This is a genomic window from Streptomyces sp. NPDC057682 (assembly GCF_042799575.1).
Lineage (GTDB): Bacteria > Actinomycetota > Actinomycetes > Streptomycetales > Streptomycetaceae > Streptomyces.
In genome coordinates this window covers 166,058-279,953 of record NZ_JBHVIN010000005.1, presented here as the reverse complement: position 1 = coordinate 279,953, position 113,896 = coordinate 166,058, and the positions used below count along the sequence as shown (strand labels likewise).

General features: G+C 73.7%; 90 protein-coding genes, 1 pseudogene and 1 riboswitch (2 of these 92 cut by a window edge). Of the genes and pseudogenes, 38 read left to right on the top strand and 53 right to left on the bottom strand.

Features of this window, described 5'->3' with window-relative positions:
- The 6 genes from ACFVDM_RS11045 to ACFVDM_RS11020 form a co-directional block, all read left to right on the top strand.
- Positions 1-1,987, top strand: partial view of a DEAD/DEAH box helicase gene (locus ACFVDM_RS11045; protein WP_383636178.1) — the 3' portion only. The gene continues 917 nt to the left of window position 1, outside the view; the window shows 1,987 of its 2,904 coding nt (coding positions 918-2,904); its start codon lies beyond the left edge, outside the window; the stop codon is at positions 1,985-1,987.
- Positions 1,984-3,411, top strand: coding sequence for an SWF or SNF family helicase (locus ACFVDM_RS11040; protein ID WP_383636175.1), 1,428 nt, complete (start codon positions 1,984-1,986; stop codon positions 3,409-3,411). Before ACFVDM_RS11045 ends, ACFVDM_RS11040 begins: the two co-directional genes overlap by 4 nt.
- 147 nt (positions 3,412-3,558) lie before the next feature.
- Positions 3,559-4,908 carry an esterase-like activity of phytase family protein gene (locus tag ACFVDM_RS11035; RefSeq protein WP_383636172.1) on the top strand — a complete coding sequence of 450 codons (1,350 nt, stop codon included), beginning with the start codon at positions 3,559-3,561 and terminating at the stop codon, positions 4,906-4,908.
- Positions 4,909-5,124: 216 nt separating this feature from the next.
- A complete protein-coding gene (locus ACFVDM_RS11030) occupies positions 5,125-5,715 on the top strand; it encodes an N-acetylmuramoyl-L-alanine amidase (protein ID WP_383636169.1) in 591 nt (196 codons plus the stop codon).
- Between the two features lie 115 nt (positions 5,716-5,830).
- Positions 5,831-5,974: riboswitch (SAM riboswitch) on the top strand.
- Between the two features lie 39 nt (positions 5,975-6,013).
- A complete protein-coding gene (locus ACFVDM_RS11025; RefSeq protein WP_383636772.1) occupies positions 6,014-6,079 on the top strand; it encodes a putative leader peptide in 66 nt (21 codons plus the stop codon).
- 221 nt (positions 6,080-6,300) lie between these two features.
- Positions 6,301-7,080 carry a glutathione S-transferase C-terminal domain-containing protein gene (locus tag ACFVDM_RS11020; RefSeq protein WP_383636166.1) on the top strand — a complete coding sequence of 260 codons (780 nt, stop codon included), beginning with the start codon at positions 6,301-6,303 and terminating at the stop codon, positions 7,078-7,080.
- A gap of 8 nt (positions 7,081-7,088) precedes the next feature.
- Here ACFVDM_RS11020 and ACFVDM_RS11015 read toward each other — a convergent pair whose 3' ends face one another.
- Complete coding sequence (locus ACFVDM_RS11015; RefSeq protein ID WP_383636163.1) at positions 7,089-7,649, bottom strand: helix-turn-helix domain-containing protein; 561 nt, start codon at positions 7,647-7,649, stop codon at positions 7,089-7,091.
- Between the two features lie 145 nt (positions 7,650-7,794).
- Between ACFVDM_RS11015 and ACFVDM_RS11010 the strand changes: the two genes are divergently transcribed.
- Positions 7,795-9,030 carry a benzoate/H(+) symporter BenE family transporter gene (locus tag ACFVDM_RS11010; RefSeq protein WP_383636160.1) on the top strand — a complete coding sequence of 412 codons (1,236 nt, stop codon included), beginning with the start codon at positions 7,795-7,797 and terminating at the stop codon, positions 9,028-9,030.
- A 56-nt stretch (positions 9,031-9,086) separates the two neighbouring features.
- Positions 9,087-10,874 (top strand): ABC transporter ATP-binding protein, encoded by a 1,788-nt coding sequence (locus ACFVDM_RS11005; protein ID WP_383636157.1) that lies wholly within the window; start codon positions 9,087-9,089, stop codon positions 10,872-10,874.
- A 40-nt stretch (positions 10,875-10,914) separates the two neighbouring features.
- Here the strand turns inward: ACFVDM_RS11005 and manD are convergent, their stop codons facing one another.
- On the bottom strand, positions 10,915-12,129 hold the full coding sequence (gene manD, locus ACFVDM_RS11000; protein WP_383636154.1) for a D-mannonate dehydratase ManD: 1,215 nt from the start codon (positions 12,127-12,129) through the stop codon (positions 10,915-10,917).
- 134 nt (positions 12,130-12,263) lie between these two features.
- On the bottom strand, positions 12,264-14,648 hold the full coding sequence (locus tag ACFVDM_RS10995) for a glycoside hydrolase family 9 protein (RefSeq protein ID WP_383636151.1): 2,385 nt from the start codon (positions 14,646-14,648) through the stop codon (positions 12,264-12,266).
- 326 nt (positions 14,649-14,974) lie between these two features.
- On the opposite strand from ACFVDM_RS10995, the gene ACFVDM_RS10990 reads away from it, so the two are divergent.
- From ACFVDM_RS10990 to ACFVDM_RS10975, 4 genes are read left to right on the top strand one after another with little or no spacing between them, the layout of a single operon-like run.
- Entirely contained in the window at positions 14,975-16,447 is a 1,473-nt protein-coding gene (locus ACFVDM_RS10990; RefSeq protein WP_383636148.1) for an APC family permease, read from the top strand.
- On the top strand, positions 16,444-16,881 hold the full coding sequence (locus ACFVDM_RS10985; protein ID WP_383636145.1) for a hypothetical protein: 438 nt from the start codon (positions 16,444-16,446) through the stop codon (positions 16,879-16,881). Before ACFVDM_RS10990 ends, ACFVDM_RS10985 begins: the two co-directional genes overlap by 4 nt.
- Positions 16,881-18,236 carry a dipeptidase gene (locus ACFVDM_RS10980; protein ID WP_383636143.1) on the top strand — a complete coding sequence of 452 codons (1,356 nt, stop codon included), beginning with the start codon at positions 16,881-16,883 and terminating at the stop codon, positions 18,234-18,236. The genes ACFVDM_RS10985 and ACFVDM_RS10980 overlap by 1 nt, the downstream gene beginning before the upstream one ends.
- A gap of 19 nt (positions 18,237-18,255) precedes the next feature.
- The gene (locus tag ACFVDM_RS10975; protein ID WP_383636140.1) at positions 18,256-19,500 is read left to right on the top strand and encodes a threonine/serine exporter ThrE family protein; all 1,245 of its coding nucleotides are present in this window, start codon (positions 18,256-18,258) and stop codon (positions 19,498-19,500) included.
- Between the two features lie 19 nt (positions 19,501-19,519).
- Here the strand turns inward: ACFVDM_RS10975 and ACFVDM_RS10970 are convergent, their stop codons facing one another.
- Together ACFVDM_RS10970 and ACFVDM_RS10965 are read right to left on the bottom strand one after the other, a co-directional pair.
- Positions 19,520-21,394, bottom strand: coding sequence for a SpoIIE family protein phosphatase (locus tag ACFVDM_RS10970; RefSeq protein ID WP_383636137.1), 1,875 nt, complete (start codon positions 21,392-21,394; stop codon positions 19,520-19,522).
- A 104-nt stretch (positions 21,395-21,498) separates the two neighbouring features.
- On the bottom strand, positions 21,499-21,660 hold the full coding sequence (locus ACFVDM_RS10965) for a hypothetical protein (RefSeq protein WP_383636134.1): 162 nt from the start codon (positions 21,658-21,660) through the stop codon (positions 21,499-21,501).
- 187 nt (positions 21,661-21,847) lie between these two features.
- Between ACFVDM_RS10965 and ACFVDM_RS10960 the strand changes: the two genes are divergently transcribed.
- From ACFVDM_RS10960 to ACFVDM_RS10950, 3 genes are all read left to right on the top strand, one after another.
- Entirely contained in the window at positions 21,848-23,506 is a 1,659-nt protein-coding gene (locus tag ACFVDM_RS10960; RefSeq protein WP_383636131.1) for an FAD-dependent oxidoreductase, read from the top strand.
- Positions 23,503-24,963 carry an ATP-binding protein gene (locus ACFVDM_RS10955; protein WP_383636128.1) on the top strand — a complete coding sequence of 487 codons (1,461 nt, stop codon included), beginning with the start codon at positions 23,503-23,505 and terminating at the stop codon, positions 24,961-24,963. The genes ACFVDM_RS10960 and ACFVDM_RS10955 overlap by 4 nt, the downstream gene beginning before the upstream one ends.
- A gap of 91 nt (positions 24,964-25,054) precedes the next feature.
- Positions 25,055-26,950, top strand: a complete 1,896-nt coding sequence (locus ACFVDM_RS10950) for an ABC transporter ATP-binding protein (RefSeq protein ID WP_383636125.1) — start codon at positions 25,055-25,057, stop codon at positions 26,948-26,950.
- Between the two features lie 75 nt (positions 26,951-27,025).
- Here ACFVDM_RS10950 and ACFVDM_RS10945 read toward each other — a convergent pair whose 3' ends face one another.
- On the bottom strand, positions 27,026-27,850 hold the full coding sequence (locus tag ACFVDM_RS10945) for a PepSY domain-containing protein (RefSeq protein WP_383636123.1): 825 nt from the start codon (positions 27,848-27,850) through the stop codon (positions 27,026-27,028).
- Positions 27,851-27,929: 79 nt separating this feature from the next.
- The gene (locus tag ACFVDM_RS10940; RefSeq protein ID WP_383636120.1) at positions 27,930-29,327 is read right to left on the bottom strand and encodes an APC family permease; all 1,398 of its coding nucleotides are present in this window, start codon (positions 29,325-29,327) and stop codon (positions 27,930-27,932) included.
- Between the two features lie 348 nt (positions 29,328-29,675).
- On the opposite strand from ACFVDM_RS10940, the gene ACFVDM_RS10935 reads away from it, so the two are divergent.
- Positions 29,676-29,993 (top strand): hypothetical protein, encoded by a 318-nt coding sequence (locus ACFVDM_RS10935; RefSeq protein WP_383636117.1) that lies wholly within the window; start codon positions 29,676-29,678, stop codon positions 29,991-29,993.
- An 83-nt stretch (positions 29,994-30,076) separates the two neighbouring features.
- On the opposite strand, the gene ACFVDM_RS10930 is transcribed toward ACFVDM_RS10935, so the two are convergent.
- The 8 genes from ACFVDM_RS10930 to ACFVDM_RS10895 all read right to left on the bottom strand — a co-directional run bounded on the left by ACFVDM_RS10930 (position 30,077) and on the right by ACFVDM_RS10895 (position 40,370).
- Positions 30,077-31,693 carry a hypothetical protein gene (locus ACFVDM_RS10930; protein ID WP_383636114.1) on the bottom strand — a complete coding sequence of 539 codons (1,617 nt, stop codon included), beginning with the start codon at positions 31,691-31,693 and terminating at the stop codon, positions 30,077-30,079.
- A 175-nt stretch (positions 31,694-31,868) separates the two neighbouring features.
- Positions 31,869-32,597: a hypothetical protein gene (locus tag ACFVDM_RS10925; protein ID WP_383636112.1), complete on the bottom strand. Its 729-nt coding sequence runs from the start codon at positions 32,595-32,597 to the stop codon at positions 31,869-31,871.
- 229 nt (positions 32,598-32,826) lie between these two features.
- Positions 32,827-33,021, bottom strand: a complete 195-nt coding sequence (locus ACFVDM_RS10920) for a hypothetical protein (RefSeq protein ID WP_383636109.1) — start codon at positions 33,019-33,021, stop codon at positions 32,827-32,829.
- A gap of 189 nt (positions 33,022-33,210) precedes the next feature.
- Positions 33,211-34,095, bottom strand: a complete 885-nt coding sequence (locus ACFVDM_RS10915) for a phosphatidylinositol-specific phospholipase C/glycerophosphodiester phosphodiesterase family protein (protein ID WP_383636106.1) — start codon at positions 34,093-34,095, stop codon at positions 33,211-33,213.
- A gap of 155 nt (positions 34,096-34,250) precedes the next feature.
- Positions 34,251-35,375 carry an acyl-CoA dehydrogenase family protein gene (locus tag ACFVDM_RS10910; protein WP_383636103.1) on the bottom strand — a complete coding sequence of 375 codons (1,125 nt, stop codon included), beginning with the start codon at positions 35,373-35,375 and terminating at the stop codon, positions 34,251-34,253.
- Complete coding sequence (locus ACFVDM_RS10905) at positions 35,372-36,559, bottom strand: acyl-CoA dehydrogenase family protein (RefSeq protein WP_383636101.1); 1,188 nt, start codon at positions 36,557-36,559, stop codon at positions 35,372-35,374. The genes ACFVDM_RS10910 and ACFVDM_RS10905 overlap by 4 nt, the downstream gene beginning before the upstream one ends.
- Entirely contained in the window at positions 36,556-37,524 is a 969-nt protein-coding gene (locus tag ACFVDM_RS10900) for an NADPH:quinone oxidoreductase family protein (RefSeq protein ID WP_383636098.1), read from the bottom strand. The genes ACFVDM_RS10905 and ACFVDM_RS10900 overlap by 4 nt, the downstream gene beginning before the upstream one ends.
- 173 nt (positions 37,525-37,697) lie before the next feature.
- Positions 37,698-40,370, bottom strand: a complete 2,673-nt coding sequence (locus tag ACFVDM_RS10895; RefSeq protein ID WP_383636095.1) for a beta-N-acetylglucosaminidase domain-containing protein — start codon at positions 40,368-40,370, stop codon at positions 37,698-37,700.
- 167 nt (positions 40,371-40,537) lie between these two features.
- On the opposite strand from ACFVDM_RS10895, the gene ACFVDM_RS10890 reads away from it, so the two are divergent.
- The gene (locus ACFVDM_RS10890; protein WP_383636092.1) at positions 40,538-41,455 is read left to right on the top strand and encodes an SDR family oxidoreductase; all 918 of its coding nucleotides are present in this window, start codon (positions 40,538-40,540) and stop codon (positions 41,453-41,455) included.
- A 20-nt stretch (positions 41,456-41,475) separates the two neighbouring features.
- Here ACFVDM_RS10890 and ACFVDM_RS10885 read toward each other — a convergent pair whose 3' ends face one another.
- The 3 genes from ACFVDM_RS10885 to ACFVDM_RS10875 form a co-directional block, all read right to left on the bottom strand.
- Positions 41,476-42,309, bottom strand: a complete 834-nt coding sequence (locus ACFVDM_RS10885; protein WP_383636089.1) for an enoyl-CoA hydratase/isomerase family protein — start codon at positions 42,307-42,309, stop codon at positions 41,476-41,478.
- 110 nt (positions 42,310-42,419) lie between these two features.
- Complete coding sequence (locus tag ACFVDM_RS10880; protein WP_383636086.1) at positions 42,420-43,151, bottom strand: PIG-L deacetylase family protein; 732 nt, start codon at positions 43,149-43,151, stop codon at positions 42,420-42,422.
- A 93-nt stretch (positions 43,152-43,244) separates the two neighbouring features.
- Positions 43,245-43,520, bottom strand: a complete 276-nt coding sequence (locus ACFVDM_RS10875) for a metal-sensitive transcriptional regulator (RefSeq protein ID WP_383636083.1) — start codon at positions 43,518-43,520, stop codon at positions 43,245-43,247.
- A gap of 167 nt (positions 43,521-43,687) precedes the next feature.
- Between ACFVDM_RS10875 and ACFVDM_RS10870 the strand changes: the two genes are divergently transcribed.
- The gene (locus tag ACFVDM_RS10870) at positions 43,688-44,260 is read left to right on the top strand and encodes a rhodanese-like domain-containing protein (RefSeq protein WP_383636080.1); all 573 of its coding nucleotides are present in this window, start codon (positions 43,688-43,690) and stop codon (positions 44,258-44,260) included.
- Positions 44,261-44,306: 46 nt separating this feature from the next.
- On the opposite strand, the gene ACFVDM_RS10865 is transcribed toward ACFVDM_RS10870, so the two are convergent.
- Positions 44,307-45,602, bottom strand: coding sequence for an alpha/beta fold hydrolase (locus tag ACFVDM_RS10865; RefSeq protein WP_383636077.1), 1,296 nt, complete (start codon positions 45,600-45,602; stop codon positions 44,307-44,309).
- 245 nt (positions 45,603-45,847) lie between these two features.
- Between ACFVDM_RS10865 and ACFVDM_RS10860 the strand changes: the two genes are divergently transcribed.
- Positions 45,848-46,999 carry a Gfo/Idh/MocA family protein gene (locus ACFVDM_RS10860; RefSeq protein WP_383636769.1) on the top strand — a complete coding sequence of 384 codons (1,152 nt, stop codon included), beginning with the start codon at positions 45,848-45,850 and terminating at the stop codon, positions 46,997-46,999.
- Positions 46,996-47,922: a PmoA family protein gene (locus tag ACFVDM_RS10855; RefSeq protein ID WP_383636074.1), complete on the top strand. Its 927-nt coding sequence runs from the start codon at positions 46,996-46,998 to the stop codon at positions 47,920-47,922. Before ACFVDM_RS10860 ends, ACFVDM_RS10855 begins: the two co-directional genes overlap by 4 nt.
- Positions 47,923-47,939: 17 nt before the next feature.
- Here the strand turns inward: ACFVDM_RS10855 and ACFVDM_RS10850 are convergent, their stop codons facing one another.
- On the bottom strand, positions 47,940-48,518 hold the full coding sequence (locus ACFVDM_RS10850) for a PadR family transcriptional regulator (protein ID WP_383636071.1): 579 nt from the start codon (positions 48,516-48,518) through the stop codon (positions 47,940-47,942).
- Positions 48,519-48,588: 70 nt separating this feature from the next.
- On the opposite strand from ACFVDM_RS10850, the gene ACFVDM_RS10845 reads away from it, so the two are divergent.
- From ACFVDM_RS10845 to ACFVDM_RS10830, 4 genes are all read left to right on the top strand, one after another.
- A complete protein-coding gene (locus ACFVDM_RS10845; protein WP_383636068.1) occupies positions 48,589-48,981 on the top strand; it encodes a nuclear transport factor 2 family protein in 393 nt (130 codons plus the stop codon).
- 151 nt (positions 48,982-49,132) lie between these two features.
- A complete protein-coding gene (locus ACFVDM_RS10840) occupies positions 49,133-50,419 on the top strand; it encodes a phosphoribosyltransferase family protein (protein WP_383636065.1) in 1,287 nt (428 codons plus the stop codon).
- Positions 50,420-50,721: 302 nt separating this feature from the next.
- On the top strand, positions 50,722-51,786 hold the full coding sequence (locus ACFVDM_RS10835) for a tetratricopeptide repeat protein (RefSeq protein ID WP_383636062.1): 1,065 nt from the start codon (positions 50,722-50,724) through the stop codon (positions 51,784-51,786).
- Positions 51,783-52,817 (top strand): polyprenyl synthetase family protein, encoded by a 1,035-nt coding sequence (locus ACFVDM_RS10830; RefSeq protein ID WP_383636058.1) that lies wholly within the window; start codon positions 51,783-51,785, stop codon positions 52,815-52,817. Before ACFVDM_RS10835 ends, ACFVDM_RS10830 begins: the two co-directional genes overlap by 4 nt.
- Before the next feature lie 25 nt (positions 52,818-52,842).
- On the opposite strand, the gene ACFVDM_RS10825 is transcribed toward ACFVDM_RS10830, so the two are convergent.
- Both ACFVDM_RS10825 and ACFVDM_RS10820 read right to left on the bottom strand, forming a co-directional pair.
- Positions 52,843-53,361, bottom strand: coding sequence for a DUF664 domain-containing protein (locus tag ACFVDM_RS10825; RefSeq protein WP_383636055.1), 519 nt, complete (start codon positions 53,359-53,361; stop codon positions 52,843-52,845).
- Positions 53,362-53,452: 91 nt separating this feature from the next.
- Positions 53,453-55,621, bottom strand: a complete 2,169-nt coding sequence (locus ACFVDM_RS10820; protein ID WP_383636052.1) for a discoidin domain-containing protein — start codon at positions 55,619-55,621, stop codon at positions 53,453-53,455.
- A gap of 282 nt (positions 55,622-55,903) precedes the next feature.
- Between ACFVDM_RS10820 and ACFVDM_RS10815 the strand changes: the two genes are divergently transcribed.
- Positions 55,904-57,979, top strand: a complete 2,076-nt coding sequence (locus ACFVDM_RS10815; protein ID WP_383636049.1) for a SpoIIE family protein phosphatase — start codon at positions 55,904-55,906, stop codon at positions 57,977-57,979.
- 29 nt (positions 57,980-58,008) lie between these two features.
- Here the strand turns inward: ACFVDM_RS10815 and ACFVDM_RS10810 are convergent, their stop codons facing one another.
- Positions 58,009-58,467, bottom strand: a complete 459-nt coding sequence (locus ACFVDM_RS10810) for a hypothetical protein (RefSeq protein WP_383636046.1) — start codon at positions 58,465-58,467, stop codon at positions 58,009-58,011.
- Positions 58,468-58,694: 227 nt separating this feature from the next.
- On the opposite strand from ACFVDM_RS10810, the gene ACFVDM_RS10805 reads away from it, so the two are divergent.
- Positions 58,695-59,579, top strand: a complete 885-nt coding sequence (locus tag ACFVDM_RS10805; protein ID WP_383636043.1) for a carbohydrate kinase family protein — start codon at positions 58,695-58,697, stop codon at positions 59,577-59,579.
- Between the two features lie 76 nt (positions 59,580-59,655).
- On the opposite strand, the gene ACFVDM_RS10800 is transcribed toward ACFVDM_RS10805, so the two are convergent.
- Positions 59,656-62,655: a carbohydrate binding domain-containing protein gene (locus ACFVDM_RS10800; RefSeq protein ID WP_383636040.1), complete on the bottom strand. Its 3,000-nt coding sequence runs from the start codon at positions 62,653-62,655 to the stop codon at positions 59,656-59,658.
- Between the two features lie 329 nt (positions 62,656-62,984).
- A complete protein-coding gene (locus ACFVDM_RS10795; RefSeq protein ID WP_383636037.1) occupies positions 62,985-63,584 on the bottom strand; it encodes a TetR/AcrR family transcriptional regulator in 600 nt (199 codons plus the stop codon).
- Between the two features lie 146 nt (positions 63,585-63,730).
- Between ACFVDM_RS10795 and ACFVDM_RS10790 the strand changes: the two genes are divergently transcribed.
- Positions 63,731-66,022 (top strand): glycoside hydrolase family 3 N-terminal domain-containing protein, encoded by a 2,292-nt coding sequence (locus ACFVDM_RS10790; RefSeq protein ID WP_383636034.1) that lies wholly within the window; start codon positions 63,731-63,733, stop codon positions 66,020-66,022.
- Positions 66,023-66,182: 160 nt separating this feature from the next.
- Here ACFVDM_RS10790 and ACFVDM_RS10785 read toward each other — a convergent pair whose 3' ends face one another.
- The 7 genes from ACFVDM_RS10785 to ACFVDM_RS10755 all read right to left on the bottom strand — a co-directional run bounded on the left by ACFVDM_RS10785 (position 66,183) and on the right by ACFVDM_RS10755 (position 75,019).
- A complete protein-coding gene (locus ACFVDM_RS10785) occupies positions 66,183-67,844 on the bottom strand; it encodes an MFS transporter (RefSeq protein ID WP_383636031.1) in 1,662 nt (553 codons plus the stop codon).
- A 114-nt stretch (positions 67,845-67,958) separates the two neighbouring features.
- Positions 67,959-69,818: a dipeptide ABC transporter ATP-binding protein gene (locus ACFVDM_RS10780; protein WP_383636028.1), complete on the bottom strand. Its 1,860-nt coding sequence runs from the start codon at positions 69,816-69,818 to the stop codon at positions 67,959-67,961.
- Positions 69,815-70,702 carry an ABC transporter permease gene (locus ACFVDM_RS10775; protein ID WP_383636025.1) on the bottom strand — a complete coding sequence of 296 codons (888 nt, stop codon included), beginning with the start codon at positions 70,700-70,702 and terminating at the stop codon, positions 69,815-69,817. The genes ACFVDM_RS10780 and ACFVDM_RS10775 overlap by 4 nt, the downstream gene beginning before the upstream one ends.
- Positions 70,703-70,706: 4 nt before the next feature.
- A complete protein-coding gene (locus ACFVDM_RS10770) occupies positions 70,707-71,651 on the bottom strand; it encodes an ABC transporter permease (RefSeq protein WP_383636021.1) in 945 nt (314 codons plus the stop codon).
- A gap of 1 nt (position 71,652) precedes the next feature.
- Complete coding sequence (locus ACFVDM_RS10765) at positions 71,653-73,245, bottom strand: ABC transporter substrate-binding protein (protein ID WP_383636018.1); 1,593 nt, start codon at positions 73,243-73,245, stop codon at positions 71,653-71,655.
- Between the two features lie 398 nt (positions 73,246-73,643).
- Positions 73,644-73,724: a putative leader peptide gene (locus tag ACFVDM_RS10760; protein WP_383636766.1), complete on the bottom strand. Its 81-nt coding sequence runs from the start codon at positions 73,722-73,724 to the stop codon at positions 73,644-73,646.
- 89 nt (positions 73,725-73,813) lie between these two features.
- On the bottom strand, positions 73,814-75,019 hold the full coding sequence (locus ACFVDM_RS10755) for an ROK family protein (RefSeq protein ID WP_383636015.1): 1,206 nt from the start codon (positions 75,017-75,019) through the stop codon (positions 73,814-73,816).
- Positions 75,020-75,613: 594 nt separating this feature from the next.
- Here ACFVDM_RS10755 and ACFVDM_RS10750 point away from each other — a divergent pair.
- Positions 75,614-76,558, top strand: a complete 945-nt coding sequence (locus tag ACFVDM_RS10750) for a TauD/TfdA dioxygenase family protein (RefSeq protein ID WP_383636012.1) — start codon at positions 75,614-75,616, stop codon at positions 76,556-76,558.
- 48 nt (positions 76,559-76,606) lie between these two features.
- Here ACFVDM_RS10750 and ACFVDM_RS10745 read toward each other — a convergent pair whose 3' ends face one another.
- The 7 genes from ACFVDM_RS10745 to ACFVDM_RS10715 form a co-directional block, all read right to left on the bottom strand.
- Positions 76,607-77,782 (bottom strand): 4-hydroxybenzoate 3-monooxygenase, encoded by a 1,176-nt coding sequence (locus tag ACFVDM_RS10745; protein WP_383636009.1) that lies wholly within the window; start codon positions 77,780-77,782, stop codon positions 76,607-76,609.
- Positions 77,783-77,785: 3 nt separating this feature from the next.
- Positions 77,786-78,982, bottom strand: a complete 1,197-nt coding sequence (locus ACFVDM_RS10740; protein ID WP_383636006.1) for an alpha/beta fold hydrolase — start codon at positions 78,980-78,982, stop codon at positions 77,786-77,788.
- A 62-nt stretch (positions 78,983-79,044) separates the two neighbouring features.
- The gene (pcaB, locus tag ACFVDM_RS10735) at positions 79,045-80,424 is read right to left on the bottom strand and encodes a 3-carboxy-cis,cis-muconate cycloisomerase (RefSeq protein ID WP_383636003.1); all 1,380 of its coding nucleotides are present in this window, start codon (positions 80,422-80,424) and stop codon (positions 79,045-79,047) included.
- On the bottom strand, positions 80,411-80,995 hold the full coding sequence (gene pcaG / locus ACFVDM_RS10730; protein ID WP_383636000.1) for a protocatechuate 3,4-dioxygenase subunit alpha: 585 nt from the start codon (positions 80,993-80,995) through the stop codon (positions 80,411-80,413). The genes pcaB and pcaG overlap by 14 nt, the downstream gene beginning before the upstream one ends.
- On the bottom strand, positions 80,995-81,819 hold the full coding sequence (pcaH, locus tag ACFVDM_RS10725; RefSeq protein ID WP_383635997.1) for a protocatechuate 3,4-dioxygenase subunit beta: 825 nt from the start codon (positions 81,817-81,819) through the stop codon (positions 80,995-80,997). The genes pcaG and pcaH overlap by 1 nt, the downstream gene beginning before the upstream one ends.
- A complete protein-coding gene (locus tag ACFVDM_RS10720) occupies positions 81,816-82,463 on the bottom strand; it encodes a CoA transferase subunit B (RefSeq protein ID WP_383635994.1) in 648 nt (215 codons plus the stop codon). Before ACFVDM_RS10720 ends, pcaH begins: the two co-directional genes overlap by 4 nt.
- Positions 82,460-83,245: a CoA transferase subunit A gene (locus tag ACFVDM_RS10715; protein ID WP_383635991.1), complete on the bottom strand. Its 786-nt coding sequence runs from the start codon at positions 83,243-83,245 to the stop codon at positions 82,460-82,462. The genes ACFVDM_RS10720 and ACFVDM_RS10715 overlap by 4 nt, the downstream gene beginning before the upstream one ends.
- Positions 83,246-83,409: 164 nt before the next feature.
- On the opposite strand from ACFVDM_RS10715, the gene ACFVDM_RS10710 reads away from it, so the two are divergent.
- From ACFVDM_RS10710 to ACFVDM_RS10700, 3 genes are all read left to right on the top strand, one after another.
- On the top strand, positions 83,410-85,074 hold the full coding sequence (locus tag ACFVDM_RS10710; RefSeq protein WP_383635988.1) for an IclR family transcriptional regulator C-terminal domain-containing protein: 1,665 nt from the start codon (positions 83,410-83,412) through the stop codon (positions 85,072-85,074).
- 303 nt (positions 85,075-85,377) lie between these two features.
- The gene (gene abc-f, locus ACFVDM_RS10705; protein WP_383635985.1) at positions 85,378-87,012 is read left to right on the top strand and encodes a ribosomal protection-like ABC-F family protein; all 1,635 of its coding nucleotides are present in this window, start codon (positions 85,378-85,380) and stop codon (positions 87,010-87,012) included.
- Between the two features lie 66 nt (positions 87,013-87,078).
- On the top strand, positions 87,079-88,728 hold the full coding sequence (locus tag ACFVDM_RS10700) for an ABC-F family ATP-binding cassette domain-containing protein (RefSeq protein ID WP_383635982.1): 1,650 nt from the start codon (positions 87,079-87,081) through the stop codon (positions 88,726-88,728).
- 42 nt (positions 88,729-88,770) lie between these two features.
- On the opposite strand, the gene ACFVDM_RS10695 is transcribed toward ACFVDM_RS10700, so the two are convergent.
- The gene (locus tag ACFVDM_RS10695; protein ID WP_383635979.1) at positions 88,771-90,960 is read right to left on the bottom strand and encodes an alpha-galactosidase; all 2,190 of its coding nucleotides are present in this window, start codon (positions 90,958-90,960) and stop codon (positions 88,771-88,773) included.
- Positions 90,961-91,599: 639 nt separating this feature from the next.
- On the opposite strand from ACFVDM_RS10695, the gene rsgA reads away from it, so the two are divergent.
- Both rsgA and ACFVDM_RS10685 read left to right on the top strand, forming a co-directional pair.
- Positions 91,600-92,706 (top strand): ribosome small subunit-dependent GTPase A, encoded by a 1,107-nt coding sequence (gene rsgA, locus ACFVDM_RS10690; protein ID WP_383635976.1) that lies wholly within the window; start codon positions 91,600-91,602, stop codon positions 92,704-92,706.
- Between the two features lie 68 nt (positions 92,707-92,774).
- Positions 92,775-93,290 (top strand): GNAT family N-acetyltransferase, encoded by a 516-nt coding sequence (locus ACFVDM_RS10685; RefSeq protein WP_383635973.1) that lies wholly within the window; start codon positions 92,775-92,777, stop codon positions 93,288-93,290.
- Between the two features lie 52 nt (positions 93,291-93,342).
- Here the strand turns inward: ACFVDM_RS10685 and ACFVDM_RS10680 are convergent, their stop codons facing one another.
- Genes ACFVDM_RS10680 through ACFVDM_RS10665 form a run of 4 tightly spaced genes read right to left on the bottom strand, consistent with a single transcriptional unit; the run spans position 93,343 to position 98,159 of the window.
- On the bottom strand, positions 93,343-94,479 hold the full coding sequence (locus ACFVDM_RS10680; protein WP_383635970.1) for an XdhC family protein: 1,137 nt from the start codon (positions 94,477-94,479) through the stop codon (positions 93,343-93,345).
- Complete coding sequence (locus ACFVDM_RS10675) at positions 94,472-96,610, bottom strand: xanthine dehydrogenase family protein molybdopterin-binding subunit (protein WP_383635967.1); 2,139 nt, start codon at positions 96,608-96,610, stop codon at positions 94,472-94,474. Before ACFVDM_RS10675 ends, ACFVDM_RS10680 begins: the two co-directional genes overlap by 8 nt.
- Positions 96,607-97,599: an FAD binding domain-containing protein gene (locus ACFVDM_RS10670; protein WP_383635964.1), complete on the bottom strand. Its 993-nt coding sequence runs from the start codon at positions 97,597-97,599 to the stop codon at positions 96,607-96,609. The genes ACFVDM_RS10675 and ACFVDM_RS10670 overlap by 4 nt, the downstream gene beginning before the upstream one ends.
- Positions 97,596-98,159, bottom strand: a complete 564-nt coding sequence (locus tag ACFVDM_RS10665) for a (2Fe-2S)-binding protein (RefSeq protein ID WP_383635961.1) — start codon at positions 98,157-98,159, stop codon at positions 97,596-97,598. Before ACFVDM_RS10665 ends, ACFVDM_RS10670 begins: the two co-directional genes overlap by 4 nt.
- Before the next feature lie 253 nt (positions 98,160-98,412).
- On the opposite strand from ACFVDM_RS10665, the gene ACFVDM_RS10660 reads away from it, so the two are divergent.
- The gene (locus ACFVDM_RS10660) at positions 98,413-98,991 is read left to right on the top strand and encodes a TetR/AcrR family transcriptional regulator (RefSeq protein ID WP_383635958.1); all 579 of its coding nucleotides are present in this window, start codon (positions 98,413-98,415) and stop codon (positions 98,989-98,991) included.
- Positions 98,992-99,060: 69 nt separating this feature from the next.
- On the opposite strand, the gene ACFVDM_RS10655 is transcribed toward ACFVDM_RS10660, so the two are convergent.
- The 3 genes and pseudogenes from ACFVDM_RS10655 to ACFVDM_RS10645 form a co-directional block, all read right to left on the bottom strand.
- On the bottom strand, positions 99,061-100,353 hold the full coding sequence (locus tag ACFVDM_RS10655; protein ID WP_383635955.1) for a VWA-like domain-containing protein: 1,293 nt from the start codon (positions 100,351-100,353) through the stop codon (positions 99,061-99,063).
- Entirely contained in the window at positions 100,350-101,615 is a 1,266-nt protein-coding gene (locus ACFVDM_RS10650) for an AAA family ATPase (RefSeq protein ID WP_383635952.1), read from the bottom strand. The genes ACFVDM_RS10655 and ACFVDM_RS10650 overlap by 4 nt, the downstream gene beginning before the upstream one ends.
- A gap of 213 nt (positions 101,616-101,828) precedes the next feature.
- Positions 101,829-103,208: pseudogene (locus tag ACFVDM_RS10645) on the bottom strand (hypothetical protein).
- A 257-nt stretch (positions 103,209-103,465) separates the two neighbouring features.
- On the opposite strand from ACFVDM_RS10645, the gene ACFVDM_RS10640 reads away from it, so the two are divergent.
- Entirely contained in the window at positions 103,466-104,398 is a 933-nt protein-coding gene (locus ACFVDM_RS10640; RefSeq protein ID WP_383636763.1) for an aminoglycoside phosphotransferase family protein, read from the top strand.
- Between the two features lie 23 nt (positions 104,399-104,421).
- Here ACFVDM_RS10640 and ACFVDM_RS10635 read toward each other — a convergent pair whose 3' ends face one another.
- From ACFVDM_RS10635 to ACFVDM_RS10610, 6 genes are all read right to left on the bottom strand, one after another.
- On the bottom strand, positions 104,422-105,876 hold the full coding sequence (locus tag ACFVDM_RS10635) for a hypothetical protein (RefSeq protein ID WP_383635949.1): 1,455 nt from the start codon (positions 105,874-105,876) through the stop codon (positions 104,422-104,424).
- 66 nt (positions 105,877-105,942) lie between these two features.
- Complete coding sequence (locus ACFVDM_RS10630) at positions 105,943-107,022, bottom strand: LLM class flavin-dependent oxidoreductase (protein ID WP_383635946.1); 1,080 nt, start codon at positions 107,020-107,022, stop codon at positions 105,943-105,945.
- The gene (locus ACFVDM_RS10625; protein WP_383635943.1) at positions 107,019-108,410 is read right to left on the bottom strand and encodes an NtaA/DmoA family FMN-dependent monooxygenase; all 1,392 of its coding nucleotides are present in this window, start codon (positions 108,408-108,410) and stop codon (positions 107,019-107,021) included. Before ACFVDM_RS10625 ends, ACFVDM_RS10630 begins: the two co-directional genes overlap by 4 nt.
- An 18-nt stretch (positions 108,411-108,428) precedes the next feature.
- The gene (locus tag ACFVDM_RS10620; RefSeq protein WP_383635940.1) at positions 108,429-109,652 is read right to left on the bottom strand and encodes an LLM class flavin-dependent oxidoreductase; all 1,224 of its coding nucleotides are present in this window, start codon (positions 109,650-109,652) and stop codon (positions 108,429-108,431) included.
- Positions 109,653-109,725: 73 nt separating this feature from the next.
- Positions 109,726-109,839 (bottom strand): putative leader peptide, encoded by a 114-nt coding sequence (locus ACFVDM_RS10615; protein WP_383635937.1) that lies wholly within the window; start codon positions 109,837-109,839, stop codon positions 109,726-109,728.
- A 183-nt stretch (positions 109,840-110,022) separates the two neighbouring features.
- Complete coding sequence (locus ACFVDM_RS10610; protein WP_383635934.1) at positions 110,023-110,475, bottom strand: flavodoxin family protein; 453 nt, start codon at positions 110,473-110,475, stop codon at positions 110,023-110,025.
- 156 nt (positions 110,476-110,631) lie between these two features.
- Here ACFVDM_RS10610 and ACFVDM_RS10605 point away from each other — a divergent pair, with 156 nt between their 5' ends.
- The 3 genes from ACFVDM_RS10605 to ACFVDM_RS10595 all read left to right on the top strand — a co-directional run.
- Positions 110,632-111,804, top strand: a complete 1,173-nt coding sequence (locus ACFVDM_RS10605; protein WP_383635931.1) for a four-carbon acid sugar kinase family protein — start codon at positions 110,632-110,634, stop codon at positions 111,802-111,804.
- 221 nt (positions 111,805-112,025) lie between these two features.
- Positions 112,026-113,453 carry a Gfo/Idh/MocA family protein gene (locus ACFVDM_RS10600; RefSeq protein ID WP_383635928.1) on the top strand — a complete coding sequence of 476 codons (1,428 nt, stop codon included), beginning with the start codon at positions 112,026-112,028 and terminating at the stop codon, positions 113,451-113,453.
- 23 nt (positions 113,454-113,476) lie between these two features.
- A protein-coding gene (locus ACFVDM_RS10595) for an NEW3 domain-containing protein (RefSeq protein WP_383635925.1) crosses the window boundary here: on the top strand, positions 113,477-113,896 show its beginning. It continues 582 nt past the right edge of the window; the window shows 420 of its 1,002 coding nt (coding positions 1-420); the start codon lies at positions 113,477-113,479; its stop codon lies beyond the right edge, outside the window.

The window sequence follows — 113,896 nt, the reverse complement described above, 5'->3', positions numbered from 1 at the left end:
CGCCGTGCCGGACGCCGTGGAGCCCGCGGACGAGGAGATCGCCGGACTGCTCGGCCCGGCGTCGGCCGCGCTCGCCGCCACCGGGGTCCAGGTGCACTGGCCCCGGGAACTCGCCCGCACCCTCACGGCCCGTGCCGTGATCGGGCCGGCGGACGCGGACGCGGACCCGGAGGACGGCGAACGCCGCACCGGGGGACGCGCGTTCCACGCCTCGGACGCCGTACCGCTGCTCTCCTCCGACGCCCTTCTCTCGTTCACCTGGTCGTTCACGCTCGGCGGGCAGCGACTCGGACGCGACGAGCTGGACCGGCTCGCCGAGGCGGGCAGGCCGCTGGTGCGGCTGCGCGACCAGTGGGTGCTCATCGACCCCGAGCAGGCCCGCCGGGCCCGGGAGACCCACGACCGCAAGGTCGCCCCCATCGACGCCCTGGGCGCCGTGCTGACCGGCTCCACGGAGGTCGACGGCCGGCGCGTGGAGGTCTCGGCGACGGGGTGGCTGGAGCGTCTGCGGCAGCGGGTCGCCGACCCCGAGTCCCGGCCCGAGGGCGAGACGGCCGTCGGACAGCCCGCCGCCCTCGTCGCGACCCTGCGCGACTACCAGCTGCGCGGACTGAACTGGCTGCACACGATGACCTCGCTCGGGCTCGGCGGCTGCCTCGCCGACGACATGGGCCTCGGCAAGACCATCACCCTGATCGCCCTGCATCTGCACCGCCGGACCCTGGAGGGCGCGGCCGGACCGACCCTGGTGGTCTGCCCGACCTCGCTCATGGGCAACTGGCAGCGGGAGATCGAGAAGTTCGCCCCGGGCATCCCGGTCCGCCGCTTCCACGGCGGCTCGCGCAGCCTGGAGGAGCTGGCCGACGACGCGTTCGTCCTCACCACGTACGGCACGATGCGGCTCGACGCGCCCCGGCTCTCGGCGGTGCGCTGGGGCATGGTCGTCGCGGACGAGGCACAGCACGTGAAGAACCCGTACTCGGCGACGGCCCGGCAGCTGCGCACCATCGGCGCGCAGGCGCGGGTCGCGCTCACCGGCACGCCCGTGGAGAACAACCTCTCCGAGCTGTGGGCGATCCTCGACTGGACCACCCCGGGCCTGCTGGGCCGGCTCGGCACCTTCCGCACCCGCTACGCGCGGGCCGCGGAGGGCGGGGATCCGGCGGCCGCCGAGCGGCTCGGCGCGCTGGTGCGGCCCTTCCTGCTGCGCCGCCGCAAGTCCGATCCCGGCATCGCGCCGGAGCTGCCGCCGAAGACCGAGACGGACCGGGCGGTGTCGCTCACACCCGAACAGGCGGGGCTGTACGAGGCGGTGGTGCGCGAGACGCTGGCGGCCATCTCCGAGGCGGACGGCATGGCGCGGCGCGGGCTGGTGGTGAAGCTGCTGACGGCGCTCAAGCAGATCTGCAACCACCCCGCGCAGTACCTCAAGGAGGAGGAGCCCCGGATCGCGGACCGCTCGGGCAAGGTCGAGCTACTGGACGAACTGCTCGACACCATGCTCGCGGAGGGCGCTGGTGTGCTGGTCTTCACCCAGTACGTGCAGATGGCGCGGCTGCTGGAGCGGCATCTGACGGCGCGCGGCATCAGCACGCAGTTCCTGCACGGGGGTACGCCGGTGGCGGAGCGCGAGGCGATGGTCAACCGCTTCCAGTCCGGCGGAGCCCCGGTCTTCCTGCTCTCGCTCAAGGCGGCCGGGACGGGTCTCAACCTGACCCGCGCCGGGCATGTGGTGCACTTCGACCGCTGGTGGAACCCGGCCGTCGAGGCGCAGGCCACCGACCGGGCCTACCGCATCGGCCAGACCCAGCCCGTCCAGGTGCACCGGCTGATCGCGGAGGGCACGATCGAGGACCGCATCGCGGACATGCTGGCCCGCAAGCAGGGGCTCGCCGACGCCGTGCTCGGCTCCGGCGAGAGCGCCCTGACCGAGCTGAGCGATGCCGAACTGGCCGATCTGGTCGAGCTGCGAGGGGGCGCACGATGACACACGGATACCCGGAGGACGGATACGAGCCCGATCCGTTCGAGGACGAGGGCTACGACGACGAGGAGTTCGGCGACGGCGAGGACGGCGGGCCCGGCGGCGACGGGACCGGCGGGGCGGCCTCGGGTCCCGAGCGCACCTTCGCCCCGCTGCCGCCCGCCCCGGGCCGCGGCTTCGCGACGTCCTGGTGGGGCGGGGCCTGGCTGAAGGCGCTGGAGGACACGGCGTTGGACAACCAGCAGCTCAAGACGGGCCGCCGGTTCGCCCGCGAGGGCCGGGTCGGCGCGGTGTCCGTGCGGCCCGGCCGGATCACCGCCGTGGTGCGGGACCGGAACACGGGCGGCCACCGCAGCGACGTCCTGCTCCAGGAACTGAGCGCCGAGCAGTGGGACCGCTTCCTGGACATGGCGGTCGACCGGGCCGGGCACATCGCCGCCCTGCTGGACCGGGAGATGCCGCCGCATCTGGTCGAGGACGCGGCGGCGGCCGGGGTGGAGCTGCTGCCGGGGATCGGCGATCTGGATCCGGAGTGCACCTGCGAGGCCTGGGACCACTGTCCGCACACCGCGGCGCTCTGCTACCAGGTGGCCCGGCTGCTGGACCAGGACCCCTTCGTGCTCCTGCTGTTGCGGGGGCGCGGTGAGCGGCGGCTGCTGGACGAGCTCCAGGTGCGGATCGCCGCGCGGGCGGGCGGGCGCTCCGGGCCGGACACCGAAGGGATCCCGGACGCCCGTGAGGAGGCCGGGGACGGAGCGCCCGGTGTGCCGGCGGACGAGGCGTACGCGGACGCGGCGGTCCTGCCGCCGCTCCCGCCGGTGCCGGAGGTTCCCGACGCACCGGGCCCGGCCCCCTCGCTGGACACGGAGACCGACCCCGAACCGGGTGTGGATCCTGCGGCGTTGGAGCTGCTGGCCCGGGACGCCGCGGCCCGCGCGCACCGGATGCTCGTGGAGGCGCTGTCGGCGGGGCACGGACAGCACCCGGTGCCGGAGGCTCCGAGCGCGCGGGAGGACGCGGTGCGGCTGGCGGCCGAGGCCCGGCCGGAGCCGTGGATCGCGGGCCGGCTGGCGACCGGATCCGGCCGGCCGCGCGCCGCCCTGCCGGCGGCGGTGGCTGCCTGGCGGTACGGCGGGCCGGCCGCGCTGGCCGTGCTCGACGAGGAGTGGACGCCGGACGGCCCGGCGCTCATCCGGGCCAGGGCCGGTCTCGCCGGTGCCTGGGACGAGGACGAGGCGCCCCGGCTGCGCGCCGAGCGCAACCGGTGGACCTCGGCGGACGGCACGGTGCAGTTGCGCAACGGGCGGGACGGGCGCTGGTATCCGTTCCGCAAGGAGGGCGGCCGCTGGGTTCCGGCGGGGCCCTCGGACGAGGATCCGGCGGCGGCGTGGGCGGACGCGGCAGCCACCGACGCGGTGGACGTCTGAGCGGAGGGCCGGCGACGGGCGGGGCCGTGCGGTGCGGCCCCCGCCCGTCGTCGCGTTCCGCCCCTGAGTTCAACTGGATGTCACCGGCCGTTGAGGCACGGCGCGGAACCTGACGGGCGAAACGTTCCTTGCCCCTCAGGAGGCCCCATGTCCGCGCGTGTTGTCCGTCGATCCCTGGCCGCCGGGCTGCCGCTCGCCCTGCTCGGCACCGTGTGTGCCGCGGGCACCGCGACCGGCGCGCAGGACCGCCACCACCGCCCCGGCACCACCGCCCGGGTCACGGCGAGCGCCACGCTCGGCGCCGTCCCGCTCGGCGGCTTCAGCAACGCCCTGCTGCCCGGGACGGTCGACGACGACCGCGGGGTCCTGCTCGGCGGCATCGGCAGCGACATCTACCCGGCGGGGCGCACGGGCGAGTACTGGACCGTCACGGACCGGGGCCCCAACGGCCAGATCAAGGTCGGCGGCAGCAAGCGTCGTACCTTCCCGGTGCCCGGGTTCGACCCGGCGATCGTCCGGATCCGGGTGACGGGCGGGCAGGTCGAGGTGGTGCGCTCGATCCCCCTGACCACGCGGTCGGGCGCCCCCGTCACCGGACTGCCGAACCAGTCCGGGCGCGACGAGGCGCCGTACACCTACGACGCGGGCACGCCGCTCCCGTACAACCCGAACGGGCTGGACACCGAGGGGATCGTGCGGGCGGCGGACGGATCGTTCTGGCTGGTGGACGAGTACGGGCCGTCACTCGTGCACGTATCGGAGCGGGGGCGGGTGCTGACCCGCTACGTTCCCGAGGGGCTGGATCTGCGGGGCGCCGACTACCCCGTGGTGGAGGCGCTGCCCGGCATCCTGCTGCACCGGAAGGTCAACCGGGGCTTCGAGGGGCTGGCACTGCTGCCCGGCGGCGATCTGGTGATGGCGGTCCAGAGCCCGCTCTCTCTCCCCGACCAGGACGCGGGCGAGTCCTCGCGCAACATCCGGCTGCTGCGGTTCTCGACGAAGAAGAAGGCCGTCACCGCCGAGTACGCCTACCGCTTCGACCCGGTGGACGTCGTGGACCCGGGCGAGGACGACACCTCGGAGCTGAAGGTCTCGTCCGTCGTCGCGATCGGCCGCGACACCCTGCTCGTCGAGGAGCGCACCGACCGCACGGCACGCCTGCACCGCGTCACGCTGCCGCGCGGCGCCGGGATCCTGGGGTCGCGCTGGGACGCCCCGGCCTCCTCCCCGTCGTACGAGGAGCTGGCGGACCCGGCGGCCTCCGGCGTCCCGGTGCTCCGCAAGAGCCTGGTCGTCGACCTCGGGACGGTGCCGGGCGTGCCCGGCAAGATCGAGGGGGTGGCGGTGACCGGCCGCAGCACCCTGGCCCTCGTCAACGACAACGACTTCGGGATGACGGACGGGGCCGGCGCCTTCGACGCGCACGGGCGGCTGGTCGACTCCGGGATCAGGACGACCGTGACGACCGTCGAACTGCCGCGCCCGCTGGCACACTGACGCTCCGTCGTACTCCTCGGGCCGCCGGGTTCCCCGCCCGGCGGCCCGCTCGCGTCCGCGCGCCCCGTTTTCGCGCCGCGCCGTCTTCCGCCGCCCGCGCCACGCCCGTACGGTGGGCGCGCACACCGCCCGGCCGGACATCGGACGCAGGGGTCCGTTCAACGGACGTGTGTGCGAGCCGTGTTCCTCCGTCCCCCCACCTCCAGGAGTACACACATGGACCGCAGAAGGATCATCCAGGGCACCGCGGCCACCGTCGCCGCGGCGCTGCTTCCCTCGTCCGTCCGGGCCAGCGCGGCCGAGGCCGGCGACACGGACTATCCGACGGCGCACTGGGCCCCGGCGTCGACCTCCAACTACACGGTCTCCTCCCGCCCTTCGGCGTATCCCGTCCAGTACGTGATCATCCATGTCACCCAGGAGACGTTCTCCGACGCCGTGGCCATCTTCCAGAACCCGGCGAAACAGGTGTCCGCGCACTACGTGGTGCGCTCCTCGGACGGCTACATCGACCAGTGCGTCCGGGAGAAGAACATCGCCTGGCACGCGGGAAACTGGGACTACAACACCCGCAGCATCGGCATCGAGCACGAGGGGTACGTGGACCAGCCCTCGTACTTCACCAACGCCCTGTACGAGAAGTCGGCCCTGCTGACCGCCTCGATCTGCGACCGCTACGGCATCCCCAAGGACCGTGCGCACATCCTGGCCCACTCCGAGGTGCCGGGCTCCGACCACACGGACCCGGGAAGCCACTGGGACTGGGTGCGCTACATCCGGCTGGTCAACCTGCTGAGCGCGGGCTGAGCCGGTCGCGCGCATTCCTCAACACCCCCTCGCCGCACGGGAACCGACCACCTGTCGAGACAGCGGCGACGGTGTCCTTGACGGCGCCACCGGGCGGGCCGAGACTGACGGGGACGGTCACGACTGTCAGCGCCGCGCGCACGGGCTCCCCGTCCGCGCGGTCATCGGCCCCGGCCCGCTGACGCGCAACCCTTCGGCCGCGATGGGGTGCTCCGGGTGACGACCGGGTCCTGTCGGCGCGACAGGACAAGCGCGGCCCCGCCTCCCGCGGGCGCCCCGACGGCAGGACCGGTGGGAAGTGCCCAGGAACGGATTGACGAGGCGTCTGCACATCGACCTGCTGCGCGTCGCCAGCGCCTCGTAGGCGCCCGCGCCCCCGGGTCCGCCCGGCCCGCCGCCGTCCCGGCCGGCCGGACCGCCGCCCACCGCCCCGCACCCGCCGGTCCGCTCCCCGAACGGACGGCCTCCGGCCGGTCCCCAGCGCCCCCGCACACCCCCGCGCGGGCGCGGTCGCCCTTTCCTCGTCCCGCCGCCCAGAACGCGGCGGCGGCTCCGTCGTTCCTCCAGGGATCCCACAGGAGAGTCATGCCCGAAACAGTCCCGCGCGGCCTCGGTACGACCGGAACGCCCCCGCGTACCCCCGCGCCCACCATCTCCCCCGCCCGCGCGCTGGGTCTGCGCCCCCCGTCGGGGATTCCCTCACCGCGCTTCCACAGCCGGATCGGCGTCGGTCTCGCGGGCGGCTTCTATCCCGCCCCTCACCGCTACGAACTCTTCCTGTCCGCCGGCTGTCCGCGCTCACTGCGCGTCTCGATCACCCTGGACCTGCTCGGCCCGGATCAGAACGTCACCACCACCCTGCTGACGCACCCGGCCGCCTCCCCGGACGGCTTCGCCTCGCTGCGCGCCGCGTACGAGGCGACGGTGCACCACTACGACGGCCCGCTGACCGTCCCCGCGCTGCGCGACCGGTGGAGCGGACGCATCGTCAGCAACCACACCCCGGACATCCTGCGTGATCTCGCGGAGCTGGTGTCCGGCCAGGGGGCCGACCGCCCCGGCACACTCACCCCTTCCGCCCTGGCCCCCGACATCGAGGCGCTCCGCGAGCTCCTGGAGCTCGGTCTCGCCGAGGCCGGCGGACGGGCGGCCGTGCTCGGCGCGCTGGAGCGCCGGCTCCCGCTGCGGCCGTACGCGCTGGGCGACGCACTCACGGCCGCCGACGTCGACCTCTGGACGGCCCTCGTCCAGCCGGGCGCCTCCGGTGCGCCGGGGGCGTACCCCCGGCTCCAGGCGTACGTCCGCCGGCTCGGCGGGCATCCGGCGTTCCGGCGGGCGTACGGGGCCCTGCTCGCCGCCGCCTGAACGGTCCGTCAGCCGCTCTCGGCCGCCGAGGGATAGCGGACGAAGAGGACGCCCTCCACCGCGCCGTCGGGCGCGCCGTAGACATGGGGCACGTCGGCCCGCCACCGGACGCTCGCACCGGGACCGACGGTGCGGGTGGCGTCCGGCGGGCCGACGACGGCGGTGCCGCTCAGGACCATCAGGCTCTCCCGCGTGCCGGGGACATGGGCCCGGGACTCCTGGACGCCGCCCGCGCGGATACTGACGCGGAAGACATCGGTGACGGCCGATCCGTCCTCGTCCTCGTAGCGCTCCAGCAGGACGGCGGTGACCGCGCTGCCGGACACGCCGGTGCGGACGGGGCCGGGGCCGGCCGTCGCGGGCGGGTCGCCCAGGGCGGCGCTGAGGGGCAGGCCGAGCGCGGTGGTCAGCGCGTACAGCGTCTCCAGGGTGGGGTTGCGGGTGCCGCTCTCCAGCTCGGAGAGCGTCCCCTTCCCCACGCCGGACCGGCGGGCCAGCTCCGACAGGGACAGCTCCCGCTCGCGCCGCAGCGCCCGGAGCCTGCGCCCCACGTCCTCGTTCAGCCCCATCGGCCCGCATCCGCTCCGCAGTTCCCGGTTGACGGGCGTCGGCCCGCCTCTCTAGTGTTCCACAAACAGAACGTTCCGTATACGGAACGCCTGTCGGCGCCCCTGCCGGGCCCGGCCCCCTCCCCACCAGGAAAGCGGCTCACTCATGCTCGCGCTCGCCCGTATCCGCTCGGCCGCGCCGCCCTCGGCCGTGACCGCCGGACTGATCGCCGTCATGGTCGGGGTCACCAGCTCCGCCGCCCTGGTCTTCACCGCCGCGAAGGCGGCCGGTGCCGACGAGCGCGCACTCTCCTCGTGGATGCTCGCCCTCGGCATCGGGCTCGCCTGCACCAGCATCGGCCTGTCGCTGCGCTTCCGCGCACCCGTCGTGACCGCCTGGTCGACGCCCGGGGCCGCGTTGCTGACGACCGGCCTGAGCGGGGTGTCGATGCCGCAGGCCATCGGCGCGTTCGTCTTCTCCGGACTGCTGATCCTCGTCAGCGGCGTGACGGGGTGGTTCAGCCGGCTGATGAGCCGGATCCCCGTGCCGCTGGCGGCCGCCCTGCTGGCCGGAGTGCTGTTCCGGTTCGGCACCGGGCTGTTCAGCACGATGCACGGCAGCTTCGCGGTCGCGTTCCCCATGTTCGTCGCCTATCTGCTGGCCCGCCGGCTGCTGCCCCGGTACGCGGTGCTGGTGGCGCTCGCCGCGGGGGTGGCGGCCACCGTGTTCACCGGCGGCTGGAAGCTCGGCACGGTCCGGCTCGCCCTCGCCACCCCGGTGTTCACCGCCCCGGAGTTCGACTGGAAGGTCCTCGTCAGCGTCGGCGCCCCGCTCTTCGTGGTCACGATGGCCTCCCAGAACCTGCCCGGCGTCGCCGTGCTCCGGGGCTCGGGCTACGACGTCCCGGTGTCCCCGCTGATGACCTGGACCGGCGCGGCCAACGCGGTGCTGGCGCCCTTCGGGGCCTTCGGCCTCAACCTCGCCGCGATCACCGCCGCCATCTGCACCGGCGAGGAGGCCCACCCCGACCGCGAACGCCGCTTCCTGGCGGCCGTCTGGGCCGGCGTGTTCTACCTCTGCGTGGGACTGCTCGGGGCGACCGTCGCCTCCCTCCTGGCCGCCATGCCGCACGAACTCGTCCTGGCCATCGCGGGAATCGGCCTCCTCGCCACCATCGAGGCCTCGCTCGTCTCGGCGCTGTCCGATCCCGCCTCCCGCGAGGCGGCCGTGGTGACCTTCCTCGCCACCGCCTCCGGAGTGACCCTGCTCGGCATCGGCTCTGCGTTCTGGGGCCTGCTGGCCGGTCTGGTCACCACGGCCGTCGCCACGGCCGGACACCCCCGCCGCGCGGGACGGACGACGACCCCGGACCCGGTCCCGGACAAGGCCCCTGCCCGCTAGCGGGCAACCGTGGAACGGAGTTGCACCGCACGGCGGCACCGCGATGGGATGACCCCATGCAGAAAGCGGTTTCCACCCTCTCGTCCGACCCCCTGGCACCCTTCGACCACCTCGACCACCGCTACCGCGGCGAGAACCCGGTCCGCACCCTCGGCCATCTCCTGCGGCCCGACCGGGGGCGGCTCGCCCTCGCAGTCGCCCTCTTCGTCGTCAAGCACAGCCCGATCTGGCTGCTTCCTCTGATCACCGCGACCGTCCTGGACGTCGTGGTGCAGCACGGTCCGGAGTCCGGACTGTGGAAGTCCACCGGCGTACTGCTCTTCATCCTGGTCATCAACTACCCGCTGCACCAGTGGTACGTACGCTGCCTCGGCGGCAGCATCCGGCGCATGGGCACCACCCTGCGCTCGGCGCTCTGCCGGCGGATGCAGCAGCTCTCCATCGGCTACCACGCCCGGGTCAGCTCCAGCGTCCTGCAGGCCAAGGTGGTCCGCGACGTGGAGTCGGTGGAGCAGATGATGCAGCAGAGCGCCGACATGGGGCTCGGCGCCGTCGTCACACTGATCGGCGGCCTCGTCGTCATCGGCATCCGCGTCCCCGCCTTCCTGCCGGTCTTCCTCGTCGTCGTCCCCGCGGCCGGATTCCTGGTGATGAAACTGCGCGCCCGGCTGCGCAGCCACAACGAGTCGTTCCGCCGCGAGGTCGAGCAACTCTCCTCGCGCGTCGGTGAGATGACCACGCTGATCCCGATCACCCGGGCACACGGGCTGGAGCGCACCGCGCTCGGCCGGGTGGACGGCTCGCTGCGCCAGGTCTTCGTGGCGGGGCTGCGCCTCGACATGGTCAACGGGCGATTCGGCTCCCTGGCCTGGGTCATCCTCAACACCCTGGGGGTGCTGTGCCTGACCGGGTCCGCGCTGGTCGCCTACCACGGCTGGATGCCGGTCACCCCCGGTGACGTCGTCATGCTCAGCGCCTTCTTCACCGTGCTCACCGGCTCCGTGACGACACTGCTGGGGCTCGCCCCGATCCTCACCAAGGGCCTGGAGTCGGTCCGTTCGGCGGGCGAGGTCCTCCAGGCACCGGACCTGGAACAGAACGCCGGCAAGGCGCAGGTCGACCGGGTCACCGGCCGGATCGACTTCGAGGACGTCGGCTTCGCCTACGAGGACGCCGAACCGGCCGTCAGTGGGTTCACCCTCTCCGCGCGCCCCGGCGAGACCATCGCGCTGGTCGGCGCCTCGGGCGCGGGCAAGTCCACCGTCCTCAACCTCCTGATCGGGTTCATCCGCCCGACCTCGGGCCGCATCCTGCTGGACGGCACCGACATGGCCGGACTGGACCTGCGCAGCTACCGGCGGTTCCTGTCGGTCGTGCCGCAGGAGTCGATCCTGTTCGAGGGCACCATCCGCGACAACGTCACCTACGGCATGGGCGACACCGACGAGGCGACGCTGATGCGCGCGCTGGCGGACGCCAACGCCCTGGAGTTCGTGGAGAAGCTGCCGCTCGGCCTGGACACGGTGGTCGGCGAGCGGGGCGCCCGGCTCTCCGGCGGCCAGAAGCAGCGGCTGGCGATCGCCCGCGCGCTGATCCGCGATCCGCGGGTGCTCGTGCTGGACGAGGCCACCTCGGCCCTGGACAACCGTTCCGAGGCGCTGGTCCAGGAGGCCCTGTCCCGGCTGGTGCACGGCCGGACCGTCTTCGTCGTCGCGCACCGGCTCTCCACCATCCAGGGCGCCGACCGCATCGTCGCGATGCAGGGCGGCCGGATAGCCGAGGTGGGCACCCACGCCGAACTCATCGGCCGGGACGGCGTCTACGCGGGACTCCAGCCCGCGTGACACCCCTCCCCCACCGCGCCGGGACGGCCGGCGCCGCGGCTCACCAGTCGTGGACGCTGCCGTCCCGGAGGCGGTTGACGGGCAGATAGGCCCGCTCGTACGGGTGCGCGGCGGCCAGCGCCTCGTCCAGTTCCACCCCGATGCCGGGCTCCTCGCCGGGGTGCAGATGCCCGTCGGTGAAGGTGTAGGCGTGCCGGAACACCTGCTCGGTCAGGGCGTTGTGGCCGGAGTACTCCTGGATGCCGAAGTTGTGGATCGCCAGATCGAGGTGGACGGCGGCGGCCATCCCGACCGGCGAGATGTCCTCCGGTCCGTGGACGGCGCTCCTGATCTGGTACTGCGCGGCGAAGTCGAAGAGCTTGCGCAGCGGCGTGACCCCGCCGAAGTGGGTGACGGCGGAGCGCACGTAGTCGATCAGCTGCTCGGTGATCAGCGTCTGGTAGTCGTACACCGTGTTGAAGACCTCGCCGACGGCCAGCGGGGTCGTGGTGTGCCGGCGGACGAGGCGCAGCGCCTCCTGGTTCTCGGCGGGTGTGCAGTCCTCCAGCCAGAAGGGGCGGTAGGGCTCCAGGTCCTTGCCGAGCCGGGCGGCCTGGATCGGGGTGAGGCGGTGGTGGGCGTCGTGGAGGAGCGGCAGTTCGGCGCCGAACTCCGCGCGCACGGCCTCGAAGACGGCAGGGGTGTGCCGCAGATAGGCGTCGGTGTCCCAGTCCTCGACCAGCGGCCGGGTCTGCTGGTGGGCGACGGCCGCGCCGCTGTCGTCTTGGTTGTACACCCCGTACACGGCCTTGAGTCCGGGGATGCCGGTCTGGATGCGGACGGCCGGGTAGCCCTCGGCGAGCCTGGCGCGCACGGAGTCGAGGAGTTCGGGGATGTCGCGTCCGTTGGCGTGGCCGTACGTGGCGACGCGGTCGCGGCTCGCCCCGCCCAACAGCTGGTAGAGCGGCAGTCCGGCGGCCTTCGCCTTGATGTCCCACAGGGCGACGTCGACGGCGGCGATCGCGGCCATGGTCACCGGGCCGCGCCGCCAGTAGGCGCCGCGGTAGAGGTACTGCCAGGTGTCCTCGATACGGTGCGGGTCGAGACCGGTGAGGAGGGGCGCCACGTGTTCGGTCAGATAGCCGACGACCGCCAGCTCCCGCCCGTTGAGGGTGGCGTCGCCGAGTCCGGTGAGGCCGTCGTCGGTCGTCAATTTCAGGGTGACGAAGTTGCGTCCGGGGCCGGTGACGACGACCTTCGCGTCGACGATCTTCATGCGTGTTCTCTTTCGGTGGGCGGGCGGCCGGTTCCCGGATCGGCCCGTGCCGCCGTCGTGCGACGGTCAAGCTATCAAGCCCGCCCCGGACGCCGCCCCGCCCCGGACGGGCCGGGACGGCGTCTCGCGCGGCGTCAGCCGCAGGTCGTTCCGTTGAGGGTGAAGGCGTCCGGGTCGGTGCCCGGCGCGCCGGTGGCCTGGAAGCCGAACGAGACGGTGCCGCCCGGGGGCACGGCTCCGTTGTGCCCGGCGTTCTTCGCCGTCACCCGGGTGCCGGTCTGGGAGACCGTGGCGTTCCAGGCGTTGGCGACCTTCTCGCCGCCGCCGAAGTCGAAGCCCAGTTCCCAGCCGTCGAGCGGGTCCGTCCCGGTGTTGCGGACCGAGACGTCGGCGGTGAAGCCGCTGCCCCAGGCCTGGCTCACCCGGTAGGTGACCGCGCAGGATCCGGCCGGTCCGGGGGTATCCGTGGGATCGGGCGTCGGGGTCGGGTCGGGCGTCGTGGTGGGGTCCGGTGTCGCGGTCGGGTCGGGCGTCGGATCGGGGCCGGGCCCGCTGCCGTCCGGTGCGCTGCCCCACTGCGGGGCGGCACCCTCCAGCAGCACCATGTGCGGGGCGTCGACCGGGGTGGTGCCGGGGGTCGTGGCGGTACTGGGGTACGACCAGTCGTTCGCCGGGTCCCAGGCCCCGGCCGAGGTGATCCGGAACTGCACCTCCTTGCGGTAGGCGGACTGGCCGGCCGGCGCGATGTCCGTTCCGGAGCAGTCCACCGTGACGTGGTAGACGTCGCCCTGGTCGTGGGTGGGTCCGGTGACCTTGCCGCACTGGTTGTAGTTGGTGGTGAGGCTGATCATGTCGGGCGTGACGCCCGGCTCCAGCGTGAAGTAGTAGCGCACGGACGCGTCGGTCAGGGCGCGGGCCGGCCACGCGGACCGGTTGAGGACATAGGCCTTGACCTCCGTGAACGTGCTGCCCGAGGCATTGACCGAGGCCTGGACGGACATCTCCGGGCCGTCGGGGGTCTCCGGCTTCGGGAAGTCGGCCAGCGGGGCCCCGCCGTACTCCTTGTAGAGCCGGGCCAGCGCCCCCGTGAAGGCGGCGTTGTAGTCCGTCGCGACCTCGTTGTTGACGTAGTTGGCGCGGTCGTCGGTGTAGGAGTCGTCCGCCGCGCTCGGGCCGCCGACCAGTGCGCCGTAGAGCGTGTGCCGGCTCTCGACGGGGTTGTTCATCTGGTCGGTCCACGAACCGTGGGCGGTGCGGTGGTGGGGTTGGGTCGGCGGGTTCTCGCCGAAGCCCACGACATAGCTCGATCCGCGCGGGTTGTCGCCGAGCGCGTAGTCGATCTGCCGGACCGCGAAGTCGTGGTAGCGGGCCTTGCGGACGCTGTCCCCGGTGAGCCAGTCGGAGTAGCTGAGCGCCGCGAACGCGGTGGTGGCGGCATAGCGCAGGGAGCCCCAGCTGTCCAGCACGGCCTGGCCGCCGGGCGAGTAGGCCACCCGCTGCCCGTTGACGCCCACGGTCCACCAGTCGAGCCAGCGGTTGGCGTCGTCGACGTACTTCTGCTTGCCCGTCAGCTGGGCGAGCAGCACATAGGCGCCGTAGGAGCTGTCGTCCCAGGACAGGGTCCAGCGGTAGGAACGGGTGCTGCTCTGCGGTTCGGTCGACAGGCCGTCGTACGCGGCTTCGGCCTTGGCCAGGTACGCGGAGTCACCGGTCGCCCTGTAGAGCCAGATCGCGCCCCAGACCAGTTCGTCCGCGTAACCGCTCCAGGAGTTGTAGTAGCCCTGGGCGTCGGTGATGCAGTCGCTGTACTTGCCGCGGTGGGCGTCGGCGAAGGCGTACAGCTGCTTGGCGTGGGTGAGCAGCTTGGCGGCGTACGCCGGGTCGCTGCCGGCGAAGACCATGGAGGAGGAGGCCATCGCGGCGGCGGTCTGCCCGGCCAGGTCGGTGCCGGGGCAGGAGGCGTCGATCTTGTAGGCGGGCCGCGCCATCGGCATCACCTCGGCCGGGCCCCACCACTTGTGGTCCGCGCCGCCGTTGCCCACCTGTCCGTACAGGACGTCGGGCGAGGGGTGGGCCTTGATGAAGTAGTCGTTGACGAAGCGCAGGTTGTTCCGCAGGTACGTCAGCTGGCCGGAGGCGGCGTACGCGTCCTCCTGCTCGACGCCGCCCCAGGCGAGCATGGTGGCGGAGAAGGCCATCGGGAGACCGAACTTGACGTGGTCGCCGGCGTCGTACCAGCCGCCGGTCAGGTCCAGGCCCACGTCCTTGCCGTCGTCGAGCGCGGAGTCGCCGCGCCAGCCGACCCGGTTGGTGTCGGGGAGCGGGCCGGACTGCTGCGCCTCGTAGAAGAGCAGGGACTTCTGGAGCGCCTCGCCGTAGGCGAATGCGGGGGCGGCGGAGGCGTGACCGGTGAGGGACAGCGGCAGCAGGAGGCCGGCGCCGAGGGCGAGGACCGTGGCGACGACACCGGGGCGGCGGAGGCGGCGGGGGGAGGACGGCCGGGGTCGTCTTCGTGGCACGGGGAGGGTGAACAGGCGCAACGGAACGGTCCCTTCCGGACGTCGGTGAGGTGGGGACGGTGCGGGGATCTGGAGGGGCTCGGTTCATGGGAGCGCTCCCATGAACCGAGCCCATGAAGCCAGCCACCGGATGACCTGTCAACACTTCTGACAGGAACACTTCAGATGCAGGGGGTTCCGTCGGCGGACACGGGCCCCTCGTTCCCCCGGCCCTGCCCCCACGCAGCCACCCGTTCGGGTGACTTGGGCGCGCGACCCGGCGCGCGGCGCCGGAAGCTGGCGTTTCGGACGCCGTCCCACACCCGGCGTCCCGACCGGAGGTACGCATGAGCGCGATGGACATGCCGGCCGAGCTGCCGAAGGACACGGCGCGGCCGGTGGCGAGGGACCGGCCCGCGGCCCCACGGCTGAGCTGGGTGACACTGGCGCTGATGACCACGGCCTCGGTGGCCAGCCTGCGGGCCGCGCCCACCATGGCCGTCTACGGACTGGCCTGCGTCTTCCTCTATCTGATCCCCGCGATCGTCTTCCTCCTGCCGACCGCCCTGGTCTCCGCCGAACTGGCGTCGGGCTGGCCGGGCGGGGTGTACCGCTGGGTGAGCGAGGGGCTCTCCAAACCGCTCGGATTCCTCGCGGTCTGGTGCCAGTTCGCGATGACGATCTTCTACTATCCGAGCCTGCTGGCGTTCGTCGCCTCCACGATCGCGTACGTCATCGATCCCTCGCTGGCCTCCAACGGCGTCTACACCGCCATCGTGATCATGGTCCTGTACTGGACCGGGGTCTGGATCTCCTCGCGCGGCACCAAGGCACTGGCCGGCCTGTCGTCCTGGGGGCTCGTCATCGGCACCCTGGTGCCCGGCACCGTGCTGGTCGTGATGGGCATGGTCTTCCTCGGCCAGGGCAACGCCTCCGCCGCGCCGATGACCTCCTCGCACCTGCTCCCCCAATGGGCCGGGCTCGCCAGCCTCGTCCTGATCGTCAACAACTTCCTGTCGTACTCCGGCATGGAGATGAACGCGGTCCACGTCTCCTCGCTGAAGAACCCGGCGAAGGAGTACCCGAGGTCGATGTTCCTGGCGATGGGGCTGGTGCTGCTGATCTTCATCCTCCCCGCGCTGGCGATCAGCTGGGTGGTGCCGGCCAATCAGCTGAGTCTGACGGCCGGGGTGATGCAGGCCTTCGACGCGTTCTTCGGCCACTTCCACGTCGGCTGGATGACGCCCATCGCGGCGGTGATGCTGATCTCGGCCTCGCTGGGCGGCATGCTGACCTGGCTCGCCGGCCCGTCCAAGGGCCTGCTGGAGATCTCCCGCAGCGAGGGCTACCTCCCGCCCTACCTCCAGCGCCTCAACAAGTACGGCATCCAGCAGAACATCCTGGTCACCCAGGGTGTGGTGACCACCGTCATCGCCCTGCTGTACGCGCTGATCCCGAACGTCTCCAGCGTGTACTGGATCTTCTCCACCATCACCACGCAGGTCTATCTCATCGTGTACCTGCTGATGTTCGTGGCGGTCGTCCGGCTGCGGAAGACGCAGCCCGACCACCCGCGCGGCTACCGCGTCCCCGCCCTGCCCGTCCTCGCGGTGGTCGGTCTGCTGGCCTCGGTCGCCGCCCTGGTGATCGGCTTCGTGCCGCCCTCGCAGTTCGGCAACGGCAGCGTCGGCGCCTACATCGCCATCATCGGCGGCGGTCTGCTGATCCTCGGGCTGCTCATCCCGTGGCTGTTCCTGCGCCTGCGCAAGCCCTCGTGGCGTACGGAAGCGGCCTCGTCCGGCGAGGAGGCCGTCTCATGAGCCCCACCAGGTTCGCTTCGGAGCACAAGTGGCTGTACATCGGCACGATCGTCCTCCTCGTGGCGTTCGCCGTCGTCGGCGTCATCCGCTACGAGACCGCCAGGAGCGGCAACGAGGCCCAGCGCAAGGCCGAGGAACTGGCCGACGCGGCGGTCGACGCCGGCTATCCCCGCCCGGACGTCAACACCCTCAAGCGGGTCCTGGGGGACGACGGCGGCCAGGTCTGCGAGCAGCCCGCCTCCGCGCTCAAGACCGCGCTGTGGAAGATCAACCTGGGCAACGGGGCGGCCGGTCCCGGAATGCGTCCCGGCATCGAGGACACGCAGGCGGTGCGGGCCGAGGCGAAGATCCTGGAGATCTACTGCCCGGACAAGCTGGACCGGATCCAGGACAAGATCGACGACCTCAGGACCGACGACACGGTGAGGCGCTGATGAGCACCGACCCCCTCGCCGGCCGGATCGCCGGTCTGATGACCCGGGCGCGGGCGGACCTCACCGAACTGGTGTCGATCCCCTCGGTGGCCGACCCCCGGCAGTATCCGCCCGAGGAGTGCCGCAGGGCCGCCCAGTGGGTGGCCGACGCCTTCACCGAAGCCGGACTGCGCGATGTGCATCTGGTCGAGACGCCGGACGGCAGCAACGCCGTCCTCGGGCACCGGCCCGCCCCGCCCGGCGCCCCGACCGTACTGCTGTACTGCCACTACGACGTGCAGCCGCCGCTCGACGACGACGCCTGGACGACCCCGCCGTTCACCCTGACCGAGCGGGACGGCCGCTGGTACGGGCGCGGCACGGCCGACTGCAAGGGCAACATCGTCATGCACCTCACCGCCCTGCGGGCGCTCGGCGACGACATCCCGGTCGGGCTGAAGTTCGTCGCCGAGGGCTCGGAGGAACAGGGCACCGGTGGACTGGAGGCGTACGTCGAGGCGCACCGCGACGTCTTCACGGCCGATGCCCTGCTGGTGTGCGACACGGGCAACGCGGCGGTGGGCACGGGCACGGCGACCACCTCGCTGCGAGGGCTGGTCAATGTCGTGGTGACCGTCGACACCCTGGCCGGTGAGGTGCACTCCGGCATGTTCGGCGGTCCCGCGCCGGACGCCCTGGCCGCGCTGGTCCAGTTGCTGTCCACGCTGCGCGATCCCGAGACCGGCGCGACCAGGATCGAGGACCTGGACGCCACGGGCCGCTGGGAGGGCGCGGGCTACGACGAGGAGCAGTTCCGGGCCGACGCGGGCGTCCTCGACGGGGTGCCGCTCACCGGGGACGGCAGCGTCGCCGACCGGCTGTGGGCCCGTCCGGCCGTCACCGTGCTCGGCATCGACTGCCCGCCCGTGGTCGGTTCGGCGGCCGCGGTGCCGCCGTCCGCGGCGGCCCGGGTCAGTCTGCGCATTCCGCCGGGGACCGACGCGGCCGCCGCCCGGACCGCGCTGACCGGCCATCTGACGCGGGCGGCGCCGTGGGGGGTGCGGGTGACGGTGGAGCCGGAGTCGAGCGGTTCGCCGTTCCGGGCGGCCACTGACGGTCCGGCCTACGGGGCGCTGGGCGAGGCGATGCGCGAGGTCTACGGCAAGGAGATGACGTACCTGGGGCAGGGCGGATCCATCCCGCTGTGCAACGTCCTCGCGGACGCCTACCCCTCCGCCGAGATCATCCTGATGGGCGTCGAGGAACCGCGGTGCCTCATCCACGCGCCGAACGAGAGCGTGGACCCCTCCGAGATCGAGCACATGGCGCACGTGGAGGCGCTGTTCCTCCAGCGGTACGCCCGGACGTACCGCTGACCGGGACGGCGGGGAGCGCATGACCTCCGGGGCCCCGCGGGAGGCCGGCCACGACGAGGTGGCCGGCTTCCTCGCCCGGCTGACGCATGGGCTGCTCCGCTCCAGCGGCGAGGGGGCCGAGCAGATCGAGCACGCGGTCACCGCGGCCGCCCGGGGTCTGGGCGCCGAGGTGACGCTCGCCGTGCTCCCGGACGCCGCGACGCTCGCGGTGACATTCGACGGCCACCACTCCACCCGGGTGGTGCGGGGTTTCCCCGAGGTGTTCCGGATGGACCGGGTGACGGCGCTGAAGCCGCTCCTGGCCGAGGTGGCGGCCGGCCGGCTGGACGTGGCGGCGGCGGAGCGCCGGCTCACCGCGATCGGCGACGCCCCGGCCCCGTATCCGTGGTGGGCCAAGCTCGCCGGTGTGGTGCTGTTCTCGGTGGGCTTCGCCCCGCTGATGCAGCCGACCTGGTACGAGGTGGGGAGCACGGCGGTGCTGGCGACGGTCGCCGCGTGCCTGGTGGTCGCTGCGGACCGGCTGCCCCGGCTGGCCAAGGTGCTCCCGCTGGTCGTGGCCGTCACGGTCTCGCTGCTCACGCTGGAGGTGTTCGCCCGGACCCCCGCCCACGGCGGGCCGGTACTGCTGATGCTCCCGGCCCTGTTCTTCTTCGTCCCCGGCGACTACCTCAGCGCGGCGGCGGCCGAACTGGCGGCGGGCCATCTCACCACCGGCGCGATCCGGCTGGTCTACGCGGTGGCGCTGCTCGTGCAGCTCTACGTGGGGGTGGTGCTGGGCCTGGTGATCACCGGCCGGCCCCGCGACGCGCTGTTCGATGTGGCGGTGCGGGGCGATCTGCCGCGCTGGGCGCTGTTCCTCGGGTGGATCGTCTTCACCGTCGGGGCGCTTCTGGCGTTCGCGGTGCCCGCCCGGATGCTGGGCCGGCTGCTGGTGCTGGTGTACGTGACGGTGGGGGTGCAGACGGGGTTCACCGCGCTGCTGGGGGATCTGGGCGGCACGTTCACGGCGGCAGTCGTACTGGGCGGGGTGACCACCTGGCTGGCACGCCGTCCCGGTCAGCCGCCGCGCATCGTGCTGGTGCTGCCGGGCTTCTTCACGCTGACGGTCGGTTCGCTGGGGATGCGCGGGCTCACCGCGCTGGCGGGCGGCCGTCCCGTGGAGGGCTTCCGCGATCTCGGCGATCTCGTCACGCTGGTGACGGCGATCGGCCTGGGGCTGCTGCTGGGTGCGGTGGTGGCGCGACGCCCCGACCCGGGGGGCTGAGCCGGCCGGTCCGGTCCGGTCAGTCGGCGCTCATGTCCGCGCCGTCGGCCGGGGACGACTCGGCCAGGGCGAACCAGGCGGTCTTCCCCTCCGGTTCGGGGCGCACCCCCCACTGGTCGGCGAGGATGTCGAGCAGCATCAGGCCCCGGCCCGACGAGGCGAGTTCGCCCGGTGCCCGTTGGTGGGGCAGCTCGTCGCCCCGGTCCATGACCTCGACGAGGAGACGGCGCCGGCCGGTCTCGCCGGTCACGGAGGCGTTCATGGCGCCGTCCTGATCGGTGTGGACGAGCACGTTGCCGAGCAGTTCGGTGGCGAGCAGCACCGCGGTGTCCACCTGGTCCGGGCGGGCCCAGTCGTGCAGCAGCGCCTTGAGCTGGGCGCGGGCCTCGGCGAGCCCCTCCCCCTGGTGCTGGCCGACGGTCAGCATCAGACGGCGCGGGCTGATCTCGGTGTGGGCGCGCCCGGAGTCGCGGCGCACCAGGAGGAGCGCCATGTCGTCGCCGTCGTGGGCGGGGGCCGCGTCCCGTCCGTCGGGTCCGGGGTCGAGCACCGTGCCCATCAGCCGGTCGGCCATGCCCTCCAGGTCGTCGGCGGGGCCGGGCGAGAACGCGTCGCGCACCCGTACCCAGCCGCTGTACATGTCGTGCCCGCCGTTCTCGATGAAGCCGTCGGTACAGAGCATCAGGATCTCGCCGTCGTGCAGGCGCACGATGTCGACCGGGTAGTCCTCCTCGCCGGGCATCAGCCCGAGCGGCAGTCCGCCGCTGATGTGCTTGATCAGACAGGTGCCGTCCGGGGTGCGCAGGACGGGGTGGGGGTGGCCGGCGCGGGCGATGTGGAGATCGCCGGTGGAGGGGTCGGCCTCGATGTAGAGGCAGGTGGCGAAGCGGTCCTCGTCGAGCGTGGTCAGGAACCGGGAGGCGCGGGCCAGGACGGCGTCAGGGCCGTGGCCCTCGGCGGCGTAGGCGTGCACGGCGGTGCGCAGCTGCGCCATCAGCCCCGCGGCGTGCACGTCGTGGCCCTGGACGTCGCCGATGACGAGGGCGAGGCGGCCGTTGGGCAGGTCGATGCTGTCGTACCAGTCGCCGCCGACCATGAGCCCTCCCCCGGTGGGCACGTAGCGGGTGGCCACGCTCAGTCCGGTGAGGGCGGGGTCGGCGGTGCGCATGCTGCGGCGCAGGCCCCGGGAGAGTTCGAGTTCGGCGCGGCTGGCGCGGGCCCGTTCGAGGACCTGGGCGAGGATGCGCGCGGTCGTGGTCAGCAGGGCCCGCTCGGCGTCGGTGAAGGCCACGGGGGCGCGGTAGGCGCTGAGCCAGACGCCGGTGACGCGGCCCGCGGTGACGAGCGGGATGAAGGCCCAGGCCTCGCGACCCTTGCGCGCGGAGAGGTGCCAGGTCGCCGGGAAGCGGCGGCGGTACTCCTCGGGGGTGGGCAGGAAGACGGACCGCCCGGTCCTGGCCACCTCGGCGGCCGGGTAGCCGGTGGTCAGGGGCATCCGGAAGCCGCGGTCGGCGCCACCAGGGCGGAATCCGTACTGTCCGAGCGCGACCAGGTTGCCCTCGGCGGGGCCGAAGACGCACTGACCGTCGAGGGGGAAGTCCGGTGCGTAGAGTCCCGCGACCAGCTTCAGGGCCTCGTCGAGCGAGTCCGCCTCGGCGAGTGCGTGACCGGCCGGGAGCAGCAGGGCGTCACGGCGTCGGGCCTCCTCGCCGCCGGTGCCGGCCCGGTCGGTACCCGCCCGTCCGTCCGGCGGGTCCGGCGGGGCGGGCTCCATGCGGTTGAGGGCGTCGATCTGTTCCAGTTCGGACGCGAACGCCCCCGGCGACGGCTCCTGCCGCTCACCACCCATCCGGCATCCCTTCGTCCCGGTGTCGTCACCGACTGCTCGTTCCATGCTCCGACGGGAGAGCCGGGTCCGCAGAACGAGTGGGTGCCGAGGGGGCGGGACGCGGGGTGGTGTGCCCCGCCGCGCGGAGGGGTGCCGGTGGGCCGGAGGCCCTAGCGGTACGCCGCTGACCTGCGCACATCACTGAAGTCGATGGCCCGGTCGGCCTCGCGCATGGTCTCCTCGGCCACCCGGCGCACCTCCGCCGGTACGTCCCCGTGTTCCTCCACGAGTCCGGCGTAGATCGGCGCATCGGTTCTGTCGGTGAAACTCACGTCGCACTGCCTCAATCGGTTGTGTGTGCCATCGTTCGGGCGGAAACAGGGGCCGATTCTACGTGGTCGTTCCGGGCGTCGCGGACCGGCCCGCGATGTGGCCGTACGCAGGGCGAATCGGTGCTGTGGGCGTCGTATTCGATCTTTCGGCCGACGCGCGGACGTACGGGCGGCCATGATGGGAGTCATGGCGAATCCGACGATCCTGACCGTCGACGACGACCCGGCGGTCTCCCGCGCGGTCGCCCGCGACCTGCGGCGTCGGTACGGCGAGCGGTACCGGGTGGTGCGGTCGCTCTCCGGGGCCGACGCGCTGGAGGCGCTGCGCGAGATCAAGCTGCGCGGCGACCGGCTGGCGGTCGTGCTCGCCGACTACCGGATGCCGGAGATGAACGGCATCGAGTTCCTGGAGCGGGCGATGGATCTGTTCCCGCTCGCCCGCCGGGTGCTGCTGACGGCGTACTCGGACACCGAGGCGGCGATCGACGCGATCAACGTGGTGGATCTGGACCACTACCTGCTGAAGCCGTGGAGCCCGCCGGAGGAGCACCTCTACCCGGTGATCGACGGACTGCTGGAGTCCTGGCACGCCACCCCCGATCCGGGCGAGACGCAGACGCGGGTGGTCGGGCACCGCTGGTCGGCGCCCTCGTTCGCGGTCCGCGACTTCCTGACCCGGAACCTGGTCCCCTACCGGTGGCTGCTGTCAGACGAGCCGGAGGGCCGCGGTCTGCTGGACGCGGCGGGGCTGTCGGCGGCGGACGTGCCGGTGGTCGTCACCCCGGACGGCAAACCGCTGGTCCGCCCCTCGGAGCAGGAGCTGGCCCAGCGGGTGGGGCTGAGCACCGCCCCCTCCTCGGACTTCTACGACCTGGTGGTGGTCGGCGGCGGACCCGCGGGGCTGGGGGCGGCGGTCTACGGCGCGTCCGAGGGGCTGCGGACGGTCCTGGTGGAGGAGACCGCGACCGGCGGCCAGGCGGGGCAGAGCAGCCGGATCGAGAACTACCTCGGCTTCCCCGACGGGGTGTCCGGCTCCCAGCTCACCGACCGGGCCCGCCGCCAGGCGCTGAAGTTCGGGGCGGAGATCCTGAGCGCGCGGCGGGCCGTGGCCCTGGAGGTCGCGGGCGCGGGACGGATGCTGCGGCTCGGCCCGGAGCACACCGTCTCGGCGCACACGGTGGTGCTGGCGACCGGGGTGTCCTACCGGCTGCTGACCGCCCCCGGGCTGGCCGCGTTCGCCGGGGCGGGGGTGTTCTACGGCTCGGCGGTCACCGAGGCGCCGAGCTGCTCCGGCGAGGACGTGTACATCGTGGGCGGGGCGAACTCCGCGGGCCAGGCGGCGGTGCACTTCGCGCGGTACGCGCGACGGGTCCATCTCCTCGTCCGCCAGGGCGATCTGACGCGGTCCATGTCGCGTTACCTGATCGACCAGATCGACGCCGTCGACACGATCGAGGTCCATCCGTGGACGGAGGTGAGCGACGGCGCGGGCGACGGTCATCTGATGGAGCTCACGCTGCGCGACAACCGGACCGGGGCGGAGCGGACCGTGCCCGCCTCCTGGCTGTTCGTCTTCATCGGCGCCGAACCGCGCACCGGCTGGCTCGACGGGGTGGTGGCACGCGACCCCCGAGGCTACGTGCTGACCGGGCCGGATCTGGTGGCCTCGGGGAGCCGCCCGGCGGGCTGGCGGCTGCCGAGGGATCCGTACCACCTGGAATCGAGCGTCCCGGGCGTCTTCGCGGCGGGCGACGTGCGGTCCTCGTCCGTGAAGCGGGTCGCCTCGGCCGTCGGCGAGGGGGCCATGGCGGTCTCGCTGGTCCACCGCTACCTGGAGGCACAGTGAACACACCGGACCGGCCGGCTCCGGAGCTGCTGCGGACCCTCTTCCTCTTCGAGGAGCTGGACGACGAGCAACTGGCCTGGCTCGCCGAGCGGGGCCGTACGGAACAGCGGTCCGCGGGCTCCGTCGTGTACGAGGAGGGCACCCCGGCCACCTGCTTCTTCGTGCTGCTGGGCGGGGCGATCGCGCTGAGCCGGGTGCTGCACGGCGACGACATCGAGGTGAGCCGCACCGATCAGCGCGGGGTGTACGCCGGCGCGACGCGCGCCTATCTGGGCGACCGGGTCGAGCAGCGGTACGCCCACACGCTGCGCGCTGTCACGGACACCGAGTTCTTCGTGCTGCCCGCCGAGGACTTCGCCCACGCGGTGCGGACCTGGTTCCCGATGGCGCTGCATCTGCTGGAGGGGCTGTTCTTCGGCACCCGGGCCGCCAACGCCGTCGTCAGCGAGCGGGAGCGGCTGCTCGCGCTGGCCGCGCTGTCGGCGGGGCTCACCCATGAGCTGAACAATCCGGCGGCGGCCGCGGTGCGGGCGACCGCCGCGCTGCGCGAGCGCGTCGCGGGGATGCGCCACAAGCTGGCCCTGATCGCGGACGGCCGGCTCGACGGTTCCGAGCTGCACCGGCTGGTGGAGCTCCAGGACGAGGCGGTCCGGCGGGCGGGCGCGGCACCGCCGCTCTCCGCGCTGGCGGCGGCGGACGCCGAGGACGAGGTCGCCGACTGGCTGGAGGAGCACGGGGTGACCGGCGGCTGGGAGCTGGCGCCCACGCTGGTCTCGGCGGACATCGGCACCGGCTGGCTGGAGGCGGCGGCCGGGGCCGTGGGCGCGGACAATCTCGGCTCCACGGTGCGCTGGCTGGTGTACACCGTGGACGCGGAGCTGCTGATGGGCGAGATCGACGACGCGGTGAGCCGGATCTCCGGTCTGGTGGGCGCCGCCCAGCAGTACGCGCAACTGGACCGGGCCCCGCAGCAGACCGTCGACGTGCACACGCTGCTGGACGCGACGCTGACGATGCTTCAGGCGAAGATCCCGGCCGGGGTCCGGGTGGTCCGGGAGTACGACCGCGGACTGCCGCGCATCACCGCGTACGGGGCCGAGCTGAACCAGGTGTGGACGAACCTGATCGTCAACGCGGTGGACGCGATGCCGGACGGGGGGACGCTGACGATCCGCACCTGGCGAGCCGAGGACCGGCTGTTCGTCGAGGTGGCCGACACCGGGACCGGGGTGCCGGACGCGATCCGGCCCCGGATCTTCGAGCCGTTCTTCACGACCAAACCGGTCGGTGAGGGCACGGGGCTGGGTCTCGACATCTCGTACCGCATCGTGGTGAACAAGCACCGGGGCGACATCCGGGTCGAATCCCAGCCGGGCGACACCCGGTTCCGGGTCTGTCTGCCGATCGGGACACCCGGTCAGCCGCCCGATCCGGGACCGGTCCGGGCGAACGGTTGACCTCAAGTCCGCTTGAGCTCATAGCGTTTGTCCCACGCCCCGGTCCGGTTCCGGCCTCCGGGGGCCGTCACGTCCGCCCCCGGAGGCACGTATGAGCATGGAAGTCACCGCCTGGTCGTCGATGCACAGCGCGATGAACGCGCAGCAGGACCGCAGACCGTTCTCGCGGGCCACGGTGCGCCGGATCGCCGCGTTCGCCCGCCCCCGCCAGGGCGAGTTGTACCGCTATCTGCTGCTGAGCGTCGTCATGGCCCTGCTCGCGGTGGCCACCCCGGTCCTGGCCGGCAAGGTGGTCGACGCGATCGTCCAGGGCAAGGACTCGGGCACGGTCACCCGGCTCGCGCTGCTGATCGCGGTGATCGCCGTGGCCGAGGCGGGGCTGGGCCTGCTGACCCGGCTGCTGTCGGCCCGGCTGGGCGAGGGGCTGATCCTCGATCTGCGGACGGCCGTCTTCGACCACGTCCAGCGGATGCCGGTCGCCTTCTTCACCCGGACCCGGACCGGTGCGCTGGTCAGCCGGCTCAACAACGACGTGATCGGGGCGCAGCGGGCGTTCAGCAACACCCTGTCCGGGGTGGTCTCCAATCTGGTGACGCTGGTGCTGACGCTGTCGGTGATGCTGACGATCTCCTGGCAGATCACCCTGCTGGCGCTCGTGCTGCTGCCGGTGTTCGTCGTGCCGGCCCGGCGGACGGGCTCGCGGATGGCGCGTCTGCAGCGCGAGGCGGCCGCGCACAACGCCGCGATGGGCACGCAGATGACGGAGCGCTTCTCCGCCCCGGGCGCCACGCTGGTCAAGCTCTTCGGCCGGCCGGCGGACGAGTCGGCCGAGTTCGCCGCCCGCGCCTCGCGCGTCCGCGACATCGGTGTCCGTACGGCCATGGCGCAGTCCACGTTCATCACGGCGCTGACCCTGGTCTCCGCGCTGGCCCTGGCGCTGGTCTACGGTCTCGGCGGCTACTACGCGCTGCGGGGCACCCTGGAGGCGGGCGCGGTGGTCGCGCTCGCGCTGCTGCTGACCCGGCTCTACGCCCCGCTGACGGCGCTGGCGGGGGCCCGGGTCGAGGTGATGAGCGCGCTGGTCAGCTTCGAGCGGGTCTTCGAGATCCTGGATCTGAAGCCGCTGATCGCCGAGAAGCCGGACGCACGCACGGTTCCGGACGGTCCGGTCTCCGTGGAGTTCGACGGCGTCTCCTTCGGCTACCCGGCGGCCGACAAGGTCTCGCTCGCCTCGCTGGAGGAGGTCGCGACGCTCGATTCGCGCGGCGGGACGCGGGTGCTGCACGAGGTGTCCTTCCGTGCCGAGCCCGGCCGGATGGTCGCCCTGGTCGGTTCCTCGGGCGCGGGCAAGTCGACGATCGCCCAGTTGCTGCCGCGGCTGTACGACGCCGAGGAGGGCGCGGTGCGGCTCGGCGGGGTGGACGTGCGCGATCTGACGGCCGAGTCGATCCGCGAGACGCTCGGCATGGTCACCCAGGACGGGCACCTCTTCCACGAGTCCGTCCGGTCCAATCTGACCCTGGCCCGGCCGGGGGCGGGCGAGGAGGAGATCTGGGACGCGCTGCGCCGCGCGCGGCTCGACGGGCTGGTGGCCTCGCTGCCGGACGGGCTGGACACGGTGGTGGGCGAGCGCGGCTACCGCCTCTCCGGCGGCGAGCGGCAGCGGTTGACGATCGCCCGGCTGCTGCTGGCCCGGCAGCGGGTCGTCATCCTCGACGAGGCGACCGCGCACCTGGACTCCACCTCGGAGGCGGCGGTGCAGGAGGCGCTGGCCGAGGCGCTGGAAGGGCGTACGGCGGTGGTGATCGCGCACCGGCTGTCCACCGTGCGGGCCGCCGATCTGATCCTGGTGATCGAGGAGGGCCGGGTGGTCGAGCGCGGAACGCACGAGGAGCTGCTGGCGGCGGGCGGCCGGTACGAGGAGTTGTACCGGACCCAGTTCGAGGGGCCGGAGACGGTGCGGCAGGAGTCTGCCGGGACCGTCTGAGCCAACGGCCCCGCCCGTGCCGATGCCCCCGGTCCGTGCGTACCGGGGGCATCGGGTGCGTGCGGACGGCGGGGGTCAGTCGTCGTCGGTCTTCTCCGAGGTCACGGCGCCGGTGGCGGCGTCGACGTCGAGCGTGTGCTCGCGCCAGGCCTTGTCCACGACGTCCACGGACCAGACGAGGACCTTCTTGTCGTTCTCGTCGAGTTCGGCGGAGGTGACCGTGCCCTTCTGCTTGTCCGTGGCCGCCTTGGCCGCCTGCTGGACGGTCTGCTTGGCCTGGGTGAGCCGCTCGGCCGTGCGGCTCTTCTCGGCGGCGTCCTGGCCGGGCTCCTCGACGCTCTGGATCACCTTGCCGGAGACCGCGTCGATGCGGACCATGTGCTCGGTGCCGTCCTTGGCCGCGACGGTGGCGACCCATTCCGGACCCGTGGGGGCGGGCGAGGGGCTGGCGCCGGTGGGCGACGGGCTCGCGCCGGTGGGCGAGGGGCTGGCGGTCGTCTCGGGGGACGGGCTCTGCTCGTGGTCGGTGTCGTCGTCGGACTTGCCGGGGCCGCGCAGGTCCAGCTCGACGACCTTGCCGCCGGAGACGGCTCCCTCGGCCGTGGTCACCGCGGTGTCGAAGGTGACCTTGGTGGAGTCGAGCAGGGTCTTGCGGTCCTTCATGTCCTTGGTCATCGAGGCGGCGGCCGAGGCCTTCGCGCTCATCGAGGCCGTGGCGGTCCGCTCCGGGACGGCGCGGGCGGCCTCCGAGGTCGCGGTGCCGGTGGACGAGGAGCCGCCGCTGTCCTGGCCGCAGCCGGTCAGCAGGGCCGCGGCCAGCAGGACGCCCGCGGCTCCGGCCGCCCGGAGGCGGTGGCGGCGCGGGGTCCCGGTGGTCTTCGGTGGGGAGTGACGTGTCATGCCGGGATGCCTAACCGCCGTGGCGGTCCGTCATGACGCATCACCGCCCGGAGTCACCCGATCAACCGCGCGAGGGCGCTCATCCGCGGGTGTCGTCGGGGATGCTCACCAGCCACCGGGTGGCGCGACGGGGCCTCAGGTACAGGGCCCAGTAGAGCGTGGCGACGGCGGTGATCCCGCCGGTCCAGAGCAGGTACACGGCGTCCTGCCGGGTCAGGACGTAGCCGAGGACGAGGATGAGCAGCACCGGCACGGCCGGCCACAGGGGCATGCGCCAGGCGGGGGCGGTGCGGTGGGCGCCGCGCCGGCAGAGCAGGGCGGCGACCGCCACCAGCAGGTACATCGCGGTGACGGAGACGCCGGTGACGCCGTACAGGGTGTCCAGGTTGACGAAGCAGAGGGCGGCGCCCGGGACGCCGACGAGGAGGGTCGCCACCCAGGGCGAGCCGAAGCGGCCGAGCCGGGACAGGGCCGTGTTGACGGGGGCGGGCCAGGCCTTGTCGCGGGCGGAGGCGAACAGCACGCGGGAGTTCTGGATGACCATCACGATGCCCGCGTTGATGATGGCGAGGGCGACGCAGAGGCTGACGAAGGTGCCGACCGCGGAGTTGGACCAGGCCTCGACCATGGAGCCGAGGTCGCCGGAGGACAGCGCCGCCAGGTCGGGGGCGCCCAGGGTGAGGGCGATGACCGGGACGAGGATGACGGCGCTGGAGATGGCGAGGGTGGCGAGCACGGTGCGGGCCACGGTGCGGCGCGGGTTCTCCAGTTCCTCGGACAGATAGACAGCGGTGGAGAAGCCCTGGGTGATGAAGAGGGCGATGGCGAGACCGGAGACGACCATCATCGCGGTGACCGTGGAGGTCGTGCCGTGCTCGGAGGCGACCGTTCCGTGGACGAGCGCGGAGGCGCCGCGTTCGGTGTGGGCGAAGCCGAGGACCGCGACGACGGCCGCCGCGATGACCTCCAGCACCAGGAAGACGCCGGTGATCCAGGCGTTGGCGCGCAGGTCGAGCAGTCCGGCGAGGGTGGCGAGCAGCATGACGCCGGCACCGGCCGGGGCGGCGGGGATGTGGACGAGCGGGGCCAGGTAGTCGGCGGTGCCCATGGCGATGACCGGGGGCACGATCATCACGACGAGCAGCGAGAGCACGAACACGAGCCAGCCGGCCAGCCGTCCGGCCATCGTCGAGACCATGGCGTACTCGCCGCCCGCGCTGGGGATCAGCGTGCCCAGTTCCGAGTAGCAGAAGGCGACCGCGACGCAGAGCAGCGAGCCGATGGCGATCGTCAGCGCGGTGTAGGTGCCCAGGGTGGAGAAGAGGTCGGGCACCACGACGAAGAGCGTGGAGGCGGGGGTCACGCACGAGAGCGTGAGCAGAGTCCCTCCGACGACGCCGATGGAACGCCTGAGCTTCTGCGGGGTGGGGCCGGTCGCGGGGGCGAGCGCCTGGGGAGCGCTGAGCGTGTCGGTCATCGAGCTGGGTTCCGATCAACAGGTGCGGTGACTGAGCGCGGGAGCGGTATCGCCTCCGGACAACGGTGTGAGGGATGGTTCCGGGGCTCCCGTCGCGCCATGCAATACCGACGCGTTCCGCAGGTCAATAGGGGTTTTCCTTCGGAATCCGTCGTCAAGATCGCTGCCGTCGACGGTTTGCGGCCAAGATCGGGTGGACGCAAAGGGATCGGCCACTGCGGGAACCGCAGCGCCCGCCGGGCAAAAGTTTCCCCTGATCTGCCCCTGCTCCCCGCGCCCGTCCGCGTGAGGGTCGGCAATCCGCTCCGGCGGGTCGCGGTATGCGGTCATCGGTGCGAGCCTGGATGCATGACCTGGGCCTCCTGGACGACGCGCGGAGTGTATTCGGGGCACGGCGGCGTGCTGACCGAAGAGGTCGGGCCGCTCTCGGGCGACCTGACCGTCCACACCACGTGGGCCGACGGCTCCGCGCAGATCACCGTGCAGTACACCGGAGCGGCCGACTGGTTCACGATGGCGGGCAGCCCGGTGGCGTGTCCGTCGGAGGAGGCCAGCCGGACGCTGCACGAGGCGGCGGTGGAAGCCGTCAGACAGGGCGATCGGGCCACGGGCCCCTTCGCCCGGCCCGGCCCCGATCTCCCGGCCGGGGAACCCGCCGCGGAGTAGCCGCCGGGACTCCCCCGGACCCTGCGACGCTTGGGTGCCCGTACGCGGTCGCGCACGGGCACCCATGCGTGGTCCGCGCGGGTTCACCCGCCGTCGCGGACCGCCACGATGCCGTTGAAGACGCCGACGTACGCCGTCCCGTCGGGGCCGATGGTCACCGGCGCCCAGTTGTTGTCGTACGCGAGTCCGGTGCCGGTCAGCTTGGACCAGCGGCGGGCTCCGGTGCGGTAGTCGACGGCGGTCAGGTACCAGGCGTCGATGCCGAGGGCGTTGGGCTGCTTCTCGTAGAAGTAGAGGAGTCCGTTGGCGGTGGAGAGCTTGGGCACGGTGGAGGGCGAGCGGACGGCGCTCTCCCACACCGTGTCGCAGCCGCTGCCGTCGGGCCGTACGTCGATCCTGGCCACGCCGCCGACGACGCTGCGGCCGAGCAGCAGCGTGGTGACGTCCTCGTATCCGTAGTTGTTCTCGACGACGAGGCTGTTGCCCCAGCTGATCATGGAGTTGTCCGTGGTGGAGGCGCCTGAGCCGAAGACGGGGACCGTGCAGACGAGCCGCTGGCCCTCGGGGATGCCGGGCGCGCGGCGGTAGACGAGGACGTTCATCCGGTCGTCGGCGTTGTCGGTGATCGCGACATACGCGTCCCCGTCGCCGAAGAGGTCGGGGGTGGTGCCCGAGCCCTGGTTCACCGAACCGGGTTTCGTGCCGGTCCCCCGGTCGTACGTCTCCCGCCACTGGACGCGCGGGGTCCCGTCGTCCGTCGCGGCGAAGCTGTAGAGGGCGTGGTCGGTGACGATGGACACCCCGTCCTCGGCCACGGAGAAGGAGTTCTGGATCTCCTCCCCGGTGAGCAGGACCGAGCGGACGGCGCCGGTGCGCGGGTCGACGGTTCCGACGCGGCCCAGCCGGGTCACCCACCAGACGCGGCCCTGCCAGTCGGGCATGACCGAGGTGACGGGGTCGCAGGTGCCGCTCGGGTAGAGGTTGGTCCAGCTGACGCAGTCGTGGGGCACCTGGCCGGTGAGGTCCCAGTCGTCGACGACGGTGAACCGCCAGCTGCCGTCGGCCGCCTGCTCGTGTGCGATGCGCTGGATGTGCTGGCGGGAGTCGGCCAGCACCACCCGGTCCCGGTCGTCCAGGTAGAAGTAGGCGCCGCCCGAGGTGTCCTTGAAGATCTTCGAGAAGTCCAGCCGTGTGATGGCCTCGACGGTCGAGGAGCGCTGCGCCAGCTTGTACTCGGCGAGGGTGTCGAGGGTGCGCGGGTCGAGCAGCTTGAGCAGGAATCCCGTGAACGTGCCGCAGACCGTGATCAGACGTCCCGCCGCGTCGAAGGTGGCGGTGGCGCACTCCCCGCCCAGGGGCGCGATCTGTTCGCTGTCCACGTGAGGGGACCGGCCGAGCGGACCGGAGTACGGGTAGGTCCCGCTGCCCGCGGCGTCGGCGTGCATGCCGCTGCGGCCGTTCGGGGCGAGGAAGGGGTGCTGCGGCGCGGGGCGTCCGGGCACCGGCGCGGCGGTCGCCGGAGCGCCCTCGTAGTCGCTGACGAGCCGGTGTCCGGGGGCCCGGGGGATGTCGGCCGCACCGGCCGGGACACCGGACATCGTGAAGGCCCAGGCGCACAGTGCGAGCACCAGGGCGGTCGCGCGGAAGGATCTGCTGCGGGACGGCGGGGACAGCCGGGGCGGCTGGGGCAGCGCGGGCATCGGACTCCTCGGTCGGGGGGGGGGCTGGGTCGCACCGGCGCCCGACGCTAGAACCGACCCCGTGAGGTGTCCATGGAAACGCGGCAGGTTTCATGGGCGCTTCACGGGGATGCAACGCGTCCCGACAGCCTCCCGTCCCGGCACCCTGCCACGCGATCCGCCCGGGGCGGGTGTCTCAACGCGGCCGTCCCGTACGGCGGTCGAGCATCTCGCGCCGGATCGCGGCCGCCGTCGTGCGCGCCCGCTCCGCGCCGGCCCTGCGGTCGGCCTGTCCCGGCACGAAGCGGTGCAGGGGGATCGCGCAGCGCGGGCAGGGGGCGTCGGCGGTGAGCAGCCGGCCGTCCTCGCAGGCCGGTTCGGGGCACAGTCCGGGCCGGAGGAGTTGTTCGGCGATGTCGAGCGGCCGCCGGCGGCGGTGTCCGGCGTCGTCCGTCTCCCGGAGCGCGTGGGACCAGCGGGCGTTCCAGCGGCGTTCGACGCGGTCGAGGAGCTGGTCCGGGGTGCGCCGGCCGAGTTGGTGGCGGACCAGGCCGACGAGTTCGCTCGGGAAGCGGCCCCGGAACTCCCTTGCCAGGGAGGGCGGCAGCGCGCGCAGGACGTAGCCGACCGGATCGGCGCCCGGCGGCCGCCGACGCGGACAGGGGCAGTCCCCGTCGGCGGGGAGGCGGGCTCCGCAGCGGACGCACAGTCCGCGGCAGTCGCCGCAGAGTCCGTTGTCGAGGCCGTCCAGATGCGGGGCGGGTGCCCGGCCGCACTCCCGGCAGCAGGAGGCGCAGAGTCCGCACAGCCGCTCGCCACCGGCGTCGGTCGTCCAGGGCCGCTGCTGGCAGCGGCAGCAACGGCTGCTCACGCAGTGCTCGTGGTGGGCGGCGCCCGGACCGCGTCCGGGGAGGGAGAAGGACATGGCCGTGTGCTCCGGGACCGGCTTCGGCGCGTCGCCGGCGGCCGTGTCGTCCCACCGGGCGGGGGCGCGGTCCGGTCCGGCCCGCGCCCCCGCCGGACCGTGGCACACCGCTCCGCCCCGCGTCCCGGTGCGACCGGATGAGCCTCACTCCCGGCGGTAATGATCCACCGGCCGAGCGGGATTGGCCGGTTCCGCCCGTTCCCGTAACGGGAACCGACCGGCCGTGGAGTCAGGGCCGGATGCCGCTGACCAGGTCCGCGGTGGCCGTGATCCCCTCGTGGATGGTGGGCGCCATGCTCGTGCCCGCGAGGAAGAACCCGAGGAGGGCGCAGACCAGGGCATGGGAGAACTTCAGCCCGCCGTTGCGCAGGAAGATCACCGCGAGGATCAGCAGAAGCAGCACCACTGAGATCGAAATGGCCATGGCCAACCTCCTTCGCCGCGCCGGAATTGCGGCATTCGGCGCCAGTGTGGCGGAGCGGAGGGGCCATCCGGCGCACTGGCGTGTACGCCAAACGGGTAAGGCTGCGAGGGAGGTGGGACCCGGCCGGGTAGGGGTTCGGCCGCGTGCGCCGGGCGGTCCGGAAGCGGGATCGCCCGGCGCTCGGGTGTTCTACCGCGCGGGGCCCTCGTGGGTGCGCAGGAAGCGGGCCAGCCCGGCGAGGTCGTCGGAGTTGAGGTGGTCGACCCCGGCCGCCAGCAGTTCGCTCCAGACGGCCTCCCGCCGGGGCCCGGGCGCGTCGGGCGTGGCCCAGAAGCGCACGCGCTGTCCGGCGCGGTGCGCACGGTCGGTGAAGTCCCGCAGCGCGGCCCGTTCGGCGGGCGGGATCGGGCCGTCGCCCTGCCAGCCGAACGCTCCGGTCCAACTGGTGCTGATCAGCGGGACGAACGAGGCCGGGGCGGCGGTGCCGAGGTCCTCGGGCCGGCCGTCGTAGAAGGCGTGGCGGACCCGCTGGGCCTCCATCGGCACGCGGGCGGTCCGGTCCCCCGAGATGACGGCGGTGACGGCGCCGGGGCGCACCCGGCCGTTCCGGCAGCTCGTCAGGATCCTTTGGTAGGGACGCAGTTGGCGGTCGAGTTCACGGTAGGCGGCGGCACCGTCCGTCTTGATGTCGATGAGCAGCTGGAGCGGGATGCGGGCGCCGGGGAAAACGCTTCCGTGAGCGGCCGCGACACGGGCGAGGAGCGGGTCGAGGTAGAGCGCGCGCAGGGTGCGGGCCGGGTCGAGCCCGGTGGCCTCGTGGGCGACGAGCAGCTCCCCGTCCACGAGGAAGATATCGGCCTCCACACTGGTGAACCCCTGGTCCAGGGCGTCGTGGAGGGGGCGGGGGTGCAGATAGTCGTTGTGTGCGTGCGCGCGCCGGAGCGGGCGCGGCCGGGGGGTGTGCGGGAGCGCGGGCGCCGCGCCGGCGGGGGCCGCCGACAGCGGTACGGCGGCGCCCGCGGCGGCGGTGGCCAGTGCGGTGGTGACGAGGTGACGACGGGTGGGGAACGCCATGGACTCTCCCGGTTGCGAGGCGTGCCGGACGGGCGGACGCGACCGAGTATGGGAGCGCCGTCACGCCGTCGGGCGGCGAACCGGGGAGAGTTGTCCGGTTCGCCGCCCGTGCTTCCCTTCGCGTTCCGTCCGCCGTGGCCGGTTCCCCGGTCCGGCTACGCGGTGGGGGCCGGGAGGTCCGTCAGCGCGGCGACCGCGGCGCGGTGGCGGCCGGCCGTGCCGAAGGCGGTGGCGTCGGCCTTGGCCCGCTTCAGGTAGAGGTGGGCGGGGTGCTCCCAGGTCATGCCGATGCCGCCGTGCAACTGCACGCACTCCTCGGCCGCGTGGACGGCGACGCGGGAGCAGTACGCCTGGGCCACGGCCACCGCGAGCGGTGTGTCGGGGCTGTTCGTGGCCAGGGCGTCGGCGGCGTTGCGCGCCGCGGCACGGGCCGAGACGACCTCCAGCCAGAGTTGCGCCATCCGGTGCTTGAGCGCCTGGAAGGAGCCGACGGGGCGGTTGAACTGGTGGCGTTCCCGGGTGTGGCGGACCGTCTCGGTCAGGCACCACTCGGCGAGTCCGAGCTGTTCCGACGCCAGTAGTCCGGCTCCGGCCAGGAGCCCGCGTTCCACCGCGGCGCGTGCGGTCGCGGTGTCCGCGAGCAGCGTTCCGGCGGCCCCGTCGAGGGTGACCTCGGCGAGCGGCCGGGTCAGGTCGAGCGGGACGAGCGGGGTGACGGTGACGCCGGCCGTGTCGGCGGCCACGGCGTGGAGGCCGTCGGCGGCGGGGACCAGGAGGACGTCGGCGGTGGCCGCGTCGGCGACCGGTCCGCGTGTTCCGTCGAGGGGCGCGTCCCACATCGGCGTGTCGGCCGGTGCGGTGGAGAACGGGACGGCGAGCACGGCGGTGCGCCGGCCCTCGGCGAGGTCGGCGAGGAGCGCCGCCGCAGGGCCGTCCGCGGTGTCGAGCGCCAGCAGGATCCCGGTGGCGACGACGGAGCTGGTCAGGTACGGGACGGGGGCGACGGCGCGCCCCAGTTCCTCCAGGACCACGGCGGCCTCGCGGGGGCCGGCGCCCTGGCCGCCCCGTTCCTCGGGGACCAGCAGCCCCGCGACGCCGATGTCGGAGGCGAGGGCCTTCCACAGCGCGGGGTCGTACGGCGTGTCGGTCTCGGTGCGGGCGATGATCCCGGGTGCGTCGCACCGGTCGGCGAGCAGCGCCCGGACGGCGGCCCGCAGGTCCTCCTCCGTCTCGGAGTAGAGGAGGTCGGGCGCCGCCTGGGGTGCGGTCGGTGCGGTCATCGGGAGAGGTCCTTCCAGGCGACGTCCTTGTCGTTGCGCGGTTCGGCGGGGAGGCCGAGCACGCGTTCGGCGACGATGTTCAGCAGTACCTCGCTGGTGCCGCCCTCGATGGAGTTGCCCTTGGAGCGGAGGTAGCGGTAGCCGGCGTCGCGGCCGGTGAAGTCGACGAGTTCGGGCCGGCGCATCGTCCAGTCGCCGTACAGCAGCCCTTCTTCGCCGAGGAGTTCGACCTCCAGTCCGCTGATCTCCTGGTTGAGCCGGGCGAAGGCGAGCTTCATGCCGGAGCCCTCGGGGCCGGGCTGTCCGGCGACGAGCTGCTGGCGCAGCCGTTCCCCGGTGAGGCGGGCGACCTCGGCGTCGACCCAGAGGGTCAGCAGCCGCTGGTGCAGGTCGTGGGTGCGCAGTTCGGGGCGTTCGCGCCAGGTGCGGGCGACGGGGCCGATCATGCCGCCCTCGCGCGGGATGCGGGCTCCGCCGATGGAGACGCGTTCGTTCATGAGGGTGGTCTGCGCGACCTTCCAGCCCTCGCCGACCGGGCCGAGCCGGTGGCTGTCGGGGATGCGGACCCCGGTCAGGAACACCTCGTTGAACTCGGCCTCGCCGGTGATCTGGCGGAGCGGGCGGACCTCGACGCCGGGGTCGGTCATGTCGCAGACGAAGTAGCTGATGCCGCGGTGCTTGGGCACGTCCGGGTCGGTGCGGGCGATCAGGATCGCCCAGCGGGCCAGATGGGCGCTGGACGTCCAGACCTTCTGTCCGTCGACCACCCAGTCCTCGCCGTCGCGCACCGCGCGCGTGCCGAGGGCGGCGAGGTCGGAGCCGGCTCCCGGTTCGCTGAAGAGCTGGCACCAGACCTCCTCGCCGACCCAGAGGGGGCGCAGGAAGCGCCGCTTCTGTTCGTCGGTGCCGAAGCCGAGGATGGTGGGCGCGGCCATGCCGAGGCCGATGCCGATGCGGCGCGGGTCGTTGTCCGGGGCTCCGGCCGCGGCGAGTTCGGCGTCGACGACGGGCTGGAGGGAGCGCGGCGCGTCGAGTCCGCCGAGTCCGGCGGGGTAGTGGACCCAGGCGAGTCCGGCGTCGAAGCGCGCCTTGAGGAAGTCGGTGCGTTCGGTGGTGGCCGGGGGGTGGGCGGCCAACAGTTCGCGGGTGCGGCGGCGCAGTTCGGCGGCGTCGGGTGCGGTCATCGGGCGGCTCCCGACGGGAGGACGACGACGCGGCCGGTGCTGGTGCCGTCGGCGACGCGCTGGACGGCGGCCGCCGCTCCGGCCATGGGGACCCGATCGCTGACGAGGGGGGTGACGACGCCCTCGTCGGCGAGCCGGGTCAGTTCGCTGTGGCAGTCGCGGACCGCCTGCGGGTCCTTGGTGTTGTAGAGGCCCCAGTGGAGTCCGAGGACGGAGTAGTTCTTCACGAGGGCGTGGTTGAGGGCCGGGGCAGGGATGTGGCCACTGGCGAAACCGACCACGACGACGCGGCCCTCGAAGGCGATGCACTTCACGGACTTCGCGTAGGCGTCGCCGCCGACGGGGTCGTAGACGACGTCGGCGCCGCGTCCGCCGGTGAACTCCTTGACGACGGCGACGATGTCCTCGGTGCGCCGGTCGATGACGAGGTCGCAGCCGAGCGCGGCGGCGGCCTTCGCTTTCTCCGGGCCGCCGACGACGCCGATGACGGTGGCGCCGGCGGCCTTGCCGAGCTGGACGGCGGCGCTTCCGGTGCCGCCCGCCGCCGCGTGGACGAGCAGGGTCTCGCCGGGCTGGATCCGGGCCCTGCGGTGCAGGCCGAACCAGGCGGTCTGGTAGCCGATGTGCATCGCCGCCGCCTGGGCGTCGTCGAGGGCCTCGGGGGCGGGCAGCAGGGCCGCCTCGTCCACGACGACGACCTCGGCGAAGCCGCCGTGCGGCAGGGCGGGTGTGGCGAGCACCCGGCGCCCGTCCTCCGTGCGTCCGCAGATCTCCACACCGGGGGTGAAGGGCAGGGGCGGGCGCACCTGGTACTGGCCGCGGCAGAGCAGCGCGTCGGGGAAGTTGATGTTCGCCGCGAGCACGTCGACGCGCACCTGGCCGTCGCCGGGCACCGGGCGTTCCGTCTCCTCCAGGGTCATCACCTCGCTCGGCTCACCGTTCCGGTGCACTCGCCATGCCTGCATGAGGGGCCTCCACAACACTGTCGGCATTACCACTGCTCCGGCGCATACTAAGCGGTCGCTTGCCTCTGTGGGAACAACCCGCGGCAATGGATTCGGCCGGCCCGCACAGGGGTGCGCCCGGCCCCGCCCCGTGGAGGCGGGGCGGGACCGGGCGGGGGGCGGCTGCGTGTGCGCTATGCGGCGACCACGATCTCCGAGATCCGGGGTGCCGCGGATCCGCCGTGCCAGAGCAGCCGGACCGCGTCCGCGCTCCGGCCCGGCGTGGCGACCTTCGTGTACGCCCCGCCGAGCGAGCCGACGGTCGTCCAGCCGCCGTCGGCGCCGCGCAGCTGGATGTCGGCGGCGGCCCCGCTCCCGGCGGGCCGCAGCACGGTGACGGAGCCGACCGGCCGGGCCCCGGTGAGACCGACGTCCAGGAACTCGCCCTCCTCGGGCGGTCGGGCCGCCGTGTAGACGGTGGCGGGATCACCGTCGGCCGCCGCCTTCAGCGCGGATCCGGCGGTGGCCGGCGGATTGCCGGTGACGGCGCCGTCGGCGGTGGCCACGCGGAACTCGCGGACGACGAGCCAGTTGTCCTGCGCGGCGGTGGACCGGGCCCGCACATAGCGGGCCTCGGTGCCCCCGGGCACGGTCGCGGTGACCTCGGGGCGGCCGGAGAAGTCGGTGAGGGCCGTCCACTCCCGTCCGTCGGCCGAGTACTCCAGCACTCCGGCGTGCAGATAGTCCTCGGCGCTGCCGGGCTTGCCCATGGCCAGGGTGACGCCGCCGAACTCCCGGACGCGCCCGAGGTCGACGGTGATCTGCGAGCCCACGCCGGGCGCGCCGTCGCTCCAGAAGTACGTGGAGTCGTCGCCGTCGAGCATCCGGCCGACGGTGTTGGTCTGGTACGTGCCGAGGTTCGTCGACGCGGTGGGCCGCCCGCTCACCCCGAGGATCCGGTCGTGCTCGGCGAGGGCCGCCGTGACGAAGCCGTCGAGCTGCCCGTCCCCGACGAGGACGGGCACCGCGCGCCCGTCGAGTCCGGTGTACGTGAAGGACTCGGCGCGCTCGACCTGTGCGGGCAGCTCCTGGCGGAGCTGCCAGGCACGGGAGCCCTGTCCCGCGCGGGCCGCCTCGACCATGCGCAGGGCGGTGTCCGAGGCCGTCGCCCAGGCCCGGGTCGCGTCCAGCCACGGCCCGGAGTCGGTCAGGAAGCCGCGGTCGGCGAGCCCGGCGCGGAGCACGGCGGGCGCGGAGCCGAGCGTGTTCAGGACGGAGGAGAGCCGGCCCGCGTCGCCGGACGTCCAGTAGGCGGCGATCTCGGCGGAGAGTTCCGGCGCCTTCCGCGTGTTCAGCGCCGAGCTGTAGTTGGCGTCGGCGAAGGCGCGCAGGGCCTCCTCGGTGCGGGCGTCGCCGCCGGCGTACTCCTTGAGCCCCTTGCCCCAGGAGGTGCGCGGATCGTACGCGGCGTCGTTCCAGGAGTAGTCCGCGACGGTGTACAGCGAGAGCTTGGAGGCGTAGGGCTGGATCATCGGATTGGCCGTGATCCCGGCCAGCCGGCCCGGCAGCCCCTTCTCACGGCCGTTGAACGGGCCGAGCAGCAGCCTGTTGGTCGCGTAGTCGTTCACCGGGTAGTTGTCCCAGGTGAGGATGGGGTGCCCGAACACCGAGCGGGCGGCGTCGGCCTGAGCGACCGTCATGGTCGGGGCGACCACTCCGACCCCGGTCCACTCCACGAGCACATCGGGGTCGAGCTGCTCGGACAGGGCCGCCTTGTACGGGGACGGGGAGACGTTGTAGTACTCGGTGGGGACCATCTGGAGCGGCTCGGCACCGGGGTGGGTGGCGATGAACTCCTGGTTGACGCGGTTGAGCAGATGGGCCTGGGCGGCTCCGGCCGCACCGCCGCCGGTCCCCCACTTCGCCCGGTCGGCCTCGCAGTTCCAGTCGGTGTAGCTGATGTCGTCGAGCGGCACCGCGAAAGTGCGTACGCCGATGTCCCACATCGACTGGAACTTGTCGACCAGCGCCCGGGCATCGGCGTCGGAGCTGTAGCAGACCGAGAGTCCGGGCGAGAGCGCGTAGGTGAACTCCACATGGCGGCGGGTGGCCCGGTCGGCGAGGTCCTCGATCCGCGCCAGGGCGTCGGCGGGGTAGGCGTCGCGCCACTTCTCGCGGAGGTACGCGTCGTCCTTCGGGGAGTAGACGTAGATGTTCATCTTGTGCTCGGCGTAGTAGTCGAGCTGGTCCAGGCGCGCCTCGTGGGACCAGGGTGTGCCGTAGAAGCCCTCGATGACGCCGCGCAGCGCGGTGCCCGGCCAGTCGCGCACGGCAAGTCCGGCGATCCGCGCGCCGGGCGTCCGGCGGTGCGGCAGCACCTGGCGGAGCGTCTGGGCGGCGTAGTACGTACCGGTGGTGTCCTTGCCCGCGAGGACGACGCGCCCGGCGCCGATGCCGAGGACGTACCCCTCGGCGGGCAGGGATCCGGGGCCTTCGAGGTCCAGGGCGCCGAGAGCGGCGGGGTCGCCGATGTACACGTTGAGCCCGCCCGGGGCCGGCGTGGTCGCGCGGACGACCCGCTGGGCACCGGCCGCGCGGAGGGCCGCGGTCACCACGTCGAGCGTCCGGCCGTCGGGCGAGGCCCCCGTCACCAGGGTGACGGTGGGGGTGAGGGTGACCGTGTCGGATCTGTTCGTGACGGACCGCGGGGTGGGTGTGATGTCCGGGGTGTCACGGGCGGGGGCGGCCGCCGTCGCGGGGGCCGCGGGGCCGGCCGCCCCCGCAGGGGGTCCGGCGGCCAGGAGGCCCCCGGCGAGAAGGGCCGCCGCCAGGGCGGTGGCGGCGAGTCGGGGTGGGCGAGGTGTCACAGAATCCTCCATGGGCACTGAAGTCACCAGAGACGCGCAACACAACGACACCGAATTCAACATCCTGGCGCTTGCATGTCAATGGTCTGGACAACATCAGCGCGCCGACCTGGTCTTTTGCCGCGAAGTCCTGGTGTTCTGTCGGAGGATGGAGTAGGGATACGGCCATGACGAAGCGCATGCGCACGCCCGGACTCCCCGCCCCTCCCCCGCTCGGCGCGAGTGCCCTGCCGGCGGGGACGTACGAAGGCAGCGTCGTCCTGGTGACCGGCGGCGGATCGGGCCTCGGCAAGGCCGTCGCGGCCGAGTTCGCCCGGCTCGGCGCGGATCTGGTCCTCATGGGCCGCGACACCGGCCGGCTGGCCGCCGCGCGGAGGGAGCTGGAACCGCTCACCTCCGGCCGGGTCCTCACCGCGCGCGCCGACGTCCGCGACCCGGACCGCATCACGGAGGTGTTCGACGAGGCCGCCGCGGCCCTCGGCCCGCCCGATGTGCTGGTGAACAACGCGGCGGCCAACTTCCCCTCCCCCGCCGAGGACCTGTCCCCGAACGCCTGGCGGGCGGTGCTCGACATCACGCTGACCGGCACCTGGTTCATGAGCCGGGAGTTCGGCCGGCGCCATCTGGCGGCGGGGACCCCGGGCTCCGTCGTCTGCGTCGGCGCCTCGTACGCCTGGACGGGCGGCCCCGGGTACGCGCACTCGGCGGCGGCCAAGGCCGGGGTGAAGAACCTGGTGGAGACCCTGGCCGTGGAGTGGGGACCGTACGGCATCCGGGTCAACGGCCTGGTGCCGGGTCTGATGCCGCACGCGGACATGCCGAGCGCGATCCGCTCCCACCTCGACCGCGACGGCGGCGACGAGGACGCCCTCGGCGCCCGGCAGCCCGCCCTGCGCGTGGGGCTGCCGAGGGAACTCGGCTGGGCGGCGACCTTCCTGGCCTCGCGGTACGCCGGATTCGTCTCCGGTCACTCACTGGTGGTCGACGGCGCGAACTGGCAACGCCGCTCCCTGGTCGCCCCGCCCGTGGTGCCGGTGCGCGAACAGCTGGGGCGGGGCCCGTTCGCACCGCCCGGTGACGCGTAGGGGTGCGCGAACCTGCGGCGTCAGGCGCCCTCGAAGCGCGGGGGCCGGCGGGACGCCTTCGCGGTGTAGCCCTCGGCCGCGTCGCGCGAGGTGAGGGTGAGGGCGGCGGCCAGGGCCGTACGGTCCAGGGTCCGGGCGATGCCGTCGTCCGCGTACGCGTCGACGGAGCGCTTGATCTGGCGCACGGCGAGCGGCGCGTTGGCCGCCACCTCCTCGGCGAGGGCGCGGGCGGTGGACTCCAGCTCCCCGGGCGGGGTGACCCCTTGCAGCAGGCCGATCCGTTCGGCGGTCGACGCGTCGATCCGTCGGCCGGTGAGCGCGAGGTACTTCGCCCAGCCGGCCCCCGCGTCGCGGGCGATCCGCAGATCACCGCCCGCGTCCACGGCGACCCCGATCCCGGCCTCGGGCAGGGCGAACACCGCGTCGTCGGCCGCGATGCGCACATCCGCCATGAGGGCGAGTTCGAAGCCGAATCCGAGGCAGTAGCCCTGTACGGCGGCGATCACCGGCTGCGGAAGCCCGGCGAAGGCGGCGAACCGCTCGTGCACCCAGCGGATGCCCTCGTAGTAGCGCTGGGTGCGTTCGGCCGGGGAACGGCCGGTGATGCCGCCGCCGGGCGCGGTGACGTCGATCCCGGCACAGAACGCCCGGCCCTCGCCCCGCAGCAGGACGACCCGGATCGCGTCGTCGAAGCGGATGCGGTCGGCCATGATGCCGAGCTGCCGGCTGGACTCCCAGCTCCAGCCGTTGAGCCGGTCGGGCCGGCAGAGCGTCAGCAGTCCGATCCCGTTCTCCACCCGCAGGGTGAGACGCTGCTCTCCCTCCGGGATCTCGTGGTCGAGGATGTCCAGCACGCCGCCACTCCCGCCCTTCTGACGTTCCGTCAGGTCCTGGTGTGCCGCTCAGCGTACGACCGGGGTGCGACGGGGACCAGAGGTGCGGTCAGTCCAGCGGGCCGGCGGGGTCAGCGGGCGAAGAGTTCGAAGGTGACGGCAGGACGACCCCCGAAGCGTTCGGAGGCCGCCCGCGCGGCGCCGGTGAGGAACGTCCGGCAGTACGTCTCGGGCTCCTCGTCGGTGAGCACCTCGATATACGTGCGGTGGGCGAGGAGCGAGCGCACGGACCGTTCCAGGCCGTCGGTGGCGTCGACGGCGTGGGTGGGCGTCGAGGATCCGGCGACCGCCACCCAGCGCACCCCGTCCCAGGGTTCGAGTCCCTGCTCGGCCAGCTCCGGGAAGATCCAGCGGTTCCCCGCGTCGCCCGCCGCGTCCAGGGTGGCGCGGCCGACCGCGCGGTGGTCGGGAGTGTTCCAGGCGACACCGCCCCAGGTGTCGCGGTGGTTGAGCGTGATCACCAGCTCCGGACGGTGACGGCGCACGGCCGCCGCGATGTCGCGGCGCAGCGCCACGCCGTACTCGATCACCCCGTCGCGGTGGTCCAGGAACTCCACCCGGGAGACGCCGACGACCGCCGCGCTCGCGCGCTGCTCCCGTTCGCGCAGCGGCCCGCAGCGCTCCGGATCGAGGGTGTCGATGCCGGCCTCGCCCCGGGTGGCCAGGAGGTACGTGATCTCGCGCCCGCCGTCCGTCCAGTGCGCGACGGCCGCGGCGCAGCCGTACTCCAGATCGTCGGGATGGGCGACGACCGCAAGGGCGCGCTGCCAGTCCTCGGGCATGGGCTTCAGCTGCTCGGTCATGCTCGGCAGGCTAGCTCCGGGACCCGCGCGGCGCAGGGTGCCGCGTACGCCCGGCGCGGTGCCGTACGACAGGGCGGCCACCCGCCCGCCGCCTCAGGCGAGCGAGAGGAAGAGCTTCTCCAGCCTCGTCCGCATCTGGTCCTGGTCCGCCGGCTCCGCGCCGTCGGCCATGCACTGCTGGAGCCCCGTCGCGATGATCGCGAAGCCGGCCCGGTCGAGCGCCCGCGAGACGGCCGCCATCTGCGTGATGACGTCCTCGCAGTCCCGGCCCTCCTCGATCATCCTGATGATGCCGGTGAGCTGGCCCTGTGCGCGGCGCAGACGGTTGAGCACCGATTTGAGTTCGGCCGCCGCCATGTCGAGTTCCACACATCCTCCATTTCATACCCCAAGGGGTATTCTAGCCCGTGCGGGACAGAACCGGCCCAGGGCCTTTCGTCCCGATCGGGCCGGACCCCCGGGCCCGCTCGCGGGGCGTGATCCGCGCCGCGGGCCGCGACTCCGTCCCCCACCGGAGCAGAAAGGAATCACCGCACGTGCCCAGCCCCGTGTCCCTCTCCCCCGCCCAGGCCGCCGCCCGTCTCGCGGAGTTCACCGTGATCGACGTGCGCGCCCCCGGTGAGTACGCCTCGGGGCATGTCCCCGGCGCCCTGAACATCCCGCTCGACCGGCTGCACGAGGCGGTGCCGGCGCTCAAGTCGGCCTCGGCCCGCGGCTCGCTGCTCGTGGTGTGCGCCTCGGGTGTGCGCTCCACGCGCGCCTGCGACATCCTCTCGGCCGCCGACATCGACGCGGTGACGCTGAACGGGGGCACCTCGGCGTGGGAGGGCGACGGCCACGACCTGCACCGCCCGGCCGGGGCACGGGCCACCTGGCCGATGGAGCGCCAGGTACGGCTCGCGGCAGGCTCCCTCGTGGTGGCCGGACTGCTGGCGGGCGTGCGCTACCCGGCCGCCCGCTGGCTGGCGGCCGGGATCGGCTCCGGTCTCGTCTTCTCCGCCGTGACCAACACCTGCGGGATGGCCGCGGCCCTGTCGAAGCTGCCGCACAACCGGGCCCCGCGTGCGGCGGGCGACCTGGACGCGACGCTGCTCGCCCTCCAGGGCTGAGCATTCCGGCGGACGCCCCCGGGACGGCGTCCCGGGGGCGTCCGGCTCAGAGCTCGTCGCGGACCAGGGCGAGCAGCCGGTCCAGCACCCTCGGACCGCCGGCCCGCAGTCCGTCGTGCTCGAACTCGTCGGTGACCCAGGTGCGGAGCCCCCGGATCGCGGAAGCGGTGCGCAGGGCGTGGGCGGTGTCCACGTACATGTCGTCGTGGTAGACGGCTGCGGCCACCGGCACCTCGTTGGCCGCGAGGCGTCCGGCGTCGTACAGCGGCTCCCAGCCGGTGCGGGCGGCAAGCAGTCCGGCGGTCTCGCGCAGCGGACGCAGAGCCGGGTCGACGTCGAAGTGCCAGGGGTGGATGCTCTCGCCGGTGAACAGCACCGGCCCGTCGCCCCGGAGCGCGGCCTCCGCGTCGAACTGCGGGAACTCCGCGCGCACCCGCTCCGCCGCCCATCCGGTGGGCCGCTCGTCCTGTCCGTAGATGGCCTCGTGCAGCAGCGCGTAGAGCGGGTGGCCGGCGAAGGAGGTGGCGGTGCGCACGGCCTCCTGGAAGGCGTCGGACAGTTCGGTGCCGTGCGGGGTGGTGACGAAGGCGTTCTCCATCAGGTAGTGCAGCTGATAGCTTCCGCTGCCGCCGCCGAGCAGGATGCCGAGGGACTGGAAGGCCTCGGGCGTCAGCCGGTGTCCGGCGCTCTCGGGGCGGTGCTCGGCGAGGTACGCGGTGATGGCGCGGGCGCGCTCGACGTCCTGGGGGTAGCGGGCGTAGTGGGCGGCGACCTTGCGCTCGATCCTCGGGTACGCGGCCCGGTAGACGTCGTCGGCGTGGGCGTCGAGCGAGGGCAGACCGCCGGTGATCAGGACGGTGCTGAGGCCCTCGGGCGCGGCCGAGAGGTAGCGGGCCGCGCAGAACCCGCCGAAGGACTGGCCGAGGACCGTCCACGGGGCACCGCCGGTCAGCTGCGGCCGGATCAGCTCGCAGTCGCGGACGATGCTGTCGGCCCGGAAGTGCGCGAGGTAGTCGGCCTGCTCGCGCGGGCCGCCGCGCAGCGGGAGCGTCTGGCGGCTGGCCGGTGTGGACCGGCCGGTGCCGCGCTGGTCCAGGAGCAGGACGCGGAACTCCCGCACCGCGCGCCCCAGCCATGCCTCCGCGCCACTGAACCGGCGGGCGCCGAAGCCCGGCCCGCCCTCCAGGTACAGCAGCCACGGAAGGTCCTCGGAAACCCGGGAGGAGGACACCACCTGGCGGCCGTACAGCTCGATCTGCTCACCGCCGGGGTCGGCGTGGTCGAGCGGCACGGTGAAGTGCCGGTCGGTGAGGACGAGGCCGGGCTGGCGGTAGCTGTTCACGGGGTGCTCCTGGATCGATGGTTCCCCGACAGTTCAGCACATGCCCCCGGGCGGGGCGGCCCCGGGCCGGTCACCCCGCGTCCGGCCCCCTCCCCGGCGCACCGGAGCGCCCGCCGGACGGGCCCTCCAACGGTGCGGCGCAGCCGCCGGCCAGGGCGAACCTTGACCGGACCGATGGCCAGAGCCTAGGTTTCCCCCGGGGAGAAAGCGCTTGCTATCGAGTGAGTGCCCCCTTCACCGTGGAGGTGTTTGCCACGCCCAGCCAGGCTTCCCCCAGCGGGCCGATCCGGGTCGCGGTCGTCGGCACCGGGGCCATCGCGCGCGTCAGCCATCTGCCGGCGCTCCGCGCGCTGTCGGCCGAATACCCGCTCGAGATCGTCGCGGGGGTCGACGTCGACGCCGCCTCCGCGGAGTCGTTCTGCGCGGAGGCGGCCTCCGGCCGCCCGTACACGGATATGGAGACGATGCTGACGCGGGAGCGCCCCGATCTGGTCACGCTCGGCACCCCGCCGCGTTTCCACCGGGACCAGACCATCGCCGCGCTGCGGGCCGGGGCCTGGGTGTGGTGCGAGAAGCCGCCGTGCCCCTCGCTGGAGGACTTCGACGCCATCGAGGCGGCGGAGGGCGCGGACACCGGCGGCCCATTCGCCGCGATCGTGTTCCAGCACCGGTTCGGATCGGGTTCCGACCATGTGCGGGCGCTGCTCGCGCAGGGGGCGCTCGGCCGGCCGCTGGTCGTGCACTGCCAGACCACCTGGTACCGCGACGCGGCGTACTACGCGGTGCCGTGGCGCGGGCGCTGGGAGACCGAGGGCGGCGGTCCGGCGATGGGCCACGGCATCCACCAGACGGATCTGCTGCTGGACCTGCTCGGCCCGTGGACGGAGATCCGGGCGATGGCCGGGCGGCTGGTCCACGCCATCGAGACGGAGGACGTCTCCACGGCGCTGGTCCGGTTCGAGAACGGCGCGCTCGCCACCGTCGTCAACAGCGTCCTCAGCCCGGACGAGGTCAGCCGGATCCGGATCGACTGCGAGCGGGCCACGGTCGAGCTGACGCATCTGTACGGCCATCGCAACGCGGACTGGCGGATCACCCCGGCCCCCGGGGTCGCTCCCGAGGAAACGGCCCGCTGGCAGGACTTCGGGGCCGATGTGCCCAGCTCGCACGAGGCGCAACTGCGCGGCCTGCTGGCCGATTTCCGGGCCGGACGCCGCCCCCGCAGCAGCGGCGCCGACGGCCGGACCAGCCTGGAGCTGGTGGCGGCGCTGTACAAGGCCGCGTTCACCGGAGCGACCGTACGGGCGGGCGAGATCGGCCCCGGCGACCCGTACTACAGCGCCCTGCACGGCAACGCTCCCGGCTGGGCGCCCGGCACGGCGGGGGCGGAGGCGTGACGTCACTGGAGCTCACGCACCGGCACGGCGACCATCTCGCGGTGGCGTGCGCGGACACCGGGGTGGAACTCCTGCGGTACGTGTACCGGCCCGAGGCGGCCTGGGAGGCGCCGAAACCGTACATCCATCCGCTGCGCACCCTCGCCGGCCATACGGTGACCGGCTACCGCCCCCACGACCACCGCTGGCACAAGGGGCTCCAGATGACCGCCTCGCAGCTGTCGGGGCAGAACCTGTGGGGCGGGAACACCTATGTGCGGGGCGAGGGGTATCTGCCGCTGCCCGAGCGGGTGGGTTCCATGGCGCACCGCGGTTTCGACGAGGTGACGGTGGCGGCCGACCGGGTCACGGTCGCGGAGCGGCTGACCTGGCATCCGCACGACGGCGCGCCGTGGGCGGATGAGACCCGGCGGATCGAGGTGCACGAGGTGCGTCCGGAATCCGGGAGCTGGGCCCTGACCTGGTCGTTCTCGGTCACCAACCGCCGGGACGAGCCGCTGCGGTTCGGCAGTCCGACCACGGAGGGGCGGAGTGCGGCGGGGTACACCGGGCTGTTCTGGCGCGGTCCGCGCTCCTTCCGGGACGGAGTAATCCTGACTCCGGACGGCGAGGGGCCGGGGGTGATGGGCGCGCAGGCGCCGTGGCTGGCGTTCCGGGGTGAGCTCGACGGGGCGGACGGGCACGCGACGCTGGTGTTCGCGCACGCCCCGGAGAACGACCACACGGGGGCGGGCGGGCAGCATCCCGCGCACTGGTTCGTCCGCAACGACCCGTTCGCCGCGGTGGCCCCGTCCTTCGCGTTCCACGACACGCTCGTGCTGGCGCCGGGCGCCACGCTGACCCGGCGCTACCGGGTGGTGGTCGCGGACTCGGCCTGGGACCGGGAGCGGATCGCGAGCGGACTGGCCGCGATCGCCTGGTGAACGGCGGGCCCCGGGGATCACCCCCGGGGCGCTCCGGCGTCCGCGGCCGCGCGGCGCTCCAGGACCGCCAGGGCGCGTTCGCCCCAGCGCAGGTTCTCCTGCTCGAACGCGCGTCCGCGCATCAGCGTCAGATAGGGGCCGACACGGTCCGCCCCCGCGAGATACGTCTCCTCGTCGCGGCCGTCGAGCAGCCGCTCCCGCAGCCGGTCGTAGCGGGCGAGCTTGGCGCGCGACCACTCCATGCGCTCCCCGATCGAGGCGCGGACCGCCTCGGGGTCCCCGCCGTCCAGGGCCTGGGTCATGACCATGAGTTCGTCGCGGATGGCCGTCGGGCGGGGCGCACGGGAGGTGAAGGCGGCCAGATCGCCGCGTCCGGCCCCGGTGAGGGTGAAGACCCGCTTGTTGGGCCTGCGTTCCTGCTCGACGACGCGGGCGCTGATGAGACCGCCCTCGGCGAGCCGGTCCAGTTCGCGGTAGAGCTGCTGCGGGGTCGCCGACCAGAAGTTCGCCACGGAGACGTCGAAGACCTTCGCCAGGTCGTAGCCCGAGGCCTCGCCCTCCAGCAGCGCCGCCAGGACCGCGTACTTCAGAGACATCTGGACAGGCTATCAGCGGCACGATTAATCTCATACGCACCTATTCAATTAGTTGACCAATGGAGCGCAGATGCACCCCTTCCGCAGGGCCGCCGAGGCGGACGATCTCGGGGCGATCGAGGCGATGCTGGCCGAGGACGTGGTCTTCACGAGCCCGGTGGCGTTCAAGCCCTACGCGGGCCGTCCGCTCACGGCGGCCGTCCTGCGCGCGGTCTCCCAGGTCTTCACGGATCTGCGCTATGTGCGCGAGATGGCGAGCGCCGACGGCCGCGACCACGCACTGGAGTTCGTGGCCAGGGTGGGCGACCGCGAGATCAACGGCTGCGACTTCCTCCACATGAACGAGGCGGGCGAGATCGACGCGCTGAAGGTGATGGTGCGCCCGCTGTCGGCCGCGCAGGCGCTCGCGGCGGCCATGGGCGAGCGGTTCGAGCAGATCGGCCGGGAGGCCGCGGCGGGCTGAGCCACCGGCCGGATCCGGCCCGCGGCTTCGCGGGTGCGGTTCCGGGCGGGCCGGGCCGTACCGGCGGTTGCGGGGCCGCGGACCGTGCGGTTGATTCGAAGGGCGGACGTCCGGGCCGCGACCGCCTCCCCGACCGTGGGGGTGACACCCCGTGCTCTTCACCGACCGCGCCGACGCGGGCCGCCGCCTCGCCGAAGCCCTCCGCCCGCTGGCCGCCGAGAACCCCGTCGTCCTGGGGCTGCCGCGCGGCGGCGTTCCCGTGGCCTTCGAGGTCGCCCGGGTGCTGGGCGCCCCCCTCGATGTGATCGTGGTGCGCAAGCTCGGCGTCCCCTCCCGTCCCGAAGTGGCCTTCGGGGCCCTCGGGGAGGGCGGGGTGCGGGTGATCAGCGAGAACATCGTGCGCCGGGCCGGAGTGACGCCCGCCCGGATGGCCGAGGTCGAAAGCGCCGAGGAGGACGAACTGCTGCGCCGCGCACGGGCGTTCCGCGGCGACCGGCCCCGCGTCCCGCTGGCCGGACGTACGGCCGTCGTGGTCGACGACGGCGTGGCGACCGGCGCGACGGCGCTCGCCGCGTGCGACGTGGTGCGCGGCGCGGGCGCCCGGCGCGTGGTGCTGGCCGTGCCGGTGGCCGCCCCGGACGCGGCGCGGCGGCTGCGCGAGGCGGTCGACGAACTGGTCTGCCTGGACGAACCGGCGGGGTTCGCGGCGGTCGGCGAGTGGTACCGCGACTTCGGGCAGACCCCGGACGAGGAGGTCGTGGCGCTCCTGGCACGGGCCGCGGTCCCGGAGTCGCGGGGCACCGGAGCCGGCACCGAGGTCGAGGTGGAGGCCGGCGGCGTCGTGCTCCCCGGTGAGCTGACGCGGGCCGGGGACGGCCATGCGCTCGTCGTGTTCGCCCACGGCTCGGGCAGCAGCCGGCACAGCCCCCGCAACCGGGCCGTGGCCGCGGCGCTGAACCGGGCGGGGCTCGGCACGCTGCTTCTCGACCTGCTGACCGGCGCCGAGGACGGGGACCGGGCCCGTGTCTTCGACATCGGGACCCTGGCCGGGCGGCTGGTGGACACCGTCGCCTGGGTACGGCAGCGCTCCCCGGCCTCCGTCGGCCTCTTCGGGGCGAGCACCGGGGCGGCCGCCGCACTGCGGGCCGCCGCCGAGCCCGGTGCGGGGATCGGCGCCGTCGTCTCGCGGGGCGGCCGTCCCGACCTCGCCGGGCCGGTTCTCGCGGACGTACGGGCCCCGACCCTGCTCGTGGTGGGCGGCGCGGACGGCCAGGTGCTGGACCTGAACCGGCGCGCCCAGGCGGAACTCCGCTGCGAGAACCGGCTGGAGGTCGTCCCCGGGGCCACCCATCTCTTCGAGGAGCCGGGCACCCTGGACCGGGTCGCCGCACTGGCCCGCGACTGGTTCACCACGCACCTGACCACGCCCGGCGGCTGACGCCCGCTCACCCACCCGCACCGACTCCCCCGCGCGGCAGGCGCGTTCGCACCGGACAACGTCCCGGGGCCGGCAGCCACCGCGGCGGCCGGCGCCCAGGACTTCGTTCCGGTGCGAGGCAACCCCTCGCGCGCGTCCCGCGTCTTGATCCACATCAGGGCGGCACCCCGCCCGAACACCTTCGTCCACCCACACCTCAGCGCACGGGGCAGCACCGCATCACACTATGCACTCCACGTATACACAGCATGTATACGTGGAGTGCATAGCCCGCATCGCCCCGTCTCGCACGAAAGGCCTCCATGCAGAGCAGAGCAAGGGCACCCGAGTACCAGGGCGCCCTGACCAGGATGTCCGTGAACGCCTCGCTCACCGATGTGCTGGCCGAGGGGCGACGCCATCTGGCGGAGGCCGAACGCGCCGGATCCGCCCGGGAGGTCGCCCGCGCCGGGCTCGCCGTCGCCGAGGCGCACCGCAGGCTCGGTCAGGTGGACGAGGCCGACCGGGCCTGGAAGGCCAGTTACCGGGCCGCGCGCACGGCGGGCGACACGGGCGCCCGTGCCTGGGCGCTGTGGAGCGGCGGAACCCTCGCCCGGCAGTGCGGACGGCTGCGCCTCGCCTTCCGGCTGCTGGAACTGGCCGCCCGGCTCGGCAAGGAGGGCGGGGACGTCGTCGCGCGCGGCTACTCGCTCGCCGGGCTCGCGGAGACCGGACGCATCCAGGGCGACTACGCGACGGTCGCCGCCCTGCACGAGCAGCTCCTCGCCGAGGCGCGGGCCCGGGGCGAGGCCCGGCACACCGTGTGGGCCCTGGAGGGCATCGCCCAGATCCACCGCAACACCGGCTCCTTCGACACCGCACTGGAGATGTTCGAGGAGGCGGCCCTGCTGGCCGGCGAGGCCGACGACCGGCGCGGCCGCGCCTGGGCGCTGCGGGGCATGGCCGACATCGTCTCCGTGCGGGACGGCGACACCGGGCGGGCGCTCGCCCTGCTGTCCGAGGCCGAGACCGCCTGCCGCGCGATGAACCTGTCGAGCGCCCTGGCCTACAACCACAAGATGCGGGGCAATGTCCTCTACCGCGCCGGGCGGTACGAGGAGGCGCGGGAGGTGTACGCGCGGGCGCTGGAGGAGTTCCGGGAGATGCGGGAGCCGCGCGGGACGGCGCTCGCCCGGCTCGGGCTGGTCAAGACCCTCGCCCGGCTGGGCCGGGACCGGGCCGCGACCGCCGCCGATCTGGACGGGCTGCGCGGCACCCTGGACCGGATCGGGCTCCTCAACGCCCGGGAGATGGTCGACCGGGCCTACGCCGAACTGGATGTCCGGCCGGCCGGGGACACCGCGGTCCCGGCGGAGGACCGCCGATGACGCCCTCCCCGGTCCGCCACAGCGACGCGCCCCGGATCCTCGCCCGCTGCCGCGAGCTGGTCCGGCCCGCCCTCGGCCGGGCGGTGCGGGAAATGCATCCGTGGCACGCGGAGATCACCGCGTACTCCTTCGGCTGGGACGGGAACGGCGGCGGGCAGGGCAAGGGCGTCCGGCAGGCGCTCGCCGTGCTCGGGGCCGAGGCCGTCGGCGCGCCCGCCCGGGAGGCGGTGGCCGGAGCGGTCGCCGTGGAGCTGATCCACACCTTCTCCCTGCTCCACGACGACATCATGGACGGCGACGAGACCCGCCGGCAGCGTGCGACGGCGTGGAAGGCGTACGGGACGGGACCCGCCGTCCTCGCGGGGGACGCCCTGTTCGCGCTGGCCGTGCGCGTCCTGGCCCAGGCACCGGGCAGCGCGGGCCCGGCGGCCGTCCGGCTGCTGGCGGCGGCCCTGGACGACCTGGTGCGCGGCCAGGCCGACGACCTGCTCTTCGAGGGGCGGCCCTGGACCGGGCCCGATGCGGTGCGGCCGCACGAGTACCGGCTGATGGCCGAGCGGAAGACGGGCGCGCTGCTGGGCTGCGCCGCCGGTCTCGGCGCGGTGCTCGGGGGCGCGGGGCGGTCGCGGACCGACGCGCTCACGGCGGCGGGGCGCCATCTCGGGGTGGCGTTCCAGGTCGTGGACGACATGCTCGGGATCTGGGGCGATCCCACGGTCACGGGCAAGCCGGTCCACAGCGATCTGCGCCGGGGCAAGAAGACGTACCCGGTGCTCGTCGCCCTCGCGGACGGCGGCCCCGCCGCCGGGCGGCTCGGCGCGCTGCTGCGCTCCGGGACCGTGCCGGACGACGGGGCGGCCCGGCGGGCGGCCGGGCTGATCGAGGAGGCCGGGGGACGCGAGGCCGCGGGCGCGGAGGCCGCCCGGCAACTGGAGAGCGCCCGCGCCTGTCTGGAGAGTGCCGCGCTCGCCCCGGAACCCCTCGCGGAGCTGCTGGCGCTGCTGGCGTACACCGCCTCCCGGACCGGCTGACCCGGTCCGTGCGGCCCGGACCTGATCAGCGGGACGTGCGGCGCTCCAGACAGCCGCGGACGAAGGCCGCCTGGCCGGCGTGCTGGAGGTCGTCCGACAGCACGCTGACCAGCCGGACGCCGAGGGTGACGGCCGGGGTCCAGGACTCGTCGACGATCCGGTCCAGTGCCCGGCCGTCCAGCCCCCGCAGGAACTCCGAGGTCCGTTCGTGCACGGCGTCGTAGTAGCCGAGGAGCAGGTCCTCCGAAGCCGAGCCGAGGGCGTCGACCTCGTGGCTGTTCTGGCCGTAGCCGGTGGCCTCGGCGGCGAAGGGGAGGCGGAAGCGGGAGACCCAGTCGCCGGTGAACCAGACCTGTTCGGTGCCGGCGGCGTCGGCGATGTGGTCGTCCTGGACCCGGCTCAGATGCCAGACGAGCCAGGCGATCGAATTGGCCCCGTCGTCGAGGCGGGTGTGGAGGTCGTCGGGGCCGAGGCCCTCGACGGCCGCGTGGACGGTCTCCCGGATGCGGCTGTATCCCTCGGCGAGGAGGTCTGCGACATTCATTCCCTCACCCTGGCCGCTTGCGGCTCCGGGTCGGGCCACCGACACGCGCCGGACGGCGCCGGCGGGGAAAGGGCCCCGCCGGCGCGGTCGTTCAGCTGTAGATCCCGAACTGCCAGAGGGAGTAGCCCCAGGCGGTGCCGCGCTGCGTGAGGTTGAGCTTCACGTAGCGGGCGGTCTGTGCGATGTCGAGGTCGTCGGCGTCGCCGTTGCCGCTCGTCGTGGTGTACACCGAGCGCCAGTTGGCACCGTCGTCGGAGACCAGCACCTCGTACGCCTTGGCGTAGGCCGGGTCCCAGACGAGCTGGATGTGGCGGAAGGACTTCCGCTCACCGAGGTCGACCTGGATCCACTGCGGGTCGCTCCAGTCGCTCGCCCAGCGGGTGTCGAGCCGGCCGTCGGTGGCCATCGCCGCGGTGCAGGGGCAGCCGCTGCTGCCGGCCTGTTCGGAGCCGGCGGTGGTGGGACGGCCCTGCGCCAGGTCGGTGCCCGTGACGGGCGGGACCACGACCTTGACGGACTTGGTCTCGATGCCCGCGTTGCCGTGGCCGTCCTCGGCCTGGATGTAGACCTTCCACACCCCGAGCCGCTCGGGCGCGGTCACCGCGAACGTGCCGTTGCCCGTGGACCGCCAGGCGGCCTCCACGAGGCCCTTGTCGCCGGTGGCGTAGTTGCCGCTGAGATAGATCTTGTACGTCAGCGCGTCGTTGTCGGGATCGCGGATGTCCGCACCGACGGTGAACTCCCTTCCTGCGGGGGTGCCTCCGGCGTTCTGGACGGTCATGCCGGTGATGACCGGCGGGGTGTTGTCCCCGGCGGTGGAGCCGCTGTACGCCTTCTTCAGCGCGTAGTAGGAGAGCCGCTTCTTCCCGTCCGGCACGAGGTTGAACCAGACGCCGCCGAAGTCGTGCTCGGTGCCGTAGTGGAAGAGGGTGGCGCCGAGCGCGACGCCCCGGTGGGCCGTGACGCAGTCCCAGGCCTTGGTGTACCCCTCGGCCTTCTGTACGTCGGTGGGCTCGTCCGGGACCCCGTTGGCGTCGTCGGGGACCTCCCACTCACCGGCGGGCCCGCCCTCGGTGATCAGATACGGCTTGGTGTAGCCGCCGGCCTCCCAGGTGCCGCGCACCGCGCAGATGTCGCCGTAGGAGTTGACGGAGTAGAGGTCGAGGTCGGGGGCGTTGCGCTTGTAGTACGGCCAGGCGCCCGTCCAGGCGTCGGTCGAGGTGACGGGGTGGTCGGGGTCGATGCTGTGGATCCGCTTCGCCACGTCGTTGACGAAGGTGGTGTACGCGTCGCGCTGCTTCTCCAGCGCGTCGCCGCTGTAGCAGTTCTGCAGTCCGAGCACCGACTCGTTGCCGACGTTCCACATCAACACGCCGGGGTGGCTCTTGTACGTCTCGACCCACTTGGCGAACTCGGTGAGCGAGGAGGACTTGTACGCCGCGTCCGTCACGTAGTCGACGCAGCCGCCGCTGCCCGGCCCGCCGCCCGGCTGGAGCCAGAAGCCGCTGACCACCCGGATGCCGTTGGCCGCCGCCGCGTCGAGCAGCGGCTTGGAGGTGCCGTCGGTGCCCCAGGTACGGATGGTGTTGACGCCCATCGACCTCAGATCGGGCAGATAGCGCGCCGCGTCGTTGACGGACGGGCCCCAGGTCAACCCCTTGACCTGGTACCGCTTTCCGTCGACGGTCAGCTGCCAGTTGCCCTGCGAACCGGTGACGCGGACGGCTCCGCCGGTCGCCGGGGGCGTGGAGCCGGAGGTGCCGTACACCTGGAACTCCCAGAGGGAGTAGCCGTATCCGCCGGGGCGGGCGGTGCCGTACATCCGGACGTACCGGCCGGAGCCGGTGACGGCCAGATCGTCGGTTCCGCCGTCGCCGTCGGTGACGGTCTTCAGGGTGCGCCAGTCGGAGCCGTTGTCGGAGGCCTGGATCTCGTACGCCTTGCCGTAGGCCGACTCCCAGTTCAGCACCACCCGGCCGAGGTCGGCGGTGGCGCCCAGATCCACCTGGATCCACTGCGGATCGCTCCACTCGCTGGCCCAGCGGGTGCCGGGGTCGCCGTCCACCGCGGCCGCTGCGGTGAGTCCGGCGCCCTCGTGGGACGAGTCGGTGGCGGGCCTGCCCTGGGAGAGCAGGGTCTCGGCGGCGCGGGCGGGGGGTGACGTCAGCATCACGAGCGACGACGCCAGAAGGGCGAGAAGGGTGATGAGCAGCGTGCCCGGACGTGGTCGCGCGGGCAGCACTGCGCTGGCTCTGTGCACATTCTCTCCTGGCAGAGGAGTGGGGGACCGGTGTCCCGAACCGGATGGGAGAGCGCTCTCCCAGGAGAGTGACGGGTACCCGTTCACCTGTCAACGATCGTGACGGTTCCGGTTCCCGCCGGCCCCGGGAGCCCCGCATACCGGACGGAGCACGCCGCCCGGCGGTGCGAAACAGCCCGGACCGGCTCCCCCGGAGCTGCGGACCGGACGACTTCGGGGCGACCATGGAGGGCGGCGGACGTGTGTCCGGGCGGCGGGGCGGCGGATGGGAAGGATCGGGCCGTGGGCGGCACAGAGGACATCCGGACGGGCTGGGGCACGGCGCGCCGCGAGGGCCTGCGCCGCTCCCCCGACGACGGTCTGATGGATGTGCTCGGGGTGGCGGCACTGGCCCTGGACCCGCAGGGCCGCATCGTGCTCTGGAGCCCGCGCGCGGAGCAGTTGTTCGGCTACACGGCGAAGGAGGCACTGGGCCGCTACGCCGCCCGGATCCTGGTGGACGAGTCCCACTTCGAGCTGGTGCTGACGCTGTTCTCGCAGGTGATGAACAGCGGCGAGGTGTGGGCGGGGGTCTTCCCCGTCCGGCACAAGGACGGCTCCTCGCGGCTGCTGGAGTTCCGCAACATGCGGCTGCAGAACGACCGCGGCGGCTACTACGCGCTCGGGCTGGCCGCCGACGGGGACACCCTCCAGCAGATCGAGCGCGATCTCGCGCTCTTCGTCCGGCTGGTCGAGCAGTCGCCGATCGGCTTGGCCGTCCTCGGCCGCGATCTGCGGTGTCTGGCCGCCAATCCGGCGCTGGAGCGGATGAGCGGGCTCGACGCGACCGCGCTGCTGGGCCGCCGGGTGGAGGAGACCCTGCCGTTCCTGGATCCCGAAGCCGTGGAGTCCGCGCTCCGGCAGGTCCTGACGACGGGGGTGCCGCAGGTCGCCCGCGAGGTGACGGGCCGGACCGTGGCCGATCCGGAAACCGAACGGGCCTGGTCGGTGTCGTTGTACCGGCTGGAGGACTCCGGCGGGCGGGTGCTCGGCGTGGCCGTCTCGGTGATCGACGTGACCGACCGCAACCGGGCCGCCGCCGAGGCCGAACGGGCCCGGCGCAGGCTGGCGCTGATCGCCGACGCCTCGGTGCGCATCGGGACGACGCTGGAGCTGGAGCGCACGGCCAGGGAACTGGCGCAGGTCACCGTCCCCGTTCTCGCCGACCTCGCCGCGGTCGACGTCCTGGAGCGCGTGCTGCGGGGCCGCCCCGGGGAGCCGGACGGCCCCCTCTTCGTCCGCCCGCTGGCCGTGCTCTCCGCCCGCCCCACCCCGGCCGTGCACGCGGCGGACGCGCTCGGCGTCACCGTCCGCTACGCCGAGGACCGGCTCGCCACCCGGTGCGTCCGCACCGGGCGGCCCGTGCGGGAGCCGCGCCTCGACGCCGCGCTGCTCTCCCGGATCGCCTCCGACGAGCACTCGGCCCGGGTCCTCGCGGAGGCGGGCGCGCACTCCTACCTGGCCGTTCCGCTGATCGCCCGGGGTGAGGTGCTGGGCGTGATCGACTTCCTCCGGACGGACAATCCGCTGCCGTTCACCGAGGACGACGAGGTGCTGGCCACGGAACTGGCGGCGCGGGCGGCCATCGGCATCGACAACGCGCGTCTGTACCGCAGGCAGCAGGAGACCGCGCTGACCCTCCAGCGCAGCATGCTGCCGCGGCACCATCACGATCCGGTCGGCATGGAGGTCGCCTCCCGCTACCAGCCCGCCGCCTCGCGGTACGAGGTGGGCGGGGACTGGTTCGACGTCATCGGGCTGCGGGACGACCGGACGGCCCTGGTGGTGGGAGATGTGATGGGCAGCGGGATCCACGCCGCGACCACGATGGGCCGGCTGCGCACCGCCACGCAGACGCTGTCCCGGCTGAGCCTGCCGCCCGCGGAGGTGCTGGGTCATCTGGACGAGATCACGGCGGACCTGGACCCGGGCTTCGCCACCTGTGTCTACGCCGTGTACGACCCGGGGACGCACGTCTGCCGGCTGGGCACGGCCGGGCATCTCCCACCGGTGCTGATCCCTCGCGGTGCCCCGCCGCGGCTGCTGACGCTGCCGGCCGGGGCACCGCTGGGCGTGGGCGGGGTGGAGTTCAGCGATGTGACGGTGGCGCTGGGCCCGGGTGACCGGCTGGTGCTGTACACGGACGGTCTCGTCGAGACCCGCGACGACGACATCGACAGCCGGCTGGCGACGCTGCTGGATCTGCTGGGCCACCCCGATCCCTCGCTGGAGGTCTCCTGCGACCGTCTGCTGGCGGCCCTGCGCGATCCGGTGGGCTCCGACGACGTGGCGCTGCTGATGGCGCGCGTACGGGAGTGAGGTGCCCCGGCCGGGGCACCGGTGCGGCGTCAGTGGTGCCGGCAGCCGCGGTGCCGGTGGCAGTGACGGGCCGCCGGCCGGCGCGAGCCCGCGCCGAGGAAGCCGAGACCGATGCCGAACATCCAGGAGTCCTTGGCCAGTGCGGTACCCGCCTGGGTGGGGCGCAGGCTGCCCTTCTCGCGCATTCCGGGAACCCGCAGGTACAGCCCGAGCAGACCGCCGGAGAACCCGGTCAGGGCGAGGCCGGCGAGCCGGGTCGGCACGAACGGCAGGAGCAGGCTGCCGCCGACAGCGATCTCGGACCAGGCGAGCAGCCGGGTGAAGCGTTCCGCCTCGATCTTCTCCAGGAACGGGTAGGCCGTGCAGGCCATTCCGTGGAGTCCCTGGGCGGTTTCCGCGTCGGCCTTGAGCTTGCCGAGGCCGGAGTTGACGATGAACGCCCCGGTGGCGATGCGCGGCGGGATGTCGCGGGCTTCGGGCAACGGCATGGGGTGCCTCCCTGGTTCCGGTCGTCGGCCCCCGGTCGCGAGCATAGTCAGCGGGGCCCGGGGGCGCGCGAGGAGCGCGGCCGGTGCGGGGGCCGCGCGGGGTGGTTCCCCCGCCGGAGGGCCCTTCCCGGGCCGCGCGTGATCACCGTGCCGCCCGTCGGCGATACTGGCGGTGGCGGGTACGGAGAGGCGGCACGGTGGTCCAACAACAAAAGGAATACGACGTCTTGGTGGTCGGCGGCAGCGGGGTGGACACGATCGTCCGCGTCGACGCCCTGCCGGTCCCGCTCGCCGATTCGGTGATGGTCGGCCCGATCGAGGAGTGGCCCGGCCACACCGGCGGAAATGTGGCGCTCGGTGCCCGCGCGCTGGGGCTGGGGACGGCTCTGCTCGACTGCATCGGCGACGACTGGACCGGGGCGCAGGTGCGGGAGCGGCTGGCCGGGGGCGGGGTGGAGTTCCATCCGCTGATCTCGGCGGCCGGGACCCGGCGTGCGGTGAATCTGGTGGACGCGACGGGGCGGCGGATGTCGTTCTACGACGCCCGTGACCCGGAGGATCTGCGGATGCCCCGGGAGTTCTATCTCCCCCGGCTGCGGCGGGCCCGTCACGTCCATCTGTCGATCATGCACTTCACGCGGTTCCTGTACGACGACATCGAGGCGCTGGGGATCCCGGTCTCCACGGATCTGCACGACTGGGACGGACGGGCCGAGCACCAGCGGGAGTTCGCGCTCCGCTCGGACCTGGTGTTCTTCAGTGCGGCGGCGACGGGCACGCGCACACCGACGGTGATGCGGGAGATCCTGGCCGGGGGCCGGGCCTCCACGGTCGTGGCCACGGCGGGCGCGGAGGGCTCCTACGTCCTCACCCGGGACGGCGGACCCGATCCGGTGCACGTGTCGGCGACGGCGCCGCCGGCGCCGGTGGTGGACAGCAACGGAGCGGGTGACGCCTTCGTCACCGGTTTCCTGTACGGGCGGCTGAACGGCCGGGACGCCCTGGGGTCGGCGCGGCTGGGCGCGGTGGCGGGAGCCTTCGCGTGCACGGCGCCCGGGTCCACCGCGATGATCGGCCGGGAGGCGCTGCTGGCGGCGGAGGCCGGGGCGTAACCGCTCCGGTCGCGCGCGAGCGCCCCGGCGGGCCGGAGAGATCCGGTCCGCCGGGGCGCTCGGCCGTGGGGGGCGGTTACTTGAGGTAGGGGCCCGCCGTCCCGATCTTCCCGGGACCGTTCAGCACGTAGACGCGCAGGTTGCCCTTGCCGGGGGCGGCGACGGTCAGTTTTCCGTCGGTGACGACCTGGGTGTCACCGGTGACCGCGTCCTTGTAGGTGCCGTTGGGGATGCCGGTGTACGAGGCGCCTCCGGTGACGGTGACGAGCGCGAAGCTGTCGGTCGTCCCGCTGGTGTAGCGGCGCTTGAACGCCATCTGGCCGGTGATGCCCTCGGTGGAGTACTGGCCCATCTGGAGGGCGGGGACGGCCCGGCGGATCTCGTTGAGCCGCTGGACGTGCTTGACCAGGGGCTTGGCCAGGGTCGTGGCGACCTCTCCGGTGGCGGAGCCGACCTCGGAGAAGTCGGAGGCCGTGACGTCGCCCGCCAGGTGGTCGCCGTAGTAGGCGCGGCCGGTGGTGGCCAGCGGGCAGGTGGGGCCGCAGTCGATCTTCTTGCCGGCCTGGAACTCGATCTCCGATCCGTAGTAGAGGGTCGGGATGCCGCGGAAGGTCCACATCAGGGACATGTTCTCGGCCCAGGCGTCGGTGCCGCCCGCGTAGCGTTCGCTGCTCTTGTTGGGGCCGTAGTCGTGGCTGTCGACGTAGACGACGTTGTAGGTGGCGTCGTTGGTGGAGTCGTCGGAGTCCTTGCCGTTGTTGTACGCGTTCGTGGCGTCGCCGAAGTTCATGTGCATGCGCATGTCGATGATGTTCATGCCGGAGAACTGGCTGTGGTCGGGGGTGTGGTAGGCGTTCCCGTCGAGGAAGGCGTTGGTGGACGTGGGCTGGGCGCCGGTCCCGAGCTGCTCCTCGTAGTCGTACATCTGGAGGGCGGCCTTGGCGTCGTCGGCGTCGTACTCCTTGCGTTCCTTCCAGGTGAAGAACTGCGCGGAGTGGTTGACCGAGCCGCGGTTCCACTTGTCGTTGACGAAGGCGCCGACCTCACCGAAGACGAGGAAGTTCCTGGCCGCGTCGGCGCCGAACTGCTGGGTCACGCGCTCCTGGATGGCGGGCAGGAAGCGGCGGTTCCAGGTGGTGCGCGGGATGTGCACGGCCGTGTCGACGCGGAAGCCGTCGACGCCCATGTCGATGTACTTGTTGTAGGCGCCGATCAGGTAGTTCTGGACGGGCGCGGACTCGGTGTTGAAGTCGGCCAGGTCCTCGTGGAGCCAGCAGGAACGGGAGTCCTCGCCCTCCCAGTTGCCGAGCCAGCAGGTGTGGTAGTAGGCCTTGGGGAACATGCCCGAGGTGGGGTTGGGCCACTGGCAGTTGTAGATGGTGTAGCCCTCGGCGGACTTGCCGCCGGTCGGCTTGCCCCAGTTGAGGCAGGTGTTCCCGGCGGGTTCGGCCGTGGACCACAGGTCGCCGTTGTAGTAGGACTTGCCGGTCTTGGGGTCGACGGTCAGTCCGTCGTACTCGAAGCCCTCGTTCTTCTCGTCGTAGTACCAGCTCCACTGCGCGTCGCGGACGCCGTAGACGGTCGGGGTGTAGAGGCCCTTGGCGCCCCAGCGCGAGGAGTGGTTGTAGACGACGTCCTGGTAGATCTTGATGCCCTTGGCGTGGGCGGCGTTGATGAGGTCCTGGTACGAGGCCCCGGCGGACTCCAGGCGGGGATCGACCTTGTAGAAGTCGTATCCGTGGTAGCCGTGGTAGTCGTAGTCGGAGCGGTTGAGGACGACCGGGGTGATCCAGATGGCCGAGAAGCCGAGCGCCTTGACGTAGTCGAGCTTCTTGACGAGCCCCTTGAAGTCACCGCGGAACATGGGGTCGTTGTTGGCCGCGTTGCCGGACTTCACGTCCTGGCTGCCGCCGCGGTTGTTGGCGGGGTCGCCGTCGTTGAAGCGGGCCGTCAGGACGAAGTAGATCGGGTCCTTGCGCGGGTCGCCCCCGAGCGGCTTGCCCTGGGCCGCGGCCGGGGGCTTCTCCCCCGTGGTCGCCGAGGCGGGGGCGGAGGCGGCGGAGGTGTTGCCGGCCGCGTCGACCGCCTTGACGGTGTAGGTATAGGCGGTGTTCTCCTCCAGGTTCGACTCGGAGAGCACGGTGGAGGTGACGTCGGTGACGACGCTGCCCTTCGTCCCGCCGGTCCGGGTGACCTGGTATCCGGTCACCTTCTTGTTGTCCGTGGAGGGTTCCCAGGTCAGCACGACCGCGACGCCGTCGGCCTTGGCGCTCACGGCGGTGGGTGCGGTGGGCGCCTCGGTGTCCGGCGGCTCGGCGACGCAGGGGTCGGCGGCGTCCTTGACGACCGTACGGTCCTTCACCGTGCTCCGACCGGCGGGGATGGTGTAGTCGCCGCCGTTGTTGTTGTCCCAGACGCCGTTGCCGTTGTTGAAGGCGGCCTTCATGGAGGTGGCGGCGCCGAGGTCGACGGTCTTCCTGACCCAGCCCGTGCAGGCTGGCTCCATGCCGACGCCGGGCACGGCGGTCCAGGAGCCGCCGGCCGGCTGGTAGTGGAGGTTCGTGGTGGTCCAGCCGGTGGTGGCCGTCGAGTAGTACACCGAGGCGGTGTTGCCGCCTTCGGAGGGGCTGGGGCTCGGGTCGGGCCCGGTGCCGTCCGCGCACGGGTCGCTGTGGGCCACGACGCCGTCCTTGACGGTGAGGGTGCCGGTGCCCAGCGCGTAGTTCTTGCCGTTGTTGTTGTCCCAGACGCCCGAGCCGTTGTTGAAGGTCGCCTGGAGCCCTTCGGCGGCGCCCAGCGGCACGGTCAGCTTCACCCAGTCGGTGCAGGCGGCCCCCATCGCGGCACCGGGGACCGTGGTCCAGGAGCCGCCGTCGGGGGCGTAATGCAGGTTGTACGCGGACCAGTTGCGGGTCTTCGTGTAGTAGAAGACGGTCGCGGAGTTCTCGGTGGCGGCGACGGGCTTCGCGTCGAGTTCGGCCGGTTCGGGCAGGGCGGTGAACAGGGCGAGTACCGCCGCCGCGGCCGTGGCTGCCGCCAGGGGGCGTCTCGGCAGCCTGTGAGGGGTGCGTCTCATCGGTGTCTCCAGGGCAGGGCCACGGATACGGCTGAGCCGTGGCGTCCGGGGCGCGGGAATCGGGGAACCGCGCCTCCCGCCGGAAACCCTGACGCGCCTCAAGGTCCGTGCGAAGGGGGCCATTCCGACTGGAAGACCAACCGGAATGTTGCTGCAATCTCTTGCAGCAGGGAAGTTACCGGCACATGACAAGGCCGTAAAGAGGTGCGGAGCCCTCCGCCGCCGCCTCCTCAAGCGGAATCAACAGCTCCGGCTCCTCGCCCGGCCGGCCGGGCGAACGCGCGGTCGGCGGATTCCCGCCGCCGGGCCGCCGCCCCGCCCGGGGAACCTCACAGCCGTACCGTCAACTGCGCCTGCACATGGGCGCGCAGCACCCCCGCCATGTCGGTCGCCCCGTCGCTGAGGAGCCACTGGGTCTGGAGGCCGTCCATGAGGGCGATCAGCTGCTGTCCGGCCTCGCCGGGGTCGATGTCCTCCCGCAGGGCGCCCTCGTCGCGGGCCTCCGTGTAGGACGTGCCGGTGGTCAGGACGGAGTTGCGGTAGCGCTCGACGAAATAGGTGTGGGCGGGGTGGTCGGCGGAGGTCGCCTCGGCGGCGAGGACGGAGTACAGCTCGACGATGCCGCGGCGTTCGGAGTTGAGGGCGGCGAGGCCGATCATCCGGCGCAGCCGGTCCACGCCCCGGGGTTCCCCGTCGGCGAGCCACTTCTCGTCGACCTCGTCGCGGTGTTCGAGCACGGCGAGGAGCAGGGAGCCCTTCGTGGGGAAGTGGTGCAGCAGCCCGGGGTGGGAGATCCCGCAGCGGTTCGCGATGACCCGCAGCGAGGTGCCCCGGTACCCGGACTCGCCGAACAAGGTCATGGCCTGGTCAAGAATCTCCACCCGCTTGGCGCGGCCCTTCGCATAGCCGCGACGCGCCTCACCCGTCACTCGCCAGCCTCCCCGGTCGTGTCGGACGGCAACCTGCGTACAGCCGCATCCTCACATACTTACCACTCGGTCGGGATTCAGCGTACGGTAGGGCCCGCGGCCGACGCCGCGCCGTGCCGTCCCGCCGACCTGTGAAAGGAACTCCTGTGGGCTCCTCCCTGCCGTATCTCGACCCCGCGCTGTCCGTGCCGGAGCGCGTCGCCGACCTCGTCGGCCGGATGACTCTGCCCGAGAAGGTCGGTCAGATGCTCCAGCTGAACGCGAAGGACGGGGTGCGGCACCTCATCGAGGACATGCACGCGGGATCGATCCTCCACGCCTCCCCCGAGCGGGTCCTGGAGGCGGCCGCCCTCACCGAGCGGACCCGCCTGCGGATCCCGCTGCTGGTCGCCGAGGACTGCATCCACGGCCACTCCTTCTGGGAGGGGGCCACCATCTACCCGACGCAGCTGGGCATGGCGGCGAGCTGGGATCCGGAGCTTGTGGAGCGCATCGCGCGGGCGACGGCCGTCGAGGTCGCGGCCACCGGTGTCCACTGGACCTTCTCGCCGGTGCTGTGCATCACCCGGGACCTGCGCTGGGGCCGGGTCAGCGAGACCTTCGGCGAGGACGCGTTCCTGATCGGCGAGCTGGCCTCGGCGATGGTGCGCGGCTACCAGGGCGACGGTCTCGACGATCCGACCGCGATCCTGGCCTGCGCCAAGCACTTCGCCGGGTACTCGGAGACCCAGGGCGGCCGGGACGCCAGCGAGGCGGACATCTCTCGGCGCAAGCTGCGCTCCTGGTTCCTGCCGCCCTTCGAGCGGGTCGCCCGCGAGGGCTGCCGCACCTTCATGCTCGGCTACCAGTCGATGGACGGCGTCCCGGTCACGGTCAACGACTGGCTGCTCAACGAGGTGCTGCGCGGCGAGTGGGGCTACACCGGCACGCTGGTGACGGACTGGGACAACGTCGGCCGCATGGTGTGGGAGCAGCATGTGTACGCCGACCACGCGCAGGCCGCCGCCGCGGCGGTCCGGGCGGGCAACGACATGGTGATGACGACGCCCGGCTTCTTCGAGGGCGCGCAGGAGGCCGTCGCCGGCGGGACGCTCGACGAGGCGGACGTCGATGCCGCGGTCCGGCGCATCCTCACGCTCAAGTTCGAACTGGGCCTGTTCGAGAATCCGCGCCGCCCCGACCGGGAGCGGCAGGCGGCGGTCATCGGCAGCGGCGAGCACGCCGCGCTGAACCTGGAGGCGGCGCGCCGATCCCTGGTCCTGCTGACGAACGACGGCACGCTGCCGCTGGCCGGCGGGCTCACCGCCGGTCCGGACGGGCGTGCTCTCGCGGACGGCGGGAGCGCTCCCCGTACGGTCGCCGTCATCGGGCCGAACGCCGACGACGCGCAGACGCAGCTCGGCGACTGGGCGGGCTCGTCCGGCCAGGCGGACTGGCTGCCCGAGGGCCAGCCGCGCGGGATGATCCGCACGGTGCTGGACGGCTTCCGCGAGCAGGTGCCGGACGGCTGGACCGTGACGCACGCCCGGGGCGCCGACATCCTGACCGTGGGCCCGGACCCGGAGGGCGCGTTCTTCCCCGACGGGCAGCCCCGTCCGGAGATCGTCGTCCCGGCGGAGCCCGACGCGGCGATGATCGCCGAGGCCGTGGCGGCGGCCGGGGCGGCGGACTACGCCGTCGCGGTGGTGGGCGACCGCATCGAGCTGATCGGCGAGGGCCGCTCGACTGCGACCCTGGAGCTGATCGGCGGTCAGGTCGCGCTGCTGGACGCGCTGGTGGAGACGGGCACCCCGCTGGTGGTCGTGGTCATCAGCTCCAAGCCGCTGGTGCTGCCGCCGTCCGCGTACCGCGCCGCGGCGATCGTGCACGCGTTCAACCCCGGCATGCTCGGCGGTCGCGCGATCGCCGAACTCGCGCTCGGGCTCGTGGAGCCGACCGGGCGGCTGCCGATCTCCTTCGCCCGGCACGCCGGCCAGCAGCCGACGTACTACAACCAGGTGCGCGGTCAGCACGGCACCCGCTACGCCGATCTGACGCAGAGCCCGGCGTTCGTCTTCGGTGAGGGCCTGAGCTACACCACGGTGACGTACACGGATCTGGAGGTGCTGACCGGGGTGGTGGGCGCGGGCGACACCCTGCGGGCCCGCGTCACGGTCGCCAACACGGGCGGGCGTCCGGCGCTGGAGACGGTGCAGATGTACGTCAGCGACACGGTCACCTCCGTGACCTGGGCCGAGAAGGAGCTCAAGGCCTACCGCCAGGTGGCGCTGGAGCCGGGCGAGTCACGGGTCGTCGACCTCGAACTGCCGGTCTCCGCGTGCACCCTGGTGGATGCCGGGGGCCGGCGGATCGTGGAGCCCGGCGCGTTCGAACTGCTCGTCGGACCCTCGTCGCGCGACGCGGCGCTGCTGCGGGCCGGGTTCACCGTCAAGGGCTGAACCCCGGGCGGCCGGGCCCTGTTCCGCACCGGGGCCCGGGCGGTTCCGGCCGGTTCCGGGCGGCATGTGGCGGGGCGCTCCGCGCCCCGCCGCCTGCTCCGGGCCCGTCCGGCGCGCCAACGGGCGGGGCCGGCGGCCGTTGGGGCCCCGGGCCCTGTCGTCAGCCGGGCCCGTCCCGCTCTCCCCCGCCGGAGCCCGGCCTCCCCGTGCCGGGGTCGTCCCCGGCGGTGCCGGAGGTTCCGGTCGTTCCGGACGCCGGGATCTCGACGGACGTGTCCGCGCCCGGCACCGCCGCCCCGCCGCGCAGCCGGGCCAGGTCGGAGGGGCGCACCTGGATGACGAGCAGGGCGATGAGCGCGGCGGCCAGGGCGAAGAGCGCGGCGGCGACGAAGGCGCGGGAGACCCCGGCGGCGAGGACCTGCTCGCCCCACGGGGGCGGCAGCTGCCCGGTTCGGCGGAACTGCGCGATCTCGGCGGGGTTCGCCTGGGCGAGGAACTTCGGGACCTGGTCGTGGGCCTCGTTGCGGCTGGCCGTGCCGAAGACGGTGACCAGGATGGACAGGCCGAGCGAGCCGCCGACCTGCTGGGTGGTGTTGAGGATGCCGGAGGCCGCGCCCGCCTCCTTGGGCTGCACCCCGGAGACGGCCATCAGCGTCAGCGACACGAACTGGAGGCCCATGCCGAGGCCGAAGACCAGGACCGGTCCGAGCAGGCTGCCCACATACGTACTGTGCACATCCGTCTGCGTCAGCCACGCCAGTCCCGCCGCGGCGAGGACCGCCCCGGTCACCATGAAGGGTTTCGGGCCCAGTTTCGGCAGCAGCCGGGACGTGAAGCCGGCGCCGATCGCGACGACGACGCTGACGGGCAGGAAGGCGAGCCCGGTGCGCAGCGGGCTGAAGCCGAGGATGTTCTGCACGAACAGGGTGAGGAAGAAGAACATCCCGAACATCGCGGCGGCCAGGCTGAGCATCATGCCGTACGTACCGGCGCGGTTGCGGTCGCGGAACATCCACAGCGGGGTGATCGGCTGCCGGGACCGGCTCTCGATCACGACGAACGAGACGAGCAGGACCACGGCCGCCGCGAAGGCGACGAGGGTGAGGGTGTCGCTCCACCCCTCCTCGGAGGCGCGGATGAACCCGTAGACCAGCGCGACCATGCCGACGGTGGCCGTGAGGGCGCCGAGCAGGTCGAAGTGTCCGGGGTGGCGTTCCGACTCCTGGATGTAGCGGCGTGTGGCGAGGACGATGAGGATGCCGATGGGCACGTTGACGAAGAAGATCCACCGCCAGTCGAGCCATTCCACCAGCACCCCGCCCGCCAGCAGCCCGATGGCGCTGCCGCCCGCCGACACGGCGGCGAACACCCCGAACGCCCTGTTGCGTTCGGGGCCTTCGCGGAAGGTCGTGGTGATCAGCGACAGGGCCGTGGGCGAGGCGATGGCACCGCCGACGCCCTGGAGGGAGCGGGCGGCGAGCAGTTGCCAGGACTCCTGGGAGAGTCCGCCGAGCAGCGAGGCGAGCACGAAGAGCGAGACGCCGAACATGAAGACCCGGCGCCGCCCCAGGATGTCGCCCAGCCGGCCGCCCAGCAGCAGCAGTCCGCCGAAGGTCAGCGTGTACGCGTTGACCACCCAGGACAGGTTCTCCGTGGAGAAGCCCAGGGCGGTCTGGATGTGGGGAAGGGCGATGTTCACGATGGTGATGTCGAGGACCACCATCAACTGGCACGAGCAGATGACGAGTAGCGCGATCCCGCTGCCGTGCCCCGTCTTCGGGGGCCGGGCAGCGTGCGGGGATGTGGCGTGGGAACCCGTCATGGGACTGTGTGGCACTCGGGCCGTCGGTGAACGCGACCGTTCACTCCCCCGACGTTAGCCCGGCCCGGGGCCACCCGCCATTCGGGCGACGCCGGGCCGGGCCGTGCCCCGCCGTCAGGCCGGAACCCCTGTCCTGCGGTCCGCCGCGCGCTCGCGGTGGGGCACCGGTACGGGGTCCGGGGCCGCCGCCAGCAGGGTCCGGGTGTACGGGTCCCGGGGGTGGTCGCAGATCTCGTCGGCGGGGCCCGTCTCCACGATCCGGCCCTTGTGCATGACCGCGATGCGGTGGCTGACCTGGCGGACGACGGCCAGGTCGTGGGCGATGAAAACCAGGGCGAGGCCCAGATCGCGCTGGAGATCGGTGAGCAGACCGACGATCTGGGCCTGGACGGAGACGTCGAGGGCGGAGACGGGTTCGTCGCAGACGAGGACCGAGGGTTCGGGGGCCAGGGCGCGGGCGATGCCGACGCGCTGGCGCTGGCCACCGGAGAAGGCGCGCGGATGGCGGCCGGCGGCCTCGGGGTCGAGTCCGGCCCGGCGCAGCAGGTCCGCGACGCGGGCGGCCCGTGCCGCGCGGTCGCCGAGGCCGAAGGCGATCAGGGGCTCCGCCACGATCTCGCCGACGGTCATCCGGGGGTTGAGCGAGGCGTACGGGTCCTGGAACACCATCTGGACCTGGCGGCGCACGGTGTGCAGGGTGCGTCGCGAGGGCCGGGTGATGTCCTCGCCGCGCAGCCGGAGCGTGCCGGCGTCCGCGCGGTGGGCGTGGGCGAGGATCCGGGCGAGGGTGGACTTGCCGGAGCCGGACTCGCCCACGATGCCCAGGGTCTCCCCCGCCGCGAGCGTGAGGGACACGCCGTCGAGCGCGGGGGCGGGGGATCTGCCGATGCCGCGTCCCCGGTACGTCTTGCGCAACCCCTCGGCCTCCAGGACGACGGCGCCGGGCGCGGGCCGCCGCAGTGGCACGGGCGTGGCCGGGGCGGGCAGGGGTTCGGCGCGTCGGGCGGCGGGCGGGCAGGCGACGCGCACCCCGTCGCCGGCCGGGGCGAGCGGGGGCGCCGCCGTACGGCAGCGGTCCTCGACGAGGGTGCAGCGGTCCGCGAAGGCGCAGCCGGGTCCGAGGAGGACGAGGTCGGGCGGGCTGCCCGCAATGCCGGTGAGCCGGGTCCCGGACGGGGTGGAGAGCCGGGGCACCGCGGCGAGGAGTCCGGCGGTGTACGGGTGGCGGGGGCGGGTGAGGACCTGCGCGGTGGGGCCGTCCTCGACGACCGTGCCGCCGTACATGACGAGGACGCGGGCGCAGGAGCGGGCGACGACGCCCATGTTGTGCGTGATGAGGACGAGCGCGGTGCCGGTCTCCCGGTTGAGGTCGCCGAGCAGGGTGAGGATCCGGTCCTGGACGGTGGCGTCGAGCGCGGTGGTGGGTTCGTCGGCGAGCAGGACGTCGGGCTCCCCGGCGAGGGCCATGGCGATGAGGATGCGCTGGCGCTGTCCGCCGGAGAACCGGTGCGGATGGTCGGCGGCGCGCCGGCGGGGTTCGGGGATGCCGACCCTGCCCAGCAGGTCGACGGCGTGGGCGCGGCGTGCGGCCCGGTCGTGGTGGCCGTGGGCGCGCAGCACCTCCTCGATGTGGGCCCCGGCGGTCAGGACGGGGTTCAGGGCGGTCATGGGGTCCTGGAAGACCATGCCGATACGGGCGCCGCGCACGGTGCGCAGTTCCCGTTCGGTGGCGGCGGTGAGGTCCTGGCCGTCCAGGTGAACGGTGCCGGTGGTGATGCGGCCGGTGCCGGGGAGCATCCGGTTGAGGGCGAGGGCGGTGGTGGACTTCCCGGACCCGGACTCGCCGACGACGGCCAGGGTCTCGCCCCGTTCCAGGGTGAAGGAGACCCCGCGTACGGCGTGCAGCGCGGAGCCGTCCGGGGCGGTGAAGTCGACACCGAGGTCGTGGACCCGGAGCAGGGGGTGCGCGGTCATCGGCGTATCTCCCGGTTGAGCGCCTCGGCGACGAGCGAGAGGCCGAGGACGAGTGCGGTCACGGTGATCAGGGGTCCGGCGGCGAAGTGGGGTGCCTGGGCGAGATAGGGCATGGACTGGCCGAGCACGGATCCCAGGGTGGGTTCCGGCGGGCGCACGCCGACGCCGAGGAAGCTCATGGCGCCCTCGATGAAGACGGCGACGGTCAGCGAGACTGCGATCTGGACGACGAGCGGGTCGACGGCGTTGGGCAGGATGTGCCGGACGAGCACCCGGCGGGCCGACGTGCCCCCGACGCGGGCGGCGGTGACGTACTCCCGCTCGCGCTGGGCGAGGATCCCGGTCCGCAGCAGCCGGCCGAACACAGGGATTTCCGCCAGGGCGATGACCAGGATCACGGGGGTGCGCCCGGGGCCGAGGATCGCGGTGACGGCGAGGGCGAGGATCAGTCCGGGGAAGGCGAGGAGCAGGTCGAAGACCCGTTGGACGGCGGTGTCGACGGCCGGGTGCGCGGCGGCCGCGAGGGCGAAGAGGCAGCCGAGGGCGGCGCCGAGCGGCACGGCGAGCGCGATGATCCCCAGGTCGGCGCGGATGCCGAACAGGACGCGGCTGAGCAGGTCCCGGCCCAGGTCGTCGGTGCCGAGCGGATGCCCGGGTGCGGCGATCCCCGCGAGGCTCCGGCCGCTCTGGTCGGTGGGGCCGTGGCCGGTGAGGAGCGGGGCCAGCAGTCCGGCGAGGACCACCGCGCCGACGAGGACGAGACCGGTGCGGGCGCGCGCGGTGGACAACGCCCTGCGGTACGGGTGGTGGGTGCGGCCCCGGCCGGTGACCGGGCGGGGGTCCGGGGACGCGGGGCGTCCGGTGGGGGCGGTCGTGGAGGTCATGGCGTTACTCCCACCTGATCCGGGGGTCGAGCCAGGCATGGACGAGGTCGGTGAGCAGTTGGACGAGCACGAAGACGGCGACCAGGAGCAGCAGCAGGTCCTGGACGACCGGGTAGTCACGGCGCTGGAGGCCCTGTTCGGCGAGTTGGCCGAGGCCGGGCCAGGCGAAGATCGCCTCGACGAGGACGGCGCCGCCGAGGAGGTGCCCGGTCTGCATGCCGAGCAGGGTGACGACCGGGGGCAGCGCGTTCGGCAGGGTGTGGCGCCACAGCAGCCGGCGCGGCGCGATCCCGGCGGCCCGCGCGGTGCGGATGTGGTCCTCGGCCCGTCCGCGTTCGATGCCGTCCTGGAGGGCGCGGCCGAGGACGGCGGCGCTCGGCAGGGCGAGGCAGAGCGCGGGCAGCAGCAGGTACTGGACGGAGAGGTCCGGTGCCGTGAGGAAGGCGACGCGTCCGCCCGGCGGCAGCACCCGCAGCACCACGGCGAACAGCAGGACCAGCAGGACCCCGCTGACGAAGGGCGGCACGGCGAGCGCGGCCGTGGTGGCGGCCCGGACGGTCCCGGTGATCCACCGGCTGCGGGAGGTGGCCCCGAGCACCCCGAAGGCGGTGCCGAGGGCGACGACGAGGAGCAGGGCGGCCAGGGTGAGTTCGGTGGTGGCGCCGAGCCCGTCGCGGATCAGGTCGGCGGTCTGTCCGCCGATGGCGTACGAGGGGCCGAGGTCGCCGGTGAGCAGCGAGCCGAGCCAGTGGAGGTACTGGGAGAGCAGCGGGGCGTCGAGGCCGAGCCGGTCCCGGATCGCGGCGACGGTGGCCGCGTCGGCGTCGGGGCCGGCCAGGGTGGTGGCCGGGTCGCCGGGGACGAGCCGCAGCACGGTGAAGACGAGGAAGGAGGCGAGGAGCAGGACGAGGAGGGCGGACGGCACCCGTCGGATCAGATAGGTGCGCATGTCAGGCCAGGTACGCGTCGTCGAGGTCGAGATAGGAGAACTTGTTCAGCCTCACCCCGTGCAGCCGGTCGGAGGAGACCTGGATCTGCCCGCGGACGACGAGGTCGATGAGGAAGGCCTCGTCGAGCAGGAGCGTGGAGATCCTGTCGTACTGGGCGTGGGCGGCGGCCCGGTCCGCAGGGGGCTCGGTCCAGGCCTCGCGGACCAGTTCGGTGTAGCGGGCGGAGCGGTAACGGGAGGTGTTCCTGGCCTCGTTGAACGGATAGGCGCTCACGGCGAGGGTGGAGGGCTGCACCTGGGCGAAGCTGTGGCCGAGGGTCCACAGGGCCGGCATGTCCTGGGAGATGAGCTTCTTCTGCGCGGTGGCGGGGTCGGTGGGCCGGAGGGTGACGCGGACGCCGACCTGTTTCAGGTCGTACTGGATCGATTCGGCGACGGCCGTCTCGGCGGGCAGGGCCAGGTGGAGCAGGGGGAAGGCGAGACCCTTGTGGCCGGCGGACCGCAGCAGCGCGCGGGCCTTGGCCGGGTCGTGGGTGTAGTGGGTGCGGTGCGCCTCGGTGAAGGCGGGTGAGGACCGGGGCCAGGGGGCGGCGGAGGCGAGGCCGTAGCCGCCGAGGGACTGGGCGAGGAGCCGGTCGCGGTCGACGGCCCAGGCGAGCGCCTGGCGCACGGTGCGGTCGTTCAGCGGGGCGACGGTGGTGTTGACGCCGAGGTAGACGGCTCCACCGCCGGTCGCGTAGTCCGTGATGGTGAGGCCGGGAGCATCGCGGACCGTGGCGAGGCTCTTGCCGGGCACGTTGAAGGAGAGCTGCGACTGACCGGAGCGCAGGGAGGAGACGAGGGCGTCGGCCTGGGGGACGACGCGGAGTTCGACACCGTCGAGGTAGGGGCGGCCGGGCCGCCAGTAGGCGGGGTTCCGGCCCAGGCTGAGGCCGGATCCCGGGCTCCACTTCTTCAGGGTGAACGGGCCGGTCCCGATGAGCCGCCGGCCGGCCACGGCGTCCTCGACCGACTCCGGGTCCGTGATGATCATGAACTCGAAGAGGTCGAAGAGGTTGTTCACCGGATGCGCTAGTTCCAGGACGAGCGTGTGCGGGCCGCGCTTCTCGAATCCGGTGACGACGGCGGCCGTCGCTCTCAACTGCGCGGCCCGTACGGGTTTCTGAAGGTTCTTCACCGCGAAGATCACGTCGTCCGCGGTGAACGCGCGCCCGTTGTGGAAGGTCACGTCGTCGCGCAGCTCCAGGGTGAGGGAGCGGCCGTCCTTCGCGTACGCCCAGGAGCGGGCCAGCTCCGGTTGCGGAACGAGCCGGTCGTCGTACCGGGTCAGGGTGTTGAAGACCAGCCGGTGCTGGAGGGACTGCGCGCTCTGGGAGAAGAGCAGTGCGGGGGTGAAGTCGCTGTTCACCGCGATGTCGAGCACCCCGCCGCGGCGGGGCCGGCCATCGTCGTCCCGGGCACGGGAGGAGGCGTCCGACACCGCCGAGCGGCAGCCCGCGAGCGCCGTTCCGAGAAGCAGGGCGCCGCCCGAGGCGGCGCGCAGGGTCGTGCGCCGGGAGGGGCCGGGCGGGGTCGGGGAATTGAGCTCGGTCATCGAAGCCTGCCTGTGACGGAGAGGGACGGTGGAAGGAGAGGGACGGTAGGAGGGAACGGGCGGGGCGCGTGAGGCCGCGCGCCACCCGCCCGCCCGCGTTCGTTCCGCTGCGGAAGAAAGGAGGGGCCCCGCTGCCGAGGCGAGGAAACGGGCGCCGTTCAGGGGCGCGTGACGGCGTGTCGCGCACGTACGGAGGAAGCAAGGAGCGCGGGCGGAAGGAGCGCGGGCGGGGTTCGGCGCCGGAACGTGCCGGGACGGGAGGACGCGCGGGTCGTGCCGGCGGTCGTCCGCTCCGGGCGGGTGGAATCCGGGCACGGGCCCGCCCGGGAATCAGCCCCGGGGGGCGTCAGGACAGCGGGGGCCGCCCGGAAGGAGCCGGGCGCACGGGACCGGGCCGGTCAGCGGACGGCACAGACCGCGCTGGCCTGTCGACAGAGGTCGACATGCCTGCGGGAGACGAGGCGCTTGTCCGGGTTCACGGGAGCAATATGACAGCGGCTCCGCCGGACGGTCAACCGGCCCCGTCCGGATCCTGGACGGCGGTGACGGTCCGTCCGGCGCGGCGCGGTCAGCCCCCGTCGGCCGCCAGAGGGCTTCTGAACAGCGGATTCAGGACGACCGTGGCGGCGGCGACGGGGAGCACCGCCGTCCCGGCATGCGGACTGACGATGCGCTCGGGGTCGCGGCAGACATGGGACAGGTCCACGGCGGCGCCGCGGATCTCCTCCAGGTAGTCGGGGTGCACCAGGCTGGCGTGCTCGGTGACCACGACGACGTCCGGATTCAGGACGTCGAGGAGCAGCGCGAGGGCCCGGCCGACCGCGCGGGCCCGTTCGCGCAGCAGCCGGTCGGCGCGCCGGTCCCCCGCCGCCGCGGCGTCCACCACCAGGAACGCGTCGGCGTCGGGCACGATCCCGCGCCGCACGGCGGTCCGGGCCAGGGCGGTGTTGGATGCGGTGGCCTCCAGACAGCCGGACCGCCCGCACGGGCAGCCCGCGGTCGAGTCGGGCACCGGCAGATGCGCCACGTCGCCGGCGCGCGATCCCGGCCCCTGGTGGACCACGCCCGCGATGCCGAACGCCGCGTCGACCACGTTGCCGACGAAGAGATGGACGAGGCTGCGGCGGGCCGCGGGCCGGCCGAACAGGATCTCGGACTGGGCGACGGCGCGTGCGTGGTTGTCGACGCGGACCCGGAATCCGCCCAGGTCGCGGCCGAGTTCGACGGCGAGTGGCCGCTGCCGCCAGCCGAGGGCGTCGTGCCGCACGGCCGTTCCGGTGCCGGGGTCGACCCAGCCGCCGAGCGCCGCTCCCACCCCGAGCAGCCGCCGGCCCGGGGCCGCGTCGGCGAGGAAGGAGCGCAGCCCCCGGGCGATCCGGTGGGCGCGGGCGCCGGGGTCCGTGCCGTCGTCGGGCAGGGTGCGCCGGGCAAGGAGTCGGCCGCGCAGGTCGACCAGGCCGAACGTCGAGGAGGGGACGCCGATGTGGACACCGCCCACCACCGGGCCCGTGCTCTCGCCGGTGTGCAGATCGACGGGGATCTGCGGGCGGCCCACCTTCGTGACGGCGTCCCGCCCGGCCAACTCCCGTAGCAGGCCCCGCTCCACGAGGTCGGTGCACTGGCGGGAGACCGCGGCCGGGCTGAGTCCGGAGAGGTCCGCGATCGTGCGGCGGGCCACCGGTCCGTGGTCGAGGACGGTGCGCAGCACGGTGGCCGCGTTGGCCTCGCGCCTGCCGTCACCGGCCGCCCGGAAGACGTACGGGGCTGCGGTCATGGGCCTTCCTCCGGTTCCGCGACCCCCGGGGGGGGCGGTCGCTACATTGCGGGGGCGTGAATTCGTGCCGGGCCCCGGAGCCGTCTGCGGGGCCGGAGGTGCGCCGTCCCCGGCCGACCGGGGAAAGCGCAGTTCAGCGGCGTTCTCCCGGTGTGCTTCCGGCGGGCCGACGGGCCCCGCACAGGCGCCGATTGAACCACTCCGCGAGGCGTTCGGGGGCGGCCGGGGGCGCTTGACGCACGCCGGACCGCGCTGCGAGTCTCCGGAACATGTTCGCGACGGCCTCCACCGATGCGCGGCCGGTCCGCGCCGGCCGCCCCGCACCGCGTCCCGTGTGTCCGGGCCGCTGTCCCGCCGCCTGACCGGTTCCGCACCGCGTCCTCGCGGCTCCCGCCGACGCACGCCAGGCCACGGGCCGTTCCGTTCCGGGACGGCGCGTCCTCCCGTACCACCGCCCTGGTGACGGCTCCACGTCCGGTACCGGGCGGCATCCGGCCGCTTTTTCTTCCGCTCCGAAATCAATCGACTCCCCCGCCCACCGGCCCCGTGCCGGAGCGGGGCGGGGAACGTCCTCTCCGAAGGGATCCACCCGTCATGACCACCACCGCACCCGCCACCGTCACCGTCCAGAAGCTCGGCGGCCGGATCGGCGCCGTCATCTCCGGGGTACGCCTGGGGGGCGACCTCGCGCCCGAGACCGTCGCCGCGATCCGGGCCGAACTCCTGGCCCACAAGGTCGTCTTCTTCCGGCGCCAGGACCATCTGGACGAGGAGAGCCACGAGGCGTTCGGCCGGCTGCTCGGCACCCCGGTCGCCCACCCGACCGTCCCGTCGGCCGACGGCCGCTACTCGCTCGGCATCGACTCGGACCACGGCGGCCGGGCCAACCAGTGGCACACCGATGTGACGTTCGTGCCCGCGTACCCGGCCTTCTCCATCCTGCGGGCCGTCGTCATCCCGCCGTACGGCGGCAACACCCTGTGGTCCAACACGGCCGCCGCGTACGCGGAGCTGCCGGCGGGGCTGCGTACCCTGGCCGACGGGCTGCGCGCGGTCCACTCCAACGACTACGACTACGTCGCGGTGCGTCCCGACGCCCTGCCGGAGGCGCTGGCCCAGTACCGGGAGGTGTTCACCTCCACGAAGTTCCTCACCGAGCACCCGGTGGTCCGCGTCCACCCGGAGACGGGTGAGCGGGTCCTGCTGCTCGGCAACTTCGTCCAGCGGATCGCCGGGCTGAACGGACGGGACTCCCGGGCGCTCGTCGATTTGTTCCAGTCGCACATCGAGCGCCCGGAGAACACCGTGCGCTGGGACTGGCAGGTGGGCGACGTGGCCATCTGGGACAACCGGGCCACCCAGCACTACGGCGTCGACGACTCCGACACGCACGAGCGCAAGCTGCGGCGCGTCACCATCGACGGCGACGTCCCCGTCGGTACGGACGGCCGGACCTCCACGCTCCTCAGCCCGGAGACCGTGCCCGACCCGTCCTTCGGCATCCCCTCCGGCGCGTCGACGGCCGCGGCCGCGTCGTAGTCCCGGGGTGGTCGCGGGCGGGCGGCCCGGTGCCGTCCGCCCGCGGGGTCACGGCAGCGGCAGACCCGCGTAGTTCTGCGCGAGTTCGGCGGCGGCGTGCGGCGAGTCCGCGATCCGGTCGAGCTGTGCGTGCTGGAGCCGGGTGTCGAAGCCGCTCCGGTCGGGCGCGGTGTGCAGGGTCGTGGTCATGAAGGACGAGAAGTGCTCGGCCCGCCACACCCGCCGCAGACAGGTGGCGGAGTACGCGTCCAGCAGATCGGCGGAGCCGGTCGTGTGGAGCCGTTCCAGGGCGCGGGCGAGGACGACGACGTCGGCCACCGCCAGATTGAGGCCCTTGGCCCCGGTCGGCGGGACGATGTGGGCGGCGTCGCCGGCCAGCAGAACGCGCCCGTAACGCATGGGTTCGGTGACGGAACTGCGCATCGGGAGCACGGACTTGGCGGTGATGGGGCCCCGCCGCAGCTCCCAGTCGCCGTCGACGGCGAAGCGGGCGTCGAGCTCGTCCCAGATCCGGGTGTCGGACCAGTCGGCCGGGTCGGTGCCGCCCGGCACCTGGAGGTAGAGCCTGCTGACCTCGGGCGAGCGCATGCTGTGCAGGGCGAATCCGCGCGGCGAGTGGGCGTAGATCAGCTCGTCGCAGGAGGGCGGCACATCGGCCATGATGCCGAGCCAGGAGTACGGGTACACCCGGTCGTAGGTCCGCCGGGCCGATTCGGGGATGGCGGCCCGGGTCACCCCGTGGAAGCCGTCGCAGCCCACCACATAGGCGCAGTCGAGCCGTTCCTCCCGGCCGCGGTGCGTGTAGCGGACGACCGGCCGGTCGGTGTCGGCCCCCTCCACGGAGGTGACGGTCGCCTCGAAGACCAGCGGCGGGCCGTCGTCGAGCTGGAGGGCGACGAGGTCCTTGACGACCTCCGTCTGCGCGTAGACCCAGACCCTGCGGCCTCCGGTCAGGGAGGGGAAGTCGATCCGGTGGGACCGGCGGTCCCAGCGCAGCTCGATCCCGTCGTGGACCAGTCCCCGCGCGTCGAGGCCCTGGGCGGCCCCGGCCTCGCGGAGCGCGTCGACGGTCGGCTGTTCCAGGATGCCGGCGCGCTGGCGCCGCTCGACGTACGCGCGGTCGCGGCTCTCCAGGACCACGCAGTCGATGCCCGCGCGGTGCAGCAGCCGGGCCAGCAGCAGTCCGGCCGGTCCGGCCCCGACGATTCCCACGGTGGTGTGCACGGGCTACTTCTCCTCTGCGGGCAGGGCGAGTTCGGTGAGGATGCGGTCGGCCGCGGCGAACGCGGCGTTGGCCGCCGGGACCCCGCAGTAGACGGCCGCCTGGAGCAGCACCTCACGGACCTCCTCGGGGCCGAGGTCGCCGCTCTCCAGGGCGGCGCGCAGATGCAGGTCCCGTTCCTCGTGGTGGCCGAGGGCGATGAGGGCGGTGAGGGTGAGGCAGCGCCGGGTGCGGTGGTCGAGGCCGGGCCGGGTCCAGATCTCGCCCCAGGCGTAGCGGGTGATGAAGTCCTGGAAGTCTGCGGTGAACGGGGTCGTGCGGTCGGCGGCCCGGTCGACGTGGGCGTCCCCGAGGACCGTGCGGCGACGGGCCGTTCCGGCGGCGTGCCGGGACGCGTCGTCGGCGGGGCGGGCCGGTGCGGCGGCGAAGTGGCCGCTGAGCGCTGCGGCGACGGCGGCGGGCCGTTCGACGTTGGCGAGATGGGCGGCGCCCGGAAGTTCGAGGAGGGCGGCCCCGGGGATTTGGTCGGCGAGCGCGCGGGCGTCGGCCACCGGGGTGGCCGGGTCCTCGCGTCCCGCGACGACGAGGGTGGGCGCGGTGATCCCGCCCAGGGCGTCGCGCAGATCGTACGTGGCGAGGGCCTCGCACAGCGCGGCGTATCCGCCGGGGTCGACGTCGTGGAGCCCGGCGAGCAGGGAGCGGGCGGCCGGTGCGCCGGCGAAATCCGCGGTGAACCAGCGCCCCGCCGCCGTGGCGGCCACGGGCGCCGTCCCCCGGTCGCGTACGAGTGCCGCCCGGTCGAGCCAGGCGCGCGGATCGCCGAACCGGGCCGAGGAGCACACCAGGGCGAGGGCACTGACCCGGTCGGGGTGGTGGACGGCGAGCCAGGTGCCGACGGCGCCGCCGAGGGAGATCCCCGCGTACGCGAACGTGTCGATGCCGAGCGCGTCCGCGAGGCGCAGCACCCGCGCGGCGAGTCCGGCCACCCCACCGTCGAATGCGGCCGGCGAACCCCCGTGCCCCGGCAGGTCCCAGCGCACGACACGGTGGTTCCGGGCCAGGACCCCGGTCTGCGCGTCCCAGACGGACAGGGAGGTGCCGAGCGAGGGGCCGAGCAGGAGCGGGGGCGCGGTGCGGGGGCCGTCCTCGCGGTGGTGGAGCGGACCGGTGGTGGGGAGGCCGGACGGGTCCGTGGGTGGCATGGGGTCCTCCGTACGTGGTCGGGTGGGGTGTGCGTGCCGGGCGGGCGCGGGTGCCGTACGGCTCATCCCGGCGCGCGGCCCCGGCTCAGGGCCCGGTCGACCAGGGGACCGGCCGCGCCGGTGCAGCCGGACGGGTCGGTGAGGGGGGCGAGGTCGTCGTCGGACAGGGTGCCCGCGAGGGCGGGGTGTGCGGTGAGGGCGTCGCGGAAGGTGACGGGTTCACGGGCGGTGCGGGCCGCCGCCTCGGCGACCGCCGTCCGGGCGGCGGCGCGTCCGAGGCGTGGGGCGAGCGCGGCGGCGATCCGTTCGCTGACGACGAGCCCGCCGGTCGCGTCCAGGTTCTCGCGCATGCGCCGGGGGTGGACCCGCAGCCCCTCGGTGAGCGCGGCGGCGGCCTCGGCGGCTCCGCCGGTGGTGCGCAACGCCTCGCGCAGGGGCTGCCATTCGGCGTGCCAGGCGCCGGGCGGGCGTTCGTCCTCGGCGGCGAGCGCGCCGTACAGGACGGCGGCCAGCGCGGGCGTCTGCCGGGCGGCCGAGGCGATGAGCACGGCTCGGGCGGGGTTCGCCTTGTGGGGCATGGCGGAGGAGCCTCCCCCGCTGCCCTCGGCGAGTTCGCCGATCTCGGTGCGGGAGAGGACGAGGACGTCCGCCGCGATCTTCCCGAGGGCCCCGGAGGTGAGGGCCAGCGCCCCCGCGAGGTCGGCGACGGGGGTGCGCAGGGTGTGCCACGGCAGCGTGGGTACGGCGAGTCCGGTCTCGGCCGCGTACGCCTCGACCAGGCGGATCGCGGCCTCCGGGTCGGGGTCCGCCGGGTCCGTGAGGGCCGCCAAGGTGCCTGCCGCGCCACCGAGTTGGACCGGCAGCCGGGCGAGGACGGCGGCGAGGCGGTCGCGGGCGTCGAGCACCAGGGAGCGCCAGCCGGCCGCCTTCAGGCCGAAGGTGGTCGGGACGGCGTGCTGGGTGAGGGTGCGGCCCGCCATCGGCGTGTCGCGGTGCTCGGCGGCGAGGCGGGCGAGTGCGTTCGCGGTGCGGTCCAGATCGGCCAGGATCGTCCGCAGCGCCCCGGCGGCCACCGTCATGGCCGCCGTGTCCAGGATGTCCTGGCTGGTCGCGCCCCGGTGCACCTGGGCGGCGGCCTCCGGGGCGTGCGCGGCGACGGCGGCCGTCAGGTCGGCGACCAGCGGGATGACCGGGTTGCCCCCGGCGCGGGCGCGAACCGCCAGGGAGCGGAGGTCGTATCGGCGTACGTCCCCGGCCGCCGCGACGGCGCGCGCGGTCCCGGGCGGGGCCTGGCCGAGCGCTTCGCGCGCGCGGACCAGGGCGGTCTCGGCGTCGAGCAGGGCCTGGAGGTACGCCGTGTCGCCGGTCGCGTCCGCCACGGCCGTTCCGGCCCGTACGGGTGCCAGCAGTCCGATGTCGGCGGCGGGGTCAGCCGAAGTCAAGGAAGACCGTCTCCTCGTGTACGCCGTCGTGCTGGAGGCGGATGTCGAACCGGTGGACGCCGTCGCCCTCCGCCACCGTGACCAGGGTCGCGCGCCGTGCACCGGGCAGCCGGGCGAGGAGCCGGTCGGCGCCGAGGCCCGGGGCGTCGTGCAGGTAGGCGCGGGTGTACAGATGGTGGGTCAGCCCGCGGGCGAAGACCGCGAGGGCGAGGTAGGGGGCGCCGCCCGGGGGCAGGGTGCGTACGGCGTAGTGGCCGTCGGCGTCCGTCGGGACCCGGCCGAAGCCGGTGAAGGCGAGGCCGTGGCGGCCGGCGACCGCGCCGGTGACGGGGTCGCGGCGCAGGGAGCCGGGTGCCCCGTGCCGCGATCCGTCGGGCGCGGGCTGCCACACCTCCACGAGCGCGTCCGGGACCGGCTCCCCGGCCCCGTCGAGGACCCGGCCGTGCACGACGAGCGCGTCGGGATGTCCCGGCGGGGCGAGGTCGCCGCCTCCGGTGAAGGGCAGGGCGTATCCGTAGAAGGGTCCGACGGTCTGCGACGGGGTGGGGCCGGGCGGCGGGGTGGCGGGCATCAGCGGCCTTCCTCGGTCCAGGTGGCGGACGGGCCGTCGAGGACGATGTCCCAGCGGTAGCCGAGCGAGCGCTCGGGGACGGACCGTTCGTGGTCGTACGCGGCGACGAGCCGTTCGCGCGCGGCGTCGTCGGTGACGGACTGGAGGATCGGGTCGTAGGGGAAGAGCGGATCGCCGGGGAAGTACATCTGGGTGACGAGCCGCTGGGTGAACGCGGTGCCGAACAGCGAGAAGTGGATGTGCGCGGGGCGCCAGGCGTTGGTGTGGTTGCGCCACGGATAGGCACCGGGCCTGATCGTGGTGAACGCGTAACCGCCCCGGTCGTCCGTCAGACAGCGGCCGACGCCCGTGAAGTGGGGGTCGAGCGGGGCGGGGTGCTGGTCGCGCAGATGGGCGTAGCGGCCCGAGGCGTTGGCCTGCCAGATCTCGACGAGCTGGCCGCGCACGGGGCGGCCGGAGCGGTCGAGGACGCGGCCGGAGACGGTGATGCGTTCGCCGAGCGGTTCGCCGTGGTGCTGCCGGGTCAGGTCGTGGTCGAGGTCGGTGATGTCGGTGACGCCGAAGACCGGGCCGGAGAGTTCGACGGCCTCGGGGTCGTCACCGACGGCCGCCAGGGGGGTGCGGGGATGGCGCAGGGTGGTGGAGCGGTAGGGGGCGTAGTCCCGGGCGGGGTGCGGGCGGGCGGGCGCGCCGGCCGCGCGGGCGGCGGCGTAGGCACTGCGGGCGGCGTCGATCTCGGCGGTGATCGCGGCCTGGCCGGGTGTGCGCGGGGCGGCATCGGTTCCGGCCCGGTCCGGTATGCGCGGGGCGGCGGGGGCGGTCATGCGGGTCGGTCCTCACTCTCGTGTACGGGGGCGTCGGTGCGGGCGCGCACCTCGGCGGCGTCGACGCCGGGCGCGGTCTCGACCAGGAGCAGTCCGTCGGGGGTGATGTCCAGGACGGCCAGGTCGGTGATGATGCGGTGGACGCAGGCGCGGCCGGTGAGCGGCAGCGTGCAGCGCTCGACGAGCTTGGGGCTGCCGTCCTTGGCGGTGTGGGTCATGGTCACGATGACGCGGCGCGCCCCGTGCACGAGGTCCATGGCGCCGCCGATGCCGGTGACGAGCTGTCCGGGCACGGCCCAGTTGGCGAGGTCGCCGCGCGCGGAGACCTGCATGGCGCCGAGGACGGCCGTGTCGATGTGGCCGCCCCGGATCATGGCGAAGGAGAGCGCCGAGTCGAAGAACGAGGCGCCGGGCAGGACCGTGACGGTCTCCTTGCCCGCGTTGATGAGGTCGGGGTCGACGTCCTCCTCGTACGGGAAGGGGCCGGTGCCGAGGATGCCGTTCTCGGACTCCAGGACGACGTGCACGTCCGGGGGCAGATGGTTGGGGATCAGCGTCGGCAGGCCGATGCCCAGGTTGACGTACTCGCCGTCGCGGAGTTCGGCGGCCGCGCGGGCGGCCATCTCCTGGCGGGTCCAGCTCATCGGCGGCCGTCCTCGTCGGGGGTGGGGCGTGGGGTCACGGTGCGCCTCTCGATCCGTTTGGCGGCGGCCTGCGCGGGGGTGAGCAGGACGACGCGCCGGACGAAGACGCCGGGGAGGTGGACCTGGTCGGGGTCGATCGCGCCGGGTTCGACGAGTTCCTCGACCTCGGCGACGGTGATCCGGCCCGCCATGGCGGCGAGCGGGTTGAAGTTGCGGGCGGCCTTGCTGAAGACGAGGTTCCCGTGCCGGTCGCCCCGGGCTGCCCGGACGAGGGCGAAGTCGGTGCGGATGCCGTGCTCCAGGACGTGGGGGACGCCGTCGAAGTCGCGGACCTCCTTGGCCGGGGAGGCGACCGCGACGCCGCCGCGTCCGTCGTAGCGCCAGGGCATGCCGCCGTCGGCGACGAGCGTGCCGACCCCGGCCGGGGTGTAGAAGGCGGGGATGCCGGCCCCGCCCGCCCGCAGCCGCTCGGCGAGGGTGCCCTGCGGGATGAGTTCCAGTTCCAGTTCGCCGGCCAGGTACTGGCGGCCGAACTCCTTGTTGGCCCCGATGTACGAGCCGGTGACCCGGCTGATGCGGCCGGCGGCGAGCAGGGTGGCGAGCCCGGACTCCTGGGCGCCGCAGTTGTTGGAGACGACGCGCAGATCGCGGGTGCCCCGGGCGTGAAGGGCGGCGATCAGGGTGTCGGGGACGCCGCTGAGCCCGAATCCGCCCACCGCGAGCGAGGCGCCGTCCGGCACATCGGCCACGGCCCGCGCGGCGGAGGCGACCACTTTGTCCATGGGACGACTCCCCAGTTGTTCGCATAGTGAAGTTTTTTTCACTATTCTTGGCCCGGAGTCTGCCGCCGCCCCCGCGCCCTGTCAACGGCCGGCCCGCCACCACCGCCGGGCCGCCCCGTCGCCCGCCTCATTACTGTGTCCCCACCACGCACCACGGAGAGCCGATGCCACCGACCCCCACCGACCGCGCGACCGGCACGGAGCCGCCCGCCGAGGCCGTCACCCCGCTGATCCGGGGCATCGCCGTGCTGCGCCGCCTCACCGACGAGGGCGGCACGATGAGCCCGAGCGCCCTCGAACGCGCCACCGGACTGGCCCGTTCCACGGTGGACCGGATCGTCGCGACCCTGGTCCGGATGGAGTACGTCCGGGTGGAGGGCCGCGACGTGGTGCTCGCCCCGCGCCTGATGGAGCTGGGCAACGCCTATCTCTCCGCGCTGCGCCTTCCGGACCTGCTCGGCGGGCGCGCCGACGCGCTGGCCGACGCGCTCGACGAATCGGTCTCCCTCGCGGTGGCCGACGGCGACGGCATCCGCTTCGTCCATCAGGCCACCCGGCGCCGCGCGATGTCGCTCAGCTTCCGCATCGGCGATCCGCTGCCCGTCGAACGGACCGCTCCCGGACCGCTCCTGGCGGCCGGCTGGGACGAGGAGGAGTGGCGGAGGTGGCGGGAGCGCCGGGCCGAGGACCCGGACGGCGGGGCCTTCCCGGCGGCGCCGCCCCGTCCGCCGGCCGACGAGGCGGAGTTCGCCGCGCGGGCCGGGCGGGCGGGGCGGGACGGCTGGGCCCTGGACGACCAGCTGATCGAACCGGGGCTCGTCGCCCTCGCCGTACCGGTGCGTGCCCCGGACGGCTCCCCGGACTGTTTCCTCAGCGTCGTCAGCCACACCAGCCGGCACACCGCCGCCTCCCTGCGCGAGACCCTGCTGCCCCGGCTGCTGGCGGCGGCCGGGGAGATGGAACGGGAGCTGCGCGAGGCCCCGCCCGCCGCCCCGGACTCCCCCACCGCGCTCGCCTCCTGGACCGGCGCGTCCAAACAGGAGCTGGGCCGCGACTTCAACGAGTCCCTGGCCCGGGGCCTGAGCGTGATGGCCGCCTTCGGCGCCGGCCGGGACGCGCTCACCCTGAGCGAGGTGGCCCGCGCCACCGGTCTGGCCAGGGCGACCGCCCGGCGGGCCCTGATCACCCTGGAACACCTCGGCTACGTCACCGCGCGGGACCGGACGCACCACCTCACCCCGCGCGTACTCGCCCTCGGCTACCCGCCGTTGTCCCGGGCGGCACTCCCGCAGATCGCCCAGCCGCACCTCGCGGCGCTCACCGAGCGGGTCCGGGACTCGGCGTCCCTGGCCGTCCTCGTCGGGGACGAGGTCCAGTACGTCGCACGGGTCGCGACGCGACGCATCATGAACGTCAACATCACGGTGGGGACGCGCTTTCCGGCGTACGCCACCTCGATGGGCCGGGTGCTGCTGGCCGCGCTTCCGGAGGCCGAACGCGACGCCCGGCTCGCGCGGAGCACACCGCACGCCCTCACCGGGCGCACCGTCACCGACCGGGACGAGCTGCGCACCGTCCTGGACCGGGTCCGCGCCGCGTCGTGGGCGCTCGTCGACGAGGAGCTGGAGGCGGGGCTGCGCTCACTGGCCGTTCCGGTCCGTGACCGCCACGGCGCGGTGGTCGCGGCGGTGAACGTGGCCATGCACGCAGGCAGCCGCACCCTTGAGGAGTGCGCCTCGGACGTGCTGCCCGCCCTGCGCGAGGCGGCCGCCCGCATCGAGGCCGATCTGCATCCGACCGAACGGTTCGTCCGCGTCCCCGCCCTCTGACCTGCGCCCCGGCCCGCCGGAGCGGACCCGCCGGACCTTCCCGCCCCGAGGGGCCGGCATAAATCCACGGGCCCCGCCGGGGGCCGGCTGTTAAGATCGTCGTGCTGTCCGGCAGCGGGCCGCGTGTGACGAGGAGACCAGACATGGCAGGCGACGACGACATCTCCGGGTGAGACCCGGTAGTGATCGGCCACCGCGGGCGCCCAGAAGCGCCGGCGAAGTGGCCATGTCGTTGTCCCTTTCGGCCATTCTCCGGACGGCAGTCCGTGCCGACTCCGGAATGCACACACCGAGGTCTTCCGTATGTCCGACGCATCCATCATCTGCTCCAAGCTCTCCTTCTCCTGGCCCGACGACACCCCCGTCTTCGCCGGGCTCTCCTTCACCGTGGGCCCCGGCCGCACGGGCCTCGTCGCGCCCAACGGATCGGGCAAGAGCACCCTGCTCCGGCTGATCGCGGGCGAGCTGCGCCCCACCGGCGGCTCCGTCACCGTGGAGGGCACGCTGGGCTATCTCCCGCAGACCCTTCCGCTGACCGGCGATCTGTCGGTGGCCGAGGTCCTGGGCGTCGACGCGGTGATCCGCGCGCTCGACGCCGTCGAGTCCGGCGACGTGGACGAGAAGCACTTCGCCGTGATCGGCGACGACTGGGACATCGAGGAGCGCACCCGCGCCCAGCTCGACCGGCTCGGTCTCGGCGGCCTCGCCCTGGACCGGGGCATCGGCACGCTCAGTGGCGGCCAGGTCGTCTCGCTGGGGCTGGCCGCACAGCTGCTGAAGTCACCCGACGTGCTGCTGCTGGACGAGCCGACGAACAATCTGGACCTCGACGCCCGCCATGCCCTCTACGACACGCTGGAGACGTGGAACGGCACGCTGCTGCTCGTCAGCCACGACCGGGCCCTGCTCGACCGCATGAACCGCATCGCCGAGCTGAACGCGGGTGAACTGCGGCTGTACGGAGGCGACTTCACCGCGTACGAGGAGGCCGTCCGGGCCGAGCAGGAGGTCGCCGAGAAGAACGTCCGCAATGCCGAGCAGGAACTGAAGCGCGAGAAGCGGGAGATGCAGCAGGCCCGGGAGCGGGCCGAGCGCCGGGCGAGCAACGCCGCCCGCAACCTCAAGAACGCGGGCCTGCCCCGCATCTTCGCCGGGAACATGAAGCGCGGCGCCCAGGAGTCCGCGGGCCGGGCCGGCCAGACCCACGCCTCTCGGGTGGGCGAGGCCAAGGCCCGGCTCGACGAGGCCGGGCGCGCCGTGCGCGACGACCAGCACATCACGCTCGACCTGCCGGACACCGATGTTCCGGCCGGGCGGACGGTGCTGCTCGCCGAGGGGCTCCAGGTCCGCCTCGGCGACCGGGAGCAGTTCGCCGCGCCGGGCATCGACCTGACGGTCCGGGGTCCCGAGCGCATCGCGCTGACGGGGCCCAACGGGGCGGGAAAGAGCACGCTGCTGCGGCTGGTCACCGGTGATCTGGAACCGTCCGCGGGCAGCATCAGGCGGGCGGACGGGCGGATCGCCTATCTGTCGCAGCGCCTCGATCTGCTGGACTCCGCCCGCACGGTGGCGGAGAACTTCGCGGACTTCGCCCCGCACCGCACGGAGGCGGAGCGGATGAACCTGCTGGCCCGCTTCCTGTTCCGCGGGGACCGCGCCCATCTGCCCGTCGCCGTACTGTCGGGCGGGGAGCGGCTGCGGGCCACCCTGGCCTGCGTGCTCTGCGCGGAGCCGGCCCCGCAGCTGCTGCTCCTGGACGAGCCGACCAACAACCTCGACCTGGTCAGCGCCGACCAGCTGGAGAGCGCGCTCGGCTCGTACCGGGGCGCGTTCGTGGTCGTCAGCCACGACGAGCGGTTCCTGGAGAGGATCGGGGTGGAGCGCCGGCTGCGGCTGGCCGACGGGGTGCTCACGGAGACCGGGGTGCCGCTGTCATGACCTCCTGACGTGCGGTTCCGGCCCGTCGACCGGCGGGCCGTCCAACGACCCCGTGGGAGTTCCCTCATGACCCGGCACCACCCCCTGTCCCCTTCCGTTCCGTCCGCCCCGTCCGCCCTGCTCGCCCACGACCTCGTCCGCGCCCTCGGTGGACGGCGCGTCCTGGACGGGGTCTCCCTCACCGCGTCCCCCGGCCACCGCATCGGCCTCATCGGCGAGAACGGGGTCGGCAAGTCGACGCTGCTGCGGCTGCTGGCCGGTGCGGACGCACCGGACTCCGGCTCCGTGACCCGCCCCGCCGATGTGGGCTTCCTCCACCAGGAGATGGCGTACGACGCCGGCGCGACGATCGCCGACGTCCTGGACGAGGCGCTGCGCGAGGCCCGCGCCGATGTGGCGGAGCTGGAGCGGCTCTCGGCCCGGCTCGCCGTGACCGACGAGAGCTCCCCCGAGTACGCCGCGCTGCTGGAGGCGTACGGCGGGCTGCTGGAGCGGGCCGAGGAGCGTGAGGTCTGGGACGCCGACCGGCGTGCCGGGGTCCTGCTGACCGGGCTCGGTCTCGGCGCGCTGGAGCACGGGCGGACGCTCGGTTCGCTGTCGGGCGGTCAGCGCGGCCGGCTGGCGCTCGCCGCGCTGCTGGTGCGGCGGCCCGGCGCCCTGCTGCTGGACGAGCCGACGAACCATCTCGACGACGAGGCGGCGGCGTTCGTCGAGGAGCAGATGCGGGCCGTGTCCGGTCCGGTGGTGATCGCCAGCCACGACCGGGCCTTCCTGGACGCCGTCTGCACGGACCTGGTCGACCTCGATCCCGCGGTCGACGGTCCGGTGCGGTACGGCGGGGACTACACCGGCTATCTGGCCGGGAAGCGTGCCGAACGGGCGCGCTGGGAGCGGCGGTTCGCCGAGGAGGAGCAGGAGCTGGCCGCGCTGCGGCGGTCGGCGGACGTGACCGCCCGCGCCGTCGCGCCGGACCGGGGCCCGCGCGACAGCGAGAAGATGGGCTACGGGCTGCGGGCGGGCCGGGTGCAGAGCCAGATCGCCCGCCGCGTCCGCAACGCCTCGCGCCGGGTGGAGGAGCTGGAGCGCACCCGGGTCCCCCAGCCGCCCCCGCCGCTGCGGTTCCGGCACACCGCCCTGACCGGCGAGTCGGAGGACGGCACGCTGGTGTCGCTGCGCGGCGTCGACGTCCCGGGCCGGCTCTCGGTCGACCGTCTCGACGTGACGGCACGGGACCGGCTGCTGGTGACCGGCGGCAACGGTGTGGGGAAGTCCACGCTGCTGGCGGTCATCGCCGGGCGGCTGGAGGCGCGGGGCGAGGTGGAGCGGCGGCCGGACCTGTTCTGGGCGATGCTCGCCCAGGACACCCGTTTCGCCCGTCCGGAGCGCACGGTCCGGACGGTGTACGAGACCACGCTCGGCGCCGAGCGCGCCGAGGCGGTGCCGCTCGCCTCACTGGGGCTGATCCACGCGCACGACTTCGACACCCCGGTGGGGCGTCTGTCGGCCGGTCAGCGACGGCGGCTGGCCCTGGCGATGCTCACCGCGCGTCCGCCGCAGCTCCTGCTGCTGGACGAGCCGACCAACCATCTGTCGCCGCGTCTGTGCGACGAGTTGGAGGACGCGCTCGGCCCCGGGCCCGGGGCGGTGGTCGTGGCCAGTCACGACCGCTGGCTGCGGCGGCGCTGGCAGGGGCGGGAGTTCCGGCTCGGCGCGTGACCGCCCGGGGCCCTCGGCTCCCCGGGGCGCGGCCCGCCTCCCTCAGCCGGCCGGGGGCTGTTCGCCGACCTCGATCAGGAGGGCCTGGGCCGGGTCGAGGGTCGGCAGGGGCAGCCCTGCGCGGGTGAGCACGGTGCCGGGCACGGGCACCCAGCCGTCGAGCGCGGCCCCGTACCAGGCGGGGGCGGTCACCTGGTGGAAGGACGGCAGCCCGGCCTCGGTGCGGATCCTGATGCGGTAGGCGCGCTCCGGTACGAGGCCCGGGAGGGGCACCCGGCCCGACTGGGCGGGTACGGACGTCGCGGTGCGGGCCCAGCAGTACAGGGCGGTGCGGGCGTCGGGGGCGACGACGCCGTGGAGATACGTGGCGTCGTCGCCCAGGTCGGCGCGGACGACGCGTCCGCCGTGCAGCAGACCGCGTACCTCCTTGTACAGCGCGGCCCAGCGGGTCAGCGCGGCCCGTTCGTCCGGGGTGCGGGCGGTCAGGTCGTCCTCGATGCCGGCGTGCCCGAACAGGGCGGTGATCAGACGGAACGAACCGTCGGTGACCCGGGCGGTCGTGTGGCTGCGGGGTCCGCCGACATGGGCGCCGACGAGTTCGGGCGGCAGCAGTTGTCCGGTCCAGCGCTGGATCGCCTGGCGTTCGACGGGGTCGTTGCAGTCCGAGGCCCAGACGCGGTCGGTGCGGGCGAGGACACCGAGGTCGACCCGGCCGCCGCCGCTGGAGCAGGACTCGATCTCCAGGTTGGGGCGGCGGGCCCTGAGCGTGTCCATGAGCCGGTACAGGGCGTGCGTCTGGGCGTGCGTGCCCGGACGGTCGCCGCCGTGGGCGTCGCGGTGCACGGGCTCGTGCAGGTCCCGGTTGTGGTCCCACTTCAGGTAGTCGATGCCGTACGCGCCGACCAGTGCGTCCAGCGATTCCAGGAGGTGGGCGAACGCGCCTTCGTGGGCCACGTCGAGCACGTACTGGTGCCGGGACGCCGGTCCGAGTCCGGCCGACGGGCCGAGGATCCATTCGGGGTGCTCCCGGGCGAGCCGCGAGTCGAGGTTGACCATCTCCGGTTCCACCCAGAGGCCGAACTCCATGCCGTGGCCGTGCACCCGGTCGGCCAGCGGGCCCAGCCCGTCGGGCCAGACGGCCGGGTCCACGCTCCAGTCGCCGAGGCCGGCGGTGTCGTCGCGGCGGCCGAGGAACCAGCCGTCGTCCAGGACGAGCCGCTCCACGCCGACGGCGGCCGCCGCGTCGGCCAGGGCGAGCAGCCGTTCGGGCCGGTGGTCGAAGTAGACGGCCTCCCAGGTGTTGAGGGTCAGCGGGCGCGGGGAGGAGGGGTGGCCGGGACGGGAGCGGAGCAGGGTGTGGAAGCGGTCGGCCAGGCCGTCGAGTCCGTCGGCGGACCAGGCGAAGAAGCACTCGGGCGAGGTGTAGGAGTCTCCGGGGGCGAGCCGGATCTCGCCGGGCACGAGGAGTTCGCCGCCGCCGAGCACCGCGCCGTGCACGCCCGCGCCCTCGGGGCGGCGCTCGGCCAGCCAGCGCTGGTTGCCGCTCCAGCCGACGTGGACCGCCCAGACCTCGCCCGTACGGAAGCCGAAGCCGGGCACGCCGACGGTGAGCAGATGCGGGGCGTCGTGGCCGGGGCGGCCCCGGCGCACCTCGCGGACGTGCCCGGTGTGGGTGAGCGGGGTGCGCTGCGGTGCGCGTTCGCGGCACCAGGTGCCGGTGAAGTCCATGACTTCCTGGGCCCGGCCGGGCAGCGGGAGCAGCACGGTGGCGGCGGCGAGGTCGTACGGGGCGGGGCCGGGGGCGTCCGCCGGGGCGGCGATCCGGGTGTGCACGGCGAGGATGCCGGAGGGGTCGAGCCGGTAGGTGAGGGTGTGGTCGAGTCCCGCGTCGTCGTCGTGGAGGCCGATCACCAGGGAGTCGGCGCTCTCCTCGGTGCCGGTCGTCCTGAGCCGGGGGGTGGTGTCGGTTCCGGCGCGGTGGCCCTCGTGGCCGGGGGTTCCGGACCAGCCCTCGGCCTGGGTGGGCCAGACCGTGAACCGGCGGGGTTCGTCCGGGGCGCAGTGCAGCCCGGCGCCGTCCCCCGACAGGGCGAGCGCCGCGAGCGCGTCGTCGCCGAGCGGGCCGAGGTCCTCGCCCCAGTGCAGCACGCGGGGCACCGGGGCGAGCAGTTCGACGGCGAGGCTCACCCCGCCCGCGCGCAGATGGACGATCCGGGCGGTGCTGCGGGTCATGCGGGGTCCTCTCCGGTCCGGGGCCGAGGTGCGGCACGGGTGACGCGGCTGCCCCCGGGACCGGGGTGGCACCGCCGAAACCGTCACGGCTTCCCCGCTGCCGCCTCCTCGTTCACCCGGGCGGGCACCTCTCCCGCCATGGCATGCCCATGCTGGCGCCGTCGGAACCCCGGTGATCGCTCACTCGTAGTCCAGGAAGCAGTGCGCGGCGATCCTGGCGGTCGGGCAGCCGACACCGGCGTCCGTGAGCACGCGGAACAGGAACTCGGCGACCACGCAGTCGTACCGCTCCCAGGCGTCGCCTTCGCCGGGGCCCTCCTCCCGGCCGCCGAGGTCCGTGCGGAAGGTGACGGTCCGAGGTCGTGTGCCCCGGGCCTCCTGCCGGGCCCGGGGGATCCGTCGTCCGCTGGCCGGCCGCTGTGCCGGGTGATAGCCTTCCGGAGGAATTTTCGGCTGGTGACGACATGAGGGAGGTGAGGTTCATGACCGCGGTGGAGACCGCTGCTTTCCGCAGCACCCGGGCCATCCTCACGTCCCGGGTCCCGGTCTGAGTTCGTTCTTCTCCACCCTGCTCCGAGCGTGTCCGCTCGCATGGTGGTGTGACGTCCTGGCGGGGCCCTCGTTCAAAGGTCTCTGACGTTGTCATCCTCCTTCTTCACCTCTTCCTCGTCCTCCGACGGGGCCGGTTCCGCACTGGCCGCTTTCGGATGGGACGAAGCGCTCGACCGTGATTTCACCGCGCATCGCGCCGACGGTCTGGTTCCGGCCCGGATCGTCCGGGTCGACCGCGGCCGGTGCGACGTGGTCACGGAGTCCGGCCCGGTGCGGGCCGGCTCCGCGGCGGTGTCGTCACCGGACCCCGTCCTCTCCCCCTGCACCGGGGACTGGGCCGGTCTGCGCACCGGCTCCGATCCGCAGCTGGTGGCCCTGCTGCCGCGCCGGAGTGTCATCGTGCGCTCCGCCGCCGGCCGCTCCTCGCACGGGCAGGCACTGGCCGCCAACATCGACACCGTGGTCGTCGCCGTCCCCCTGGCGGCCCCGCCGAACCCGGGCCGGATCGAGCGGCTGCTCGCCCTGGCCTGGGACAGCGGTGCCGTGCCCGTGCTGGCCCTCACCAAGCAGGACCTCGCGGACCCGTCCGACGCCGACGCCGCGCAGTCCGAGGTCGCCGCGCTGGCGCCGGGCGTCGACACCGTGGTCACCAGCGCCGCCACCGGTGCCGGCCTGGACATCCTGACCGCGCTGACCCACGGCACCACGGTGCTGCTCGGCCCCTCGGGCGCGGGCAAGTCCACGCTCGCCAACGCGCTCCTCGGCGCCGACGTCCTGGCAACGGGCGCGGTCCGAGCCCAGGACGGCAAGGGCCGGCACACCACGGTTCACCGCGAACTGCTCCCGCTGCCCGGCGGGGGCGTGCTCATCGACACCCCGGGGCTGCGCGGGATCGGTCTCCAGGACGCCGCCGACGGTCTGGAGCAGGTCTTCGCCGAGATCGAAGAGCTCGCCCAGGAGTGCGGATTCCGGGACTGCGGTCATGACAGCGAGCCCGGCTGCGCGGTCCGGAAGGCGATCCGCTCCGGCCGGTTGAGCGAACGCCGCCTGGACAGCTATCGCAAGCTGCTGCGCGAGAGCGACTGGGCGGCCTCGCGGAGCGACGCCCGGATGCGGGCCGGCCGCACCGACCAGCAGAAGTCCATCACCCGCCATCTGCGCGCGACCTACCGCTTCCGCGAGCGCCGGCAGTGACGGCGCACGGCAGCACCGCTCCGACCCCCCTCCCCCTTCCTCTTCACGAAACGGACCCGGCTCTCCTCATGAACGACTCCGTCACCTGGACCACCCGCCCCGAAACGGCCGCCGACGCCGACGCGATCCGCGAGGTCAACCTCGGCGCGTTCCCGACCGCGTTGGAGGCCGACCTCGTCGAGGCCCTGCGCACCGACCCGGCCTGGATTGCCGGCCTCTCCCTGGTCGCGGAAGCCCCCGACGGCACCCTCGCGGCCTTCGCGCTGCTGACCCGCTGCCGCGTCGACGACTCCCCGGCCCTGGTGCTGGGCCCGTGCGCGGTGCTTCCCGCGTATCAGAGGACGGGCGCGGGATCCGCCGTGATCCGTGCCGCGCTCGAAGCCGCGCGGGTCCGGGGCGAGAACATCGTCACCTGCCTGGGACACCCGGACTACTACCCGCGGTTCGGGTTCACCCCGGCCTCGCGGTACGGCATCCGCCCCGCCTTCGAGGTTCCCGACGAGGCCATGATGGTCCTCGCCCTCGACAGCACGGCACCCGTACCGTCGGGCACCATCCACTATCCGGCGCCCTTCGGCGTCTGACGGACGCGGGTACGACCCGGCCCCGCTCGACGGCGGGGGCCGGGTCGTACGGTCACGGGTCCACGGAGGTGGGCAGCGGTTCCCTGGCGTCGTGGTGGATCGGTGTGCCCGCCCCGGTCAGCCGGGTGCCTGTGCCGCCCCGGCGTTCGGCGACGATCTCGGCGACGATGGAGAGGGCGGTCTCCTCCGGGGTGCGGGCACCGAGGTCGAGGCCGATCGGGGAGTGGAGGCGGTTCAGTTCCCGGTCGGTGAGACCTGCTTCGCGCAGCCGGCGTTGGCGGTCCTCGTGCGTGCGGCGGGAGCCCATCGCGCCGATGTAGGCGACGGGGAGCCGGAGGGCGGTCTCCAGGAGGGGGATGTCGAAGCGGGGGTCGTGGGTGAGGACGCAGAGGACGGTGCGGGCGTCGGTCGCGGTGCTCGCGAGATAGCGGTGCGGCCAGTCGACGACGAGGTCGTCGGCGTCGGGGAAGCGCGCGCGGGTGGCGAAGACCGGGCGGGCGTCGCAGACCGTCACATGGTGGCCGAGGAACTTGCCGGCCCGGACGAGTGCCGTGGCGAAGTCCACCGCGCCGAACACGATCATCCGGGGCGGGGGCACACTGCACTCGACGAAGAGCGTCAGTCCGCCGGGGCAGCCCGATCCGTCCTCGGCGAGTTCGGCGGAGCCGGTGCGGCCCGTGTCCAGCAGGGCGCGGGCCTCGGCCGCCGCCACCCGGTCCAGCTCCGGCCGCCGGCCGAGCGTGCCCTCGTACGAGCCGTCGGCGCGGACCAGCAGGGCCTGCCCGAGGAGGTAGTCCGGGCCCCTGGCGACGCGGGCGAGCGCGGCGGGCTCGCCGTGCACCGCGGCCTCGACCGCCGCCGCGAGCACCGGTGCTCCCGCGCGCACCGGGGTGACCAGGACGTCGAGGACGCCGCCGCAGGTGAGTCCCACGGCGAAGGCGTCCTCGTCGCTGTAGCCGAACCGGCCGCGCGCGGTCCGGCCGTCCTGGAGGGCCTGGACGCAGAGTTCGTAGACCTCGCCCTCGACGCAGCCGCCGGAGACCGAGCCGATGGCGGTGCCCCCGGTGTCGACGGCCAGGGCCGCGCCGGGGCCCCGGGGGGCGCTGCCGCCGACCCGCACCACGGTGGCGACGGCGAAGTCCCGGCCCTCCCGGGACCATTGGTGCAGGTCGGCGGCGATGTCAAGCACCCGGTGTTCCCTCCTGTGCCGCGGTGAGGACGCGGTCGGGGCGGATCGGCAGGCTGCGGTGGCGTACGCCGGTCGCGTGCCAGACGGCGTTGGCGACGGCGGCCGCCGCGCCGACGATGCCGACCTCGCCGATGCCCTTGATCCCGACCGGGTCCTGCGGGTCGTGGTCGTCGACCCAGTCCGCCTCGACACGGGTCACGTCGGCATGGGCGGCGACGTGGTATCCGGCCAGGTCGGCGTTGACGTAGCCGCCGGAGTGCCGGTCGCGGACCGCTTCCTCGTGCAGGGCCATGGACAGGCCCCAGGTCATCCCGCCGACGAGCTGGCTGCGGGCGGTCAGCGGGTTGACGACGGTGCCCGCGGCGAAGATGCCGAGCATCCGGCGCACCCGCACCTCACCGGTGCTGGTGTCGACGGCCGCCTCCGCGAACTGGGCGCCGTAGGAGTGCCGTTCGAGCTGGGCCAGGGCCTGGATGGCCTCGGAGGTGTCCGACCGGGTGGTGAGGCCCTCGGGCGGGATCGTCCCGCCGAGTGCGAGCATCTCGCGCAGTTCTCCGGCGGCGAGCCGTACGGCCCAGGCCCAGGAGCGGGTGCCCATGGAGCCGCCCGCGATCCAGGCGGGGCCGATGTCGCTGTCGCCGAGCAGGATCCGGACGCGGCCCGGATCCACGCCGAGCGCGTCGGCCGCGACGGAGAGCATCGCGGTCCGGGCGCCGGTGCCGATGTCCGCCGCGTTGACGCGTACGGTGAAACGGCCGTCCGGCAGGGCGGTGGCGGAGGCCGTGGACGCGCCGACGCCGGAGGGGAAGGTGGCCGCGGCCACCCCGGTCCCGAGGAGCCAGCGCCCCTCGCGGCGCGTCCCGGGGCGCGGGTCCCGGCCGACCCAGCCGAATCTGCGGGCCCCCTCCTCCAGACAGGCCCGCAGATTCCGCTTGCTGAAGGGCAGTCCGGACACCGGTCCGGTCTCCGGCTCGTTGCGCAGCCGCAGTTCGACCGGGTCCAGACCGCATTTCTCGGCCAGTTCGTCGATGGCCGACTCCAGGGCGAAGGAACCCGGCGTCTCGCCGGGGGCCCGCATCCAGGTGGGCGTCGGCACATCGAGCCGGACCACGCGGTGTCCGGTGCGGTGCGCGTCGGCGTCGTACATGACGCGTGCCACCGTGGCGCTGGGCTCGATGAACTCGTGCACGGTGGAGGTGAGGCTGAGTGCCTGGTGGTCGAGGGCCAGCAGCCTGCCTCCGGCGTCGGCGCCGAGCGTCACGCGCTGGTGGGTGGGGCTGCGGAAGCCGACGAGGGAGAACATCTGGCGCCGGGTCAGCACCACGCGGACGGGGCGCTGCAGCACCGTGGCCGCCATCACGGCGCCCACCTGGTGGGGGGCGAGCCCCTTGGAGCCGAAGCCGCCGCCGACGTGCTCGGAGCGGACGCGCACGGAGCCGGGGTCGAGGGAGAACAGGGAGGCGAGTTCGCTCGCCACCCAGGTGGTGCCCTGGTTGGAGTCGACGACCTCCAGCCGGCCGCCGTCCCACCGCGCGGTCGCCGCGTGCGGCTCCATGGAGTGGTGGTGCTCCTCGGGGGTCGTGTACTCCTCGTCCACGACGTACGCGGAGGCCGCCAGCCGCTCCGCGAGGTCTCCCTTCTCCGTCCCCGCGCCGGGCATGGCCTCCTCGGGGACGTACGCGCCGGGGTGCCCGGCGGCGAACTCCACGTCGTGCGGCTCCTGTTCGTACCCCACGAGCAGCGCGTCCGCGGCCTCCCTGGCCTGTTCGGAGGTCTCGGCGACGACGAGGGCGACGGGCCAGCCCATGAACGGGATCCGGTCGTGCTGGAAGAGGCCGACGACCGGGTTGGGGCGGCCGAGCAGGCCGATGTAACCGGTGTCGACGCGGGGCGCGTTGCCGTGGTGGAGCACGGCCAGGACCCCGGGCATGGCGAGGGCCGGGGCGTCGTCCAGGGAGCTGATGCGGCCGCGGGCGACGGTCGACAGGACGAGCCAGCCGTGGGCCAGGCCGGCGAACGGGATCTCGCCCGCGTAGCGGGCGGCCCCGGTGACCTTGTCCCGGCCCTCCACGCGCGTCCGTGCGGTGCCGACGGCACGGCCGGTCGTCGTGGTGTCGGTCGTCGTGGTCATCGGGCGGCCTCCTGGGCGAGTTCGGTGAGGACGGCGACGACGAGGTTGCGCATCAGCGTCACCTTGTACCCGTTGTCCGGCAGGGCCCGTGCGGCGGCCAGTTCGGCGTCGGCCGCCGCGCCGAAGGCGGCGGTGTCCGCCGGGCCCCCGGTCAGGACCCGTTCGGCCGCATGGGCCCGCCAGGGCCGGGAGGCGACCGCGCCCAGGGCGAGCCGTGCCTCGCGCACGACGCCGTCGCGGATGTCGAGCCCGGCCGCGACCGAGCCGATGGCGAAGGCGAACGAGGCGCGCTCGCGCACCTTGCGGTAGCGGGAGTGCGCGGCGGCGGCGGCCGGCGGCACCGTGACACCGGTGATCAGCGCCCCGGGCGGCAGGTCCGTCTCCAGGTGCGGGGTCTCCCCCACGGGCCGGTAGAACGCGGACAGCGGCAGGACGCCGGGGCCCTCGGCCGTCTCGTACGACACGACGGCGTCGAAGGCCGCGAGGGCGACCGCCATGTCCGAGGGGTGGGTGGCCACGCAGTGCTCGGAGGCGCCGAGGATGGCGTGGTTGCGGTGTTCGCCGGCGAGGGCGGGACACCCGCTGCCCGGGGTGCGCTTGTTGCACGGCTTGGAGGTGTCTCCGAAGTATCCGCAGCGGGTGCGCTGGAGCAGATTGCCGCCGACGGTGGCCATGTTGCGGAGCTGGCCGGAGGCGCCGGCCAGGACGGCCTGGGCGAGGGCGGGGTAGTGGCGGCGCACCTCGGGGTGGGCGGCGAGGTCGCTGTTGGTGACGGTCGCCCCGATGCGCAGCCCGCCCTCCGGGGTGAACCCGATCTCGCCGAGGGGCAGTTCCTGGACGTCGACGAGGAGGGCCGGGCGCTCCACCCCGGCCTTCATGAGGTCGACGAGATTGGTGCCGCCGCCGAGGAGCCGGGCCTCGGGCTCGGCCGCGAGCAGGGCGACCGCCCCGGCGACGGTGTGCGCGCGCTCGTATCCGAACTCCCTCACGCGGCGGCCTCCTCGGACGCGGTGCCGGCCGCGGTCCGTTCGGCGGCGCGCGCGACGGCCCGGACGATGGACATGTACGCGCCGCAGCGGCAGAGGTTGCCGCTCATCCGTTCCCGGATCTCCTCGTCGGTGAGCGCCGGCGGTCCCGCCTCGGGCCGCACGTCCTCGGTGGCGGCACTGGGCCAGCCGGCCGCGTGCTCCTCGATGACCGCGAGGGCGGAACAGATCTGGCCGGGGGTGCAGTAGCCGCACTGGTAGCCGTCGAGATCGAGGAAGGCCTGCTGCACCGGGTGGAGCCGGTCGCCGTCGGCGACGCCCTCGATGGTGGTGACCGCGCGCCCCTCGGCGGCGACGGCGAGCTGGAGACAGGAGACCGTGCGCCGCCCGTCGAGCAGGACCGTACAGGCCCCGCACTGTCCCTGGTCGCAGCCCTTCTTCGTACCGGTCAGATCGAGACGTTCGCGGAGTGCGTCGAGCAGGGTGGTGCGGTGGTCGACGGGAAGCGTGTATTTTTCGCCATTGATGTGCAGCGTGATGGCGCTGGACGTCGATGGGGACATGGTCGGCCTTCCTTCGTATTGCTTGAGCGCGTCGAAACAAGACGAATCCGGTGGGCACACCGGATGGAACAGGGCGATACGTGTGGCGTAAACGGTTCACAGGAGACGGGTCGGCCGGTCCGGCCGGAACCACCGTTAGGGTACGTGGGGAGCGGACAGCTGTCCGGTTGTCCGTCGAACCTAGCGGACAGCTGTCCGACCAGCAAGGCCGAACCGTTGGGTGTGTCCGGAAGGAGCAGGTGTGCGGGACGATATGAGTGCCCCTCAGCGCCCGGACGCCCAGCGCAATCGCGAACGCATCCTGGCCGTCGCGCTTGTCGAGCTGACGCGTGCCGCGGACACCCCCGTCAGCACGATCGCCAAGAAGGCGGGGGTCGGACAGGGCACGTTCTACCGGAACTTCCCCAACCGCGAGGCCCTGGTCCTGGAGGTGTACCGCTACGAGATGCAGCAGGTCGCCGAGACCGCGTCGCAATTGCTGGCGACGCGTGCCCCGGACGTGGCGCTGCGGGAGTGGATGGACCGGCTGGCGCGGTACGGGATGGCGAAGGCGGGTCTGGCCGACGCGCTGCGGACGACGGCGAGCCGCTACGGCAGCCTGTCCCAGCTCGGCCACGGCCCGGTGACCAGCGCCCTCGTCCTGTTGCTGGACGCCAACGAGCGGGCGGGCACGATCCGGCCCGGGATGACCCCGGACGACTTCCTGCTCGCGATCGCGGGGCTCTGGCAGCTCGACCCGCACGGTGCGTGGGAGCCGCGCGCGGCCCGGCTCCTGGACCTGGTGATGGACGGTCTGCGCGCGGGCGCCCCGGCGTCCTCTCCCCCGGCCTGACCCGCGTACGGGAGGGCGGGCCCGCGCTCACCTGCCGGGACGCGCCCCGCCCGTACCGCTGCCGGGACCTCACCGTCCCGCGCGCCCGCCCCCGATCATCACCGTGCGCGCCCAGGAGGGCGGTTCGTCCGGGACGTAGGTGGCGTCGTCCTCGTCCCATGTCGGGAGCCGGGTCCGGTCGAAGAGGCCGATCACGGTGCGGCACGGCGGCGGGGCCGAGGGCCACGGCGTCTGCCCGTCGGTGAGGGCCACGACGACGTCCGGGCCGGGGCGGGTGCGCAGCGCGCGGGCGAAGCCCTCGCGCAGGTCCGTGCCGCCGCCTCCGGCCAGCGGAATGCCCTCGGACCGGCACAGCGGGTGCACGACCCGGGTCGCCGCGTCGCACGACAGGACCGTGACCAGGTCCCGGCGGCCGCCCACGGCCCGGGAGATGGCGGCGACCTCCAGCAGCGCGCTGCCCAGCTCGGTGTCGCTGACGGAGCCGGAGGTGTCGATGACGACGGCGACGCGGGGCGGCCGGCGCCGCAGGCTCGGCAGCACGGCCCCGGGCACGCTCGCCGAGCGGCGGGCCGGTCTGCCGTACGAGTAGTCCTCGCCGGCCCCGGGCCCGGAGGCCGCCGAGCGGACCGCGGCCCCGAGCAGCGCCCGCCAGGGCTGCGGCGGGTGGAACACCTCCTCGGCCCAGCGCGCCCAGCTCTCCGATGTGTCACCGGGCCGTCCGGTGATGCCCCGGGCGACACGGAAGCGCACCGCGTCCCGTTCCTGGGCGCTCAGACCGTGCGCCCCGTCCGGTCCCAGGTCCCATTCGCGCTCCAGCCCGTCGGCGCCGCTGCCGCAGTCCAGCCAGGCGAGATGCTCGGTCAGCCGCCCGAGCCGGAACCGGGTCAGGTACTCCTCCATCAACTGCCCCTCGGGCAGGGCCAGGTCGGCGGGGAGGACGGCGCCGGGCGGGCGCGGCAGCTCCTCGTCGAAGGCGTCGTCGTTGATCTCGCAGTCCGCCGCGATGTTCATCCGCAGCCGTTCCGCGCGCCCGGTGAGTCCGTGCCGCCGGGCGTAGGAGTCGCCGCGCCCGTGGTGGTCGCGCAGCAGGTGCGCGACCTCGTGGACCCAGACTGCGGCCAGTTCTTCGACGGGGGTGGCGGCCACGAAGGCGGGTGACACGTAGCACCTCCAGAAGCGGTCCACGGCCATGGTCGGCACCCGCCGCGACTCGACGGTGTGCAGGGCGAACAGGGCGGTGGCGAGGTAGGGGCGGGCGCGGGCCGCGAACAGCCGGGCGGCGAACAGCTTGTCGCGGTCCAGGGCCGCCGCAGCGGCCGGGCCCGCCTCCCGGGCCGGGCGGCCCGGCTCGTCCGGGCTCACCGCCCGGCCCCGACGGGGGCCGTGGTGCGGGCCGCCGCAGCCCGGTCCGCGCGGCGGGAGATCGAGACGACCCCGGCCATCCGCTCGATGGTCTCCGGCACGTCCCAGTCCTCCTGCCGCAGGGTGGCGAGCGTGGTCGCGGGCACCACCACGAGGTCGGGGGCGCCGGTCTCCAGGGCCCGGACCAGCAACCGCCACGCCGCGTCCCAGCGGGCCCGGTCCGGCCGCTTACGGACGGCGGCCACCACCCCGTCGAGTACGGCCTGGCGCAGATCGCCCCGTTCCGGCAGGTCGGCGGCGTCCGGATCGGCCAGCAGCGTCTCCGGGTCCGGCAGGTCCATCCGGTCGACGGCGGCCAGCAGCTCCAGCCCCGGGCCGTCCCCGACCGCGCCCCTGACCAGCAGGGACAGCACCTCGCGGGAGACGTCCGCGGCGGTGGCGAAGGCGATCAGACGCAGGGTCGTCTCCCAGCTGCGCGGGGAGGGCCAGGCGCCGCCGCGCCGGGTCTCCGCGCTGGGCAGCCGGTGCACCAGCGCGGGCCGTGCGGCGAGCAGACCGCACACCGCCCGGCGGGCGAACTCCACGGCGCCGGTGAGCCGTTCGGGATCCAGCCGGGGCAGCGTCGCGCGCGGCCAGGTCCCGCCGAGTCCGCGGACGACGACATCGTGGTCGTGGACCCACTGGAGGTGGACGAACCGGTTGGCGAGCGGCGGGCTCAGCTCCCAGCCGTCGGCGGCGGAGGAGCGGGGGTTCGCCGCGGCGACGATCCGGACCCCGGGCGGAAGGCGGAGGGCGCCGATGCGCCGCTCCAGGACGAGGCGGAGCAGCGCCGCCTGGACGGCGGGCGGGGCGGTGGAGAGTTCGTCGAGGAAGAGCAGTCCGCGCCCGGCCCGGACCAGGCGCACCGCCCAGTCCGGTGGTGCCATCGGGACGCCCTGTTCGGCGGGGTCGTCGCCGACGATCGGCAGTCCGCAGAAGTCGGACGGTTCGTGGACGCTGGCGATGACCGTCGTCAGCGGGAGGCCGAGCGCGTCGGCGAGCTGGGTGAGCGCGGCGCTCTTGCCGATCCCCGGCTCGCCCCAGAGGAGAACGGGCAGGTCGGCGGCGACGGCCAGGGTCAGCGCCTCCAGTTGGGTGTCGGGGCGCGGCTCGGTCGCGGTCGTGTCGAGCAGGGCCGTCAGCCGGCCGGCGACATCGAGCGGGTCGGTCCGAGCGGGTGTGGTCGGTGGCGTGGTCGGGGGCGTGTTCGTGTACGTCGTCATGAAGGCATCACCTCGGGTTCTCGAAGGTCGGCGGCGGTCCGGAGGGGCCGTCGCGGGAGCCGCGTCCGGGTGCGGACACGGCGGGGGTCGGGGCCTCGTCCACAAGGCGTCCGGACGGGCCGGGGCAGGAGTCGGGCACGTGCGTACGCCGTGGGAGGGCGCGCCTCACCCGTACGCGTCGGGCGCGCGCACCTCGGCCGTAATCGGACGGGGTCAGGGGCGGCTTCGGCGGGGGGACCGTGTGCGGACCGGTTCCCGTCGGCGGGCGCGCGGGGCGGGCTCGGCGAGTCCGGCGCGGAAGAGCCCGTACGCGATCCGGCGCCGGGCCGCTGATTCCAGCTCGTCCCGGAGCGGGCCGTCGCGCAGGACCGCGTCCGGGCCGAGCAGTCCCTCGACCACGGCGAGCGCGCCACCGATGTCGCCGTGGTCCAGCCGTTCGCGGACGCCGCCGAGGCAGTCCGGGCGGCGGTGCGCCGCGTCCACGGCCTGGAGACAGGGCACGGGGGTGCCCGTCAGTGCGGCCAGCAGCTCTTCGCGGCGGAGTTCGGCGGGATCGTGGTCGAGCGGGGCGAGGACGCCGTCGACGAGGCCGATCCGGTGTCGCTCGCCCCGGCAGTCCACCAGCCGGATCCGCCCGGCCGCGTCCTCCGTCCCGGCCGCCAGGGAGGCGGGACGGTCCGGGAACAGGGCGGTACGCACGAGCGGGTGCAGCCGTCCGGGGTCGAGCACCCCGTCCCGCACCAGCTCCGCGTCGGGCAGGGCCCAGACGGCGGCGTCGGGGAGCACGGGCGGAATGCTGCCGGACCGTTCGCCGGGCGGATCGGCGACCCGGAGCGCGCACGGCGCCCCGGATCCGTCACCGTCCGCGACCGGCTCCAGGAGGAGCCGGTGTCCGCCGCCCAGGCGCACGGCGAACGTCCGGTCCGTCCGGGAGTCGGCCCGCAGCAGCAGCTACGCCTCTGCGGCCCAGCGGTCCACGGCGCAGCGACGGTCCGGCGGCACCAGCGCGGCGACTTCCTGACCGGGCGGGGGGCCGGCCGCGGCGGGACCGGCTCCGGAGCGCTCCCCCAGTTCGGCGGTTCGGCGCGCGTCCCAGAGGTGGCGGTGCAGATCCAGCCGGAAGCGCGTGCTGGGCCGGGGGTGCGGGTGGCGGACCGGTGCCGCGCGGGCCCCGTCCCACAGGGCGAGACTGATCCGCTGTCCGGCGTCCGCCCAGGCGGGCGGGGTCCGGACGACCAGGTGCACGGCCGCCCGGGGGCCCGGTTCGCCGGTCTCGTACCGGGCCAGAGGGATCGTCAGCCCCGGGCGCAGCAGTCCGCGCGGAGCGATCCTCGGCAGATGCCAGCGCAGCAGGTCCGGTGCCAGATGGCGCAGGTCGGCCCGGACCCGGTCGGTGAGCTCCCGGCCGTGCGTGGCGGCCAGGGTGCGCGGTGCGAGGTCGACGTCGACCCCGGCCGCCGCGCAGGCACCGGCCCAGTCACCGGCCGTGCGGCGGGCGGTGGCGGTCTCGATCATGGAGGGCGGCACGGCGAACTCGCGCACGCGCAGCCAGAAGGTGAGGAAGGGATCCCGAAGCGTTCGGTGAGTGGTCATCAGCACTCGCCTTGCTTGTTCGGGTCCCCCAATCTGTGAACAGTCCGATTCGTCATCGCGGGGCAGCCTAGCGGTCGGTCGTCCCGGGGTCGAGATCTTTTCGTTCGGGGCGGCAACCGCCGGAAGGGCCTCCCGAGGAGACGACGCCCGGGGTGCGAGGTCCGATTCCCGCCGGCGTCCGCCGCGACGGATCATCTCCTCCGGCAGGCGTGCGACGGCGGCCGGGGGCGGGGAGCAGCCCTTGGAGTGCCGGGATGGTGATCGGGATTCCGGAGGCGTTCGTACGGGGCACCGTCGAGCGGGAGGGCGCGGCCGGTGCGGCGTGGGCGGCCGAACTGCCCACGCGCGTAGGCGCGTTGTTGGAGCGCTGGGAGTGCGTTCCCGCCGGGGAGCCGGACCATGGCGGGGTCGGGATCGTGCTGCCGGTACGCCGGAGGGGCGGCGGGGACGCCGTGCTGAAGGTGTCCTTCCCGCATCCGGGGAACGTCCACGAGCCGGACGCGTTCACCGTGTGGGACGGGCGCGGGGCGGTGCGGCTGTACGCCCGCGCCGACGCGGACTTCGCGATGCTGCTGGAGCGCGTGGAGGCCACCACGCTGGGCGAGGCGGAGGACGGGGACGCGGTGGCCCGGGTGGCGGGCGCGGTCTGCAGGCGGCTCGCGGTCCCGGCGCCGCGCGGGCTCCCCCGGCTCCGGGACCTGGCCGGGGGCTGGGAGGCGGGGTTGCGCCGGGACTTCGAGGAGCTGGGCCGGCCGCTGCCCGGCCGCACGGTGGCCGCCGCCGTGGCCACGGTCCGCGAACTGACCGTCGACGGGCCGGATCTGATGATCCACGGCGATCTCCACGGGCGGAACATCCTGCGCGCCCGCCGTGAGCCGTGGCTGGCCGTCGATCCGAAGGGCCTGGCCGGCGATCCCGCGTACGACGGCGGCACTTTCCTCAAGACGCGGGCACCGGTGCTGATCGCCGCCGGTGACGTCCGGGCAGGGCTGGAACGGGCGCTGGACGTGTTCACGGAGGCGTCCGGGCTGGATCGTGGACGCGTCCGCCGGTGGGCCCAGTTCCAGGCGGTGCAGGCGGCCTTCTGGGGGCGCCTGCACGGATTCCGGCGGTCACGGGGCGGGTCCGAGCGCGACGGGCTGGTGGCGTTCGCCGACGGCATGGCGGAGCACCTGGCCGACGGGGTCTGACCGTCCCGGCCGGTCCCGGTCCGTCAGGGTCGGGGCTTGCGCAGGGCCGCCACCGCCCATGCGGCGCGGCCGGACAGCGGGGCGAGCCGCTTCGCCGATTCCTTGGCGATGAGGCCGAGCAGGGTCCGGGCGTGGGCCATGGTGGTGTGCGCGAGGTCGCTGTCGCCGGCTTCGGCGGCGGCCAGGGCGAGTTCCAGGTGCTGTTCGGTGATCAGCCGGCCGAGGCCGCGCCGGTGCCATCCGGCCGTCCGCTCGTCGGGGGGCGGGCCGCCGGAGCCGACCGCGGCCCTCGCCCGTTCCAGCGCCCGGCCCGCCGCGGCTAGGTCGCCCTTGCGGCGCTCCAGCCGGGCCAGGACGTACGCCTCCGAGGCCCGGCCCGTCGGGGTGTCCTGGAGCGACAGCAGGTTGAACTGGGCGCGGGCGGCCTGTGCGTGGTCGCCGATCCCCTCCAGGGCCCGGCTCAGCTCGCGCAGCCGTACCGCGTCCGGGCCCGTGTCGTCGAGCATCCGGATGAGGGCGGTGCGCGCGTGCCCGGTCAGGCCCTGGCGGTGGGCCAGGTCGGCCCAGGTCAGATCGGTCACGGCCGCGGGGTCCTGCCCGTAGCGGCTCGCGTCCTCTGCCTGTGCCCAGGCGACGGCGCCCCGGGCGTCGGTGACCCGCCCGGAGGTGGCCTCGCGCAGGAGCGGCACGTCCTCGTCGCGGCCGTGCAGGGCGACGAGGACGGCGGCCAGCCCGCGTTCCTCGTGCCGTTCCGTCCGCTCGGCGCACTCGGCCGCCAACAGGGCACGCAGCAGCGGCAGATCGTCGGCGCGGCGGTCGAACTGGGCGGCCCGCAGCATTCCGGCGCGCGCCACCGGGTCGGCCGGCGCTGCGCCGCCGTCGGCGCGCATCCGCTCCAGAGCCGCACGTGCCGGGCCGAGGACGATGTCCCGCAGGCACATCCGGTACGCGTCGGGCAGCCGGTAGGCGCAGAGTTCGGCGGAGTTGAGGAGGAGGTGGTCCGGTTCGGTACGGGCGGCGGCGGCCTCCGCCCTCGCGAGGAGTTCGGTGAGCGGCCGGTCCGGGAGGCCCAGTCCGGCAATGAGCGCGGCGCGTTCCGCGTCGAGATCGGGGGCGAACTCCTCGCGCGCCTCGTCGTCGCAGGCCCGCACGACGGCCCGCAGCTCCTCCTCGTCCAGGTCCGCGGTGAGGCCCTCGCACCAGCCGGGCAGCCGCACCAGCATCTCCAGCGCCTCGGTGACGCTGTCCGCGACGAGCACGGCGTCGCCCTCCGAGGAGGCGTACAGCACGGCCGTGCCGCCGGAGAGGAAGTAGGTGCCTCCGGTGTCGTCCCCGGCGATCGGCTCCAGGGAGGCGCCGGACGCCAGGTGCACGTCCTCCACGTGGTACGCCCGGCTCACGTCGAAGTCGAACGGGAACGCGGCCGTCTCGGCCAGCTCGGGGCGGGTGCGCAGGAGGTGCAGGACGGGGTCGGTCATGCGACGGGAGCCTACCGAGGGGCGCCTGCCGTGCGGCGCCCCGGGGCGGGGCGCCGCACGGCAGGCTCAATGCGCGGAGGGGACGGGAGCGGGGCGGACCGGGGCCCAGGGGAACGGCGGATCGGGGATCTCCCGCCGGAGGACCGGGGCGATCTCGGACTGGAAGAGTTCCAGTGAGGCGCGGTGCCGTGCGTCGCCGAGGCCGCCGGCGTCGGCCTGGAGGTGCAGGACGGTGTGCCCGAGCGCCTCGTGGTAGCGGTGCACCTTCTCGATGATCTGCTGCGGGCTGCCGATCAGGGCCGAACTGCGCGCGACGAAGTCCTCCAGGGTGGTGAAGACCGGTTCGAGACCGTGCTGCCGGAGGAAGGTGCGGTGCCCCTCGTAGACCGGCCGGTACGCGGCGACGGCCTCCTGAGAGGTGCGGGCGGCGTGGAATCCGGCCGTTCCGGCGCCGACGGCGGAACGGGCCGGGTCGTGGCCGTGGTGCGTCCAGCGCTCCCGGTAGTAACGGACCAGTTCCGCGTACGGTTCGACGGGGTGGGTGACGTTAGCCGAGAACAGCGGGTCCCCGTAGCGGGCGGCGAGGTCCACCGAGGCGCGGCTGGTGGCGCTGCCGTGCCAGACCCTGACCGGCTGCTGGAAGGGTTTCGGCCAGACCTCGGCCTCGTGCAGGGGCGGGCGGAAGCGCGGGGCGGCCGTCACCCGGTCCTCGCGCCACAGCCGGCGGAAGAGTTCGTACCCTTCGGTGTTGCGGTCCCACTGGTCGTCGGCCGTCACCTGGAACAGTTCGCGCTGGGCCGTCCCGTTGCCCTTGCCGATGATCAGGTCGAGGCGTCCGCCGGAGAGCTGGTCGAGCGTGGCGTAGTCCTCGTACGCGCGCACCGGATCGAGCAGGCTGAGGGTGGTGACGGCGGTGAACAGCCGGATCCGCGAGGTGAGCGCGGCGATGTGGCTGAGGACGACCGGGGGCGAGGAGGAGAGGAACGGCCTCTCGTGGCGTTCGCCGACGCCGAAGCCGTCGAAGCCCAGTTCGTCGGCGAGAACGGCGTTGGAGACCACCTCCCGGAACCGCTCGTGGGTGGACTTCAGGACCCCCGTCACCGGGTCCGGGGCGTGGGCGACGAGGGTGATCGCGAGGAACTTCACGAGGCGGCCCGCCGGGTCCGGGCGGTGTCCGGGTGGGCGAGGCCGAGGTGGTCGCGCAGGGTCGGTCCCTCGTACTCGGTGCGGAAGACGCCGCGTTCCTGGAGCAGTGGGACGACGGTGTCCGCGAAGCCGTCCAGTCCGCCGGGGGTGAGATGCGGGACGAGGATGAAGCCGTCGGCGGCGTCGGCCTGGACGAAGGCGTCGATGGTGGTGGCGACGGTCTCCGGAGAGCCCACGAAGGACTGGCGGTTGCCCGTCTCGATGACCAGATCGCGGATCGACCAGTTCTTCGCCGCGGCCAGCTCCCGCCATTCCCGGGCGGTGGCGACCGGGTCGCGGTACATGCGGACCTGGGCGCGGCCCCGGGCCACGGTGTGTTCGCCGGGGTCGGGGTCGATGTCGGGCAGCGGTCCGTCGGGGTCGTACGCGGAGAGGTCGCGGTTCCACACGAATTCGAGGTGCTTGATCGCGGTGGCTCCGCTGACCTGCTGCCGGCGGACCTCGCGGGCCAGTTCGGCCGCCTCGGCGTCGGTGTCGCCGAGGACGAACGTCGCGGCGGGCAGGATCAGGAGCTGGTCGGGGGTGCGGCCGTAACGGGCGAGGCGGCCCTTGACGTCGGTATAGAAGGCCTGACCCGCGGTGAGCGTGGCGTGCCGGCTGAAGATCGCGTCGGCGTCCGCGGCGGCGAACTCGCGGCCCTCCTCGGAGTCGCCCGCCTGGAAGATCACCGGGCGGCCCTGGGGGCTGCGGGGGACGTTGAAGCGGCCCTCGATGTCGAAGTGCGGTCCCCGGTGCACGAAGGAGCCGGCGCGGGCGTCCCGCAGGAAGGTGCCGGTGGCCGGGTCGGCGACGAGGTCGTCGTGGTGCCAGGAGTCGAAGAGTTCGTGCGCCGTGGCCAGGAACTCCCGGGCCCTGGAGTAGCGCTCCTCCTGCGGGAGGTAGCCGCCCCGGCGGAAGTTCTCGCCGGTGAACGCGTCCCAGGAGGTGACGACGTTCCAGGCGGCGCGCCCGCCCGAGAGGTGGTCGAGGCTGGCGAACTGGCGGGCCACCTCGTAGGGCTCGTTGAAGGTGGAGTTGATGGTGCCGGTCAGGCCGAGGTGGTCGGTGACGGCGGCGAGGGCCGACAGCACGGTGAAGGTGTCGGGGCGTCCGACGACGTCCAGGTCGTAGATCTGTCCGCCCTGCTCGCGCAGGCGCAGCCCTTCCGCGAGGAAGAGGAAGTCGAAGCGGGCGCGTTCGGCGGTGCGGGCGAGATGGGCGAAGGAGCTGAACTCGATGTGGCTCCCGGAGCGCGGATCGCTCCAGACGGTGGTGTTGTTGACGCCCGGGAAGTGGGCGGCGAGGTGGATCTGCTTGACCGGTTTGCCGGTGGCGCGGTCGCTGCTCATGTCGGTGGTCCCTCCGGCTCAGACGGTGGCGTAGCGGTTGGCGGGCCGGGCGAGGCCGAGGAGTCCGCGCAGGGTGTCGGCCTCGTACGCGGTCCGGAAGGCGCCGCGGCGCTGGAGTTCGGGGACGAGGCCGCGGGTGATCGCGGGCAGGTCGTGGGCGATGACGGCGGGTCGCAGCCGGAAGCCGGTCAGTCCGGCCTCGCGCCGTTCCAGGAGCAGATCGGCGAGCTGGGCCGGGGTGCCGGTGAACACCTGGGCGTCGCTCGTGTACGGGGCGCCGGCGACCGCGTCCAGCCGGCCGAGGCGGTCCTCGGCGGCGGCGGGGGTGTCGTCGAGGAGGACGACGAGGTCCCCGAAGAGGTGGAGGGGTTCGCCGTCCCGTCCGGCGGCGCGCTGTTCGGCGCGGATCTCGTCGACGATCGCGCGGGCGTGCGCGGTGTCGCGCGGGGTGACGTAGCCGAGGTCGGTGGACCGCGCGACGAGGCGGTAGGGAACCGTCTGGTGGGCGAGGGCGGTGACCGGGGGCTGGCCCTGCGGGGGCCGGGGCGTGATCGAGGGGCCCTTGACGCTGAAGTGCCGTCCCTCGAAGTCGGTGTAGTGCAGCCGGTCGCGGTCGATGAAGCGGCCGGTGGCGGCGTCGCGGATCTCGGCCCCGTCCTCCCAGCTGTCCCAGAGCCGGCGGACCGCCTCGACGTAGTCGGCGGCCTCGTCGAAGAGTTCGGCGGTGAGGGCGCGGACGGTGGGGGTGTCGCCGTTCTCGACGTCGAAGGCCGGGAAGGTGCGCCGGCCGAAGTGCGCCGCCTCGGCACGGCGCGGGGAGACCTGGACCCGCAGGCCGGCCCGTCCCGCGCTGACGTAGTCGAGGGTGGCGACGGCCTTGGAGAGGTGGAAGGGCTCGGTGTGCGTGACGACGGCGGTGGGGACGAGCCCGATGTGCCGGGTGAGGGGGGCGACGCGGGCCGCGACGAGGACGGCGTCGAGCCGGCCGCGCTCCCGGTCGGTGCGGTCGTCGGGTCCGTCGTAGTGGGTGGACTGGAGGCGCAGGGCGTCCTCGATGGTGACGAAGTCGAGCAGTCCGCGCTCGGCCTCGGTGACGATGTCGGTCCAGTACGCGGGGTTGAGGAGTTCGCCGGGGCGGGCGCCGGGCTCGCGCCAGGCGGCCGGATGCCAGCCGGCGCCGTCGAGGGCGACGGCGAGGTGCAGCGGGGTGCGGGCAGGGTGCGGCCATGACGATGCGGACACGTGAGGGTGCCTTCCTGATCGACCGTGAAGGATCGCCGGGCCCCGTCGGGGGGTGCGGCGTCGGAGGTACGGATCAGGGGCGACAGAGCGCGGCGGACACGCGCTGGAGGTCGATGTGGGGGCGGGAGTACAGGTGGACGCGGTGGCGGGGCACGAGCGCGACGGCGAGCGGCCGGGACTCGGTCATGACCGTCGCCTCCCCTCCTGGCCCGGGACCTGTCCGGAACGCTACGCGCGACGGCGTCGCCGCGCAATGGCCCCGGATCATGGTCGCGGCGCTCGCCGCACCGGTCACAACAGCGCGTCGGCACGCGTCTGTTCCCTCCTGGCGCACCGAATCCTGCCGACAGGGAACGCGTACGACCGGATATCAGTCCGCCAGACCGGCGGCAAGGGTGGCGCCCAGCTCCCAGCACGCCTCGATGTCGGCCTTCGCGGGCTCACCGGTGACCTTCACCGTGGCCGCCGCCCGCCGCCAGCCCAGGCCCGTGGTGACGGAGTCGACGGCGCGCACGGCGCCGGTGACGTCGTTGCCGCCGTGCACGTAGTACCCGAAGGGGCGGCCGCGCGTCGCGTCCAGGCAGGGGTAGTAGATCTGGTCGAAGAAGTGCTTGAGGGCGCCGGACATGTAACCCAGGTTGGCCGGGGTGCCGAGCAGGACGCCGTCGGCGGCGAGGACGTCGGAGGCCGTGGCGGCGAGCGCCGCACGCCGCTCCACGCGGACCCCCTCGATCCCGTCCGCCGTCGCTCCGGCGAGGACGGCCTCCAGGAGGGCCTGGCAGTTCGGCGAGGGTGTGTGATGAACGATCAGGAGAGTGGCCACACCCCGGAACCCTGCCGTGCCGGCCGCCTGCCCGCAAGCGCCCCCGCCGTGCGTGCGACCTGGGCGTTGTCCGGACCGACCGGGTCGTCGATCATGGACCCGGACAGGGCCCGGGGGCCGGCGGCGTGCCGGGACCGGCCCCGGAGGGGCGGACGCATGACATCCCGTACGACGACGCACCGGCAGGGCATCGCCGTGCTGGCCGACGACCTCACGAGCGCCGGGGACGGGGCGGCGCCGTTCCGCCGCGGCGGCTGTCCGGCGAGGATCGTGCTGTCAGCCGCCTCGGAGGCGGCCCCGGTGGCGGGTGTCACCGGGGTGACCGCGGTCGATCTGGGGACCCGGCTGCTGGACGAGGAGGCGGCCGCGGCGCGGGCGGGGCGGGCGGCGCGCCGGTTCGCCGGTTCCCCGGTGCTGCTCAAGACGGTCGACTCGACGCTGCGCGGGCATGTGGGGGCGGAGGTCCGGGCCGCGTGGGCGGGGTCGGGGCGCCGGGCCGTCGTCCTCGCCCCGGCCTTCCCGGCGGAGGGCCGGTTGACGCTGGACGCGGTGCAGTACGTGGGCGGGGTGCCGGTGCACGAGAGCGCGTACGCCGACGATCCGGCGCATCCCGTGCGGTGCGGGGATCTGCGGCTGCTGTTCCCCGGGGCGGTGCACGTCGCGCCGGAGCGGGTGGAGGGCCTGCCGGGGCTGATCGGCGGGGGCGGGCTGTTCGTCTGCTCGGCCGCGACGGACGCGGACCTCGACCGGCTGGTGGCGGCGGTGCCGCACCCGGAGGAGGTCCTGTGGGTGGGGTCACCCGGGCTGGCGCAGGCCCTGGCCCGCCGTTTCCCGGGCGGTGCACCGGCCGCTCCCCGGCCGGCTCCGGCCCGCCGCCCGCTGGTGGTGGCGGGCAGCGCCAATCCGCTCACCCGGCTCCAGTTGGAGGTGCTGCACCGCCGGGCGGACGCGGCGGGCGTCGTCGCCGGTGACGATCCCGGGGCCGCGGTGGCGGCGCTGCGCGCGCTGACCACCCCGGTGCTGACCCTGCGCACCCCGGACGACCGCCGCACCCCCGGCCGGGCGCGGGCGCTCGCCCGGACCCTGGCGTCGGTCGCCGGGGTGCTGGCCGCCGAGGGGCTGGTGGACGCGCTGGTCGTCACCGGTGGGGAGACCGCCGCGACCGTACTGCCGGCGCTCGGGATCGAGGGTCTGGATCTGCTCGACGAGCCCGAACCGGGCGTCGCCCGCGCGACGCCGCACGGCCGTCCGGGCTTCACCGTGCTGATCAAGGCCGGCGGCTTCGGGGACGAGGAGACCCTGGTGCGGCTGTGCCGCCCGGGGGCGTAGCCGCCCCGGTCGTTCGAGCAGGACGTCCGTCCCGCTCGACCCGCTCCGTGTGCACCGCTGCTGACGGGACATCGGACAGTATCGGCGCACATCACCACGCGCATCCCTGCGCGCTAATGCGTGAAAGTCGGCCCTGATGAACAACTATTGACATGTCACGGTCGTTCCCGCGAGAGTCGTCCCGCCAGTGATGCCGGTCTCGTCATGAGGAGCGATGCCCCATGCCCGAAATCCCTGAAATCTCACGCCGTTCGGTCCTGGGAGGAACACTGGCCACGGGGGCGCTCGCCGTCGGCCTCGGAGCCGCGGCACCGGCTACGGCGGCACCGGCCGCCGCCGCGCCCCGCCGGGCGGCCGGTCAGAAGTCCATGATCGGCGTCCCCTTCGAGGCGCACGACACGGTCCGGGTCGCCGTCATCGGGCTCGGCAACCGCGGATCCGGGATGACCACCGGCTGGGCCGCCGTCCCCGGCGCCGTCGTCACGGCCGTCTGCGACATCCGCGCCGACCGGGCCAAGCGCACCGCCGACCAGCTGGTGGCGGCCGGGAAGCCGCGCCCCGCGGAGTTCGGCGGGTCGGCGGACAGCTACGCGCAGATGCTGAAGCGCGACGACATCGACCTCGTGTACATCGCGACCCCGTGGGAGTTCCACTACCCGCAGGGCAAGGCGGCGCTGCTCGCGGGCAAGCACGTCGTCGTCGAACTGCCCATCGCGACCGAACTCGACCAGCTGTGGGACCTGGTCGACACCTCGGAACGCACCCGCAGGAACCTGATGCTCTCCGAGAACTGCAGCTACGGCCGCAACGAGCTGGCGATGCTCAAGATGGCCCACGAGGGACTGTTCGGGGAGCTGACCAACGGTCACGGCGGCTACATGCACGATCTGCGCGCGCTGCTGTTCTCCGACACCTACTACACCGACTCCTGGCGCCGGCTGTGGCACACCCGCTCCACCGCCTCCTTCTACGCCATGCACGGACTCGCCCCGATCGCGGCGGCCATGGACATCAACCGCGGCGACCGGATGACCACCCTCACCGCGACCGCGACCGCGCCGAAGGGGCTCGCCGACTACCGCGAGCGCTTCATGCCGAAGTCGCACCCGTCCTGGCAGGAGACGTACATCAACGGCGATCTGGTCACGTGCCAGATACGGACGGCGAACGGCCGGACCATCCGGGCCGAGCACGCGGTCAGCGCGCCGCGCCCGTACAGCAGGATCAACTCGCTCGTGGGCAGCCGGGGCATCTTCGAGGACTACGCCGGGAACGCGCCGACCGGTGCCCGCGTCTACGTCGAGCCCGACCACAGCGGTGACTACTGGCGCGACTTCGACACCTATCTCAAGGAGTTCGACCACTGGCTCTGGAAGAAGATCGGTGACGACGCCGCGAACAACGGGGGCCACGGCGGCATGGACTACGTCCTCCAGTGGCGCACGGTCCAGCTGATGCGGGCCGGCCTCGTCCCCGACATCGACGTGTACGACTCCGCCTCGTGGTGCGCGCCGGTGCCGCTGAGCGTGATGTCCCTCGCCGCGAAGGGGCGGCCCGTGGACATCCCGGACTTCACCCGCGGCTCCTGGGTGAATCTCCGCACCGGACTCGACTCCCGCAATACCGAGATGCCCCCCGTCGTCCGATGAACGCCCCCGCGAAGGAGCACGCCATGAGACCGGCCCGACTGATCGCCCCGCTGCGCGCCGCCGCCGTGGCGGCCGCCGTCCTGCTCGTCCCCGCCCAGGCGGCCACCGCCGCGCCCGCCCCGCCCGCCGCCGCGTCCGCCCCGGGGACCGAGGTCACCGTCTCCACCGTGGACCTGGACGGGCCCGCCATCTCCGAGGTGGAGGTCACCGTCCGCAACACCGCTCCGCAGCGCCTGCGTTCGCTGAAGGTGTCGTTCGGCGGACCGGTGGGCTGGGCGGTCCAGCCGGCCGTGCGGAGCGTGTCCGGGTCCCTGGCCACGGGCGCCTCCGTGTCCACGACCTTCCGGATCCAGGTGCCGGAGAAGCGTTCCGGGTTCGTGATCCGCACGTTCACCGCGACGGCGACGTACCAGGGTGGTGACGGCCTCGGCACGGCCACCGGC

What these genes read in the sequence shown, in the direction of transcription:
- ACFVDM_RS11040 (WP_383636175.1), top strand. Translation starts at nt 1,984, where the DNA reads ATGACACACGGATACCCGGAGGACGGATACGAGCCCGATCCGTTCGAG.
- ACFVDM_RS11035 (WP_383636172.1), top strand. Translation starts at nt 3,559, where the DNA reads ATGTCCGCGCGTGTTGTCCGTCGATCCCTGGCCGCCGGGCTGCCGCTC.
- ACFVDM_RS11030 (WP_383636169.1), top strand. Translation starts at nt 5,125, where the DNA reads ATGGACCGCAGAAGGATCATCCAGGGCACCGCGGCCACCGTCGCCGCG.
- ACFVDM_RS11020 (WP_383636166.1), top strand. Translation starts at nt 6,301, where the DNA reads ATGCCCGAAACAGTCCCGCGCGGCCTCGGTACGACCGGAACGCCCCCG.
- ACFVDM_RS11015 (WP_383636163.1), bottom strand. Translation starts at nt 7,649, where the DNA reads ATGGGGCTGAACGAGGACGTGGGGCGCAGGCTCCGGGCGCTGCGGCGC.
- ACFVDM_RS11010 (WP_383636160.1), top strand. Translation starts at nt 7,795, where the DNA reads ATGCTCGCGCTCGCCCGTATCCGCTCGGCCGCGCCGCCCTCGGCCGTG.
- ACFVDM_RS11005 (WP_383636157.1), top strand. Translation starts at nt 9,087, where the DNA reads ATGCAGAAAGCGGTTTCCACCCTCTCGTCCGACCCCCTGGCACCCTTC.
- manD (WP_383636154.1), bottom strand. Translation starts at nt 12,129, where the DNA reads ATGAAGATCGTCGACGCGAAGGTCGTCGTCACCGGCCCCGGACGCAAC.
- ACFVDM_RS10990 (WP_383636148.1), top strand. Translation starts at nt 14,975, where the DNA reads ATGAGCGCGATGGACATGCCGGCCGAGCTGCCGAAGGACACGGCGCGG.
- ACFVDM_RS10985 (WP_383636145.1), top strand. Translation starts at nt 16,444, where the DNA reads ATGAGCCCCACCAGGTTCGCTTCGGAGCACAAGTGGCTGTACATCGGC.
- ACFVDM_RS10980 (WP_383636143.1), top strand. Translation starts at nt 16,881, where the DNA reads ATGAGCACCGACCCCCTCGCCGGCCGGATCGCCGGTCTGATGACCCGG.
- ACFVDM_RS10975 (WP_383636140.1), top strand. Translation starts at nt 18,256, where the DNA reads ATGACCTCCGGGGCCCCGCGGGAGGCCGGCCACGACGAGGTGGCCGGC.
- ACFVDM_RS10970 (WP_383636137.1), bottom strand. Translation starts at nt 21,394, where the DNA reads ATGGAACGAGCAGTCGGTGACGACACCGGGACGAAGGGATGCCGGATG.
- ACFVDM_RS10960 (WP_383636131.1), top strand. Translation starts at nt 21,848, where the DNA reads ATGGCGAATCCGACGATCCTGACCGTCGACGACGACCCGGCGGTCTCC.
- ACFVDM_RS10950 (WP_383636125.1), top strand. Translation starts at nt 25,055, where the DNA reads ATGAGCATGGAAGTCACCGCCTGGTCGTCGATGCACAGCGCGATGAAC.
- ACFVDM_RS10945 (WP_383636123.1), bottom strand. Translation starts at nt 27,850, where the DNA reads ATGACACGTCACTCCCCACCGAAGACCACCGGGACCCCGCGCCGCCAC.
- ACFVDM_RS10940 (WP_383636120.1), bottom strand. Translation starts at nt 29,327, where the DNA reads ATGACCGACACGCTCAGCGCTCCCCAGGCGCTCGCCCCCGCGACCGGC.
- ACFVDM_RS10935 (WP_383636117.1), top strand. Translation starts at nt 29,676, where the DNA reads ATGACCTGGGCCTCCTGGACGACGCGCGGAGTGTATTCGGGGCACGGC.
- ACFVDM_RS10930 (WP_383636114.1), bottom strand. Translation starts at nt 31,693, where the DNA reads ATGCCCGCGCTGCCCCAGCCGCCCCGGCTGTCCCCGCCGTCCCGCAGC.
- ACFVDM_RS10925 (WP_383636112.1), bottom strand. Translation starts at nt 32,597, where the DNA reads ATGTCCTTCTCCCTCCCCGGACGCGGTCCGGGCGCCGCCCACCACGAG.
- ACFVDM_RS10920 (WP_383636109.1), bottom strand. Translation starts at nt 33,021, where the DNA reads ATGGCCATTTCGATCTCAGTGGTGCTGCTTCTGCTGATCCTCGCGGTG.
- ACFVDM_RS10915 (WP_383636106.1), bottom strand. Translation starts at nt 34,095, where the DNA reads ATGGCGTTCCCCACCCGTCGTCACCTCGTCACCACCGCACTGGCCACC.
- ACFVDM_RS10910 (WP_383636103.1), bottom strand. Translation starts at nt 35,375, where the DNA reads ATGACCGCACCGACCGCACCCCAGGCGGCGCCCGACCTCCTCTACTCC.
- ACFVDM_RS10905 (WP_383636101.1), bottom strand. Translation starts at nt 36,559, where the DNA reads ATGACCGCACCCGACGCCGCCGAACTGCGCCGCCGCACCCGCGAACTG.
- ACFVDM_RS10900 (WP_383636098.1), bottom strand. Translation starts at nt 37,524, where the DNA reads ATGCAGGCATGGCGAGTGCACCGGAACGGTGAGCCGAGCGAGGTGATG.
- ACFVDM_RS10890 (WP_383636092.1), top strand. Translation starts at nt 40,538, where the DNA reads ATGACGAAGCGCATGCGCACGCCCGGACTCCCCGCCCCTCCCCCGCTC.
- ACFVDM_RS10880 (WP_383636086.1), bottom strand. Translation starts at nt 43,151, where the DNA reads ATGACCGAGCAGCTGAAGCCCATGCCCGAGGACTGGCAGCGCGCCCTT.
- ACFVDM_RS10850 (WP_383636071.1), bottom strand. Translation starts at nt 48,518, where the DNA reads ATGTCTCTGAAGTACGCGGTCCTGGCGGCGCTGCTGGAGGGCGAGGCC.
- ACFVDM_RS10845 (WP_383636068.1), top strand. Translation starts at nt 48,589, where the DNA reads ATGCACCCCTTCCGCAGGGCCGCCGAGGCGGACGATCTCGGGGCGATC.
- ACFVDM_RS10835 (WP_383636062.1), top strand. Translation starts at nt 50,722, where the DNA reads ATGCAGAGCAGAGCAAGGGCACCCGAGTACCAGGGCGCCCTGACCAGG.
- ACFVDM_RS10830 (WP_383636058.1), top strand. Translation starts at nt 51,783, where the DNA reads ATGACGCCCTCCCCGGTCCGCCACAGCGACGCGCCCCGGATCCTCGCC.
- ACFVDM_RS10825 (WP_383636055.1), bottom strand. Translation starts at nt 53,361, where the DNA reads ATGAATGTCGCAGACCTCCTCGCCGAGGGATACAGCCGCATCCGGGAG.
- ACFVDM_RS10810 (WP_383636046.1), bottom strand. Translation starts at nt 58,467, where the DNA reads ATGCCGTTGCCCGAAGCCCGCGACATCCCGCCGCGCATCGCCACCGGG.
- ACFVDM_RS10800 (WP_383636040.1), bottom strand. Translation starts at nt 62,655, where the DNA reads ATGAGACGCACCCCTCACAGGCTGCCGAGACGCCCCCTGGCGGCAGCC.
- ACFVDM_RS10785 (WP_383636031.1), bottom strand. Translation starts at nt 67,844, where the DNA reads ATGACGGGTTCCCACGCCACATCCCCGCACGCTGCCCGGCCCCCGAAG.
- ACFVDM_RS10780 (WP_383636028.1), bottom strand. Translation starts at nt 69,818, where the DNA reads ATGACCGCGCACCCCCTGCTCCGGGTCCACGACCTCGGTGTCGACTTC.
- ACFVDM_RS10775 (WP_383636025.1), bottom strand. Translation starts at nt 70,702, where the DNA reads ATGACCTCCACGACCGCCCCCACCGGACGCCCCGCGTCCCCGGACCCC.
- ACFVDM_RS10770 (WP_383636021.1), bottom strand. Translation starts at nt 71,651, where the DNA reads ATGCGCACCTATCTGATCCGACGGGTGCCGTCCGCCCTCCTCGTCCTG.
- ACFVDM_RS10765 (WP_383636018.1), bottom strand. Translation starts at nt 73,245, where the DNA reads ATGACCGAGCTCAATTCCCCGACCCCGCCCGGCCCCTCCCGGCGCACG.
- ACFVDM_RS10755 (WP_383636015.1), bottom strand. Translation starts at nt 75,019, where the DNA reads ATGACCGCAGCCCCGTACGTCTTCCGGGCGGCCGGTGACGGCAGGCGC.
- ACFVDM_RS10750 (WP_383636012.1), top strand. Translation starts at nt 75,614, where the DNA reads ATGACCACCACCGCACCCGCCACCGTCACCGTCCAGAAGCTCGGCGGC.
- ACFVDM_RS10740 (WP_383636006.1), bottom strand. Translation starts at nt 78,982, where the DNA reads ATGCCACCCACGGACCCGTCCGGCCTCCCCACCACCGGTCCGCTCCAC.
- pcaG (WP_383636000.1), bottom strand. Translation starts at nt 80,995, where the DNA reads ATGCCCGCCACCCCGCCGCCCGGCCCCACCCCGTCGCAGACCGTCGGA.
- pcaH (WP_383635997.1), bottom strand. Translation starts at nt 81,819, where the DNA reads ATGACCGCCCCCGCCGCCCCGCGCATACCGGACCGGGCCGGAACCGAT.
- ACFVDM_RS10720 (WP_383635994.1), bottom strand. Translation starts at nt 82,463, where the DNA reads ATGAGCTGGACCCGCCAGGAGATGGCCGCCCGCGCGGCCGCCGAACTC.
- ACFVDM_RS10715 (WP_383635991.1), bottom strand. Translation starts at nt 83,245, where the DNA reads ATGGACAAAGTGGTCGCCTCCGCCGCGCGGGCCGTGGCCGATGTGCCG.
- ACFVDM_RS10710 (WP_383635988.1), top strand. Translation starts at nt 83,410, where the DNA reads ATGCCACCGACCCCCACCGACCGCGCGACCGGCACGGAGCCGCCCGCC.
- abc-f (WP_383635985.1), top strand. Translation starts at nt 85,378, where the DNA reads ATGTCCGACGCATCCATCATCTGCTCCAAGCTCTCCTTCTCCTGGCCC.
- ACFVDM_RS10700 (WP_383635982.1), top strand. Translation starts at nt 87,079, where the DNA reads ATGACCCGGCACCACCCCCTGTCCCCTTCCGTTCCGTCCGCCCCGTCC.
- ACFVDM_RS10695 (WP_383635979.1), bottom strand. Translation starts at nt 90,960, where the DNA reads ATGACCCGCAGCACCGCCCGGATCGTCCATCTGCGCGCGGGCGGGGTG.
- ACFVDM_RS10685 (WP_383635973.1), top strand. Translation starts at nt 92,775, where the DNA reads ATGAACGACTCCGTCACCTGGACCACCCGCCCCGAAACGGCCGCCGAC.
- ACFVDM_RS10675 (WP_383635967.1), bottom strand. Translation starts at nt 96,610, where the DNA reads ATGACCACGACGACCGACACCACGACGACCGGCCGTGCCGTCGGCACC.
- ACFVDM_RS10665 (WP_383635961.1), bottom strand. Translation starts at nt 98,159, where the DNA reads ATGTCCCCATCGACGTCCAGCGCCATCACGCTGCACATCAATGGCGAA.
- ACFVDM_RS10660 (WP_383635958.1), top strand. Translation starts at nt 98,413, where the DNA reads ATGAGTGCCCCTCAGCGCCCGGACGCCCAGCGCAATCGCGAACGCATC.
- ACFVDM_RS10650 (WP_383635952.1), bottom strand. Translation starts at nt 101,615, where the DNA reads ATGACGACGTACACGAACACGCCCCCGACCACGCCACCGACCACACCC.
- ACFVDM_RS10635 (WP_383635949.1), bottom strand. Translation starts at nt 105,876, where the DNA reads ATGACCGACCCCGTCCTGCACCTCCTGCGCACCCGCCCCGAGCTGGCC.
- ACFVDM_RS10625 (WP_383635943.1), bottom strand. Translation starts at nt 108,410, where the DNA reads ATGAGCAGCGACCGCGCCACCGGCAAACCGGTCAAGCAGATCCACCTC.
- ACFVDM_RS10615 (WP_383635937.1), bottom strand. Translation starts at nt 109,839, where the DNA reads ATGACCGAGTCCCGGCCGCTCGCCGTCGCGCTCGTGCCCCGCCACCGC.
- ACFVDM_RS10605 (WP_383635931.1), top strand. Translation starts at nt 110,632, where the DNA reads ATGACATCCCGTACGACGACGCACCGGCAGGGCATCGCCGTGCTGGCC.
- ACFVDM_RS10600 (WP_383635928.1), top strand. Translation starts at nt 112,026, where the DNA reads ATGCCCGAAATCCCTGAAATCTCACGCCGTTCGGTCCTGGGAGGAACA.